Consider the following 115,343-nt stretch of genomic DNA (forward strand, 5'->3'; position numbering starts at 1 on the left):
ATGGTTGGTGCCAGCTTGGTGGCATAGGCCAAGGCATGACTGGTTTCCAAAGCTGGGATAATGCCTTCATAACGCGTTAAATCGCGGAAACCTTGCAAAGCTTCATCATCATTAATCGCCACATAGTTAGCACGACCAATATCCTTTAACCAAGAATGCTCAGGACCTACACCAGGATAATCTAAACCTGCTGAAATGGAATGGGTTCCTAAAATCTGACCGTTAATATCCTGCATTAAATAAGTACGATTGCCGTGTAAAACGCCAGGCTTACCTTTGCACAAAGGCGCGGCATGCTGCCCTGTTTCAAGACCCAGTCCACCGGCTTCAACGCCATAAATGGCCACACCTTCGTCAGGTAAGAAATCATAGAATAAACCAATCGCATTAGAACCACCGCCCACACAGGCGATTAAAGCATCGGGCAATTTGCCTTCTTTTTCTAAGATTTGTTGACGCGCTTCACGCCCAATAATCGCTTGAAAGTCACGCACCATCGCAGGGTAAGGATGAGGGCCCGCTACGGTGCCGATAATGTAGAAAGTATCATCCACATTGGTAACCCAGTCACGCATGGCTTCGTTTAACGCATCTTTAAGCGTGCGAGTACCCGAGGTGACTGGCACAACGGTTGCACCTAGCATTTTCATGCGCATGACATTAGGGGCTTGACGAACCACATCATCCGCACCCATATAAACCACACACTCCAAGCCTAAACGCGCCGCAACGGTGGCAGAAGCAACACCATGTTGACCCGCACCCGTTTCGGCAATAATGCGGGTTTTACCGAGGCGCTTAGCCAGCAAGGCTTGCCCAATGGTGTTGTTAATTTTATGAGCACCGGTATGATTGAGGTCTTCACGCTTTAAATAAATTTTGGCACCACCCAACGCATCTGACCAACGCTTGGCGTAATACAAAGGACTTGGACGACCCACATAATCTTGAAAATCGGCAGTCATTTCATTCAAAAATTCAGCATTGTCTTTCATCGACTCATACTGCACATTGAGATCTTCCAAAGCTGCCATTAAAGTTTCGGGTGCAAAAATACCACCGTGAATGCCAAAATGTCCGTTCTTATCGGGAAATTGCGAATAATCGATGCTCATAAGCTTAAAAAGTTCCATTTATAAATTGTTGTATTTTTTGTAAAGATTTCTTTCCAGGTGCGGCTTCAACCCCGCCACTCACATCCACCGCAAAAGGGCTCACCTGCGCTATGGCTTGTTGAACATTGTCTGGGGTCAGACCACCCGCCAAAATAATCGGCTTATTAAAATCACTGGGCAAATGGGCTAACCAATCCCAATTAAAAGACTCGCCTGTTCCACCAGGCACGCCTTTCACATAGGTATCCAACAACAAGGCTCTGGCAGACGCATAGGTTTTTGCCAAAGCCACCAAGTCGGTTTGGGCCTGCATACGGATTGCCTTAATATACGGACGATTAAACTGCTCGCAATACTCAGGCGTTTCATCGCCGTGGAACTGCAACAGGTCTATTTGGGTTTGATCAATCACCTGCTGCACAAACTCGGCATCAGCGTCTACAAACAAAGCCACAGAGGTCAAAAAAGCTGGGATTTGGCCTAAAATTGACCAGGCCTGGTCAATTTTGACATTCCTAGGGCTTTTTTCATAAAACACAAAACCGATAGCATCCGCACCCGCATGCGCCACAGCCATAGCATCCTCAAGACAAGTGATTCCACAAATTTTGACGCGTGTGCGACTCATTCTATTCCTTTTTAATCCCTAGCCTGGCGCTTAAGCCCAAAGCAAAGCCGTTAAATCGTTGGTTGGCAAATTCCATTGCGCTGGATACAACGCATTCACAAAATACAAACCCTCAGCTGGCGCTGTTATGCCGGCTTGCGTGCGATCTTGTAAATCAAGCAAGGTCTTCATATAACCGTCAGACTTTTCACCGCGCCCCACCTGCAACAACGAACCGACAATATTGCGCACCATGTGGTGTAAAAACGCATTGGCTTGAATATCGACAAACACAAAATCATCATGACGGCTCACCGTGATCGCCTGAACTTCTCTACGAGCATGACTGGACTGACAACTTGACGCGCGAAAAGACGAAAAATCATGCTCACCAATTAACGCTTGTGCCGCCTTGTGCATAGCATCTGCATTTAGAGGATGCATTTCCCAAGTCACTCGTTGATACAAAACCGCAGAATGAACTTTGCGATTGAAAATGACATAACGATACTGCCGAGCAATGGCTGAAAATCTGGCATGAAAATCACTTTGCACATCCAAAAGTTTCATCCAAACCACTCGAATATCACCAGGCAAATGGGTATTGACACCTTGCACCCAGGCGCGCTCGGGTCGAATGGCTTGGGTATCAAAATGCACCACCTGACCAATCGCATGCACACCAGTATCTGTTCTACCGGCACAATGAATCGAAATGGGTTCATTGGCAATCGCGCTTAACGCAGTTTGCAAATGTTTTTGCACCGTCTCGCAATGCTCTTGAAGCTGGTAACCGCAATAAGCAGTTCCCTGATATTCAATCCCTAAAACAATGCGTTGCAAGTGTGGTCCTTGTTACAAATAATCGCGAATTAAAACTTCTGCTATTTGCACCGTATTGGTAGCAGCACCTTTACGAACATTGTCCGCAACCACCCAAAGATTAATACCATTGGCAGTCGAAATGTCTTCACGAATACGCCCGACATAAACAGGGTTAGTATCAGCAGCATCAGAAACCGCAGTAGGGTATCCGCCGTCAACCTGCTTATCAATTAAAACAATCCCTTCTGCTTTTTCCATCAAAGCCTTCACTTCGGCAGCGGTAATTTTGCGTTCGGTTTCAACATGCACCGCTTCGCTATGACCAAAAAATACCGGTACACGCACCGCAGTTGGGTTAACCAAAATTGAGTCATCACCCATGATTTTTTTGGTTTCCCATACCATTTTCATTTCTTCTTTGGTGTAACCGTTTTCCATAAAGACATCAATTTGTGGAATACAGTTAAAAGCGATTTGCTTAGGGTAAACTTTGGTTTCGATAGGCTTCATATTTAAAAGATTTGCCGTTTGAGATGCTAACTCTTCAATGGCTTCTTTGCCCGTTCCAGAAACTGCTTGGTAAGTCGCCACATTGATACGCTTAATACCCACCGCATCATAGATCGGCTTTAGAGCCACTAACATTTGAATAGTTGAACAGTTTGGATTGGCGATAATGCCACGATTTTTGTAATCGGCAATCGCTTGAGGATTGACCTCTGGGACGACCAATGGAATATCATCGTCATAACGGAACTGTGAAGTATTATCAATAACCACACAGCCAGCTGCAGCGGCTTTTGGCGCATAAATCGCCGAAACGCTGGCACCTGGCGAAAATAATCCAATTTGCACTTTGGAAAAATCAAAAGTATCTAAGTCCAAGACTTCAATCCATTTTCCTGCAAATTCAACTTTTTTACCTGCTGAACGGCTACTCGCTAAAGGATAAAGATTTCCAACCGGAAAATTTCTTTCCTCTAACACCTTCAACATTGTTTCGCCAACAGCACCTGTTGCACCCACCACCGCAATATCATATAACTTCGACATTTCTTAACCTTCTAAATGTGTGTTTTCACACGTTAAACTTTAAATTCTATTCGACTCAAACGAGTCTGTTATTTTGAGCCACTGGCTTTTTTATTCTGGAAGTCTTCAGGGGCTTCATCGATGTTTGCATCAACCAATTTTGCCACTCGGCTATCAGACAGTCTTTCGGCTTCGGCAAGGCTTACAATCATGGCACCATCGGTTAATTCACGGCTCTCACCAATGAATTTACCACCTGCTTCAATCATCAAAGCACCACAGATGACTTCTCCCATGACTTTGCCGGTACTGAGAATATCTATCGACTTACAGGTGACCTTACCTTCTAAGATACCACTGACCACAATGTTTTCGGCTTTGATGAGGCCATTAACAACGCCGGTTTCACCAACGGAAATATCAAACTCTGTTGAAACCGTGCCTTCAATAAAACCATCGACATGTAAAGTGCCTTTAAGGTCTGCTAATTCACCGCTGATTCGACATCCCTGAGCGATAATTGTTTTTCCACCCTCTTGACGCGTTCTTGCACTTTTTGAGTTAAAGATCCCCATGGAACTTCCTTTACTTTGTTAAATATTGGACTGTAGTTTTTTAAATCCCAATTGACAAAGTCAGCCGGATTAAGCTTTCTTTGAATAAATGAAACTTCATAATGCAAGTGTGGTCCAGATGACACACCGGTTGAGCCAATTAAACCGATTGGCTGCCCCTTAGTCACCACATCACCGGCCTTAACAGTCACTTCACTCATGTGTCCGTAGAGCGTTTTAAAACCATACACATGGTCTAAAATAATCAAATTGCCATAACCACTGGTTTTATGAAAACCCGCATATTCAACCACCGCATCTGCGGTCGCGATTACCACATCCCCAACCTTGCCACGATAATCAATGGCGCGGTGGAAATCTTTCTTGCCCGTGACCGGATGCGTTCGCCATCCATATCCACTTGAAACGCCTTGATAATCTTCTACGGGACGACCATTAGGCAATTCAGACAACATAATCTTTTTTTCTAAGGAGGTCAGTTGGGCAATGGCCACCCGATCTTGCACTGGCTGATTTTCAGTGGTTTGCACCCCAACCAGCTCCTCAAGACCTTGAAGTGTCTGGTCTAAAAATTGTATCTCTTTAGACTTATCATCCAGCTCTTGCTCTAATTGACGCTTAGCGTCATCTAGTGCCATATATTGCAATTGTTTTTGCGTTAAGGCTTCTCTGTGCTTCAGTTCTACCTGAACACTTTTTAACTCAACCGCTTGCGCTTGCTCGGTTAACCACCAAATCACGGCGCTGCCTGAAAACAGCACCAACAACAAAAGCAAAGCCAAATACCAAACAAACTTACGAATAAATTGATTAAATGAAAAACTTTTGGCGCCATGCACATCCGTGATGGTAATCGTAAAGTGGTTTTTCATGGTTTACTCCGTTTTGCTGTCAGCACTGGCAGGCGCCCGGTAGATTAAATTTTATAGCGCTGCAACCACCGCATCGCCCATTGCAGAAGTGGTTACCTTAGTGCAGCCGGCTTGCCAAATATCACCGGTACGCAACCCTTGATCCAAGACTTTACCAACCGCATTTTCAATTTTAATGGCCAAATCTTCACGGCCTAAGCTGTAACGCAACATCATGGCTGCCGATAAAATGGTCGCCAATGGGTTAGCAATGTTTTGCCCCGCGATGTCTGGCGCTGAGCCATGACTTGGCTCGTACATGCCTTTGTTATTGGCATCTAAAGAGGCCGATGCCAACATACCAATTGAGCCAGTCAACATAGAGGCTTCATCTGACAAAATATCCCCAAACATATTGCCGGTGACCATGACATCAAACTGTTTAGGGCGTAAGACTAACTGCATCGCCGCATTGTCCACATACATATGGTTAACCGTGACTTCAGGGTAATCTTTGGCCACTTCATTGACCACTTCGCGCCAAAGCTCTGTTACTTCTAAAACATTAGCCTTGTCAACTGAGGTTAATTTTTTGTCGCGTTTCATTGCGGCTTGGAAAGCCACATGCGCAATACGCTTGATTTCTGACTCTGAATAGACATAGGTGTTATAACCTTGGCGCTCACCATTTTCTAAAACGCGAATCCCACGAGGCTGACCAAAGTAAATACCACCGGTTAACTCACGCACAATCAAAATATCCAAACCCGCAACCACTTCTGGTTTTAAGGTTGAGGCATCCGCTAATTGTGGAAACAAATAAGCTGGACGCAAGTTGGCAAACAAGCCCATTTCTTTTCGCAAACGCAACAAGCCTTTTTCAGGGCGCACTGAAATATCCAACGATTCCCACTTATATCCACCCACCGCGCCCAATAAAACGGCATCTGCTGCATGGGCTTTAGCCATGGTTTCGTCCGCTAAGGGTACACCGTGTACATCATAAGCTGCTCCGCCCACCAAATCTTCGGTCATGGCAATATCTAAACCATCTGATTTTTTTAAGGCTTCTAAAACTTTTACTGCTTCAGCCGTAATTTCAGGACCGATGCCATCACCTGGCAGAATAAGAACTTGTTTTGTCATTGTCGTTTTCTCTAAACTTTTTAATTAAAATTATTTTGCAAATAGCCAAGGGTTTTTGGCTTTATAGGCAGCTTCGAAAGCTCTTATTTCGGCTTCGTGCACCAGTGTCAAACCGATATCATCCAAACCGTTTAACAGACAGTGGCGTCTAAACTCATCCACCTCAAATGCAAGCGTTTCACCATCCGGTTTGACTACTTGCTTAGCCTCTAAATCGATGGTTAGCTCATAGCCTTCTTGGGCAAAAACTTCTTGAAAAAGGCCATCTACAACCGCTTCATCCAAAACGATCGGTAAAATCCCATTTTTAAAACAGTTGTTAAAAAAGATGTCAGCATAGCTTGGCGCAATCACACAATCAAAACCATAATCTTTTAAAGCCCAAGGGGCGTGTTCACGACTGGAACCACAACCAAAGTTTTCGCGCGCCAATAGAATCTTAGCACCTTGATAGCGTGGTTGATTCAACACAAACTCTTTGCGCAAAGGGCGCTTAGAGTTATCAGCATCTGGTTGACCAACATCTTCATAGCGCCATTCGTCAAATAGATTGGGGCCAAAGCCAGAGCGTTTAATTGATTTTAAAAACTGCTTGGGAATAATGGCATCGGTATCAACATTGGCACGATCCATCGGTGCCACGATGGCGGTTAATTTTAAAAACTTTTCCATCTTAAGCTCCCATTTCCAACATTGGACGCACATCCACAAAGTGACCGGCAACTGCGGCCGCGGCGGCCATTTCTGGGCTAACCAAATGTGTACGCCCACCTGCGCCTTGACGCCCTTCAAAGTTACGGTTGGATGTCGATGCGCAATGCTTACCATTGGGTAAACGGTCAGCATTCATCGCCAAACACATGGAGCAGCCTGGATTGCGCCATTCAAACCCAGCTTCGATAAAAATCTTATCTAAACCTTCTTCTTCCGCCTGTTTTTTAACCAGGCCTGACCCAGGCACCGCCAAGGCTTGCTCCACAGTTGAAGCCACTTTACGACCTTTTAAGACTTGTGCAGCCGCTCTAAAATCTTCAATACGCGAGTTGGTGCAAGAACCAATAAACACATAATCTACTGGAATATCTTGAATGGGCATATCCGCCTTTAGCCCCATGTAGGCTAGAGCGCGTTTGATACCCTCGGCTTTAACCGGGTCTTTTTCATTGGCCGGATTAGGCACTTTGCCATTCACATCTGTGACCATTTCCGGTGAGGTCCCCCAAGACACTTGTGGCTCAATCGCCGAGCCATCTAAGGTGACAACCTTATCAAAAACCGCATCTGCATCCGATTTTAAATCCATCCAAGCGGTTACGGCGGCATCCCATTCGTCACCTTTCGGGGCAAATAAACGACCTTGAACATATTCAACGGTTTTTTCATCGACCGCCACCAAGCCAACACGCGCACCAGCTTCAATCGCCATATTACAAACCGTCATACGGCCTTCAATCGACATATCACGGAAAACTTGGCCACCAAACTCAATCGCATGGCCATTGCCGCCAGCGGTGCCGATTTTGCCGATAATCGCCAAAATGACATCTTTAGGCGTCACGCCTGGACGCAATTTGCCATCCACTTGAATCAGCATATTTTTCATTTTTTTCTGGATAAGACATTGAGTTGCCAAAACATGCTCAACTTCGGATGTTCCAATACCGTGGGCTAAAGCACCTAAAGCACCGTGCGTGGCGGTGTGAGAATCACCACACACCAAAGTCATACCCGGCAAGGTTGCACCCTCTTCTGGGCCAACCACATGCACAATACCTTGGCGAATATCGCCAATTCCAAACTCAGTGATACCAAATTCTTTGGCATTCATATTGAGAGTTTGCACTTGAATACGCGACACAGGGTCAACGATGTCATCGACCGAATTAAAGGCGGTGGTTGGCACATTATGATCAGGCGTTGCCAAGTTGGCATCGGTGCGCCACGGCTTACGGCCAGCCAGTCTTAACCCTTCAAAGGCTTGCGGTGAAGTCACTTCATGTAACAATTGTTTATCCACATAAATCAACGCAGTACCGTCTTCTTCCTGACGCACCACATGACTGTCCCACAATTTATCGTAAAGAGTCTTGGCTGACATTGCTATAATTCCATCCAGTTTAAAATTTTGAATAACGCAGAATTATAACAATTTAATGACCATGAATACTGAAAATTCATGGGGCGTTGTCATTAATCGTGTAAAGGCCGGTCTATGGGTTATCGTGTTAAAGAAGTGTTTTATTCGGTACAAGGTGAAGGCTTTCATGCCGGGCGCCCTGCCATTTTTTGTCGTCTGAGCAACTGTAATCTTTGGACAGGTCGTGAGGAAGACCGTGACGATGCCGTTTGTAAATTCTGTGATACAGACTTTATTGGCACTGATGGCCAAAATGGCGGCAGCTTTGCCAGTGCAAATGACCTAGTACAGCACTTGCTTAACTTCTGGCCAGATGCGTCCGTTGCTCCCTTTGTGGTGCTGACCGGTGGAGAACCGCTTTTGCAGGTTGACCAAACCTTGGTGGACGCCCTTCATGCGGCTCAGTTTGAAATTGCCATCGAAACTAACGGTACTAAACGCCCTCCCAAGGGCATTGACTGGATTTGTGTTAGTCCCAAAGCCAATGCGCAAGTTATTTTGACACAAGGCCACGAACTGAAGTTGGTCTATCCGCAACTAGAGAATCAACCCAGTGACTTTAGTGATCTCGATTTTAGTTTTTTTTATCTTCAACCGCTCGACACAGGCGAGCCTAAAACACAACATGCCAACCTAAAAGCCTGCTTAGCCTATTGTCTAAAGCACCCCAAGTGGCGCTTAAGTTTGCAAACCCATAAGATTTTGGGTGTAGACTAATTTATACAAAACCTATACAATCAAGCCAACATAACATTCACAGGAACTTCGCATGAAATACCAAGGCATAGAAAACTTCCAACACGGACAAGAAGCGGCAACCGGCATTTTAATCACCAATCTAGGCACCCCAGACGACTGCACTAAACAAGCGCTGCGTCCTTATTTAAAAGAATTTCTCAGCGACCCTCGTGTGGTAGAACCGCCACCAGCGCGCTGGGTGTGGTGGTTGATTTTGAATGGCATTATCTTAAATGTGCGTCCAGCCAAATCAGCCGAAGCCTATGCGTCAGTGTGGAACTCCGAAGGTGATGGCGCACCTTTACTCAATATTTTGCAACGCCAGGTAGCCGCCATTGCCGAAAAAGTGCGTCCGCACTTTCAAGGTCGCGTGGAATTTGAAGCCGCCATGCGTTATGGCAATCCATCCATCGCCTCAGGCCTAAAAAAACTGCAAGAAAAAGGCTGTGAGCGCATTTTGGTTTTACCCCTTTACCCACAATATGCTGCCGCCACCACCGCCTCTACTTTTGACGCCGTTACCGCCGAGTTGCAAACTTGGCGTTGGATTCCTGAATTGCGTTTTATCAACAAATATCACCGCAACACTGGATACATCAAAGCGCTGGCCAACTCCATTCGCGAATACCAAGCAGAACATGGCAAGCCACAATTATTGGTCATGTCATATCATGGCGTGCCCAAACGCTATTTAGACAATGGTGACCCTTATCACTGCGAATGCCATGTCACCTCGCGTTTAGTGGCGCAAGAGCTGGGATTAAAACCCGACGAATACAAAGTCACTTTTCAATCGCGCTTTGGTCGCGAACCTTGGTTGCAACCTTACACCGATGAAACCATGAAAGCCCTACCCGGGCAAGGCATTAAAAACATTCAAGTCATCTGCCCAGGATTTTCAGCAGACTGCCTTGAAACCATTGAAGAAATTAGTGAAGAAAACCACGAGTATTTTATGCATGCCGGCGGAGAGCAATTTGGCTACATTAAATGTCTAAACGACCGTGAAGACCACACCCAAGCCCTAGCCGACTTGGTATTGCAACATACCCAAGGTTGGTACGAACGCGACGGATTTAATAGCGAAGCCGATATCGCAGAACGCAAAACAGTGAACGCCAACGCCAAAGCAATGGGTTGTCCTTTCTAAAAGGCATCTTCAAACCCATCCATAAACGCCAAAAAGCCGCTAAATTTGACCAGCACCCTAAAGGGCGTAAAACCTGGTTAAGTTTTGCAGCTTATTTTCTTCGAAAAAATTGTACGCTCCCCAAACACCCCAATCAACAGAGGCAACCAATTAAAATTTTAAATTCAACGAAGATTTTAAGAATATAATTTTTAAAAATTTAACCCTAAAATCTAATCACGACAAGCTTATTGAATAGCATGAAAAACAATCGATTACTATTAATCAAACGTCATACCAAAGAGAAAAAATATGAAAACAATGCCAACATTTGATTCATTAATGAATCCTCTTCTGCAAGCCCTAGCTGAACTTGGGGGTTCTGGCTCGATTGATGAAATTTATAAGAAAGTGGCAGAAATTCAAAATATCAACGATGAAATATTATCAATCCCACACAACCCTGATAAAAGCAACCAAACAGAAGTTGCATATCGATTAGCTTGGGCAAGAACATATCTAAAAAAATATGGGCTATTAGAAAATTCAAGCAGGGGTATTTGGACACTAACTCAAAAAGGCAAGGAACAAAAAAAAGTTGATACTTCTGAGGTACTAAAGATCGTAAGGGAATTAGACAAAAAAGAACCACACTTAAAAAATAAAAAAGAAAGTGAAAATATCGAATTAGAGGACGACGATGCGCCAGAAGAGGTAAAAGCTTGGAGAGAAGAATTGCACCATCTACTGACACAAGAAATAACACCAGATGCTTTTGAAAGACTTGCTCAAAGGCTATTAAGAGAAAGTGGCTTTGTTCAGGTAGAGGTTACAGGAAAAACTGGCGATGGCGGCATAGATGGTAAAGGCATAGCAAGAATTAACGGTCTAATGAGTTTTCACGTTATTTTTCAATGTAAAAAATACCAAGGTTCAGTATCTGCTGGAGAAATCAGAGACTTTCGTGGCGCAATGGTTGGTCGCGCTGATAAGGGACTGTTTATTACAACGGGCACATTTACATCTGCAGCCATTAAAGAGGCAACTAGAGATGGCGCACCTCCAGTTGATCTTATTGACGGAGACAATCTGGCTGAAAAATTAAAGGAACTAAATCTTGGTGTAAAAACTAAGATGATTGAAGAGGTTAACTTAGATAAAGAGTGGTTCTTAAATCTTTAAGTGGAGTGACAAGCAACTGGTGCAGAAATCAAAAGGGTCGGACTCGATTGATTCCACTTTAAATTAAGCCACTAATGTCTTAGGCAAAACTGAATCACTTTGAAAACAAAAGCCGCTAAATTTGACCAGTACCCTAAAGGGCATAATACCTGGTTAAATCTAGCGGCTTTTTGGCTTTGTATTGGTTAAAAAACCAAGTGCGATGGATGTGATGAATGCATTAAATATTCCAAAATTGGATTATGCTTAACATTCATATCTTTCTGCATATACATTGGCAAATGGGTTGGTTTTTGCACCATGCCGCGTTCAATCATTTCGTTGATGGTTTTGAGATAAGCAAAGCTGGTTTTTCCGACATACAGCCCTTCTAGCGATTCTTTTTTATAGTATTGCAACGCATCTTTCACGCCACGCAAATATAAGAAATCTTTGGTAAATCCACCGCCACGATAAACGCGCGCCGTTAATCTAAAGGCTTCATCTTTATCAATACCATAGTCATTCATCAGCGTTTTATAGGTGTGTCCAAAATCATAGTGACTCACCATCATTTTGACCGCAATCACGCGCATCGCTAAGGTTTTTAAACGCGGCAAATTCATATTGCCCGTCATATATTCCGACAAAATCGCCAGCCCTTCTTGGGTATAGGTATTGCCCGGCAATCCCAGTTTAAAGACTTTTAAATCCTGTTGTTCAGCGTTCATGGTGGTGACCATGTGCACCCCCAATTCATGATGAATCAGCGCATCAATTTCGATTTGGTTCATGCGCATCGACTTGTTGATCATAATGGTTTTACGACCATTATCCACCATGGCACTGGCAATGATTTTGTCGGTCACTTCAACTTTACATTGAATTTGATAGTCGTCTAAAGCGGCCAAGAAATGTTGCTTGGCTTGTTTGGCGTCAATTGTGCGCTCTTGGGATTCTTCGTAGGGTTTGGCATACAATAAAAAATGCGCCATTTGAATATCGTCATCACTCGGCTCGCCGTAATAGCGCAGAGAGTTGTATAAAAACTTTTCTGTGCCCACGGTTGTTAAGAGGTCAATTTTGGTGGCATAGGTGTCAATAACATCGCGATACATTTGTTGAATCGACACATCGGTCACCTGACTTTCGGGCAAGCGATACAATTTCTCACGAAACTCAAACGGGTTAATTTCTAACTGTCGATAGGTAAATTGCGGCGTATAACTGCCACCACTTTCAAAAAAACGTTTCTTTTCGGTGATGATGTTACGCGGATTAATGTAACCCAGCGTTTGAATACCGCGGGCTAACTTGTGAAGTTTTTGATCTAGCTTTAAAACCGCCGGCTCAATTTTAGAGGACAACAACTGAGTACGATGATGACGCGTTTCGGGGGAAAAGTGTTTGGAAAAAAACAAAGCATTGGCCAGAATAATTTCTTTGAGTGCCGCTTTAAGTGGATTCAACACCAACGGATAGGCTTCACCGCTGAGCTCATTCATAAAGACTTTTTTGACTTCAGTGGGCAATACCAGTGTATGGACAAAATGTTTTTTGACATAGGTCGCTAGATAACCACGCCCAAAAAAAACTTCGTTTTCAGCCGAACGAGATACCAAATTTGGCAGAGTTACCATGGCCAAACTTTTATTCCAATGTTTAATCACTCGCCCCCAACGCACTTTATTGAGTTGTTCAGTGCCAATGTTAAAAGTAGGGGGTGGCGTGTCTTGATTCATACGTAAATGATTGTAAGAGTGCAAATCATAAACCAAACAACTGCCATGCAATTTTTCAAGCTTTTTAATCAATGCGCCCAGCACCTTATAAAAGCGCGAATGCTTAAGCTGACTGGCACCCTCTTCTTCAATCGACAAAGGCTGTGCCCAGACTTGTTTGCCCCAGGCCTCTTTGTACACGCAGTTTTCTGGGGCACGATTCAGGTCATATTCGTAACGCGAATCCTTGCCAATCAGCGTGATGGGCAAGGATGAAATCATTTCTCCAGTAAACGGGTCTTCTTCATACAAACGCTCTGATTCAGTGAGTTGACATTTTTCTAACAAATCGGGGCGCAGTTGATGGCCATCATGAATGGCGGTACAGATAAAAAATCCATAGTCTTCAATTTTAAGCTCAAACATCCCATCGACCAAGGCGTGAAACAACTCGCCTTTTTCGATGGCTTTAACGCACTCTTTTATAGTTAAATTAATCATCTAATAATGCCTTTACAAATTCTGTTCTACGCGCCTCGTTAAAGGTTTTGGTTTTAACCATCTGCTCTACAAAATCAATGACTTTGGTTTGCAACTTCACCCGATTCAATTTATTAATCCGCATAATACCGCCAGGACTGAGCACATTCACTTCTATCAATTTGCCATTGATGACATCGATGCCTACAAAAAACAAACCATCCCTGACCAATTTGGGCCCAATTAAAGCGCATAGGTCTTTTTCAACTTGGGTGAGCGTGTGTTTAACCACCGTACCCCCCGCATGCACATTGGAGCGCATATCGCCCGCCGCAGGTATGCGTTTCATCGCACCAATGGCTTTTCCATTGAGCATTAAAATCCGCACATCGCCCAATTCTGCGCCCTCAACATACTCTTGCAGAATGACATAGTTGCCGTCTTTGCTGCTGTTGATGTAAAAATCTAGCAGAGATCGAAAGCTGGCAATGGCTTGTTTTTCGACCAAAATGACGCCATGGCCGCCATAGCCATCTAAAGGCTTCATAATCATTTTTTCATTCGGCGAATGGCGCAACACCTTTTCTAAGTAATCGGGCGTTTTGGACACATAGGTTTTTGGAATAAAACGATTTTCAGGGTCATCAAAAGAAGAGGTATAGAGTTTATTATTGGCGATGCGTAAACCATCGATGTCGTTCATGATAAAAACATCATGGCGCACCGAATCTAAAAAGTTAAGCGCCGTCACATTAAGTGGTGGATTAGAGCGCATGATAATGGCGTCAAATCCGCCCAAAGGTAATTTAACCTGGCGAAAGCGCGCTTTTTTGTAAAAGGTGTTAATAACGCCAGGCACCTTGTCTGTTTCGATAAACACATTACAAAATGCCATGGCAGTAGATTCACGCATGGTGAGATTATGCACTGTGGCCAAAGCCACTGTGTGTTTGCGTGCCACACACTCGTGAATCATCCGCAGCGTCGAATCATTATTGGGATCGACTCTGTCCCATGGATACATCAAAAATAAAATATTCAAGCCACACCTCTCATCAAAATGGCAACTGACCTATCAACCCGAAACGCCAAATGCCAAGCCCACAAAGGTGGTCATGGCCATGGCAATAGAACCCCAAACAAACATTCGAATTGCACCCGTCATCATCGGACTGCCGCCAGTTTTAGCCGCCAAAGCGCCTAAGATGGCTAACAAAATCAAAGAACTACCGGCCACAATCCAACCTAAATTTTGCATCGGCAAAAAGGCCACCAACACCACAGGCAATCCAGCACCTGCCACAAAAGATGCGGCCGAGGCAAAAGCCGCTTGCAAAGGTTTGGCGCTGTGTACTTCGCTTAAACCCAACTCATCCCTAGCATGAGCGCCTAGCGCATCATGCGCCATTAGGTCTTCGGCAACTTTTTGAGCAGTTTCTGGCGACACGCCTCGCTGCTGATAAATGGCAGCCAACTCAGACAACTCGTTATGCCAATCATCTTCTAAGGCTCTGCGCTCCAATTCTAAATCCGCTTTTTCGGTATCTGACTGAGAACTGACCGATACATATTCGCCTGCTGCCATGGATAACGCCCCTGCCACCAAAGCCGCAACAGCCACCACCAAAATATCTTCACGCGCGGCACCGGCGGCGATGACACCTACCAATAAACTCACCACCGAAATAATGCCATCATTTGCACCCAATACGGCGGCACGCAACCAGCCCATGCGATGAGAGTAATGCTTGTGGGCTAAATGGTCGTCGATATGTGCTTCTGAATAATGACTCATGGTGCTCTCCGATTTTTAATGAATTAAAAGTTTACCTGAATACCAAACTGATAGGCTAAATCTTCTTTCTTAGCACTGGCCAAAGGACTGGATTCATAGCCATAAGAAGTGCCCAACGACAAACTGATGCGTTGCGTTAATTTAGATTCAGCGCCAAGGGTCGCTATGGCTCGGTAATGATTCCACGCATCCAACTGCGGTTGATAATAGGCTGAACCAAACCAACTGGCATGATCATTGAGTTGCTGTTTAAAAGTGGTATAAAAATTCCCACGCCCCAAATCGGTCGTTAGGTCGGTATTATTTAAAATGGCGGTTTCATGCTCATAAAAAGCGCCCATTCCAAAATGCCATTTTAATGTTTTAGCTTGTACACTTTTGCGCAAACCGGCACCCAGCAAACTGCGCTGTTTGTCATAAACCAAAGGTTCGGCTTCGTATTGTGTGAAAGCCTCCCATGCCCAAGTGGGAATTAAATCATGGGTGTGGCGTAAATGGGCAAAATAAGATTCATCATCTTTTTGCTGATTGGCTTCGCCATATTCAACAGACCCAATTAAAAAGGTGCGCGAGTGTTCTTCTACAAACTGTACACCAAACCCAACTTTCACAGCATCTTTATCGGTATTGCCTTTTTTACCTTGCCCACTCAAATTCAAACTACTGGACCAGCCCAATTGCTCGGCATCCATTCTTAAAGATTCTATATTAACAATGGCTTGCGCCGAAGTGGACAACACCAAACCAGACGCCAAACCAAAACTGAATACACTTTTCTTAATACACTTCATGCAACTTTTTCTCTTACTTTACTTCAAAATTAATAGGGTAGCCAAACCTAAGAATGACATAAAACCAACCACATCAGTCACGGTTGTCAAGATAACCGCGCCTGATAAGGCTGGGTCAATTTTCATTTCTTTTAAGACCAAAGGCACCGCAATACCTGCAATATTCGCCACGGTCATATTTATGAGGATGGCCAAGGCTATGACTAAGCTGATCATGGTATCTTCAAACCACCATTGTGCGATCACGCCAACCACGATTGCCCAAAGCAATCCATTCATCGCGCCTACCCATAATTCTTTATTGAACAACCACCAACGGTTGTTACCCCCAACCTGCCCCATGGCTAAACCCCGAATAATGACCGTGAGGGTTTGGCTGCCCGCTATCCCGCCCATGCTGGCGACCACCGGCATCAGCACCGCTAAAGCCACCACTTGCGACAATACCGCTTCAAACTGACCGATGACATAGGCGGCTAAAAAAGCGGTCGCAAGGTTAATGCCCAGCCAAATACCGCGGCTTTGCGCACTGCGCATAATGGGCGCAAATAACTCTTCATCTTCACTCACCCCCGACATATTCATCATGGTGGCTTCTGAATCATCACGGGTAATTTCTAAAATGTTTTCAATATTGAGCTGACCGACTAGGATGCCACACTCATTCACAACCGGTGCAAAGTGTAAGTCTTTAGAGCGTAAAATCATGGCGGCTTCATGGACATCCATTTCATCCAACAATGAAAAAGAGTTATACATAAAATCTGACACCAAAGCTTCTTGATTATTTTTAACCAAATCCACCAAACTCAAAGTACCTACCAGGCGATTTTCTTTATCAGTGACCATGATTTCTTGCGAATGGTCATCCAATAAATGCAGGATGCGAATATAGCGTTGCACCGTTTCTAAAGTCACATCGACCTTAACATTCACTGTTTCAGGGTTCATGTAGCGCCCAACGGTGTCGTCTCCGTAGGCCTGCAGGGCTTCTACCTGCTCACGAGTGGAGTCATCTAATTGCTCGATAACCGCATCTTTAACATCGTCTTCTACTGTATCTAATAATTCGGCGATGTCCTGAGCATCTAGGTCTTTGGCCAACTCAGAAACTTCTTCTGCGGCCATTTCCGACATCAGGTCTTCACGAATATCTTCACTAACTTCGGCTAACACTTCCCCTTTAATCGCTTCGGGCACACATTGCCAAATCAGTTCACGATCATTCGGCGGAAAAGACTCCAGTAACAAGGCGATTTCTGTATCGCTTTTGTCTTCAAAAAAAGCACAAACCGCTTCGGAGTTTTCGGCAGAAACCAAGGCTTGTAACTGCAGTAACTTGTCTTCTGAAGTGCTATTCACTTCTTCGTTTTGGCTCATAAGTTTCTCTTTTTTGGGGAATTTCGACCTCAAAAACAACCAGGCCTGGTCATTTTTAGGGGCATTTTAAGCTTAGATTTCTAAGTTTTCAGAATTGTTTTCGGGTTTCGTTGGCAAACGCTTAACAAAAACTTTCTCTGGGCGATATTGAGCTAAGCTTTCAACTTTAAAAACCCAACCTTGATAGGTCACGGTTGCACCCACCTCTGGCAATCCATTTAATTGCATCATGATTAATCCAGATAAGGTGCTGACATCCAGCGACCCCTCAAATTTCTCATTAACACGCTTTTCAAAATCATGTAACGCCATTAAACCATCTACTTCAAAACCTGCATAAATATCAATGGCTGCTTGAGTTTCTTGAATATTAGGCTCTTCGTCGTCTAACTCATCCGAGATTTCACCCACAATTTCTTCAATTAGATCTTCCATGGTTAAAATACCCACAAAGGCACCATGCTCATCTATTACAAAAGCCATGTGGTTTCGACTTTTGCGCAGTTCGTCAAAGGCTTTTTGAAGGCTCATCACCTCAGGCATAATGACCGCAGGTCTTGCCATTTCTCGCAACGCTGACTCATCTAACGATTCGTTATTTAAGATTTTATTGGTCACATCTTTTAACAATAAAAAACCCAAGGCCTTATCCAAAGAACCATCTACTAAAGGGTAGCGAGAATGGCCAAGCATTCTGATGCGTTCAACCGTTTCTTGCCATGGCGTACATACATCGATGCAATCTACTTTACTGCGAGACATCATCACATCTCTTGCAATTCGTGAATCAAATGCAAACATATTTTGAATCATGTCGGCTTTGCTTAAATCCATTTCACCGCTTTCAGAGGAGGCTTCAATCAGCTCACTGATTTCTTCAACACTGAAAATTTCTTCATGTGACGCTTCTTTAACACCCATCAATTTCAAAATACTTGAAGCAGACCAATTTAACGCGCGAGTTAAAGGGTAAGTCATTAAGTAAAAACCATGCAGCGGTAAAGCAACCCAAATGGATACCTTTTCAGGTTTGCGAATGGCATAGGTTTTAGGAACCTGTTCACCAATAACAATATGCAAGGAAGAAAAAATAATAAATCCCACTAAAAATGCACTAATATGCAACATTTCGTCAGAAAGCCCAAAAGACGCAAACAAAGGCTGCAATAACTTTGCAACGGCGGGCTCCCCAACCCAGCCTAATCCTAGCGAAGCCATGGTAATCCCTAATTGGCAAGCCGCTAAATAGGACTCTAGATTGCGTTTAATCATCAGCATCAGTTTATTGCTCAACCCGCCCTCTTTGGCCATGCTTTCAATGCGGGTCATTCTCACTTTAACCAAAGCAAACTCTGCCGCAACGAAAAAACCATTCGCTATCAATAAAATAACGATGACTGCCAAACTGGTACTACTTTCCATAAAAACTCCTGAGCTAACCGCCTAAGCCGTATATAATATTTTAACTACGAACCCCTTTGAGGCTTAAAGTTGTTCAAGAGTCACTTTTAAAGTGACTTTTTTTGTTAATCCTCACTCAAATGCCCTACATGACTCATAAATCATCTATCAATACCCAACAAGACACTGCAAAACATGACATGGCAACTTGGTCAGACAGCCAATTAGTCGAAGCCGCGCAACTTCAATTGCCGCATGTGACCCAGGCTTTTGAAGCGTTGCTGCAGCGCCATGAACAAAAGATTTATCACCTTTGTCTGAGGTATTTAGGCGATGAAGGGACTGCACAGGACATTTCTCAAGAAGTGTTTTTAAAAGTGTTTCAGCAGCTTAAAAACTTTAGAGGTGAGGCGCAGTTTAGTACTTGGCTGTATAGAATTGCCCTGAATGCCTGCCATACCCAACATGGTAAAAAAACCTTGGGCACGGATGATATTGACAATTGGTTAGATGACATACAACTGTCTATGGAAAGCGACTGCTCGGATGAAGCTGATTGCATTCAACATTGTTTAAACCAACAAACCGAACAAGAAAGAGCCGTACTTTCGATGCGATTTAATGCCGATTTATCCATTCAAGAAATTGCGGATATTTTAAGCATTAAATTGAGTGCTGCCAAAATGAGGTTATATCGTTCTATTGAGACTTTAAAAAAACATTACGAGACTTTTTGTTTATGACCCCTCAAACCCCCCAAAAAGAAGCGCTTCACGAATTTGATGTGAAGCTTGAAAAACTTTTAAAAGTTGACTCTGCCAAACAAAACCCTAAGGTGCGCCAACAGCAAATTTTACAAGGTGTGCGATGGCTAGCCACTTTACAAGCGTTTTTGCAGCTTTATTTGGTATTGTTGCCAAAAGCATTTTTAGATATTGCCAGCAAACTCACCCATAAAAACAACACCCTCAACAAGGAAAATCATCATGGAAATGAATAGTGTCAAAGACCAAATTTTATTTACCTGGGATAATTTAAGCGCCAGCTTAATGGCTATTTTGCCAAACCTAGGCATGGCCATTTTTATGCTGGCAACCGGTTTACTGATTGCGTTTTTGGTTAAAAAAATTACCTACAAATTGTTAAAAAAATTCAAATTAGATTGTGCCGCAGACCGCATCGGTTTATCGGAGACTTTAAAAAAAGCATCTATCAATCAAACGCCCTCCATGCTGGTCGCCAATTTGCTCTTCTGGCTGATTATTATTTTCAGTTTTATGACCATGGCAGACTCCGTTGGGCTGACTGGGTTCAGTGAAACTTTGGCCAAGGTTGCTTTTTACATACCCAATTTAATTGCGGCCATCGTTATTTTAATTGCAGGTCTGCTCGGCGCGCATTTTGCGCGTATCACCACAAAAGCAACACTTAAACACTTTATACCCGCTGTGAGTAATATTATTGCAAATCTCATTTATGGCATCTTGGTGGTGGTGATTGTACTCACCTCACTCGAACAGCTATCCATCGACACCTACCTGATTCAAATGGTGGTTTTAATTACATTTAGTGCCTTTGCGGTCGCCATAACGCTTTCACTCGGTTTGGGCAGTCGCCACCAGGTTCGTAAACTGTTAGCGGGCTACTATATTAAAGAGCAAGTTTCTATTGGTCAAACCGTGACCATTAATGAAAAAACCGGCAAAATCATCGGATTTAATGCCAATAGCGTTATCATTAAAACCTCAGAAGGCAAATTGATTATCCCCAATGACCAATGGCAAGAAAACACCCTACTGATTCATGAAACTCATACAGAAGCGAAAAAATAAACATGACTGAATGGATAAACACCCTCTATCAATCTGATAATCTCTGGCTAGAAAGCGCTTTTATTCTGGCGCTTTTTTTCATCTCTGTGTTGTTGATCAATGGTTTGATTTATTGGGGGCCGCAACTGTGGGCTAAAAAAACCCAGAATATGCATCTATTGTTCGCATTTAATGCTTTAAAACTGCCACTTAATTTAACGCTGTTGTTACTGGCCATCAGTCAAATATTGGCTTTGTTTAATTTGCCTCAGGCAGTTACCGACTTGATTCCCAGTCTATTTTCGAGCATAGACATTATTATTTGGGGTCAGTTTATTTACCGAACTTCCCAGTTCAGCTTAAAAAATCTCAGTCGCCAAGCCAAAACCGGTTCAATTATTCAACCGCAAACCTTGCCACTGTTAGAAAACGCCTCAGCCGTCATCATCATTTTACTGATCATTTATCTATTGTTCATTACATGGAATATCGATATGACCGCTTGGTTGGCTTCGGCGGGGATTATCGGGATTGCCATAGGTTTTGCGGCCAAAGACACTATTGCCAACTTATTGTCAGGTGTGTTTATTTTGGCGGATTCGCCCTATAAAATTCATGACTATATCGTTCTGGATTCTGGAGAACGAGGCATGGTGACCCATATTGGCTTACGCTCTACCCGCATCCTGACGCGCGATGATTTAGAAATTAATATTCCAAATGCGATTATTGCCAATGGCAAAATAGTGAACGAATCCTCTGGGCGTCATGTAAAATCTCGCACCCGCATTAAAGTGGGCGTGGCTTATGGCTCAGATATCGATTTTGTGAAAAGTCTTTTACTGGATGAAGCGGCTCAAGAAACCCAAATTTGCCAAGACCCAGAACCCCGCGTGCGCTTTAGGACCTTTGGACCATCCAGCCTAGATTTAGAACTCTTGGTTTGGATTGATAACCCAGAAATTCGCGGGCGCGTCATTGACAGCCTTAACACCAAAATTTACAAACGCTTCGCGCTAGAAAAAGTCGAAATCCCTTACAGCAAGCACGACCTTTACATTAAATCATTCCCAAAACTTTCCGTTGAACAGGACCCCTTATGAAAATCGCCATTTTATCGCGCAACGCCAACCTCTACTCTACTCGCCGCCTTATTGAAGCCTGTGAAGCTCGCGGTCACGAAGTTAAAGTCATTGATGTTTTGCGTTGTTATATGAACATCACCTCTAATAACCCACAAATTCACTACAAAGGCGAAATTTTAGAAGGTTTTGATGCGGTGATTCCGCGTATCGGAGCCTCTGTCACCTTTTACGGTACCGCGGTATTGCGCCAATTTGAAATGATGGGGGTTTACCCTTTAAACGAGTCGGTAGCTATTTCGCGTTCGCGTGACAAACTGCGCAGTTTGCAACTTTTGTCACGCCGTGGCGTGGGGTTGCCAGTGACTGGATTTGCCCATTCACCGGATGATGTTGACGACTTATTGGCAACCGTCGGCGGTGCGCCAGTGGTCATTAAGTTATTAGAAGGTACACAAGGTGTTGGGGTGGTTTTAGCCGAAACCCATTCAGCAGCCACTTCAGTTATCCAGGCGTTTAACGGTTTAAAAGCCAACATTCTTGTGCAAGAATTCATCAAAGAAGCCAAGGGCGCAGACATTCGTTGTTTTGTGGTGGGTGGCAAGGTCATTGCCTCGATGAAACGCCAGGGTCAAGAAGGCGAGTTTCGCTCTAACTTACACCAAGGCGGTTCGGCATCACTCATAAAAATCACCCCAGAAGAACGCGCCACTGCCATTCGTGCGGCGGCGATTATGGGATTGAATGTGTGCGGTGTTGACTTACTGCGCTCTAATCACGGCCCTGTGGTCATGGAAGTGAACTCTTCTCCAGGGATTGAAGGGATTGAAGGCGCAACTGGCAAAGACATAGCATCGCAAATCATTGCTTTTATTGAAAAAAATGCCAAACCGAATAACACCAAAACGCGTGGCAAAGGCTAATGGATTCGCCCGCTACACCCAAACACGCAACGGCATCTGCCGTCACTGAAACGGTTGCCAGAAAACCCAGAGTTTTGCGTAATAAAGCCATTACCATTGGCGAGCAAATCATTCTGCCGGGCGAGCGCAAAACGGTAGATTTGCAAGTGGGTAAACTCTATACCCACGGCGAACTCAATATGCCGGTGCAGGTGATTAATGGCAAACAAAAAGGCCCGGTGTTATTTGTATGCGCTGCCATTCATGGCGACGAACTCAATGGCGTTGAAATTATTCGCCGTCTGCTTAAAGTCAAATCTATGAACCGTCTTAAGGGCACTTTAATTGCCGTGCCTATTGTCAATTTATATGGTTTTATTAATCAAAGTCGCTATCTGCCCGATCGCCGTGATTTGAACCGCAGCTTTCCGGGATCGCAGTCTGGCTCTTTAGCCAGTCGTATGGCCTATTTGTTTTTAAATGAAATTGTTAAACAATGCTCTCATGGCATAGACCTGCACACAGGTGCCATCAACCGTACTAACTTACCGCAAATTCGTGCCAACTTAGAAGACCCAGAAACCCTAGAAATGGCCAATGCGTTTGGCGCACCTTTAATGATGAATGCCCCCTTAAGAGCCGGGTCTTTGCGAGCATCTGCCGTTAAAAGAAATATCCCCATTTTGCTTTATGAAGCTGGCGAAGCCTTACGCTTTGACGAATTAGCGATTCGTGCAGGGGTCAATGGTATTTTAAATGTCATGAAATCTTTAAGCATGATTCCTTCTAGCCGTAAAAAAACCACCCCCATTAAACCTGCCATTGCCAAGGCCAGTTATTGGGTGCGTGCGCCCCACAGTGGTATTTTTCGTTCCGTGGTTAAGGACGGTGATCGCGTGCAAAAAAACTCAACTTTGTTAGGCGTCGTTTCCGATCCGTTTGGTGAGGCCGAGTTTGAAATTTACCCACCTTACAGTGGCATAGTGGTGGGACAAATGGTCATGCCCTTGGTGAATGAGGGCGAAGCTTTATTCCACATTGCGCAGTTTGCTCGCACCGACATTGCCGAAGAGCGCGTAGGTACCTTTGCCGAAGAACTGCAAATGGATGATAACTTGCCTTACAGCAGCGATGATATTCCATCGGTATAGCGTTGAGTCACAAACGACAGTCTGTCGAAACCAGATGCGTTTGATGAGGATTAACCAGCCAGCCTTTCGGCATATCGGCTCGACCAATCAAAACCGGCACCTTTAAGTGTTGGCGATTGACCAGATTAAATTGCACAACCCTTTTTTGCCCCGCAAAACACAGCTGCAACGCAATCACCGGGCGAACACTGGCTGCTTGTAGCGCCGTTTTGGCTTTGATAACACTGTTTTTTAACACCGGGCGCTCTAGCGTTTTTTGACCCAATAACTCAAAACGCACCCAGGCCTGGTCGTTTTTTTCAAAGGGTTCAATGTTTAGGGCGTGCAATGAAGAATGATCAGCGCCTGTATCTATTTTGGCCTCAGCAAACAGTTGCTCGTCGGTAAAGTAAACGGTTTCTTGCCAACCCAACACTTGGGGGTCTGCGCTAGCGATTTGGCAAAAACTCATTAAAATACTCAATAGAATGAGCTGTGGCATTGGGTTTAAACAACTATTTGAGTGCGTCATTGACAAGGTTTCTCTTTGTTGAGTGGAATGATACGATGTGATTATCAGTGACTTTTGACCAGCAAGCAAAGTCTATTTATTTGTACCCAATTTGATTATTTGCAATACACTTCTGAAACCCTTTAAGGATTCGGTATCAGCCTAGGAGATGTTTTCACCCATGAATCTTTTTTTAAAAAAATTACTGTTAATTTGGTTATTTGTTTTTCCCATACAAACCTATTCTGCTACGCCCTCTTTGCCCGACTTCTCGCAATATAAAGATGTCAAAGAAAAGAAAAAAGCCTTTTTTCAGTGGATGCTTCCCAAGATTGAAAAAGCCAATCAAGATATTTTGCAAGAGCGCGCTTTTATAGAAAGAAGTACCCCCAAGAAACCTTTGTCTGCTAAATGGCAAGCACTGGTCGAAAAATATCGAATCGACCCCAAAAATAAATCCCCGCAACAAATCAAATCTCTTTTGCTAAGACGCGTTGACATTATTCCGCCTTCTTTAGCGTTAGCACAAGCCGCCAATGAATCTTCTTGGGGCACATCGCGTTTTGCCAAAAAAGCTTTTAACTTTTACGGGCAATGGTGTTTTACGCAGGGTTGTGGCCTGGTGCCTAACCAACGCTCGGCGGGCCTAAAACACGAAGTACGCAAGTTTGAAAACCCCACCGCTTCGGTGAAAAGTTATATGCGTAACCTCAATAGTCACCCTTCGTTTAAAGCACTGCGAGATATCCGCCTCAGTTTGCGCAAAGCAAACCAGCCTTTAGAGGGCAAAGCTTTGAGTGCGGGATTGTTAAGTTATTCGGAGCGTAAACAAGACTATATCAAAGAACTGAACGCCATGATTCGAGTCAACAAGCTCTCAAAATACGACTTGAAACCTTAAAATAACACGCCTAAAAGCGACACTTATGACCATTACCTATCTCCAAAACTTTTTTAACACTCAGCTAACGGCAGTATTAAGCTGGGCGCAAAGCCCCAATTTTTATCTGCAGCTGGGCGCTTTAATGACAGCTTTGCTAATCGCCTGGCTCACGGCAAAAGGCTTGTCCTCTAAATTAAAGTCTAGGTTTCCCGCGAGCGAGACCTCACCCGAGAACCCCGCAAATCGTCGTTTGGCTTTTTTACCGCTGCCCAATATTCCAAAGCTACCTGCTCTGTTTTTACCCTTAAGCAGTCTTTTGGCTTTTGCGCTGGTGATTCACCTGTTAAATGAAAACCAAGAAGCGAGTTGGTTGATTAAGATTGCGCAAGGTTGGGCCATGATTGCGTTAATTTTTTTGATCGTGCGCGACCATGTTCAAAACGAATTTGTCAGTTTTATGCTCAAATGGGTCGGCATACCTGTGGTGGCCTTGTATATTTTTAATATTTTAGGCCCGACCATTGGCTTGCTAGAAAGTTTTGCGGTGGATATAGGCGAAATCAAAATTTCTTTGTATGCCGTTTTAAGATTGTTTGTATTTGGCGCCATCTTGTTTTGGTTAGGACAAATGCTCAATCGTTATGGGCAAGGGTTGATTCGCGAAAAAGGCAACCTAGACATTCGCACCAAAGAAGTCTTTGCCAAGCTGTTTGAAATTGTTCTTTATATCGTTATTTTCTTGGTTTTACTGCAAGGCGTCGGCATAGACTTAACGGCCTTGGCGGTATTTGGTGGCGCTTTGGGGGTTGGAATAGGGTTTGGTTTGCAACAAATTGCATCCAACTTCATCTCGGGGCTGATTATTTTATTGGATAAATCCATGGCGATTGGCAACTACATCGAAATGGAAGATGGCAAAGCCGGCATCTTACGCAAACTCAATATGCGTTCTTCGTCACTGGAAACCTACGATGGCAAAATCATCGTAATCCCCAATGAAAAATTCATCACCTCTTCTTTTACCAATTGGACGCATGACGACCCAAGACAACGCTACACCCTGAATTTTTCGGTGGCTTATGATTCTGACATTCCGGCAATTCCTAAGTTGATATTGGATGCCATCAAGCAACACCCCCAAGTCTTGTTAGAACCAGAACTGCCGGATTGCGAAATTACCGAGTTTGCCGACTCTGGGGTTAACTTTCAGCTGGAATATTGGATGAGTGGCATTGATGATGGGCCTAATCGAGTGGGGTCTGATTTATTGATGATTATTTGGAAAACCCTACACGAAAATAATATTCAAATTCCTTTCCCACAAAGAGAAGTGCGAATTCTCAATCCTCAAAATTGACCTGTAAAAAAACCGCTTAACGCGGTTTTTTTAACTCAGCTGACTGTAAAATTACATTTTTGTGTGAATTTTATGCAAAATTAAATCACGAATAATCTGATCCACCGCTTGGTCAAAAGTGTAATCTGGATTGGTTAAGGTGAATACATTGTGCGATGAAACCACCTTGTGACGAATGTATTGCGAATGTTTATTAGCGACCATTTTTTCACCTAAAGAGTTTAAATAGGTTTCGTCTGTGCTGATGGTTTTAAAGGTTGGATGCCCGTGATGGCCAAGTACAATTAAAACATGATCATTGGGGTCTTCGGGTCTGTTCGCAAATAACATGGTTTACTCCTTGATTTTATGCTTGTCAGTATAAGAGATTCATTATAAAAAGCAATGCTTCTAAACCGATATAAGCTGACAAAACCTGACGAGTCTTAAACGTGCTAAATTTTAACCAGGCCTGGTTAAAATTAGGTCTAAAATAAGGTTAAACTTTAAAAATTGGATGCCATATGAAACTCAACTTTCTTTACCCCGCTTTAATCCTATCCGCCCTGACTTTAACTGGCTGTAGCCAAATTCCGGTGAATCAAGATTACGACAGCAAAGCCACTTTTACAGCGCTAACACAATTTCAGTGGTTGCCCGAAAACCAACAGGTTGAACCCACTGCCAAGAGTTTTGCAACCCAAAACCCTTTATTGGCAAAGCGCATAGAAAATGCCATCATCCAAGAAATTCAAGCTAAAGGATTAACCTTTAGCACAGAATCTGCCAATGCCTATGTCACTTACCATGTGTCTAGTCAAAGTAAATTACGCACGGTGCCCGCTTCTACCACCATCGGCTTTGGTATAGGCAGCTGGGGTCGCTACGGCGGCATAGGTTTTCAAAGTGGCCAAGATATTCAGGAATATGATGAAGGTAAAATTCAAATTGATATTTTAGATAGCAATGGTCAACTTATGTGGCGCGGCATCAGCCCCACACGGATAGTCGAACAAAGCTCGCCAGAAAAAACCACCGAGTTTATTAATGAAGTGGTGAAAAAAATATTGGCGCAATTCCCGCCCCAAAAATCTTAAATATTTTTCTCCACCAACAAAAAAGCCCAGATTAACTGGGCGTTTTTAGGTGAATCTGTTTTTAACGCTTAAACCAGCGTTTCTAAATAAGATTCGTAAGTGCCGTGATAAATATCCAAACCTTTTTCACTCATCACCAATAATCTTGTCGCCAAAGACGAAACAAACTCTCGGTCATGCGATACAAAAATAATCGTACCTGGATAATCTTCTAAAGCTTGGTTTAACGACTCAATAGATTCCATGTCTAAATGGTTAGTTGGCTCATCCAAAACCAAAATATTGGGTTTTTGTAACATCAACTTACCAAACAACATACGCCCCTGCTCGCCCCCAGACAAGACTTTGACTTTTTTATCGATGTCTTTTTGAGAAAACAGCATTTTGCCCAAAATGCCACGCACCACTTGTTCGTCATCATTAGGTGCTTTCCATTGCGTCATCCAATCCAATAGGCTCATGTTTTCTTCAAAATCATGCGCATGGTCCTGAGCGTAATAGCCAATACTGGCATTTTCAGACCACTTAACCACACCACCATTCAAAGGCGTGTCACCCACCAAGGTTTTTAAGAAGGTGGTTTTACCTATGCCGTTTGGCCCTATGACTGCTAATTTTTCGCCCACTTCAAGCATCATGCTGAGGTTTTTGAAAATGACCTGGTCGTCATAAGACTTAGAAATATTTTCCAATTCCAAGGCTAAGCGGAATAGCTTTTTGTCTTGCTCAAAACGAATAAATGGGTTTACACGGCTAGAAGGCTTCACCTCAGTCAATTCAATTTTATCAATCAATTTAGCACGAGAAGTCGCTTGTTTGGCTTTAGACGCGTTGGCAGAGAAACGACTCACAAAGGTTTTAAGTTCGTTAATCTGAGCTTGTTTTTTGGCATTGTCAGACAATAAACGTTCACGCGCTTGCGTGGCAGCAAACATATATTGGTCATAGTTACCAGGATAAACACGCAGTTCGCCATAATCCAAATCCGCCATGTGCGTACAGACAGAATTCAAAAAGTGACGGTCGTGGGAGATGATGATCATGGTTGACTTACGCTCATTCAACACATCTTCTAACCAACGAATGGTGTTAATGTCCAAGTTGTTGGTTGGCTCGTCGAGCAATAAAATATCTGGATCAGAAAAAAGTGCTTGCGCCAACAAGACGCGTAACTTCCAACCCGGCGCCACTTCAGACATAGGGCCATAATGTTGTTCAACCGGAATATCCAAGCCCAGTAGTAATTCACCGGCACGAGATTCAGCGGTGTAACCATCCATCTCACCAAACTCAACCTCTAGGTCAGCGACTTTTAAACCATCTTCTTCGGTCATTTCGGCCAAACCATAAATGCGATCTCGATCTTGTTTCACTTCCCAAAGACGCGGATTACCCATGATGACGGTATCAACCACACTGAAATTTTCGTAAGCAAATTGATCCTGTTTCAGTTTACCCAAAACATCATTGGGGTCTAATGAAACATTGCCCGCCGAAGGCTCTAAGTCGCCACCTAATATTTTCATAAAGGTTGACTTACCGCATCCATTAGCGCCGATAAGACCGTAACGATTGCCTTCGCCAAATTTGACCGAAATATTTTCAAACAATGGCTTTTCGCCAAATTGCATGGTGATGTTTGCTGTTGAAATCAAAGCAGAATCCTTAAAATTATTAACCTATTGAAATTGGGGCGTATTTTGCCATATTTAAGGTAATTTATGGGTAAATTTGACCAGGCCTGGTCATTTTTAGGCAAAAAAGGGCTCAATTGCTGAGAAATTAGCGCGACGACCCACCCCAAGTGACGATTCAGTGTGTTAATATTTTGCTCATCACTGTTTCGGCACTTAGGAGTCCATCATGAAAGTTGCTTTTTTCAGCACCACCAAAACCGATAAACGCGTCTTTAATGAACACCTAAAACCCACCTCTAACCTCGAAGTGACCTATTTTGATGCTCATCTCAATCCCCACACGGCTTTATTAGCACAGGGTTTTGATGCCATTTGCGCCTTTGTAAATGACGATCTCTCTGCGCCAGTGCTACAAGAACTTGCTGATTATGGCATTCGACTCATCACTTTACGTTGTGCAGGGTTTAATAATATCGATCGTGATAAGGCCGCAGAACTGGGTATTATGGTACTGCGCGTGCCTGCCTATTCGCCCATGGCGGTAGCAGAACATGCAGTGGCTTTAATGATGGCTTTAAATCGCAAAACCCATCGTGCTTATAGCCGAGTCAGAGACAGTAACTTTACCCTAGAAGGTTTACTAGGATTTGATATGTTTGGTAAAACGGCTGGCGTTGTGGGCACGGGACGCATCGGGCAAGAGTTAATTCGTATTTTAAAAGGGTTTGGCATGACGGTTTTGGCCTACGACCCTTTCCCGAATGAGCAGGCTAAAATTTATGGTGCAGATTATGTCACGCTTGAGGAACTCTATGCCGAGTCAGACATTATTAGCTTTCATGTGCCTTTACTGCCCTCTACCGAACACATGATTAACGCCCAAACACTGGCCACCATGAAAGATGGCGTGATGATTATTAACACCAGTCGCGGCGCACTGATGCAAGCTGAAGACTTGGTGGAAGCCCTTAAATCCCGCAAGGTGGGTTATTTGGGCATTGATGTCTATGAGCAAGAAGAAAACCTCTTTTTTGAAGACCATTCCGAAGAAATTATTGATGATGATATCTTCGAACGCTTGATTACTTTCCCGAATGTTTTAATCACGGCGCATCAAGCATTTTTTACCCAAGAAGCGTTGGATAATATCAGCCAAACCACTTTACAAAACCTGCAAGATTTTATGGCAGGACACCCCAATCCTCATAACTGTGTTCTATGTGAGCGCTAAAGTGTTAATCCTATGAAAAAATCTCTACCAGCTCTTCTCGCCCTCGTGGCATCTTCTCTATTTTTAAATGGTTGTTCCACCCAAATGAAGGTGCGCAGCATTGAACCGGCCGAAGTGGATAGAGCCGCCTCTTTAAAACGCATTGCGGTGCTGGACTTTAAAGCGGATTCTCCCGGGTTGAGTGGCAAAATACAAACCAGCCTGTCTCAAAAACAAATCGAAGGCCAAACTTTTTTTACCGTGGTTGACCGCAAAAACCTAGATAACACTTTAAAAGAACAAAAGCTGCAATATAGTGGACTCGTGCAAGAAAAACAATCCGTTGAACTCGGTGAAATGCTGGGCGCTCAAGCCTTAATTTCTGGTGAGATAACTTCTGCCACGCACAGCGACAGTCGCTATTATGAAAAACGCTACCGTTGTTTAGACAAAGCCTGTAAGCAAATGCAAGAATATGCAGTGCATTGCACCAGCCGCACCTTTCATTTAGGCGCAACTGTGCAAATGGTGGATGTTCAGCGCGGCGATATTGTGACCAGTCAATCCTTGGCACAACAAAGCGATTATAAACATTGCCAAGACGATAACCGCAACCTGCCCAGTGAATCTCAAGTGCTAGACCAATTAGCCAATCGCATGGCCAATAACTTTACTCGCAAACTGACGCCAAATTACATTTATCGCTCGCTAGACTTGCTCGATGACCCAGACATTGATTACAGCAGCCAACAAAAGAAAACCCTTGAAAGCAGCTTGGCGTTTATCGAAGCCAATCGATTAGATAAGGCAGAAACCCTGCTGGGTGAGCTGTTTCAAAGCACAGGTGGCAAATCCTATGTGGCTGCCTATAATTTAGGGGCGGTTTACGAAGCCTTGGGGCAATATGATGAGGCAAAAACTTATTACAACATTGCCGATCAATTACAAACAGAACCGGTTGATGAAATTAATGCCGCAGTGAATCGAATAGACAGTGTTATCCAAAAGCGTGAAGCCGCTCTACAGCAAATCAGTCGCTGAGGTTGCCATCATGAAAACGCATTTAGCCTCACCTTTATTTGCTTTAAGTCTCCTGTCGTTAGCTTTAATGGGTTGCCAATCAAGCCCTGAAAAACCCAGCTCTGTAGCACCCACATTGATTTCAGCCCAACCCAGCTGGGTACTACAACCACCCACGGATACAGCCGCGGCTCTGTATGGGGTTGGTTCGGGTAAAAACCGTACTGACGCCATTCAAAATGCCCTAGCGGATTTAACCGCTAAATTAGGCGTAAAGGTGAATGCACAATTTACCTCACAGCTGACCGTGAAAAACCGTGGCTTTGAATGGGTGAAACAAGATGCACAAAAAACGGTTTCCACGCAAAATGAAACCATCACTTTATCGCAATATGATGTGGTCGACACTTACCAACCCTTGCCAACTCAGGTAACGGTATTGGTTAAAACCGACAGGCAACGCTTAGCGCAAGACACGCAATCATCCTTACAAAAAGCGATAGCTTCTGCGCCTTGGCAGCAAACCAATTGGCAAACCCAAGGGGTCATCACCCATTATCAATTAGCGGAAAAAACCCTAAGCGCTCTACCCCAATACCAGCGTGAATTGTCGCTGTTAAAAACGCTCACACCGCAGCAAGATTTTAACGACCTAGATGCTTATCCCAGCTTAGTTGAAAAAACTTTTTTAGCCGCTCAAGCGGCGCTGAGTTTTGAAGTGGTCGCCAAAGATAAAATCAGTCAACCCTATGCCGAACGGCTAAAACAACACTTAGCATCTGCTCAGTTATTAGCCTCTCCAGCGAGCGCTAGATTGGAAGTCAGCGTTTCGCAAACAACGGATAGTGCTTATGAGTTTAAAGTCGTCAGAGCAAATCTACAGTTGAATGCCTACGAAAAATCAGGGTTACAAGCGGGTCGTCAATTTCAAATTAAGGGTCAAGGTTTGCAGGAATCACAAGCACAGAATCAGGCCTTGTTACGCTTTGAACAACAATTACAGCAAACCCCGCTCATGGAGTTGCTCGGGATTAAACCGGTTTCACAGTAAGCGTTTTTATTTTTAGAAAAGAAAAAACCAGCGCAAGGCTGGTTTTCTTATTTTGAGTAAACACTGTTTTTTGCCATGTCATGGATATGCGTAGCGCTTATCCGTGGGGGGCATTTCGGGATTTTTAGCAGCCTTCATTTGCTTAGCTTGTTGCTTGACCAAGAGCTCAACTTGCTGCTTTAATTCCTCTACTTGTTTCAAGCCATCCGACATTTCTGTCAAAGACTTTTTTTGAGCGGAACTTTGCTGCTTAATAATATTGTCTTGTTTAGCGACTTTATTCTCTAAAATCCGCACTCGGGTACTGATACTGGCGGCGTCTGCCACTGGATACCAGAGCAATAAGCCAATCAGCAACCAACTGCTTAATTGTATTTTTTTCATTACGATTCTCCCTAACAAGAACCTGTCTTTTTCTTTCATAAAGTTTTGATTCTTAGCTGACCGCTGGAATTAACTTTGTGACAATTAATATCCACCGAGTGAACGACATTTCATGCCTTGTCCACATAATTCAGCGGCATCCACCGGCTCTTTATAACAAGATCCATCTGTGCAGCTGCTATAAACAAAGGTGTTTCTAAAGAAGCTTTGGTCAATATAAACTTCTAATACGGTTTCGTAGTTATTGTCTGCCATAGGGGTGATAGAAACCACTCGGGCACCACGCACCATTGCATTCACTCTGGCTCTAAAACTGTCATTTTTGGCCGTTAAGGTAGAAACTGCTGTATTACTGTCTACTTTAATACCATATAACTGTTCTGCCAAAGCACGATACGCATCCAGCTTAGAAGAACGGATTGCCATTAAGCGTCTTTGTCCTGGTGTATAGGCTTCATAAGTGCTTTCGGCACCATAACCGATACCGGTAATTTTGATAAGTTCTGGTTCAACCACTCTTTGAGGCATAGTTTGCATTGGTTCGGGTGCAGGCTGGGCCATAGTCGGCTGAGGTGCCGAATTGGCAACATTTTGATGCACTTCTTGATAAATGACTTGTTTACTGGCATCGTCTTGCGCAGATTTATCTGAATTGAACATACATCCACTTAAAACAATAGCACTGGCCAATCCAGTCACCATTAATATCATCTGTTTTTTCATCACAGTTTCTCCGTTTTACTCAAAATAAGAAGGTTGTGGCGACTCTCAATAAATCACCTTAGTAGTTTGATGCTTCATCCTTTAAGGTCTAAGCGCATCGACTTTATAAATTTTTCCTGGCATTAAGTGTGCTGGAATGGGTTTACTTTGATAATAAGCTGGCTGCTGATAAGTTGTCCCCAAAAGGGTACAGCCGCTTATTAAAATTGTGCTAAACAGTAAACCCAAACGCTTCATGTCACACACTCACCTTTATGGTTATTTAAGGATATGAACCATCACGATTATTGTTGTAATCAAATCCTGGCACGGTGTATTGGTAAGCATTTGATCTTTTAGGCGCTTTTTCAGCTTCTAATGCTTCCGCCTCTGCTTTGGCCAGGGCTTTTTCTTTGGCTTTTTCAACTTTTGCAGCAATGACTTCTTTTTCTACCGTTTTAACACTGGTGGCTAATGAGCCATATTGCGCTTGCATGTCTTTTAGGCGTTTATTCACTTCAGCAATTCGAGCTTGAGCAGTGACAATTTGAGCACTCACTTTTGAGAGTTTTTCACCAACCTCAGGATCTGGCTGAGCCATGACAACCGGAGCAACTGGTGCCGCTTGGTAAGCCATTGGCTGAACTTTTACTGGCGCAGCGTGCGTATTACCATGTGTGTTGGTTACATGTGGGTCAGCATGACCATTTGCTGGCGCATGAGGGTCTGCGTGAGTGGCCTCTTGCGTCAAATTCAATTCCATCGGTGCAGGACTTTTGGCTAAATGATCCAATTGATTCAGGTCATTATTGATTTGCTCTAACTGGAAACTGAGGGCATCAATTTTTTTCTCAACCCCTTTCATCAAGTTGCTAGACTCAGAAGCCTTTTGGGTATTTTGTTGAGTACCTACCTTAATGTCTTCCAACATTTTGCTAGATTCTTCGTCTAATCCCTTACCGGCTGCAATTGCCGCCCAAATACCCATCGCTATCCCAATAATAGCCAGAGTACTGAGCACTGAGCCAAAGATAATAATCAGTTTTTTTAAGCCATCCATTTCTGCCACCGTCAATTCTGAATTGTTTTGCTGTGCCGCGCTGGCGGCTGCTCGTTTTTCTAAAAAGCTTTGTGAGTCGTTATCTGTTATGGGCGCAGGCGGTTTTTCCACCACAGGTGGCGCCTCCACCTCTTTTACGGGCGCAGGTTTCGCGATTTCAACCGGAATATCCGGCACATCAGCCAACTCTTCAGTTGCCGATAATTCTGACTCCAAATCATCCAGTAAAGAATCCGTAGGATCATCTTCGAGAGAATCCAATTCGGAAAATGCCTCCGGTTCCTCTTCAGGCAACTCCGGAGCCGGCTTAGATTCCACGATAGATTCAATCTCCGCTTCATCTAAGAGGGCATCAATACTGTCTAAGTCATTGGGATCAATTGAATCCAGTGCGTTAGCCATGCTTCACCTTTAAAAGATTTTGTTTGCACAAAACCTTCAGTTATCAATTCATTCAAACCAACACTGCTTAATTAAAAAGTTTTTAGGGGTTTTGTTGGGTAAAGGAACCCTTATCTAACCAATAAAAACTGGGGGTCAATTGGATGTTTTTATCAACATCCCATTGCACCTGCCCTAAAGAGGTTGGCATTTGCTGTAACGGCGAAGCTGTCATTTTTTGAACAATTTCTGCCGCCACTTGGCCTAAAGCATAAAAAATGCCAACTGTGTGAACGGAGCTATTTAAAGTCTCTTTATCAACCGTTTCAGCGGAAGTAAGAGGCAATTTAGCCGTATCAAAGGAAGATTGAGAGGGATTGGCAGCGATGGTTGCAGCGACCTGATCAACATAGAACTTTGGCAACATCGCTTGTGTTTCTTGCCAAAAAGGCAAGTTTGCGGAAAAAATTTCCACCGAGGGAAGTCCTGTGGGCACCCAAAGATGCGCAACAGAATTTAAATGGTAAAAACTTAAAATAGGAGAAACTTGCATCGCACTGCGAAACGGTAAAAAAGACAGGACCAAGTCTATATCTTGCCGAGCCCTGACCCCTTCTTCTAAATGCTCATCTAGGGTCTTTTGCAACCAAACACGACGAGACTCTGACAACAATGCGCCCAAATGCTGCTCTAGCGTTTGGTCAATACTGACCTTGATTGGCGCTTGAAGCACTTCATAGCTCATATCAGGCGGAAGCTGGGCTTGTGCTTGCAAAAAAGCCTGCGTTTGCGCCAATTGGTTTCCCGCAGACAATAACAAAACCCTATGAAAGCCATTTTTTTGGATTAATTTAACCAGGCCTGGTATTTGTGCCGTTCGACTGGGGGTGAAATATTTCACATAACTGTGATTAGTGGTGATCTCATTAAGCATTAAGGTCGGAATTTGAGTATCAAAAGCGGCAAACTCTTGAGCAAACTCAGGTCTTAGTGGACCAAATATAAAACTGGGTTTGATGAGTTTAACCAATTCCCATAACTCAAATGCGTTGTCATAAATCGCGGTATCGATTACCTGTAACTCTTTATCTGGAAAACCCGATTTTAGTCCAGCCAAAACCTGCTCACCTGCCGCTTGATAAGGACCTGATAAAGGCAATAAAATCAAAGGGTTTTCGGGCTTAAACTCAAAAGCTTGTTTAGCAACCTCGGGCGTGCCCTCTTGTGCTTGACTATAAGCATCAAGCTCCCCCAATCTTGCTTGCAAAAATGGCGGGATGGGATTTTTATGAATTTCTGTCAAATAGGCACGAACTTCTTGCAGCGCTCCATTTTTTTGCGCCAACTCAGCTTTGAGCAATAAAATTTCTAAATCTAACCAAAGAATTTGCTGACCCGCAGAGTTAGCAACCCTAGATTCAGGAGTTTCCAAAACGTCAGCTGCTAAGCAAGGCGTAAAAGATAAGGCAATAGTTGCCGTTAGCCCATATAACCAATGTTTTTTACGCCCTTGAAAATCTATTTTCATAAAGTCTTAATTTCTCAATTGATGGATTAAGCTAAAGATCTCGATACAATTTCATAAACATCTTTGGATAAGTTTTCGGTTGCCAAAATTGACTCTAGTGCTTGACGCATTAATAAACGACGCCCAGAATCATAACGCTTCCAATGAGATAAAGGAGCTACCAAACGCGATGCAATTTGTGGATTAATGCCATTCAACTTAATGACCTGTTCGGCCAACAATTGATAACCTGTTCCAGAGGCTTGATGAAACCCTACCCAATTTAAACGACCAAACACCCCCAGCACACTGCGCACACGATTTGGATTGGTATATTTAAAGTCTGGGTGCTGTAACAACTGGTTAATTTGCGCCAAAATATCTGGCACTTGAGCCGCTGCTTGAATAGAGAACCATTTATCTAACACCAAGCTATCTTTAGACCAATCTTGATAAAACGCCTGTAAACATTTTGCACTATCAGCCGTTTGATGATGGCTTAATACCTCTAGGGCACTCAGCACATCGGTCATATTCGATTTTTGTTCAAATTGGTTCACCGCAATGGCTAAATTCTGTGGCAATTTAGCCAAATACTTCAAACAAACATTTTTTAATTTACGCTGTGCAATGGCTTGTTTTTCATAACGATAAGGTTCGTTAACCTGAAGACTCTCGTAGGTTTGCAATAAGGCTTGTGAAAACTTTTCTGCCAAGGCCTGCTGTGTAAATTGATGTACTGCCTGGATAGCTTCCAATGGTATTTCTGTATATTGATCTGCCACATAGGTCATTTCCGGAAGCGTCAAAGCTAATGCTTTCAAAGATAAATCTAAAGAGGAATCCGCCAACACACTGGCAAAAGCGGCCGCAAAACTGGGCAATAAAGTGAGCGGTTGTTGCTGTTGATAAGCCGAAACACCCTGCTCCATAGAAGCTAAAGCTAAGGCTTGCATTGACTCCCAGCGCACAAAAGCATTACTGTCATATTGCGCCAACACCTCTAATTCTGGCAACGCATTAGGGGTTTTTAAAATAATCGGTGCTGAAAAATCACGCAAATACGAGATGACTGGATATGTTGCCACCTGCTCAAAGATAAAATCTTGCTTAGGTTCAGTCAACTTAAGCAACCAACTATCGCCTCTCTCTTCAAGGCTATTTTTGTCCTGGACACTTGGCATAAGCGTTAAAGGCTGACCGTCATAACCCATAAAACCAATTAGCACAGGAATCATCAACGGCTGCTGCGGCACCTTACCTTTAAGGGTTTGCTCCAAAGAGAGGGTTAAGGTTTGCAATTTGGCGTCGTAATGGGTTTTTGCGGTTACCACAGGCGTACCCTCTTGGACATACCATGCCTGCATTTGACTTAAATCTACATGATTCGCATCGGCCATCGCATTTCTAAAATCTTCAACCGTGACCGCTTGTCCGTCATGACGCTGAAAATATAAATCCATCCCTTTACGAAAACCATCTCTGCCCAGTAAAGTTTGATAAAGCCTAACAACCTCAGCGCCTTTTTCATAAACGGTCATGGTATAAAAATTATTCATTTCAATATAGGATTGCGGTTGGATGGGATGCGCCATAGGACCGGCATCTTCAGGAAATTGATTGCTTCTTAAACGCTTAACATCCTCAATGCGCTTTACCGGAATGGACAACATATCACCGGTAAATTCTTGGTCTCTAAAAACCGTTAAACCTTCTTTAAGGGTTAACTGAAACCAATCACGGCAAGTCACGCGATTGCCAGTCCAATTATGAAAATACTCATGCGCAATCACCGACTCTATGCCTTCATAATCCACATCTGTTGCGGTTTCTGGCTTAGCCAATACAAACTTAGAGTTGAAAACATTTAGGCCCTTGTTTTCCATGGCGCCCATGTTAAAGTCATCAACGGCAACAATCATATAAATATCTAAATCATAAACAAGACCATAGCGTTCCTCGTCCCATTGCATGGATTTCTTTAAAGAAGCCATGGCATGGTCACATTTATCAATATTTTGCGGCTCTACATAAATGCGCAGATCCACTAAACGACCATCCATCGTTTGATAAGTGTCTTGAATCAGCGATAGGTTTCCCGCCACCAAAGCAAAAAGGTAGCAAGGCTTTTTGAAAGGGTCATGCCAAACGGCATAATGCTTGCCATCAGGCAAATCACTCGCTTCAACGAGATTACCATTAGAAAGCAAGACCGCATTTTGTGATTTGTCAGCAATAATTTTGGTGGTAAAAAAACTCAAAACATCAGGACGATCTAAATAATAAGTAATGGTTTGAAAACCTAAAGCTTCGCACTGAGTGCAATAATTGCCACTGGTTCGATACAAGCCCTCTAAAGAGGTATTATTTTGCGGGGCACACTGGGTGACAATTTTCAATTCAAACGCATCTAGGCTAGGGGATAAGGTTAAAAACTCATCATCAAGGTCGTAATCCTCGGCGGATAAAAGATTCCCATTAATCCAACATTCTAATAAAGTGATTTTTTGCCCGTTCAGCACCAGACGACGATCATCAGAAGCGTTGGGACTAAAGGTCATCTGCATGACATTCGTCACTCGGGTTGCTAGAGGGTCTAAATCAAAGGTTAATTCAATTGAATCAATCTGATAGTTTGAAGGTTGATAATCTTTTAAATAATGCGTTACAGGCAATGAACTTGACATGATGATTCCTAATAGGTGTACTCTACAAACAAAAAAGCCCTTCTAGTCGTTGTTGAATAGAAAGGCTTTCTAAATCCTAAGAGGTAAAATTCTTAGGGTTTTGATCAACTTAAAATCTGATGATTAATAAGAAAACTCAGCACGACGGTTTTGAGACCAAGCTGCTTCGTTTTGCCCCATGGCGACTGGGTTCTCTTCACCATAAGAAATGGTGTTGATTCTACTTGGGCTAACCCCTTCAGCAATTAACGCATTTTTAACTGCATTAGCACGACGCTCACCTAAAGCTAGGTTATATTCACGAGTACCACGCTCATCACAATAACCTTTAATGGTCACGGTTGCAGAAGCATTCATAGACAAATAATCAGCGTTCATTTTTACGACACTGTAAAACTCAGATTTTACTTCTGAACGGTCAAAATCAAAATTAACTACTTTACCTTGCAGAGCTGCAAATAAGTCACTCGCTTTTTGTGCAGCAGCTGCCGCTTCTTGTGAAGCAATTGCTGCATCTTCTGCAGCCTTAACTTCTGCTGCTTTCGCATCTGCTTCTGCTTGAGCGGCGATGGCTTGAGCTTCGGCAGCCTGAGTTTCTTCAGCAGTTGGAGTAGAGCTACAGCCCACCAAAACAAAACCTAAAAAACCGACTACAAATAATTGTTTCAACTGTGTTAAAGACATGATGCCTCCTGATTAATTAAATATACAAACAATGCTGATTAATATAACTGAAATTACCACAAATTTTGAAATATTTTATGGTTTTAACCCTGAAATCTGCAATTTTTGAGACTTCATCGGCTGGTTAATACGAATATAGACAAGGATAAAAAAGAATAGTCACTTTTATAAAGCTAAATTTTTGAGTCGATCGATATTTAACACATTCACTTCTTTTTTCTTCCAAGACAAAATGTCATCCTTAGCCATTTTCGCCATGACCCTTGAAACCGTTTCAGGGGTCAAGTTTAAGAAAGATGCGACTTCTTTGTGCAGAATATTCAAACGAAATTGGGTATATTGATAGCCTCGAAGCTGATATCGCTCAACCATGGTCCACAAAAAGTAAGCGACTCGTTGGTCTGCACTCTTTTTGGTTAGCAATTCATTGTGAATTCTGCCATCAACAATATCACGACTCATGATGGCCAGAATGTGGGTGTATAAATTAGGAACCATTTTAGATAAATCTTGTAATTGCTCCATCTCAATAGAACAAACACTGGTGACATCCTGGGCGACCGCATTAAATAGATGCACTTTATCTGCCAAGGCTTCTGAACCTACAACATCACCCGGCAAGTAGAAACCATGGATAATTTCTTCGTCGTTGTCATTAATAGAGTAGATTTTAACCATGCCAGCTTTGATGGCATAAAGAGATTTGAATTTATCACCTGCTTTAAAGAGTATTTCTCCTCTATCAAGCGTAGGCATTTTATCGACCACTTGCTCTAAGCGTTCAACATCGGAACGGAAAAGCCCTTTGGGGAAACAAATTTTTTGTAAACCACACTGCAAACAGTTAGAACGATTGCCATTAAGATTTTCAGTCATCTAAACCCAACATTTTGTACTACGCGAATAATGCAACTATTTTACTTGATTTAAATCAAGAATAGTTTGTTAAATAATTAATAAATTCTTTCTTTAGTGAATTAAGCCCAAATGAAATATCAAAATGCTTTTTATCTTTTGATAAAAAATTTTTAATCATTTCCTGTAAAAAACCTTTCATTTTTTTTGTCATGACCTCCTTATATTGAGTTGAAAAATCCAACTGCTTAATTTTTAATCAGCCTCACAGCTTATCCCTTTTTATGAGCTTTTTACCCAGCTACCACAAAAAAACTCACACACTTATCCACAGCTAATGTGGATACTTCACAGCCCTTAAAAAATCAATAATTTAGAAAAACAAACCCTGATAAACCATTTAAAATCAACAACTAACAATCTTTTTGTATAATGCAAGTTAACTAAAAAAACTAATATAGAGCTATCAACTGTCAAGCACTTTTTAAACTTTATTCACTTATGCAAACCACCGGACCCTCTTGCTTTTTATGCTAAAATTTGCGCCATTTAAAATTGTCTATTTTTAAGGGGTCTAATGCCATGTCAAAAATATTGGGTATCGGAAATTGTGTGCTAGATATCATTCTAAGTATCAATGACTACCCCGCTGAAGACTCAGAGGTCAGGGCTAATAAAAAGACCCTGCAAGTGGGTGGAAATGTTGCCAACACGCTTTATGCCTTGAGCCAACTTAAGCATGAAGTTGCCATTTGTACGACTTTTGCAACCGATGATCAGGCAAAATGGATCACCAAAACCCTCCAAGAAAGAGGCATTAACACCGAATTTACCCAAAAGTTCATTCAAGGTGCAACTCCCACCTCCTACATCAACCTCAGTCAATCAAATGGAAGCCGCACAATTGTGCATTATCGCGACCTGCCAGAGGTTAGCTTTGATTTTTTTGCGAAAATTGAAATTGAAGACTTTGATTGGTTGCATTTTGAGGGGCGTAACTTAGAACATCTACCAGGCATGCTTAACATAGCCAAAACTTTTTTAACACATCAGCCCATTTCTCTTGAAGTCGAAAAAGACCGAATTGGCATAGATGCCATCTTGACTCAAGCCAATGTGATTTTTTTCTCACACCATTTCGCCAAGCAACGAGGCTTTAAGGATGGCGCAGAATGTTTAAAAGCAATGCGACAAGCCGCTCCGCAAGCCCATTTAATTTGCACTTGGGGAGAAAATGGCGCTTGGTTTTCAAGTCCAAATCAAACGGTCAATCATCATCCCGCCCAGCAAATTAAAGTCATCGATAGTCTTGGGGCTGGTGATGTCTTTAATGCAGGTGTGATTAACGCGCTTGCCGCAGGAAAAGCTTTAGCTTATGCCGTTAAAGATGGCAGTGACTTGGCCGCTCGTAAATGCCAACAAATAGGGCTGGACAACTTACTTGCCCCCTTAGCGGTTAAAAAACCCATTGCTAACTTTAAACAACTCAGCAATGCCAAAACTCTAGTGGTTAAGGCACTGGGTCAAAAGCACGGGGTTGTACTCATTAAATATGAAGATGAAGTCAGGGCCTATGTGAACAATTGCCCGCATCAGGATGTGCCCTTAACGGAAGCCTACAAAATTGATGTTAATCCGTTTGAAAAAACCATGAAATGTTCGGTACACGATGCTTTTTTTAAAATTGATGATGGAGAGTGTGTTGAAGGCCCTTGCTTGAACGATTACTTGCAAAGTTTAGAAGTGACTCTTGAGGAAAACGGTGATATTTATCTAAACGACTGAAAAAAAAACGCCCAAACTCAATTGCATGAGTTTGGGCGGTTTTTCTTGGTTTTGCAAAATCATGGCGATTTTTTGACCGTAAAGTTAGAGGTTCCTTTGACGAAATGCCTCATATAACGCAACGCCAGCCGCAACAGACACATTCAAACTTTCAACACTGCCTTGCATTGGAATCGCAGCTAGGTAATCACAAGTTTCTTTGGTCAGTTTACGCAAACCAGAACCTTCTGCCCCCATCACCAACCCAACAGCGCCTTTAAAGTCCATCTGATAAATGGTTTTGTCGGTTTCTCCGGCCAAGCCCACCATCCAAACACCCGCTTGCTGTAAATCTTTGAGTGTGCGCGTTAAATTATTCACTACGATTAACTTAACGGTTTCTGCCGCACCCGACGCCACTTTACGAACGGTTGGGTTAATGCCTACCGAATTATGTTTAGGAATAATCACTGCCGTAACACCCACGGCATCAGCAGTTCGCAAAATAGCGCCAAGGTTGTGTGGATCCTGCACTTCATCTAAAAACAAAAACAAAGGATTGCTGGATTTTTCTAAAATCTCTAACAAGTCTGCTTCTGTTAAATCGTCTTGTTTCGCAACTGTCGCGACAACACCTTGGTGCAACCCTTCAAATTTATTAAAGAAAGCTTTCGTCTCAAATGACAAGGTTACACCGAGTTTTTTAGCCTGGTCTTGTAATGCTTGCTGTCGTTTATTCATAGGCCCTTTTTCAAAGACCATTTGATAAATTAAATGCGGCGATTGTTTTAAAAACTTTTCAACCGCATGCAAGCCATAGATTTGCTCTTGCTTCATTCGCCAGAACCTACTGATTTTTTGCTACGCGAACGCCCGCCTTTTCCACGGTAGTTACGATTACGACCTTTACGAGGACGCTTCGGCTTTTCATTACCCTCATTAGAGTCAACTTCTGAAGCGTCAGCCTCATCATTAGATTCAAAATCTTCTGCATTCGCTGCTGAAATAAATTTTAAATCCACTTTACGATCATCTAAGTTGACTTGCGCAACCTGTACTCGAATCTTGTCTCCCAAACGGAAAACCTGACCTGTTCTTTCACCTTTTAGACAATGGCGCGCATTGTCATAATGGAAATAGTCTTCACCCAACTCTGTAATATGCACCAAACCTTCTACATAGAGGTCGGCCAATTCTACAAATAAACCAAAATTGGTTGCAGCAGTGACCACGGCTTCGTATTCTTCACCCAAGCGGTGAGATAAATATTCACATTTTAAGAAAGTCACCGCATCACGCGTGGCCTCATCGGCACGTCGTTCCATATCCGAACAATGTTGCCCTAAACCAACCATGGCAGCTTCTGAGTGTTCAAAAGCTTCAACCGGTTTTTTAGTCCATACATGACGAATGGCACGGTGAATTAATAAATCAGGGTAACGGCGTATGGGTGAAGTAAAGTGCGTGTAGTACTCATAATTCAAACCAAAGTGACCTTTGTTTTCAGGCTGATAAACCGCTTGCTTCATGCTGCGCAACAAAACCGTTTGAACCAAATGTTCGTAAGGCTGGCCTTGCACCTTTTGAGCGATCGCGGCAAAATCATGAGCGGTTGGTGCTTCTTCGCTGAAATCCATCTGCACACCAAAATCCCCTAAAAAGGTTCTTAAGCTGGCTAACTTTTCTTCACCGGGCGCTTCATGCACGCGATACAACATCGGTACTTTGTGCCACTTTAAGAAGCGTGCTGTCGCGACATTGGCCATCAACATACATTCTTCGATAATCTTGTGAGCTTCATTGCGCACTACCGGAATGATTTTTTCGATTTTGCGTTCACCATCAAACACAATACGCGTTTCAGTTGTTTCAAACTCTAATGCACCGCGCTCTTCTCTGGCTTGTTTCAGCACTTGGAACAAACCATTTAAGGCATCCAAATCATCTAAAAACTCAGCAAAGGTTTCACGGTGTGGACTATCGGGGTTATGTAAAATGTCATGCACTTGGTTGTAGGTTAAACGCGCTTTTGAGTTCATCACCGCTTGATAAAATTGCGTGCGCTCCAACTTGCCGGTATCGTCAATATACATATCGCAGACCATACATAAACGGTCAACTTTAGGATTTAATGAACACAATTCGTTAGAAAGCTTTTCTGGCAACATAGGGATAACACGTTGCGGAAAATAAACCGAAGTGCCTCGCTCAAACGCTTCTTTATCTAAAGCAGAGCCCACTTTCACATAATGCGAAACATCCGCAATCGCTACCACTAAACGCCAACCATTTTTGCGACGCTTAGCATAAACCGCGTCATCGAAATCTTTAGAGTCTTCTCCATCAATGGTGACCAAGTTCAAAGATCGCAAATCTTTGCGATCTTCCAAATCGGCTTCGGTCAATTCGTTTGGAATGGCGTCCAATTCCGCCAACAATTCTGGGCTCCATTCATTGGGAATGCCAAATGCGTGGATAGCGGTGTCAATTTCCATGCCTGGCGCCATATAGTCACCAACCACTTCAATGATTTTACCGATGGCACTGGTACGTTTGGAGGGGCGATGTAAAATCTCAACTAAAACAATTTGACCTTCTTGCGCCGATAATAAGCCATCATTTGGCACAAAAATATCTTGTGCAATTCGATTGTTATTGGGTTGCACCCATGCCAAACCATCTTCAAAATGCAAACGCCCCATGATTTGTTCGTGAGTATGCTCTAATACTTCAACAATCAAACCTTCACGACGACCGCGCTTATCCAAACCGATCACCGAGGCTAGCACCTTGTCGCCATGGAAAACTTTGTGCATTTCCGTGTCTGACAAAAATAAATCATCTCCGCCTTCATCAGGCACCACAAAACCAAAGCCAGCTGGATGACCGAGCACTTTACCTTTGATTAAGTCCATTTTGTGAATTAAGGCAAAACAACCACGGCGGTTACGCATAATTTGATTGTCGCGCACCATGGCTTTTAAACGACGGTTTAGGGCTTCAAAACGCTCATCATCTTCAATGGCTAGCGTGTCTGCGATTTGCTTAATACGAAGAGGTTTTTGGGTTTTTTCTAGAAGCTCAAGAATAAATTCTCGGCTTGGGATGGGGTTCTCATATTTATCTGCTTCTCTTGAAGCGTGTTGATCTTGCAAGGGTTGTTCTACCATATCAAGGCCTTGATTGTCGCCTTGTTGTATTTTTTCTTCAGTCACTAGACTCTCTACTTCTCATTTTGGGAGTATTTGCCAGTTTGCCTTTTCAAGTTCTAAAGTGCTCTAAAAAGCACCAGGCCTGGTCAAATTTACTCATTTTAGTGGCATTTTTTTAACTAAAAATGCGGTTTACTTTCTTGTTTTGGGTTGGCGCCTTTCTCACGAAATTAGAACTGCAACTTCCAACGAAGGGCGCGAACCTTTAAATAGCAAAAAGTCCCAAACTGGGTGGGACTTTTAAAATTGCTTTTAAAAACAGTTTATTATAACTCAATTTAAGATTTAACAATGCAGATTGTCAAATCCGCGTGTTATTAAACCAAAACATCAAGCTCTGAACGCTCTTCAGGGGTATAGAGCTCGCTTGCCAATTGATTAATCGCGCCTTGAATCGCTTCTTCCAATACGGGATGATAGAAAGGCATTTTAACTAAATCTAAAATCTTCATCTCTTGCGCTACCGCCCAAGTTAACAGGTGCGTAAAATGTTCCGCGTGTGGCATCACCATTTCTCCACCTAATAACTTTTTGGTGTTTTTATCCGCATACAAACAAATCACACCATGATCTTCACCCATCACGATGGCACGACCATTGTTACGCTCTAAATTAAAGTTAGAGATCAGAGTTTCTTCCAGGTTTAAAGTTGAATAATGCTGGCCAAAAAAACCAATCTGCGGATCGGTAAATGCAATACCTAAAGGCGTTTTGCGCTGATAAGGCGTTACCTCAGGATAGCTCATGGCATTTAAAGCCGCCATTCTGCCCTCATAGCCTGCCTCATGCAAAATGGGACGGAACACATTCACATCACCGGCAATAAAAATGGGGGTATCTTCAATTTGCATGGTGTGAATATTAAAATTAGGCATACCGCGCTCGTTAAGCGTCACCCCAATATTCTCAATACCAATTTGATCGATATTCGGGCGACGACCCAAGGATGCCAAAACCGCATCCACTTCAAAAGATCCTGCAGAGGTGGTGACTCTGACTCCGGTTTCAGTATTTTCTAAATTTGCAGCTTCGCCCAAGTAAATTGGAAACTCTTTGCTGATCAACTTAACCGCTTCTTTAGACGCTTCTGGGGATGCGAGTCCACCTATGGTATTGAGCATTTCAAACCCGATGACCTCCACCCCCAAGCGCGACATGGCTTGCCCAAGCTCTAGACCTATAATTCCCAAACCAACAACGGCAACTCTTTTGGGCAAGGTTTCTAACTCAAAAATTTCATCACTGGTTAACAATTTATCACCCAAAGCCAGCCAAGGACCCGGAACAACGGGACGAGAACCTGTGGCAATAATGATGCGCTCTCCCTGAATAATTTCACCATTCACCTCCACTTGATTAGCAGACACAAACTTGGCATACCCAGAAATCAACTGACCTTCTTTTAAGGTTTCAGTAGAAAAAGATTTAACGCCCCCAGTAAAACGATCTCTAAACGCTCGAACCCTTTTCATCATCGCAGGCACATCGGCAGTTAATCCTTGAGCACCTTCAATGCCAAAAGCCGCCATTTTATGGCGCGCATTAAAATGTTCTGCACAATGGATTAAGGCTTTTGACGGCATACAGCCCACGCGCGCGCAAGTTGTTCCGTAATGGCCACCGTTGATCATGACAAAATCATCTGTGGTTTTGCGAATAATTCCCATGGCTGTTAAACCCGCAGAACCTGCCCCTAAAATAATGTATTTCACTTGACGCATCTTTGTTACCCCCTAACATTAAGCACTAATATTAGGACATTCTACAACGATTAAAGGCACATAAATAGCTTCGTCAAAAAAACTTAATATACCCACCCAAAAGAGAATTTATTTTAAGGTCAGAAACTTTTGCAGTAGAATGCAAGTAACTTAACTTTTAGAGTGGTTCTATGCCCCTAGAAAACAACAAAAAACACTGCCCTTGCTTCAGCATTGTCTTACCCATATTTCTGTTGTTGATTTCTAACCTAGCTTTTAGCGCCACCAATTCTGCGGCTAACAACCAAAATCTTAAACCTATTCAAGACATCCCCATATCCATAACCAAGCGCATCCAAGAACCTTTTTTTGGTGATTTAAAAGCGCTGAGAGAAAGGCGCATTATTCGCGTTTTAGTCAGCTATAACCGCACCAATTTTTTTGTTACTGAAAAAGGCTATCGCGGATCTGAATATGATCTGCTCAAAGGCTATGAAAACTATTTAAATCGAGGCCCGCTCAAACAAAGATATCAAACCCAATTGGTGTTCATCCCCCTTCCTTTTCAAGACCTACTCACACAACTACAAGCCGGCAAAGGCGATATGGTCGCCTCTGGGATTACGGTGATTCCAGAGCGCAAAACACTGATCGACTTCACCGAACCCTATATCTTTAATGTCCGCGAAATTTTAGTTTCTAATAAAAACGCGCCGCCCATCAAATCATTACAAGACTTGTCTGGCAAACAAATTGTTGTGGTGGCAAACAGTAGCTACATTATTCACTTAGAAGCCTTTAATCAAGCCCTAGCCAGACTGGCTTTACAACCTATCGAAATTATCAAAGCGGATGCCCTTTTAGAAGCCGAAGATATTTTAGAGATGGTCAATGCAGGGATTTATGACTACACAGTTTCGGACAACCATATCGCTTTGGTTTGGGGCAAAATCTTAGACAATATGGAAGTGCATCAAGACATTATTTTCCACTATGAGGGAAAAATTGCTTGGGCCATCAATAAAAATAAGCCTGAGCTCAAAAAATCGCTAGACACTTTTATTGAAAATCACGCGAAACAAGGGCGGCTACTTGGTAACAGCGTTTATAAAAAATATTTTGAAGAGACCTACTGGATCAAAAAACCGCTCACGCATAATTTACTTAGTAAAGTGGATTGCTTAAAAACCTACTTTCAGCTGTATGGCGACTTTTATGGGTTTGACTGGCATTTGTTAGCTGCCCAAGGGTACCAAGAGTCGCACTTTGAGCAAAACAAAAAAAGTCCGCGTGGCGCAATCGGTATTATGCAAATAAAACCTTCAACTGCGCGTGAAAAATACATAAAAATCAATAACATTCATCTGGTTGAAAACAATATTCATGCGGGCGTGAAATACATGGCTTTTTTACGAGATGTTTATTTTCAGGGCGACCAATACACGCCTGAAGACAAAGTCAATTTTGCGTTAGCGGCCTATAATGCTGGACCCAATCGAATCAGAAACTTTCAAGCCCTTGCCCAAGAAGCCGGCCTTGACCCACACAAATGGTTCTACAATGTCGAAAATATTGCGAGAAGCCGTGTCGGTCAAGAAACGGTTAATTATGTGGCCAATATTCAAAAAACAAAACTGTTTTTACGCGCCTCAAAAGAGCTCGATTTTAAACGCCAACTGCATTTAGACAAGCTCACGGAAGCTCACCAAGAAAACCTAGCCCAACAGCAACCCTAAACCTACTTGAGTGCATTTTGTAGTCTTGTGCACAACGACAAACTTGAGCAAAGTTTTCTAAAGCGAGTTGGACATGACCGATAAACGAATTTCACTGACCACATCAGGTGCAATTAAGAGTTCTTGCTGCGCATTTTCTGACATTTCTCGCACTTCGGAGCCCAAATAGGTATCAAAAGAAACCTCGCTAACGATGGCATTGGCTAATTGAATAATCGCGACTAAAGTGCGTACTTTTTCATTAGCAATTTTTGAGAGGTCTTTCTGATGATGTACTAAAATCACCTGAGAAAACACATTATCTAAATTCCACTTTTTGGATATCAGTAGACCATAAACATTATGTGACACTTTATAACGCTGAGCCTCTCTTGCCAAACCGCTGTAGCAATGAGTAATGGTTTTGTAAAAAAAGTCTTCATAATCATCAAACTTCATTGCCAAAATAAACGCACCGGCATTATGAAAAAGACCCGCCAAATAAGCCTCATCGGCATCCACACCATCAACCCAACGACTCACCGCTGCCGACACACGAGCAATATCTAAGCTGTGATCGATTAAGGCATCAAAAACATGACCTTTGACTTGTGCCTTAAAGCCCAATCCAATCACCAAGTTTTTAACTCGCCCAACACCTAGAGCGTCTAATGCTCCCTTAATACTCTTAACTTGATCCGCGCCTTTACGCAAAAAAATTGGCTGATTAGCCAACTTAATCACCTCCCCCGAGAGCACTGTATTGCGCTCGATAATACTCGCTACCTCTTGCATATCGGGAAACTCGGTTGAAGAGAATAATCTTTGTAACTCAACAATTTCTGCCGGCATCATCGGTATCTCAAAACCACTCATCATTTGATGCGCCAAAACCATCTGTTGCTTTAAATCCATGAATTAAGTTACCTTTTAAATCATTAACACTAAATATCAAGCCATTATAAAAGATTGAAATCCGCACACCCGGATTAATTTATGTAAAAACACTCACTTGGAAGTCATCGACTTTCAAAACCCTGTACAAACCCACTGGCAAAATTGATTTTTAAGTGATTCTAGGTTAAGCTAAACAGCGTTTTAAACCATTTTTATTATCTAAAAGAGAACGATCAAATGAAAAGACTAGATCAAGTATTAGCGAGCGAAGGCGTTCCAGCGGAACTAGAGCTTGTTATTGACCACGTAATGATTGCGTGCAAAGACATCGCTTACAAATTAGGTCAAGGCGAATTAGCAGGTATTCTAGGCGCAACTGAAGACGAAAACATCCAGGGTGAAACGCAAAAAATGCTTGATGTTATTTCAAACGACTTGTTAAAAGACATTCTTTGCGACAACCCTTATGTTAAGGGCGTTGGTTCAGAAGAAGAAGACTATACTATTGCTGGTAACCCTAACGGTAAATACCTAGTAACTTTTGACCCTTTAGATGGTTCTTCTAACATTGATGTTAACTTATCTGTCGGTACGATTTTCTCTATTCTTGAAGCCCCTGCAGATGACCGTACCGGTGACGATCAAGGCGTTTTCTTACAAACAGGTCGTAAGCAAGTTGCTGCAGGTTATGTTCTTTACGGTCCTTCAGCCTTATTGGTAATGACCACTGGTAAAGGCGTGAACTTATTCACTCTAGACCGCAATGTGGGTGAGTTCGTTTTAACGAAGTCTGGCATTCAAATTCCTGAAGATACTGCAGAGTTTGCTATTAACATGTCTAACCAACGCTTCTGGGAACCAGAAATGAAACAGTACATTGATGACTGTTTATTAGGTGAAGAAGGTCCATTAGGCAAGCGTTACAACATGCGTTGGGTTGCTTCAATGGTTGCAGAAGTTCACCGTATCCTTATCCGTGGTGGTATTTTCATGTACCCTTACGACAAGCGTGATCCTTCAAAAGCGGGCAAATTGCGTTTAATGTACGAAGGTAACCCTATGTCTATGATCGTTGAACAAGCCGGTGGCGCTTCTTCTACGGGTCGTATGGATATTATGGATGTTCAACCAAAAGGTATTCATGACCGTGTTCCAGTCGTTTTAGGTTCTAAAAACGAAGTGGCTAAAGTGGTTGCTTACCATAAATCATAATGGATTAAATCCATAAATCTGAAACACCCGCTTCTGGCGGGTGTTTTGCATTAGAATTCTCAAAAAATTATATAAAGGAAACTCTCATGGGCTATTCAGCAGTTCCAGCCGGTAAAGATGTACCGAATGATGTTAATGTGATTATCGAAATCCCAGCGTTTGCACCGCCAATCAAATACGAAGTCGACAAAGAAACAGATCTTGTTTGGGTTGACCGTTTACAAGGCGCCACCATGTCATACCCAGCTAACTACGGTTACATCAACGACACCTTGTCTGACGATGGCGATCCAGTGGATGTATTGGTCGTGACACCTCATCCATTGATGATTGGTTCAGTCATTCGTTGTCGTCCAATTGGCATTTTCCACATGACTGACGATGGCGGACAAGATGCTAAAGTGATTGCCGTGCCCGTGCAAAAACTAACGCCTATCTACAATCATGTTGAAAAAGTGGAAGACATTCCATTGCTGAAAGAACAAGTTGAGTTATTCTTCAGCCATTACAAAGATATTGAACCAGGTAAATGGGTTAAAGTGGATGGTTGGGGCGATATTGAAGCCGCTCGTCAAGAAATCCTAAATGGTGTTGCGGCGTTTAAAGCTAAAAAATAAGCTTTATACCTCTGTGCAATGACCTACAAAAATGCCCTCAATTGAGGGCATTTTTATTTATTGCCTTCAGGTCAATTACTTTAAAACCTTATACTTGTAGACAAAAGTGCCAAAGGGAATCAAGGAAGCAAAAAATCCCAATACCGCTTTTACGCCACTCAAATGCCCTTTTGCCGCATACCCAAACAACACCGCATTAAACGCCAAGAACAAAACCCCATGAATGGGGCCAATTAACTTGACTGCTTCAGGCATATCAAAGTGATATTTCAACGGCATCGCAATCAACAGTAACACCAAAAGTGATGTGCCTTCTAACAAAGCCATAAAGCGTACAAAACTTAACATTACTGCGCTCCTTTACCACTGATAGACACATGATAATGCGGATCTTCTGACACATTCACTTCAATTAAATCCTTAGCATCTTGCAATAACACCTGGCACTCAGGACTTAAGTGTTTTAGGGTAATTTTTTTACCCAGCGTTTGATATTTTTGCGTCAAGCTATGTATTGCTTCAATCCCGGTGTGGTCATAAACACGCGAATGCATGAAATCAATCGTCACACAATCAGGGTCATTTTTGGCATCAAACAAGTCCATAAAGTTTTTTGCGGAAGCAAAAAATAACGGACCATTCACTTTATAGGTTTTAGTGGTGACACCCTCAACCTCCTCTAAAGAGGTTTCTAATAAAATACGCTCTGCATGCTGCCATGCAAACACCAAAGCCGCAACAACGATACCGGCAATGACTGCAACAGCCAAATCAAATACCACGGTTAAAACCGTTACCAACACCATTACAAAGGCATCAGCTTTCGTCATACCGCGCATAATGTTCCAGCTAGACCAGTTAAAGGTTGCAATCACCACAAAAAACATCAAACCAACCAAGGCACCAATCGGCACCATCTCAATTAAGGGCGATGCAATCAACACAATCACCAGCAATCCTAAAGCCGCTGTCACGCCAGACAAACGCCCTGTACCACCCGATTTGACATTAATCATAGACTGACCAATTAACGCACACCCCCCCATGGTGCCAAATGCACCAGCCGTGCAATTGGCTGCGCCTAAAGCGATACATTCTTTATTGGCTTTGCCACGCGTTTCGGTAATGTCATCAATTAAGGTCATGGTTAATAAGGATTCTACGGAACCGATAATGGTCAAAATAATCGCATAGGGCAACACAATCCAAAGGGTTTCCAAAGACCAAAAGTTTGCTGGCAAGTCCATAAACCAACTCAAGCCCTGAAAGCCACCTGCCACACCATCACCGTAAACCAAAGATTCTAAAGTGCCCGATACTGACGCCTTATCGCCTACGGTAATCGCATTAATATCAAAAAACACCACCGCAACCGACACCAGTACTATGGCTGCTAAAGCAGAAGGGATGGCTTTAGTCAGTCGAGGGAGCAGATAAATAATGGCCAAAGTCGCCACAATAATGGCAATCATAATATTCAAACTTTGCCCAGTTAACCACTCGCCATCGGCGGTTTTAAACTGGGTAAACTGCGCAATTAAAATAATCAACGCTAAGCCATTGACAAAGCCCAACATGACCGAACTGGGCACCATGCGAATAAACCGCCCCCACTTCATCACGCCTATGAATATTTGAAATGCCCCCATCATAATGACGGCTAAAAATAAAAAGGAAGCGCCATGCTCCATCACCAAATGCATCATCACCACCGCCAAAGAGCCTGCGGCGGCGGTAATCATGCCGGGGCGACCGCCAAATATTGCGGTAATCATGCCCACAATAATAGCGGCATATAAACCCACTAAAGGGTGAACGCCAGCCACAAAAGCAAAGGCCACCGCCTCTGGCACCAATGCCAAAGCAACCGTAATACCCGATAAGGTGTCGTTTTTGTAAACACGCCAATCGAAATTGGCTTGTGGTGTTGGATTCATGCTAAAACTTCCTTTCCTAAAATTTAACGCATGATTTTAACAGAATGTGGCTAAAATAGGGCAGCAACCCCAACACAGAATAGAACTTCAAGAGGAAAAAGGCATGTGGATTCACCATATTGGCGAAATTGCGATTGGATTATTTGTATTATTATTTGCTGCGCATTTTGGTTTACATTTTTTATTTAAATGGCAAAAGCACCGTCGTCAGGCAGACGAACACAAATCTGAAAATACCCAAGAAAAGTAAAAAAAAGCCGCTAAATTTAACCAGCACCCTAAAGGGCATAAAGCCTGGTTGTTTTTAACGGCTTTTTTAGGTTTAAAACGGTTTTAAATGGCGTAATTAAACCAAATAAGTACAGCAGTAATCCGCAACGGTTTTGACTTTAATACCAAACTTAGAATGGGCAGGCACTTCAAAGGTTTCACCTGCTGGAATGGTTTGCCATTGCGTTTGGCCAGGCAATAAAACTTCAACTTCACCGGCTAACATTTCCATGATTTCAGCGGCATCTGTCCCAAACTCGTACTCACCTGGCATCATGATACCTAGGGTTTTATAAGAACCATCCGCAAAAATAACCTTACGGCTAGTTACCTTACCTTCAAAATACACATTGGCTTCACGCACAACGGTGACATTGTTAAATTCAGACATGTTTTTTCCTTTTTGTAAATTGCTGGCGAATTATACCCAAACTTAAACCGACTCAGGTGTTTTTAAAGTTTTGGCCACCAAGCGTTTTACAATCGGTGCAACCACCACCACTATCGGGAAAGCAATCGCCCAAGTGGGAATCCACGCAGATAACCAACGCATCACAAAATGTTCAACCAACCCTAAATTAATCATGGTAATAAAAAACGACATAATAAAAGACATTAAAAATGACATATAAAAAGCAAACACCACACCTTGGTATTTTGGATGAATCATAACTAAACTCGCTTCTTTAAAAACTGTTGAACCAATACAAAAAACATTGGGATAAAAAATATGCCTAACAAAGTCGCCGACAACATACCGCCAATAACGCCATTCCCGATGGCATTATGCGCCCCAGAACCGGCGCCCGTGCTCAGTGCCAAAGGCAACACACCAAACCCAAAGGCTAGCGAGGTCATGATGATTGGACGCAAACGCATTCTGGCCGCATTCACGGTCGCTTCCACCAACTCTACGCCCTGCTCGACTTGCTCTTTGGCAAACTCCACAATCAAAATGGCATTTTTAGTGGCTAAACCTAAGATGGTTAACATCCCCACCTGAAAGTAAATGTCGCTCGGCTTACCGGTCAGCATGGCAGCTAATAAAACCCCCAGTACACCCAAAGGCAATACCAGCATAACCGAAATGGGTAAGCCCCAGCTTTCGTACAAAGCCGCTAACACTAGGAAAATAACCAATACCGACAAGATATAGAGCAGCATCGCCTGTTGGCCAGATTTTTTCTCTTCATAAGACAAACCTGTCCAATCTAAAGAAACGCCCGCTGGCAATTTAGCCACCAAGCCCTCCATCAAACTCAGTGCTTGACCCGAACTGATAAAGGGCAAAGACATCCCCATCACTTCCATCGCAGCCTCGCCATTGTAACGCTCTAACTTAGGCGACTCTTGCGTCCAAGACAAGGTTGCAAACGACGACACGGGCACTAAATCACCTTGATTATTACGCACATACCAACTTTTTAAATCTTCTGGTGTCATACGAGAATCGGCATCTGCTTGTACAAAAACGCGCTTAACCTTACCCTGATAAATAAAGTCATCCACATAAGCACTTCCCCAAGCAATCGACAGGGATTTATTGACCTCCGCCAAAGACAAGCCTAAAGCGGCAGCTTTATCACGATCAACCTCTAACTTTAATGTAGGCGCTGGTTCTTGACCATTTGGGCGAACGCCAATCAAACCCGGTGTTTGGCTGGCCATTCCCAATAATTGATTGCGGGCATTTATTAAGGCTTCACGCCCCATCCCGACATTGTCTTTTAAGAACATATCAAAACCAGCCGCATTCCCCAACTCCATCACCGCTGGCGGGGCAAAAGCAAACACCATGGCTTCGTTGATTTGACTGAAGGCTTGCATCGCTCGCCCGCTAATGGCATTCACTGACTGAGATGGTAGAGGGCGTTCACTCCAATCCTTCAATTTAATAAATGCCATCGCTGTATTTTGACCTGTTCCAGAGAAGTTGAAACCTAAGATGGTGAACAAGCCATCAATATTATTGGCTTCTTTCTCCAAGAAATGCGCTTCTAATTTTTTCACCACTGCCAAAGTTTGCTCTTGAGTTGCCCCCGCTGGCATCATCACTTGGCTCATCATCATGCCCTGGTCTTCATTGGGCAGAAAACCTGAAGGGGTTTTCAAATACAAAAAAGTCACGCCAGCAATCACGGCTAAATACAAAATCACAAACCCATAACGCCAGCGAATAACCGCTCTCACACCAGACGCATAACCTCGCGTGGTTGCCATAAACCCGCGGTTAAACCAACCGTAAAACCCTTTATTTTCGGCTTCTTTATCAACAGGTTTTAAAATAGTCGCACACAAGGCAGGTGTTAAGATAAATGCCGTTAAAACCGACAACACCATCGCCGAAACGATGGTCACGGAAAATTGCTGATAAATTACCCCCGCTGAACCCGGGAAAAAGGCCATGGGTAAAAAGACCGCACTCAATACCAATCCAATCCCAATCAACGCGCCAGAGATTTGATTCATTGAACGCTGCGTGGCTTCTTTAGCAGATACACCCTCTTCATGCATAATCCGCTCAACATTTTCCACCACGACTATGGCATCATCCACTAATAACCCTATGGCCAACACCATTGCGAACATGGTTAGAGTATTAATGGAGTATCCAAATAATGCCAAAACGCCAAATGTTCCCAGCAAAACGACTGGCACTGCAATGGTTGGAATCAGCGTGGCTCTAAAATTCCCTAAGAACAAATACATCACCAAAAATACTAAAACGATGGCTTCTAGCAAAGTTTGAATGACCGATTGAATCGACATTTTCACGAAAGGCGTGGTGTCATAAGCCACCACATAATCCATGCCTTTCGGGAAAAAGACTTTGAGTTCTTCCAGTTTTTTGATGACATTTTCTTGAGTGTCTAAAGCATTGGCGCCACTGGCCAGTTTAACTGCCAAACCAGCAACCGGAACCCCTTTGTAGCGAGCGATGCGGCCATAACCTTCTGCACCCAACTCAACTCGTGCAACATCTTTAATTCTGATCACCGAGCCTTGCTCATCACTTTTAATCAAAATATTGCCAAAATCTTCAGCCGTTTTAAGCCTGCCTTGCAAATGGATGGTCGCATTAATGGGTTGCCCTGCCACAGAGGGAACATCGCCCAACTGCCCAGCCGTTACGACCGCATTATTGGCTTGCAATGCATTAACCACATCAATTGAAGTCAATGAATACTGATTTAATTTATCCTGGTTTAACCAAACCCGCATCGCGTATTGCGATGAAAATAAAGTCACTTCACCAACGCCTTCAACCCGGCTCATGGCATCGGCAATATAGGTGTTAATGTAATCACCCAAATCAATTGCAGTTTGACTGCCATCTTTAGAAATAAAACCAATCACCGACAAGAAATTACGCACGGCTTTATTCACTTGAAGCCCTTGACGCTGGACTTCGCTGGGCAAAGACGCTGTGGCCAACTGTAACTTGTTTTGCACCTGCATTTGCGCGGTGTCGATATTGGTTTTGTTATCAAAGGTGAGGGTAATGGTTGCCGTGCCCGTTGATTCGCTGGCCGAGCGCATATACAACAGGCCATCCAACCCTTTCATTTTATTTTCAATGACTTGCGTCACCGTTTCTTCAATGGTTTTGGCTGATGCCCCAGGATAGGTTGCCACAATCGAAATAGACGGTGGTGCAATACTGGGGTACTGAGCAATTGGTAAATTCATTAAAGAAATACTGCCGCCCAACATCACTAAAATGGCCAAAGCCCAAGCAAATACTGGGCGATGGGCAAAAAAGTTGGCAAAAGTTGCGCGATTTAAATCAGGCAAAGCATTCATGCACCCACCTCGTTTTTAGGCTTGGCAACGGCCGCAGCAGACTCTATTTCAACTTGAACCACCGTACCAGGACGCAAGGTTTGTAATCCTTTGGTAATGACCAAATCACCCTCTTTTAGACCTTGGGTAATCACCCACTGCCCCTCAAACAAACCGGCTTCTGTGACCGGTTGTGGCATGGCTTTATCATCTGCCCCCACAAGCATGACTTTTGCCTGACCCACATTATCGCGACTTAAAGCTTGAGGCGGCAGCAATATCACCTGCTCTCTCTCCCCTAATTGAAACTCACCACGCACAAACAAGCCGGGCAGGAGTTGTGCACTGGCATTATCAAAAGCGACTCTAACCACAACGGTGTCTTTTGCCGCATTGACCGCCTGCTCAATCAAAATAATTTGCCCTGCAACTTTGGCATCAGATGTTTTGGATTTTAAGTTAACTGGCGCCCATTGCTGAGTCGTTTGAAAGGTTGATTGCAATTTTAAAGCAACCGATGATGGCACAGAAAAATCCACATAAACTTGATTTAAATCTTGCACCAAAGCCAAAGCACCTGCCTGATTTGCCGTGACCAAAGCCCCAGGCATCACAAAAGAGCGCCCTATGACCCCGCTAATGGGAGAACGGATTTGGGTGCGTTCTAAATTAATTTCGGCATTTTTTAAAGCTGCTTGCGCCACCAACACCTGCGCTTCGGCGGTATTTTGTGCCGCAATTGAGTTATCAACATCTTGTTCACTGATGGCATTAATTTTGACAATGCGCTGGTTACGCTTAACGGTTAATTTGGCATTTTCTAAAGTCGACTTAGCCGCGCTCACCGAGGCCAAAGCACTTTCATAAGCGGCGCGATAACTTTCATCATCTATTTGATACAACACTTGATCTTTTTCAACGCGCGCACCTTCGACAAAGTTTTTGGACAACACGATGCCTGTCACCTGCGGTCTAATTTCTGCCAAATCCTTGGCAACCACGCGCCCCATGGCTTCAGCTAACTCTGGAATGTTTTGCGGTGCAACCTGAATGGCAGAGACTTTAGGCGCTGGCTTTTGGGGCATAGCGGGTTTGGCAGCCGCTTCTTTTTGCGAAGCATCAGCGGCTAACGCAACCCCTTGACCCGTCGCTAAAAAGGCAGCAAAAGTTAACAGTGCCAAAACTTTGATTTTATTTTTTAATAGAGAGTTCGGAGCGTAAAACATGCAAGGCTTCCTTGTAATAGGGTTTGGCTGCAAATCAGAAATGACTTTCTGGAAAGATAATTAACCGTATTCTAACCAAAAACTATCTTTCTAGAAAGGTTTTTTATATAATTCTTCAAATGAATTAACGGGAATTCTAAATGACAAATAATGACGAATCGCCAAAACTACTGGAGCCAAAAGATGATGCTGATGGAGCGATGCAAAAACTGCTGTTAAATTTGTTTTTGTCGCAAAAAATTATACTGCAACAGTCCGAACAAATTGTGCATCGGCATCGTTTTACCACCTTAGAATTTGATGTTTTAGCAACACTCCATAGAATGCGCCAAAACGAGCAACAGCAGATGAAACCCAGTGATATTGTTAAGAACCTCTGCGTGTCCTCTGGTGGCATTACCAAAGTATTGAAATCCTTAGAAATTGCACAACTCATTAGCCGTCAAGCAGATGCCAATGACAAACGCATTATTTGGGTCACCTTAACAGCCTTGGGCGAATCTACCTGTCTAGCCATTTTTGAAGAACTGCACCAACTTCATAACACCAAAATTGCTCCAGTGTTATCTGAAGATGAAATTGCACTTCTCGGCAATGCACTTGAGAAGCTGGCTAGACAGCTTAATCCTATCTAAATCATTCAAATGGATTATTTTTTAATCCCTTCAATATGCAACTCTAATAGCACAGTTGCCGATGCTGGCCCTAAATCTTTGGTGATATTAAAATCTGCCAATTTCAGTTCGGTAGCCCCCTCAAATCCACTGCGATAACCGCCCCAAGGGTCTTTACCTTCGCCAACTTTATGCGCTTTAATCACCAGCGGCTTGGTCACACCATTCAAGGTAAACTGTCCTTTGACCGTCATGTTTTCATTAGAGCCACTGATGCTGGTACTTTCAAACATGGCTTCTGGATATTTTTTAACATTTAGAAAATCCGCACTGCGCAAATGCTTATCACGCTCAGCATGATTCGAGTTCACACTGTTTGTATCAATTTTGACTTGAATTTGGCTTTGCTTAATATCTTCTGCATCGTAAACATATTGGCCGCTGAATTTTTCAAAGCGCCCCGTTAACCAGCTATACCCCAAATGCTGAATTTTAAAATTAATGGAGGCATGCATCCCGCCAGTATCTATGTCATAGTTGACCGGTGCTGCTTGAGCCATGGACGCCATCCCCATTCCCAAAACCATTGCCAAGACTCTTGTATTTGTTTTCATAATTTTCTCCTAATCATTGATTTATTATTAACTGTCATTAACTCAACATAGGCTTTAAAGTTTGATCCTTATCCCAAAAATGATGCTTTAGTGCGCCTAAAAGGTGTATTGCAACCAACGCCATTAATCCATAACTCATCCACTGATGAAACGCCCCCGCCCAATCAGCTTGGTTTTCAAAAGCCACGACACTGGGAATACTCAGCCAATCAAATACCATCAAGTCATGGCCTTCTGCGGTTGAAATTAAATAACCTGATATCCCTAGACTCAAAAATCCCACATAAAAAACCCTATGAATGGCACGAATCGCCCGTTTTAGCCAAGGCTGTTGAACATTGATGAGCTGAGGTTTTGGATTCGCTAGCACCCAAATCCATCTAAACAGCAAAACCAGCATCAATAAAAAACCCATTGACTTATGTAACTCTGGCGCTTGGTGATACCAAGACGAATAATAGTCCAGTGTCACCATCCACAAACCTAAACCAAATAAACTGAAAATCCACAGGGCACTCAACCAATGTAACCATCGATTCATCCAACCATAGGACTCTTGAGTATTCAGCATAGCCATCACATCACCTTAAAAACCGCTCTAAACGAATTGACTGTTATCTTATCTTTGAACTTATATTAAACAAATAGCCCATTTATCAATTCATTATTGCCATAAAAGCAACAATTAACACCAGACACAAAAAAACCGGCGTTACGCCGGTTAGTTTTGAAACCCAATTTAAATCACATACAAACTCTATTTTCGAATGTGATTTTCGCCAATAAACTCAATCTGATACCCATCCGGGTCTTCGGCAAAGGCGATGATGGTTGTGCCAGCATTCATAGGCCCAGCCTCACGAATGATTTTGCCACCAGCCGCTTTAATGGCCGCCGCCGTTTCATAGACATCGGGCACTTCAATGGCTATGTGTCCATAGCCTTTACCCAAATCATAGGATTCAACACCCCAGTTATAGGTCAACTCTAGCACGGTATTATTTTCTTCATCGCCATAGCCCAAAAAGGCAAGGGTAAACTCGCCTGCGGGATAGTCTTTTTGGCGCAACAGTTTCATACCCAAAACTTGAGTATAAAATTCAATCGACTTTTGTAAGTTGCCAACACGCAACATGGTGTGTAGTAATCTCATGGGGTTTCCTTTCTTAAAATTATTGGCTTAATGTTAATAATTTATACCGCTTCTAAAGCCTGCTCAATATCTGCCAAAATATCATCAATGTGTTCAATGCCAATCGACAAGCGAACTAAATCTTCAGATACTCCGGCTTTAGCAAGCTCTTCAGGATTGAGCTGACGATGCGTAGTGGTGGCAGGATGACACGCCAAAGACTTCGCATCACCAATATTGACCAAACGCAAAATCATTTTAAGCGCATCAATAAATTGCCCACCGGCTTCGCGCCCACCTTTCACACCAAAACTGATAATCCCAGAGGCTTTACCACCAGTGATACGCTGACACAGATCATAATAATGATTACTTGGCAAAGCCGCATAATTAACCCAAGTGACCTTAGGATGTTTGAGTAAATAGTCTGCAACCTTTAACGTATTTTCACAGTGGCGCTCCATTCTGATACCCAGCGTTTCTAGCCCCATCATAATTAAGAAGGCGCTCTGAGCCGACAAGGCACCACCGGTATTTCGCAAAGGAATCACTCTGCAGCGTGCAATATAGGCCGCCGCACCAAAAGATTCGGTAAACACCACACCGTGATAAGACGGATCAGGCTCATTAAGCATCGGAAAGCGTAAGGCATTGGCTTTCCAATCAAACTGACCAGAATCCACCACCACACCGCCGATGGTTGTGCCATGCCCACCCATATATTTGGTTAAGGAGTGGATAACGATATCCGCACCCAATTCAATCGGTTTACACAAATAAGGCGTAGCCACCGTGTTATCAACCATTAAAGGAATGCCATGACGATGCGCAATTTCAGCTAGGCGTTTAATGTCCACAATATTACCCGCTGGGTTACCAATTGATTCGCAATAAATCGCTTTGGTTTTGGCATCAATCGCCGCTTCAAAGCCATCAAAGTCATCCGCTTTAATCATGCGTACTTCAAGCCCTTGGCGCGGGAAGGTATGGGCAAATAAATTATAGGTGCCGCCATACAACTGACTGGTGCTCAAAATATTATCACCTGCTTGAGCGATGGTTTGAATGGCGTAGGTAATCGCCGTCATACCAGAAGCCACAGCTAAAGCGGCAATACCACCTTCCATTTCGGCAACGCGTGCTTCAAGCACCGCATTGGTGGGGTTCATCATGCGGCTATAAATATTGCCCGCTACTTTCAAATCAAATAAATCTGCGCCATGCTGAGTATTGTCAAATGTATAAGAAGTGGTTTGATAAATTGGAACAGCCGCAGCTTTAGTGGTTGCTTCGGAGGTATAGCCAGAGTGTAATGCAATCGATTCTAATTTCATGAGTTCCTCGTTGATCTTTTTATTGTTTGAAATCGAACCCACATACTAGGCAGAATTGATAAACCTGTCAATCGGTTAGACGGGTAAAAACATCGATTTTCAAGCCTAAATTTAACCAGGCCTGGTTAAATTTGGGAACTTTTAGGGCTAAGAAAAGCCCTAAAAGGGCTTTGAAAATAGGCCAACCACTCAGTGGTCATTGGTGCAAATTTTGCCCGCTTTAAAAGCCTTGAAGGTTTTAAACCCAAACCACAACACCATCACACTCAACACACTGAGCACGACCATACCTATCCCTTGATAAAAACTTTCGCCCGATTTTTGCGCCATTAAAAACGACGCAATCGACATAGCCGCCAAAGGAAAGGTGTAAGCCCACCAAGACAAAGCAAAGTTGAGCTTGCAGAACTTGCCAAACGACACCGCCATCAACAGGGTTAAAAACAGTGCAAACATATACAGCACCTTGGCAAACTGATTGACCTCACCGCCATTCAACGCCACATAAGAAATAAAGCCCACCGCCGGTGGTGCAATAAAAATAAACAAGGTGGGCACTAAGCGTTCTGCCAAGGGCGCATGGAAAATAATGCGGTTGAGCAAAATCGCTTTCAACGCGACCCAAAAAATGAGTCCTATCGAAAAGAAAAACCAACTGATATCCAGCGGCGCATGATGCACGCCGGCTATGGGAACCACGATATTACCCACTATTGGAATAAACCAAGCCGGATTAGAATGTTCGGGCACAAAAAAGTCATGATGCACCCAGTTGTAGAGTACCCACAAGGTCAAAGAAAGTTGAATCACAGCGCCCACTATCCATAAAATTCGCGACACCCCAACTTGCTCTAAACCATAAAACGCAATACTCAAGAGCAGTAAACTGATGCTGATGGCTGGCACAAAATTCATCTTAACCGGATGCTTCAACTCAACCGCCACTTCCTTAGGGAAGCGCACGATTTTGGCGGCATACGCCAGTGCTAAAATGGCAAATAGCAGCGTGGCAAAATACACCAAGCCCTGCCCCATCACACTGCCGAATCCCCAAAAAGACTCGGTCTTTTTAAAGGCAATGGCAGTGCCAGTGATTCCCATAATCATGCCAAAAAAGCTGGCGGGAAAATACGCCAAACGCCCCAAAGATGGTTCACTCATATTGAAATTCCTCGTTGAACTCAAAAAATAAAAGACTATACACTTATCAAAAAAATGGACTATGAATTAAATATGATATTTAAAGTGCCTGTTTGCGACACAACTGCGCATAAGTCAACATAATGGCCAGCACCACCAACCCTGCACTCAATCCAAAAGCCCAGCTTGCACCACCAAAAGTCCAAGCATAACCGGCACACAACATCCCCAAAGCGCCACCCAAACCGTGACTGCTCGACGCAAAAATGGCTTGACCTTTACCTTGATTCGCACCGCTAAAATGTTCGTCGATCAAATAAATGGCCGCTGCATGAAACAACCCAAAACTGGCGGCGTGTAACAGTTGCGCAAACAGCAACACACTGAGAGAATCTGGAAACAGCGGAATCAAAACCCAGCGCAATAATGTTAGCCACAGGCTGATTAAAATTAATTTAGTGGCGGCAAATTTTTGCAGCAACGGCGCCATCCAATAAAAAATCGCAATTTCTGCAATCACGCCTAACGCCCATAACCAAGCAATCAGTGTTTTAGAATAACCGGTGTCGTTCAAAAAAATGCTGTAAAAACTGTAATAGGTGCCATGTGAAAACTGCATTAAAAAACTCACGCCCAGCAAACTCAACACCCAAGGCTGGCGCACAATATTCATAAATGGCAAGGCTTCTACGCTCACTTGCGTGGTTTGGCGGTCTTTAACCCAAAGCGTGGTGAGCCAAACGCCTAGCAGCAATAACAAAATACTCCATGGCAAAACGGCAACCGAGTTGTGTTCAATCAAACTGCCTAATACCACCACTGCCACAATAAAACCCACTGAACCCCATAAGCGCACTTGCCCATAGCGATGTTTATTGGCTTTGCCTAACAAGGTAAACGCATAGGATTCATATTGTGGCAAGGCAGCGTGCCAGAAAAAACTGAAGATAAAAACCGTGATTAAAAGCGCATAAAACTGCTCAAAAATAACCAGGCCTGCCCCTGCCAGCAGGGCAAAAAAAGTGGCCAAACGCACCCATTTAATCGGGGCTGCTTGTTTATCCGATAACCAACCCAGCAAATTAGGGGCAATCACCTTAGTGCCAATCAGCACGGCTAATAATTGACCGATTTGTACGGGGCTAAAACTTAAGGATTGAAAGTAAAGACTTAAATAAGGCAGCACTACGCCTAGAACAGCGAAGTAAAAAAAGTAAAAACTGGAAAGTTTGGGGTAAACTGCTTGGTAAGCAAGCTGAGGCATAATAAGCTCTAAAGTTGGGGGAAAGCGATATAAAGCGGTACTTGAATTATGTTCAAATCAAGCGTAAGTATCGACATTGTTACCTAAGTTGCCGACAGGTTGAGGTTTGCGCCCCACATCACTGCCGTAATTAGAATCCGCCTTAACCTGCTCTTTTTGCGCCTGTTGTTGCGCAATATTGCTCTTGGCGATGTTGTTTTGGGCAATCTCCACATTCGGATTAGGATTGTTGAGTTTACCGTCATTTAAATTAGGACCAATACGACCATACAACATGGTGGCTGCCGCATCTGGATTAATTGGAAAAGCACTCATAGCTTACCTCCTAAATCGCCTCAAAAATTAGCGTTTTGCCAAGTCCATTAAGGGTGGCACAACATCGCCATTTTGAGCGCGGTTACGCATAAAATGGTCAAGCAATACTATCGCCACTTGCGCTTCAGCAATCGGCGTTGCACGAATCCCCACACAAGGATCGTGACGACCTTTGGTGACCATTTCAATATCTTCACCCGAAGTATTAATCGACTTGCCTGGCGTCATAATGCTGGAGGTTGGCTTGAGCGCAATATGCGCTACTATGTCTTGACCCGATGAGATACCACCCAAAATACCCCCCGAATGATTGGCTAAAAAACCTTGTGAACTCATTTGGTCACGGTGTTCTGTGCCACGCTGTCCCGCCACGGCAAATCCATCACCAATCTCCACACCTTTTACCGCATTAATGCTCATTAAAGCGTGCGCTAAATCGGCATCCAAACGGTCAAACACTGGCTCGCCTAATCCCACCGGCACATTTTTAGCAACGATGGTAATTTTGGCACCTACCGAATCTTTTTGCTTGAGCAATTCATCCATGTAAACGCGAATTTCAGCTTGCTTTTCAACGCTCGGGCAAAAATATTCATTGTCATTGTCAAACGGCCAGGTCACATTTTCAACCTTAATCGGGCCGAGTTGCGACAAAAATCCTTTTATTTCAACGCCTAAACGCTCTTTGAGATATTTTTTGGCAATGGCGCCCGCCGCCACACGCATCGCAGTTTCGCGGGCTGATGAGCGACCGCCACCACGATAATCTCTAAAACCATACTTTTGCGTGTAGGTGTAATCGGCGTGCGAAGGACGAAAGGTTTCGGCGACTTTAGAATAGTCTTGCGAGCGTTGGTCTTTGTTATGAATAATTAAGCCAATCGGTGTACCAGTGGTTTTACCCTCAAATACCCCTGATAAAATTTGCACCTCATCATCTTCGCGGCGTGCAGTGGCGTGTTTTGAGGTGCCAGGCTTACGGCGATCGAGTTCAATTTGAATATCTGCCTCACACAATGCAAGCCCTGGCGGACAACCATCAATAATCGCACCCAAGGCAATGCCATGGCTTTCGCCAAAGGTGGTGACTTTAAAATTTTGACCTAGGGTATTTCCTGACATTGGGCTCTTCTCTTCAAATTTAATGGCGCTTATTATAGCGAAATTACAACAATAATGTCATATCGACAAACTCACACCGGGTTGTGGCTCATCTTTTAGGGAGGGATGACACAGCGTTAAACGATTTGATTCAACACCTTTACTAACCAATTGCTCTTTGACCAGTCCTTGTCGGGCTTGGGCGAGTTTGAATAATCGGTCTGGCAACTCGGCGGCAGACACTTGTTTTTGGGTCAAATAATCTTGGTCAGCCGCGGTGTAATAACCACACACCTTTAAGTTCACCGCGGGTTGTTTTTTCAATAAATCGGCCACTTTATTTAAATAATCATCCATGTCTGGTTTTAAGGTTGCCTGCCCAACTACTGCTTTGACATTTTCTAAATAAATGGCTGTCGCCTTGTCATACGCATATTTGGTTGCTAAGGCAATTGCGCCATAAGGCTGTAGCGTCATGAGTAACATGGCCTTTGACCCAGATGTCAGCGCATTTTGCAGCGCAACCCGAATCACTTGAGCCGGATGAAAACTGGGATCATTTAAATCTCCGCTGATCGGTACATCGAGCACAATATTATTATTTTTATCTCTGAGCAAATCGATGGCTAAAGCCGTCGCAACCCCAGAAGCCTCTGCCCCCACTTTAGGAGAGTCTGGCATCTCACTGCTATTGGATTCATCTAAAATTGAATTTTTCACTTCCGAGGTCTGCTTGGTTTGCGCTGGCTCTTTTTCTAAGGCAAATCCAATCAATTTAAGGTGATTTTTAGCCTCTAATTTGGAATCCACAATCTTGGTGGTGTTTTGTAGATTTAAGCCGCCACTTTCGATTCGGTAACCCAAGTCACGCTTAATCAAAGGCGATAAGTGATATAAATCCAAATCAGAAATATCTGCTTTGAGTTGAGCATTCACTTTTTCACCAAAAGGTTCAACAACACCCTTCAAAGAAAGCTGCGCATAATCGTCCACTTGGACTTGAATATCCAAAGGCGTTGAATGCTTTGGCAAAGCAGATTTTATCGCCCCTATCTCAAACTGCTTAACACGCACCAGACTTTCAATCGCAGGCACCGTGGCTTGGGTGGTTATCTTGAGTTGGCTATCTGGCGAAATGGTCAAGCTGGCAATGTCAATCACAGGTTGTTTCTTGGCCTTTTCTTCAATGGGTTTATCCCCCAATTTCTCTTGGGACTTATCTTGCGACTTATCTTGCGTCGACTCTTCATGGTGTTGCGTTCTGCCCAACGCCGCCAGGGTTTGGTCGAGTTGTGGCAATTGTTTTTCTGGATTAATCAATAACGCTGACGCCAGCCGTTCTAAATGAACTTTACCAATCTGCAATGATTGATCATCTTCCAAATTTAAAGTATCGATTTGCAGGCTATCCCACTGCACCAAAGGCAAGGTGGCGTTTTCGGGTTGGCCAAACTTAAAGCCTTGTAAATCAAAGTGGCTTAAGGCCAGAGTTTGTGGTGTGGTAAAGCCGATATCTGAGCTTAAACCTTGCCAATCCACAATAGTGGTTTTTTGCTTGGGGTTATCCAGTTTTAAAAGGCCTAATTTTAAATTGCCTAAAACCGCTAACTGCAAACTGTTGTGTTTATCAGCGGTTTCATCGGATGCCTTTAACGGCAAGCTAACTTGCACCTTGCCTTGCCACTGGTTGTCTTTGACAGCCGCATGAAGCTCTTGTTGAGTGGCTGAAAAATCTGTTAAAGATTGCGTTGTTTGCATATCCAAGCTGAGTTGTTGATCGAGCATTTTGCCTTGCCCATCCACACTCACATTGAATGAGTTGAGTGCCGCCGTTAAATCCTGCGCTTTAGCGTGTAACTTACCTTCTTTAAGCGCCAAAGCCTGTTGATAAGCAAAATTAAACCTGGGAAATTCTTGAGCCGTTTTAGGCAAGCTGCCTTCAAAACTGGCTTGCCCTTTTAAGGCGATTTGATTGACTTTTGTGCTGTTTTGCTTTGACTCTGGCGAAGTTAAATTGGCCATCAAATCTGACAGCGTTAAATCGCCTTGATAAGTGCCTTGCAGATTTCCTGCCTTTTGCGACACACTGACTTTATGGGGAAAATGCAAGGTTTGAAAGCTGAGCTGTTGATTGGGTTGTTTAAAGTCAAAACCGTGTGAATCGGCTAAGCCCTCTAAACGGATTGCCAAATCGCCTGTTGGATGCCAGTCTACATTGAGGTTACCCACCCAATCAAATTGGGTTTGCGAAATTGCCCGCTCACCTAATGACCACTGCAAATCTTTGAGCGATAAACCCAAGTTATTTTTAAGGGATATTTGGCTATGATGTTGCGTCAACTCCAGCGCAATTTTAGTGGTTAACAATCCTTGTAAATTGCCGACCTCAGCTGGATAAAAGGCTTGTTGGCGCGCGAAATTAAACTGATTAAGCAGCACATTACCTTTGAGCGTTTTGATCTCTGAGAAAGGCTGCACCCAAAAATCACCCGCTAATTGACCGCCTATCGCATCTGGACCTATGACTATTTTAAAGGTCAGTTGTGCCAAGTCTTGCGGTTGCCAGCTTTGTAAATGGTTTAAGGTGATTTCATCGATTAGAACTTGTCTTTTCCCCTGAGGGAGTTCCACAATCAACTGAACATTGCTTAACCTCAAGGTATCAACGCCCATAGTTATTCCCAACGCCACAAGAGGATTAGGCTGGTCTGTTTCTGTGGAAGGCTTTTTGTCGGTGTCATTTAAAGGAATTGTAAATCCTGCCACCTCCAGACTCTGACCAGGCGTGAAACGCAGAATGATTTGGGTATTATCAAGGGCAACCTTTTGCAAAGACAGGCGTCTTTGCAATAATCCTAACCAATTCAAATCGACTTCTAGGTGCTGTAACTTTAAGGGCTCGGCTTGTGACGTTTTTAAGGTTAAACCATCCAAAGTCAGGCGTCCGCTGAACACATTAAAGCCCAGAGATTGCAGCTCTACGGTCTGAAAACCCTGTTTTTGTAATTGCGTAATCAATAGGTTTTTTAAAATCAAGGGCAACACTAAGCTGGTCGCTATGAGTAACACGATGACAAACAGCAACACTTTTAGCTTTAAAGAGTAATTGCGCCACTTTTGAAGACTTGAACGGATGACCAAACGCTACTCCCTTGAAGTGATTGGATTCACAAACTAACAACACAAGATATTAGTGCACAGAATACTAAAATTCAGACAAAAAAAAACCGAGATTGCTCTCGGTTTTTTCAAAAGTTAAGTTTAAGTTAACTTTATTACGCCATTGCTTTGATGCGAGCGTTGATACGGCTCTTTAAACGAGACGCTTTGTTCTTTGCAATAATGCCTTTACCAGCCATGTTGTCTAGGCTAGATTGTGCAACACGGAAAGCCGCAGTTGAGGCTGCTTTGTCGCCAGAAGCGATGGCTGCTAAAACTTTTTTAACGGTCGTGCGCATTGCAGAACGCATTGAAGCATTGTGAATACGTGCTTTAGCCGCTTGACGGGCTCTTTTAGTTGCTTGTGCTGAGTTTGCCACTGTTTTTTCTCCAGGTATTTTTACATATTGAGATCCGTAGACCGCAAATACAACAGGTTTTATTAATCAAGCTTAAGTCCCCAAACCTGAAAGAACATTAAGAAAAACGGAATTATCCACTAATTCAATCACTTGTCAAATGAATTCCTAGGATTGAATTTAATCTAACCCTTTAAACGCCGGTAAACACCAAAGCAATTACATCGTTGGTATAGCCATCGCCATTTTTATACTCACGATAACCTTGACTCACTTTGTAACCTATCAAATAGGTCGACTGCAATCCTTTCCACAACACCGTATTTATCTGACCATTTTCAGCACTTAATAACTTAGCCGGCAAAGACAATTGCGCGCCTACTTTTAAAGACGCATGAGTAGTTGAAATGATATGGCCCTGACGATCGACAAACGCACTGAAAGTACTCTCGTTGACAGCTTGGGTTCGATACACCGGCTGAGTTTCTTGTAGCATGGCAGCAAACTGCGGTTCACTGTCGAAAATCAGCGCGATGCCCCCGACATTTTTGTGGCTAACCTGCCAATCTTTCACCGCAGCATGATAAATGTAAGTGTGTTTGTCGTCATATAAAGGCGTGGCTTTAAACTCAGATACAAAATACGCTTGGGTATCTTGCAATTTTAAACACTGACTGACTTCGCTCATATTGGGCATGGTCGTCCCTATCAGTTTGGTTTGTGACTTATCTGAAACCGCCAAAATTTTACCGTGCGTGTCATACAAAATGATGTTGGTATAGACCGTGTAAAGCTGGTTAATGTAGGCCAAAATTCGGCTAAGCTCATGAGTATCTTCGCCAGACACCTTGTTACCATCAACGGCTTTTGACAGCACTTTTCTAAAGGTGCTGTTCAGCGCCCACCAACGACAATCGTTAGCACGCTCGTACAAGTTTCTATCCATCACCTCAATCGATAAAGAGGCGCTCGATGCTATTTTGTCCTGAATGGTCTTAACCAAAATATTGTGAATGTGGTGAATAAAACGTGTAAAAATTTCTTGAATATCAATACTGATATTTTGAAAACTATCCAAGACAGGCAAGAAAGATTTGACATCTCGTTTCAGCGATAAAATTTTACCATTTAAAATCACAATCAAGAGCAGGGTACTGACTTTAAGATTGGTTTCTTCCAACTCACTTAAATAAAGAGGCGACTCACGCTCGATGGTTAAATCAATGGCGTCTAAATAATCTTTATCTGAAAACACCACTTGATTCGGCGCGCGCACCAATCCATACCAAGGTAACCCACAATACCCTTGATAGCCTTGAGTTTTGGTCGCAAACTGCAAACAAGGCCCTTCCATTCTGGGTTCTTGGTAACTGTCTGGGTTTTGAATTTGTAGCCCTGCTGAAAATTTTTCGGGCATATTGCAAGAAAAGGATTTGCCCATTTTGTCGAGCAACATAATCACATAGTCGGGTTGATTTTGATTAAGCACTTGATAAATGCGCTTCATCTCATCTTCAAAGTTAAAACTTAAGCATAAGAGCCCCACGGTACGCAGCTGGCCGCCAATATTGGCTTGCATTTTTTTGGCAAATACATGAGCAGCTGACTTTTGAGGAAACAATTCGCAAGCACGATAAATTTCAACATAGTCTGCTTGAGAGTTGATGGTTTCATGGATGAGCGGGTCGTGACACTGCGAACTATGATTGGCTTCATCCAACTTTACCGCCACTTCACCCGATGGCGTGAGCAAAACCACATCATCATATACAGAATACTTAGCCACATATTCTTGCAGACGGCGATGAATAAAGGCTTTTTGCTCGGGCGTTTTTTCTGCCGAGGCCATAAATTCAACCAAGTCATCATCGGTTGCCAAAAAGCCCACATCGGCGGTTCGTTCAAACAAGTTTCTAATCAAGATATCAATGGCTGCTTGTGCTTTTAGCATCACTTCACTGTTGGCTTGGTTGATATAGCGCCCAATCAATTCATTAATCATGATGTCGCGCAAATCTTGAAACTCTTTTTGCGTTTCAACAATCGACACCAGTAATTGCGGATCAATATTTTCATTGTTGATTTTGCCAACCATGGCAACCGTGGTCCACCACAGATCTTGATGCTGCAATTCTGCCAAATACTTTTTCACTTCAGGTAAGTATTGGGCAAACTGCTGATTGGATTTGCTGCCAGTCGATGAAAACATAAAAAACAACCTTGTTTAATGAGTGCGAATAAAGGAGAGTTTCAGCAACTAGCATACCAATCCTAAAAACCAGGGTTATGAATCCCCTGGAAACGAATTTTAGCATTTATTTTATGTAAAAAGACCCAGGCCTGGTTATTTTTACGCAATCTTGCACCAAAATAATCAATTTTGCGTAAGGAAAATAACATTCAAGCGGGTTTAAATTTCACTAACCACTTGTCTAGTTGATTGGCAAACGCCATCTTATCGGCATTGCTAAAGGTAGAAGGGCCGCCGGTTTGAATGCCACTGGAACGCAGGCTTTCCATAAAGTCGCGCATATTCAAACGCTGGCGAATATTTTCGGTGGTGTAAAACTGGCCGCGCGGATTCAACGCCAACCCGCCCTTCTCAATCACTTCCGCCGCCAAAGGAATATCAGCGGTGATCACCAAATCTCCGGCGCTGAGTTCTTGAACAATATGATTATCAGCGACATCAAATCCTGAACCCACCAGCTTAAACGACACATTAGCCGCCGGCGGAATGCGCATGGCATGGTTAGCGACCAACACCATTTTAATGCCCGTACGCGCTGCGGCTCGAAACAAGATCTCTTTAATCACTACCGGACAAGCATCGGCATCCACCCAAATCATGTTGCGTCCCTCGTGGCCAAGTCAAAAATCTGCGCCACATGCAAGCCTTCACGCGCAGATAAATCCGCAATTTGATGACGACAACTGGTGCCAGTCGCCACAATCAAATCATCGGCCTGCGCTGCTTTAACCGCTGGCAACAAGGCTTGATTAGCAATTTTGAGCGACACATCATAATGCTTATAACCAAAATCTCCCGCCATACCACAACAACCGGAATTGATGGTTTGCAATTGAATATCTGGAATCAGTTTAAGCGCCGCAATCACATCGCTTTGCTTGGCTAGAGATTTTTGATGACAATGAGTGTGCACCCAGACTTTTTGGAGTAAAGGTTTGAGTTTCTCGGTGTTGAGCTGGCCTTGCTGTTGCATGTGCAACAGCCATTCTTCAAACAATAAAAAGTCTTTGGGGGGCAACTCGTTTTTAAGCAACTTAGCCGCTTCATCGTGCCACACCAAAAGCTCTGAGGGTTCTATGCCAATCACTTGCGTCAGGTTTGGATGCTGCTGTAACTGGCTTTGAATCTGTGTTAAGGCATTAAACGCCTCGTCCAATAATCCTTGCGAAATCAAAGCACGCGGCGAGGTTGCCATAAAAATCGGCACAGGGTTAAAGCCAAGTGCCTGCAAACAGCTAAACAGCGCCTTGCCAACTTCCGGCTCTTGGTATTGGGTATATAAATCGACCAACACCAAAACGGGTTCGGCATTTGGTTTAGGGATTTGGGCTTGCCACCAGCTTTGCAGCGTTTGTGGCTGAATTTTGGGCAACTGACGACGCTCATCCACGCCCATGGCGCGCTTTACAAGCGTCAAGGATTGCAGTTTGTTATAAGCTAGCGGCAAAATACTGCCCAACTTCATTAAGCTACCGTAATGTTGAATAGCCAATTGTGACAGCTTTTGCGCACTGGATTGCTTGCGGGTTTTGCGGGTTTGATACAGCACCTCAGCTTTCAAACTGGCCATATCAACACTGGCAGGACATTCCGAGGCACAGGCTTTGCAACTTAAACACAGCTCTAACGCATCTTGTAATTCGTCACTCGATAAGGCTTCTAGCGGATTGGGTTCGGTTAGGGCATAGCGCAATAAATTACTGCGCCCTCTGGTGGAATAGGCTTCTTCACGAGTGGCTTGATAAGACGGACACATGGTGCCGCGCCCCGCCGATTTACGACAAGCCCCTGCGCCATTGCATTTTTCAACGGCATCTATCAAGGATAAGTCGGCAGACCAATCGAGTTTGGGTGAGAGCAGTTGTTTGGGCTGACGGTCGGCGCGCAAATTTTGCGTAATCGGCATATCGCCGATAATCACGCCAGGATTTAGAAGATTATGCGGATCAAAGGTTTGCTTAAGTTTAACCAAGCAACCATAAACTTCTTCGCCCACCTGTTCTTTGATAAAGGGCGCACGAATCCGACCATCGCCATGTTCGCCAGAAATCGCGCCACGGTATTTTTTAACCAATTTAGAATTGCGCTCGGCAATGGTTTGAAAGAGTTGTTTGCCTTCAGGCGTAACCAAATCCAGTTCGGGGCGAATGTGAATCAGTCCGACGGACGCATGACCGTAATAGACACACCCCACCTGAAGTTCGGCCATTAAGGCCTGCACATCTTCGTAATAATCCGGCAAAGACGCCACTGGCACGGCGGCATCTTCAATCACGGCCACTGCTTTTTGGCGAGTGGGTTTGCCCATTAATAAGCCCAAGCCGGCTTTGCGGATTTCCCAAACCTTATTGCTGTCTTGTGGCGCAATCATGGAAACGGCATAAGCACCGCGGTTTTTTAACCAGGCCTGGTCATTTTTAAGGCGTTTTTGCAGGTTTTCAGCCTCTTCATCAAACAGTTCAATCACCAAAACCGCTTGCGGATCACCTTCTATCCAAAAACGATTTTGCTGTTGCTCACGATTATTCAGCGTGCCATCCAGCGTCGCCTTATCAATTAACTCAACCGCCGCAGGTTTAAACGCCAAATAATCTGGCACACACTCCAACGCAGCACGCACCGAATTAAAATGGGCGCACAACAGCTGCCGATGTTTGGGCAACGCCACCAAGTTGAGCGTTGCCGTTTTGATGATGGCGAGCGTGCCTTCGCTACCGCAAATCAAAGGCGTTAGATTAAAGGGTTTGCCGTCAGGGTTAAAGGGTTGATGATGACGATAGAGTTCATCCAATGCATAACCGGTGTTACGGCGTTTAATACTGGGATGCGGAAAGTTGTCTAAAATCGCTTGGCCGTGTTGTTCAAGGATTTCAATGACCGTGCGATAAATCTCGCCCTCAAGATTTTGCAATTGTAATTTGGCGTGAAGTTCTGCCGAGCTGAGTTCTTTAAACTCTGTTTCCGAACCATCCGCCAAAATCACTTCAACCGATTTCACATGTTCGCGTGTCGTGCCGTAATAAACCGAGTAAGAACCACAAGAATTATTACCAATCATACCGCCAATCATGGCGCGGTTTGAGGTTGAAGTATCCGGCGCAAAACGCAGGTTATGCGCCTTAACCACATCATTCAAATCATCCTGAATCACCCCAGGCTCAACCATCACTTCTTTGCGCTCAGGCGAAAACCCTAAAATGTGCGTTAAATGCTGAGAAACATCAACAATCACACCCGATCCAATCGCCTGCCCACCCAAAGAAGTACCGCCTGCGCGTAGCGTGATAGGCTGATTTTTAGATATTACAGTTTTAACCGTTTGTGCTAAATCGTATATTGTTTTTGGCGAATTAACCGTAAGTGGAATGATTTCATAAATGGAAGCATCCGTTCTAAACAAATGACTCATAACTAGCGAAACTTAGTGGTGTGTGGGTTTTCTTTGGGTTGGCGCACACCGCGTTTTAACTCAAGCAAACAGGCTTGATACACTAATATGTAGATGCTTCGTTGCAACGCCATATAAAGCCCTGCCCAACCATCTAGAAAGCCCAATTTGAAAATGTAGCGGCGAATAAACTTCCAAAAGGCACCCGCCGTTTTCCAAGCACTGAAACGCGCGCCCTTTTCATAATCCACTTCGGCTTCAATGGTAGCCAGCTTAAAGCTTTTACCCCACCAAAAATCTAAGGTCGGCGCCATGTCATGCCTGACAACCCCCTCTAAAGTGGCGCGCTTGACATCTTCACAAATATAGGTGTGTTGCGAATCACAATAACTGACTTGGTTACGATTCACTAAACGAATATTTTTTTCAATTGAGCCGCCATATTTCAACCAATGACCCAACAAGGCATTTTGCCGCTTAATGCGATAGGCTAAATAGTGCGGCGTGGACTCCATGAGTTTGCGAATATTCTGCGCCAACTCCAGCGTGACCACTTCATCCTGATCGGTGAAAAACACCCAATCATGCGACGCGTTATTCAAGGCAAATTGCAATTGCAGCCCATACCCCGGCCAAGCATTTTGTAGCACTCTTACTCCGAGAGACTGGGCTATTTCAACCGTTTTATCGGCACTAAAGGAATCCACTATCATCACCTCATCTGCCCACATAAGACTTTCTAGACAGCCCTTAAGGTATTTTTCTGCGTTATAGGTCAGAACAAAAGCGGTAATTTTGTGAGCCATAAGATTCCCTAAATATGAACATCTGTTGTGCGTGGTGTTTGGATCGAAACAGGTGGTTTAAATAGCCAGTATAAGTACACTAAAAATAATATTAATAAACCGATGACTCTTAAATTGAAATCCCAAGACCAATCATGAATAAAGGTCCCCCTAAACAAATCTGAAGTAGACATGGATGTTAAAACAAAGAGACTTATTAAGGCCCAGATCATCTCGCTCTTACTATTTTCATTAAAGTGCCATAATTGCCACAAGGTAATAAGATAGACAGGCCCTAAAAAAACCAATGTTGGCCCTTCTGTTCTTGGACTAAAAACCAAAATATACATGAGTGAAGCCGCCAATATCATCATGAGTTGAGGCTGAGTAAAATGATGTTTTTGCGTGATCCAACGCTGAACTAAAACAGCAATCCCAACCAATGCCGCAAAAAACAGCATAATCAAAAAATAAGACTCTGCAAAAACTAAATTAAAGTTAACCTGCAAAAAAGCTCTTAAGTTTAAGAAAAAATGAATATAGGGTTCTTGATAAACCAGCGCCTTATCAATGACTAAAGTGCCAATCCAATCTGAATACAATTTGATTGCTGTTTCGCTTCCCCATAATAGAAATGGAATCGCGATTAAAAGCAAATGCCAAAAAAGGGTTGCCCATATGAAACGCATTCTTAAGTCTAAAAACAATAGTAATACCAAAACAATTGGATATAACTTCATATTGGTCACAAACGCTAAAACCAATGCGGCCCATAACCATTGTTTTCGAATATAAAGTGCAACGCCAATCATCATTCCGGCAACAACAATTGTGTTTGATTGCAGATAGGTTCCGTTTAAGTGAAAATCTGTCAAAAACAAAAAGGTGCCCAAAATCACCAACCAAGATGGCAGGTTTGATAGAGAGGTCATAACTTGTTTAAACCCTGCATTATCTGTAAACCATAACTTAAAAAGCCAATAACCCGCCAAAAAATAACTGAGCGTAGAAATCAACTGCCATAAAATTGCAGACGGGATTAAGGGTAAACCTGACATGGGAAGCAAGGGAAAGGCTAAAAATGTAGGACTGTACTTATAGAGATCAAACCCAGGGTATTGCGCATAAGGACTTAAGCCCTCTTTAAAATAATTAACAGCCTTGTAGAAGGTTTCATAAGCATAAGCGTTCGACTTAAGCTCTACAATGGGTACAGACAATAAATGCAAGGTCACGATTACAAAAAGTAGTAATGAAAATTTCATTCCATTAGATAGTCTTGGCATACTTAAAGTCATTCCAGTTTCTCTCTTAAAGTCTTAAAAACCATCTCGGGTGTAATGTCTGATAAACACTCTAGTTGATAAGGACAACGCTCCTTAACGCATGGACTACAAAAGACTTTGGCGTTTAAAACCGTTGTTAAGGGTGAAGGCGGAGCAATCTCTGCTTCATTTGCAGCGCCGAACCAAGTTACAACTGGAACACCAATCGCACTGGCAGCATGCATAGGACCAGTATCATTGGTCACGACCGCCTTAGACGCTTTAAAAAGGAATAGGGTTTCTCTAAGAGTGGTTTGCCCTGCCAAATTGATAACGGCGTCATTCTCTGAACATAGCCCTTTAACTTGGTTGGCAAGGTCAATATCATCTGGGCCACCCAAAATAACCACCTTAAGCCCTAATTTAAGAGTAATGTTCAAAGCAACTTGAGCAAAATTGTTAGGAAACCAGCGTCGCGTTGGTGATATGGAACCGACTATAAACGCAACATAAGCCTTTTCTGAGAGTTGATGTTTCAACAACAAATCATCCGTCGTACCCAACTCATCTTGACTAAAGTAGAGTTGAGGCAATATTAAGCGGCTATTCACCCCAAGAAAATCCGCTAATCGAGCATTATGCTCAAGACGATGAACAACTGTTTTAGACAAGGGTAAATGATGCGTTAATAAAAAACTTCTCAGCTCTTTTTCATAACCGATTCTGACGGGTACTTCTGCAATAAAAGGAAGCAATGCATACTTAAACGCATTGTGTAAAACGATGCAGGCATCAAAATCTGCACCTTTTAAGTCGGCTAAGCAAAAGCGCCAAAAAACTTTTTTAGAATAGACATGCAATTGATCAATAAACGGATTGGCAAGATAAATATCTTTCACCTGAGGTTCTGAGAAAACCTCAATAATTGCCTCTGGATAGCGTTGCTTCAATGCTTCAAAAATGGGTAGGGTATAAATGGCATCGCCAATTCGTTTTAACCCTAAAACCGCTATCTTATGAACTTTATTGGGAGTCATCATGCTCTAAACTTTTTTGCACAGTCGTGGCAACTTCATCCATCAAAACATATCGTTTACGATAGGTGGAGCGCTTTTTATTGATAATTTCTTCTAACGGCTTTTGGATATATTCTGTGGGTAGTCGCATCCACTCAGCTGAAAAAGGTTCTCCGCCAAGTTCCAGCCAAAAAGACTCAAAATCAAAAATCACTTTATTTTGCGACTTAGATTCATTTTGATAAACATGGTAATTGTTTTTAATGGCATAAATCTTAGGTTGCTTCCAAGCATAACAAACTTGGGTAAATGCAAAATAGACAAAGTTTTGCGGGCGCAAGCCAAACGTAATCTTAGTAAAGGCTCTATTCAACTCTAACTGCCCCTTTGCCCCCTGAATACCGCCAATATAAGCGCCATCTGAGGATAAAACAAAGTGCAAGTAATAGAGTTCAATCTCGTTGACCAACAGTTTTAAAGTCATCAGGCCTTCAAAGCGCATCCGCTCATCATATTCGATGGACAGTTTAATGTCATAACCGTCCAAATTGGCTTCATAAATAACCAGTCCGTAGTGATAAATCGCTTTTAGTTGCGTAGCTGACAACTGCTCAGAAACCACTTCAAAATGTGCCAACGCTATTTTTTGAATAATCTTTGCATCATCATAAGATTTACTCATGAATGAATGCATACGAAACATATAAAGCAAATAGACTTGCGAATCTAACAACTCTGTCAAATGTAATTGCTGAAACTTACGCTCAAAATTGATCACCCATTGATATTTAACCAGGCTCCAGAAAATAAACTTAAATTTTTTATCCCAGGATTGCGCTGAATATAAAAAACGCTTGAGGGCTTTAAAATAATCAAACATTATTTGAAACCTTAGAGGAGTGGTTTGCATAAAGTAATGCACTGAAAACAATGAACAAAACGGCTGTCCCATGCGCCAATAATAACGAGTCAGACAGCATCACAATTCCCATAAAAACTAAAAATGCCACGCGGTGTGGTTGAAAATTATCTTTTTGAGACCTTGCAACTTTAATCATCGCCGCAAACATAGCCATAAAAGTCATGAACCCCATTAAACCCAGTGCGCCTAACTCATAAAGATATTGATTATGAGGGTGACTGTGGTGTCCTGGCTCAGTGCCAGCATAAAGTTTAACCGCATTGGGATCTTTTAGAGAAGCCGTATAATCGGCAGGAAAATCACCAACACCTGAACCCAACAAAAACTGATCAATAGGTCTATTCATCGACATTTCCAAGGTGTTAATATAAAACCCAACTCGAGTGCCGACTGAAGTTTGATCACTGGGTTGAAAATTTTGCACCTCAGATACGGCTAAATTAACCCTCTGATTGAAGAGAGGGCTGCTGTAATAAGCGATTGCAACAACAGTGATTACAAATACTAAAGCGACGACAACGCCACGCACGATATGACCTCTTGCGGCAAAGTATTGCAAAAAAATTAGTCCACTCAAGATTAAAAATGCAATCTGACCGCTTCGACCTTCTGTAATAAACATATTAATGGTCATGGTCGTTGCAAACAGGGCAAAAAAGAATTTAATCGGTAAACTTCTATGCTCATATAACAAACCCTGCAAAACCAAATAAAGTCCCCATGCCAGCATAGGGTTATAAATCGTGTGACGGTAAAAAGGGCTGGGATTTTCTGGACTAATCCCCTCTAAGTGTAGCCATTCAAACCAAACTAAATAAGAAGTTAACTCTGTTAATGTCATCCCCATAATAAATGCAGCTAAGTACTTAGGAAGATCTTCATAACGACTGGCCATTAACAAAAATGGAAACAATAAAAAAATCATATGGCGCTCAACCATATGGGCACCCCAGGCTTGATCTTCAGACCAAATTAAAGATAAAGGATAAATGACCAAATAGGCCATAAAAGCCCAAAACAGGGGTTGAGACTTAACCTTAAGCCAACTTTCTTGATACTGCCCCTTTATAATCCACAACAGAATCAATAACAAGCCTAACAGGTTGGGTGCAGCAGGAGAAATTGGAATAAAAAATACAATCCCAATTATGGAATAACGCTCTAGCCTTTCGATAAAGGCTCTTTTCTCCTGTAAGTTTATAAAAGACAACATATTAAGACCTCAAGCTTTGGGGATTTTGCCAAGTAGAAATCACTTGCTGAACGCTTAAACCGGCTAAAGAGGTTTTTTCCTGCTCTGAAGAATGAAATTGCTTGATATATTGACTCGCCAAAGGTGAATTCAAATACTGAACTTTCTTACCCATAGCACCTACTTTTAAGGGATCGGTTACTCGATATAAGACCACCATCGGTACATCTAAAGCAGCTGCGACATGTGAAAGACCCGTATCCACCGATACCACGCTCTGTGCAAACTTTAAGCAGCGTGCCATTTCATTCAGACTCAGCTGTTGTTCTGGCACCCAAATGAATTTATGAGTGTTTATAGAATCTAAATTTGACCAGGCTTTATGCCCTTCAGGGTGCAGGTTGTTTTTAAGGGCTTTTTGAATGTTTTCTGTCATCCGCAAAGCGCGTTGTTGCTCTTCAATATTGCCCCAGGGCATAACCAAATTCAACCCTTGCTCTGCCAGCTTTTGCCCTAATTCACCCCATCGCTCTTCTGGCCAAAGTTTAGTATCCCAAGTCGTGCCGTGTAAAAAAACCACATAGGGCTGCTGCAAGTTTTCTAGCGGTTGCCAGCTTTGGGTATTGAGTCCATATTCAATGTGTTGGGAATTGGGAAGCGGATAACCCAAAGCTGTAGCAAATAATTCGCGTAATCGCCAAATGGCATGCTGGTTTTTGTCCACAGCGACTTTGACATCATAAAACCAAGAGGCAAGTGGTTCACGAGCTGATGACCAATCTAACCCCACCTTTTTACCTTTCAATTTACGCATGACCCAAGCACTTTTTAAAAGCCCTTGCGCATCAATTATCAGATCATAATTGTGTTGCTGAATTTGAGCAAAAAATGCCTTAATGTCTGCCCGATAACGCCACGGATGCTTGCGCCATTTGCGTAACTCGATGGGATACACCTTAACGACAACTGGATGCCACGCAGGTATCTCAGCAAACGATTTTTCGACAATCCAATCGACTTTTAAATTGGAAATGGCCGCTTGCGCATCTGAAAGCGCGGGAAAGGTATGAAATACATCTCCCATAGAGGACATTTTAATCAGCAAAATACGCATGAATTATTTTCTAAAATTCAGCGTGTGTGGATTTTCGGTTAACCAAGTAAGGTATTTTTTGACCCCTTGCGCCACACTGTGAAAAGGTGCATCGTAACCAGCAGCGCGCAAGTTTGAATTGTCCGCCTGGGTAAAACTTTGATAAGCCCCTTTTAAATGCTCCGGGAAAGGAATGTATTCAATTTGTCCTTTGCCGTGGAACTCAATCACTGCTTCGGCAATATTTTTGAAAGGTTCTGCAGCAGCAGGCCCCAAATTAAAAATACCCGATTTTTCAGGATGCGCCATAAACCACAAGTTAACCTTAACCACGTCTTCCACATACACAAAGTCACGGGTTTGCATGCCGGGGCCGTAACCGTCATATTCACCAAAAAGTTTAAGATTTTCGCCGGCTAAAATTTGGTTATGTAATTTAAAAGCCACACTCGCCATATCACCCTTGTGTTGTTCGCGTGGTCCATACACATTAAAGTATCTAAAACCCACCACCTGGCTTTCTGCATGTGGCAAAATTTGGCGAATATATTGGTCAAATTGAAACTTTGAAAAGCCATAAACATTCAGCGGCTTCTCATATTGACGATCTTCGATAAAATCTGGACCATCGCCATACACAGATGCAGATGAAGCGTAAAAAAATGGTATTCGGCGATTTAGGCAATAGTTTAATAAGTCTTTAGAGTATTCATAATTGTTGTCCATCATAAATTTGCCATCCCATTCGGTCGTGGCCGAACAAGCACCCTGATGGAAAATACATTCAATTTCTGGCAAGCCTTCTTCAGCAAAAATACGGCCTTGAAAATCTTCTTTATCTAGGTAGTCTGCGAAATCACAATCTGCCAAGTTAATGAATTTTTTACCATTTTTAAGATTATCCACCACTAAAATATCAGTTCGCCCTTGTGCATTAAGGGCTTTAACAATATTTGAACCTATAAAACCCGCACCACCTGTTACAACAATCATGTTCGCTCCCACACTTCACTTAACCACCGAATTTTAGCATTTCTTAAATTCGGGTTTCTTAAAAAAGGTAAAATTGCGTCAAAGTTAACCTCAAAATAATAGAAACGCAATCGAATGTATCAAATCAAAACGCCCTGGCAGCGCATCAAAGCTCATTTAAGTGCATGGTTAATCGACCATGAAATCCTGAGAGTCTTTTTTCGCAACTTTTATCGCATTTCAGATAAAGCTTACCGCAGCAACCATCCTTCACCTGGTTTTATTAAAACGCTCAAAGAAAAACATGACATTAAAACCATTATTAACTTAAGAGGCGCCAATAAAACAGGACAATATATGTTAGAAAAGGAAGCCTGTGAAAAATATGACATCAAATTAATTAGCATTCCTTTCTCTTCTCGATCGGCTCCTTGGCCAGAAGATATACACGATATTTTTAATGCATTTGATCACGCAGAATACCCCATACTTTTACACTGCAAATCAGGCGCTGATCGAGCAGGACTTGGCAGTGCACTTTATGAGTTTTATGTTGAAAACATCCCTTTATCTGAAAGCAAACAACTTGACATTAAATATGGCCACATTAAAAGTTCCGAAACAGGGGTTTTAGATTTTTTTATCCAAAAATGGACTGAATATCATCTAGCCAACCCTGAAGTTCCCTTTTTAACTTGGGTGGATACAACCTATGATTACAAAGCCATTAATGCCGAATTCAAAGCTTCTAAGTGGAGCAACCTTTTGGTCAATAAAATTTTAAGACGCGAATAAATGTCAAAGACTCCCAATCCCAGCACTCAAGAACTTTATAAACGCCTATTGCAATACATTAAACCCTATTGGAAAGTGGTCGGATTAATGCTACTGGCATTGGTCATTACGGCTGCCATGGAACCCCTAATGCCCGCTCTATTAAAACCTTTAATTGACGACAGCATGATTAAAAAGGATATGGACGCGATTGTGCAAGTGCCCTTACTGTTGATGCTTGTTTTTTTAATTAAAGGGCTCGCAGAATATTTCAGTAAAGTACTGTCTGAATGGGTTGCTTATAAAGCCATTTTAGATATTCGCTTTGATATGTTTAAAAAAATCAATTCACTCCCCTTAGAAACCCATCACGCCTATACCACCGGCAAACTCATGTCTAAAATCACCTACGATGTGCAACAAGTCGGCAATACCCTCAGCGAGGCTTGGGTGATTGTAATTCGAGATATTTTAATTATTCTCGGCTTATTAGGGTTCTTGTTTTATACCTCATGGCAATTAACACTGTTAATTGTTTTGGTAGGGCCTGTGATTGGCTTTATTATTGATCGCGCCAGTAAACTGATGCGCGGTTCCAGCACAGAAATGCAAAACAGCATGGGCAGCATGACCCAAAACCTTGAAGAAAGCATCAGCGCCCACAAAGACATTAAAATTTACGGTGCCGAAAGTTACGAAGAAAATAAGTTTTACCAAGTTTCAGACACGCTTCGCAAACACACCATGGCGGTGATTAAAGTCTCTGCTGCCAATGTTCCCTTAGTGCAAGTACTGGCAGCCATGGCTTTAGCGGGTGTACTTTATGCTGTGTCTCTCATGTCAGCCGACAATCTTTTCACGCCAGGTGAACTCATTGCTTTTATTGTGGCAGCTGCGATGATTTTTGAACCGATTCGTCGACTAACCAATATTAATGAAACCATCCAAAAAGGCATGGCGGCAGCAGAAAGCATATTTGAATTGCTAGACCAACCAGAAGAAGTTGACACAGGAAAGATCCAACTTCAAGACTGCAAAGGAAAAATAGAGTTTAAAGCCATGAGCTTTCAATATCCACAGGCTGAAAAACAGCTCATTAAAGAACTCAACCTAAGTTTTCCCGCCCAAAAAACTACCGCTTTAGTGGGCGAATCGGGCAGTGGCAAAACAACCTTAGCCAATATGCTCGCTGGCTTTTATCGTCCAACTGACGGGCAAATTCTACTCGACGAACAGCCACTAGACACCTACACACTTGCCAGCTTGCGCCAACAAATCGCTTACGTCAGTCAAGATGTGGTGCTGTTTAATGATACAGTAAGAGCCAATATTGCTTATGGACACAGCGATTTTGATGATGAAAAAATTGTCGCTGCCGCTAAGGCCGCCCACGCCTGGGAGTTTATTGAAAAGCTGCCAAATGGATTGGATACCCTAATTGGAGACAAGGGTTCCTCTTTATCAGGTGGGCAACGCCAACGGCTCGCCATTGCGCGTGCCTTTTTAAAAAACGCGCCCATACTCATTTTAGATGAAGCGACCTCTGCACTTGATAATCAAAGCGAAGCTATGATTCAAAATGCGCTCAATTTATTGCGCCAAAATAGAACCGTTATCGTGATTGCTCACCGCTTAAGCACCATTGAATCGGCTGACCACATTGTGGTTATGAAAAATGGGCAAGTTATAGAGCAAGGTACACACAAGCAACTCATTCAACAGCAAGGCCATTATCAGCAACTCTATCAACAAGGTACATGAAAATTGCAACCTTCTAACGCTTTTCAACTTTCTTTTTTGCACCCAAAATATTGGGGCATTTGGCTGGGTTATGGATTCCTTAAACTATTAAGTTTCATTCCTTATCACGCAAAGTTTTGGGTTGGTAAAAAATTGGGTAGATTACTTTTGACAATTGCTAAAAGTCGTCGAGAACTCGCTCGCAAAAATATTCAACTGTGCTTTCCAGAAAAAACGGCGCTTGAAGTTCAGGACATCCTTAAAGAGCATTTTGAATCGCTGGGCATAAACCTATTAGAATCCAGCACCAATATGTGGGGCAAACATCGTTATAATGCCAATCAAAATGAGTCGGAACACTTCATCTTTAAAGGGCTTGAAAACCTTCAAAAACAACCAGGCCTGGGTAAAATTCTGGTAATTCCACACTTCACTACGATTGAAATGACTGGGTTGATGGTCTCGTTTATTACCCCCTATCGCCCAATCTACCGCCCGCATGATAATCCTTTAATGGAGTATCTGATCACCACCAGCCGAACAGTGGTTAATATCCCCAACCAACCTAATCGCTCAGTGATACCCGTTTCAAACAAAGACACAAGGGCTATGGTTAAACATTTAAAAGCCGGCGGCACACTCTTTATTTTGCCAGATCAAAAATACGGTGGACAAGGCTCTATAAGCGTCCCGTTTTTTGGATACAATGTGCCCAGTAACCCAGGCGTTAACAAGTTAGCAAAGATGGGACAAGCGGCTGTTTTTCCAGTATTTACGCGTCGCATAAAAAACAAATACGAATTAACCATCCACCCCGCTTTAGAAAACTTTCCATCGGGTGATGATTATGCAGACACGCTTAGACTCCATAAACTTTACGAGGCTGAAATTCGTGAAAACCCCGCTCAATATCTTTGGGTTCACGACCGATGGGATATTAAAAACCATAATCCAGCACTTCCCGAAAGCCTATATCATTAGGTCATTCAATTAATTGCCCCCCCATAACAATTTTAAATAATGCTATAATTCAATCAATTTTGTAATTTTTGGAAGTGGACACTCATGGCTGCAACTCTTCGTGACAAACAACTGCGTTCTCGCGTTAAATTACTTGGCTCATTATTGGGTGAAGTCATCGAAACTCAAGTCGGCACGCCGATTTTAGAAGCGGTTGAAAAGCTGCGTAAAGGTTATATTCAGCTTCATGAAGCTGAGGATGCCAACTTAAGAGCTGAGCTCAAAGCTTTTATCGAAGCTCAAACCCCCGAAGACCTTATTTTAATCATCCGAGCCTTTAACCTTTATTTCAGCCTTGTAAACTTAGCTGAAGAAGAGCATCAATACCACGAACGCCAAAGCCAACTCAAATCAGATGGCCCGCTATGGATGGGTTCTGTTTTAAATACCATTGGTGAGTTTAAAAACAGTGGCATGACGGCTGAAGAAGTCACCCTCTTACTGAACAAAATCAACTACATACCGGTATTTACAGCGCACCCAACTGAATCCAAGCGTCGTGCCATCACCGACAACTTAAGACGCATCTTTGTGACTTTAGGTGAATTAAACGAAGCTGAAGCTTACAAAAATCCTTATGCTCAAGATGAAATCATCAAAAAGCTGCAATACCAGATTCAGGTGCTTTGGAAAACCGACGAAGTGCGTCGCATGAAGCCAACGGTTGAAGATGAAGTGCGCAATGGTATTTACTTTTTCCGTCAGTCACTTTTTAAAGCGGTTCCCGTGGTGTATCGTTATATGGAGCGTGCTTTGGCTCGCCACTACCCAGACGACAATATTGCCACCCCTAACTTTTTAACCTTCGGTTCTTGGATTGGTGGCGATAGAGATGGCAACCCCTTTGTAACCCACAAAACTACCGTAAATGCACTTTACATGCAATCGCGCGCGGTGATTTATGAGTATCAAAAACGCGTATTTGAACTGAGTTCACAATTAACCCAGTCAAAATTTATTTCAGACATTAATCAAGAAGTGATTAATCGCGCAACCATTGTTGATGCCGATTTGCTTGAATCTGTTTTTCACCGAAGAACTGAGCGTTTTAGAGACGAACCCTATCGTCGATTCCTATACATTATTCGCGGACGCCTTAGCCATAACCTAGAATATATTGAAGCGCAATTAAATGGAACACACATTAAAAAAAGCCGCTTTGCCTATGCCTCTGAAAATGACTTTTTAGAAGACCTGCAATTGATCGACTCTTCCTTAAGAGGTCATGGTGACCACAATATCGCCAATGCCGACTTAAAAGACTTAATTCGCTTAGTGCAAACTTTTGGTTTCTATCTAATGCGCTTGGATATTCGTCAAGAATCGAATGTACACAGTGATGCGGTTGCGGATTTACTTCAACATTTAAATATCGACTACTTCAGCCTTTCTGAAGCAGAGCGTTTGGACCTATTAGCCAAACATGTCGCCTCGCCAACCATTATCGACACGCAACATTTGTCTCTCAAGAAAATGACCAAAGAAGTGCTAGATGTCTTCCATGTGATTCACAATATGCGGGAAGAAATCAGTCATAAAGCCTTCAACAACTATGTTATTTCTATGACGCATGAAGCCAGCCATGTTATGGAAGTGCTATTCCTTGCGCATCAAGTGGGATTAGCGGGCTACAATGCTGGCAAACCTTATTGCAAGGTTCGCATTGCACCGCTATTTGAAACCATTACCGACCTTGAGCACATAGTGCCAGTGACTAAAGCGCTGTTTGACAACCCAACTTATAATGCCATGCTGAAAGCCTCTGGCAACCAACAAGAAATCATGCTGGGTTACTCAGACTCGGCAAAAGACGGTGGAAACTTGTCCTCGGCTTGGAGCTTGTATCAAGCGCAACAACAAATTATGAAGCTGGCTGATGAACACCGCATTGAATGCCGTTTGTTCCACGGTCGCGGTGGAACGGTTGGTCGTGGTGGAGGACCTACGCACACCGCCATCCTGTCACAACCAACAGGCACAGTGCGTGGTCAAATTAAGTTTACCGAACAAGGTGAAGTGTTGTCTTACAAATACAGTAACGCTGAAACTGCGATGTATGAAATTTCATTGGGCGTAACAGGCCTCATGAAGGCCAGTACCTGTTTGGTAAAACCTGTGACGCCAGATAACGAAAAACACTTAGTAACCATGCAACAACTGGCTAAAGATGGAGAGTTTGCGTTCCGTGAGTTGACAGATAACACGCCTGGTTTCTTTGATTTCTTCTATCAAGCCACTCCTGTTAATGAAATTGGCCTATTAAACATTGGTTCTCGCCCATCGCATCGTAAAAAAGGCAACTTATCGAAGTCTTCAATTCGTGCCATTCCTTGGGTATTTGGCTGGGCGCAAGCGCGCTTAACTTTCCCTGCTTGGTATGGAACTGGGTATGCGATTGCCAAGTGGAAAGCTGAGCACGGTGACCGCACCATTAATGATATGTATGAAAACTGGCCTTTCTTTAGAGGATTGGTGAGTAACATTCAAATGGCTTTATTCAAAACCGACTTAATCATTGGTGAAAACTATTCAAAACTGGGTAAAGACCCTGAGATTTCGCAAAAAATCTATCAAATGATTGCTCAAGAGCATATTCGTTCTGTAGATACTAATTTAGAAATTTCTGGCAATGAATATTTAATGGCCGACACTCCGACCATTGCTCTGTCCTTAACGCGCAGAACGCCTTATTTAGAGCCTTTGAATAATATTCAAATTGCACTTTTAAAGCGTTATAAAGATGAAAACATCACCGAAGAAGAAAGAGAAGTTTGGCTAACCCCGCTTCTAAACAGCATTAATGCGATAGCCGCGGGCATGAGAAACACGGGCTGATGAGTTTAGCGCCTTTAGGCGCAAACCCCAAGGTCATAATTAATTAGCGAGATATTATAAAAAATTGTTATAATATTTAGCTAATTTCTTTTTTGAATTTCAGTAGGTTAATGAAAGATGCAAATCACTTTATTAAAATCTAAACTTCACCGCGTGACAACCACGCATGCGGAGCTGGGGTATGAGGGATCTTGTGCGATTGACAGTCATCTTCTAGAAGTTGCTGGTATTCGTGAATACGAACAAATTCAAATATACAACATTAATAATGGCGAGCGTTTTACCACCTATGCCATTCAGGCTGAAGCCAATAGCGGGATTATTTCGGTGAATGGCGCTGCCGCGCATAAAGCCAGCCCAGGTGATTTGTTAATTATTGCTACCTACGCGGTTCTAAGCGAAGCGGAAGCCAATAGCTTTAAACCTAAAATGGTTTATTTTGATGAGCATAACAAAATCACTCATACTCGCAACACCATTCCCATGCAAATGGCTGAGTCTGCTTAACGCTTTAGCATTTTTTGTTTTTTTAAAATCAGGCTAAATGCCTGATTTTTTATTTATATTTACTGCCTGCACAAAACTAACGCAATGTCTTAGGCATGATAATTATTTCAACCCGTCGATTTTTAGCATGAGCTTCTGGTGTGTGTTCCGCTGAGATTGGCTGAGTATCCGCCATGCCAACCGCCTCGCCCTGCTCGGGCAAAATAACACTATCTAGCACTAGTTGCTCAATCACGGCAGCAGCTCTCGCACTAGATAATTCCCAGTTAGACCTAAACCGTCCACCGGTTACCGGCAATTCATCCGTATGGCCCACTGCACGCACAAACATATCTGGGTTTAAATAAACTTTTAATTTTCGTAATTGAAAAATCAGCTTAGGCATCAACTCAGCCTGTCCACTGGAAAAGGAAATCTGTTCCGCAAAAGTCACTTTTATTTGATTTTTTTGAGGATCAAAATTGATTTTAATATCCTCAGAGGGTTTCGCTTCAGAAAGATAAGTTTCGATTAGACTTTCATAGAGCGGTTTAAGATTTTCAATCACCGTTTCGCCACTCAAATCTGAGTCACTTTGGTTTTTCTGAACCTGCTTAAAATACTGTACCTGAGTTTGCGTTAAATCCTGACCATGCCCCAACGCATTCGTTAAGCTCTGCACAACAGATTCATATTTTTCTGCATCCAAAGTCGACATGGCAAACAACAACACAAAAACCGCCATTAACAGCGACATTAAATCTGCAAAGGTCGCTAACCATCCTGGGCAAGGTTTAACTCTCTTTGCCATTCAACGCTTCCGATTTTGCCTTTTTTCCTTGCAAATAAGGCAACAGTAAATCACGCATCACCGCAGGATTATGGCCTGATGCTAAACTTTCTATGGCATCAATAATCAGGTGTTGGCGATTTGCCTCTGCATGTGCCCAAGAAGAAATTTTATCCGCCATCGGCAGGGCAAAGAGATTGGCAATCATCGCACCATATAAGGTAGTCAACATCGCAACCGACATGGCTGGACCAATGGTTGACGGGTCGGATAAGTTTGATAACATTTGTATTAAGCCAACCAAAGTACCAATCATGCCAAAGGCAGGTGCGGCATCGCCTATTGCTGAAAACACGCCCGAGCTGGTTTCAGCCCTATCGACCAATAACTTGTTTTGCTCTTTTAACGATTGCTGAACCAAATCTTTAGAATAACCATCCACCAACATGCGAACACCATCTCGATAAAAGGCGTTATTGACCTCGATATTTTCGAGCGCCAACATCCCACCTTTACGGGAAATTCGCAACATTTCTTCAGTTAAATCAATCAACTGAGACAAATCTTGAATATCATCCGTAGGTTTTAAAACCTTAAAGGACATACCGATTGCATTAAACACTTCTGCCATAGAATAACGAATCATGGTGGCGGCAATGGTGCCGCCAAACACAATCATGATGGATGGCACATTGATAAACAGCAGAATAGATGAACCCATTGCCATTGCCAGCAACACAATGGTAAGTCCTAGGAATAAACCAATTAATGTTGAAAAACTCATGTGCGTCCTGCGCAACAGGCTTCAAAGATTAACCTTGAATCTGCAACGGATTTAGTTAATTAAGATATTGTCTAATAAACGGGAATTTCCCAATCTTGCCACCGCTAAAATGACCAGGCATGGTTGTTTTTGAGCCAGTTTTTGTTGAATTTGGGTTTCTGTCAATGCCATCAAATGTTGAGCATCCACCACAGACACATAATCTACCGCATCAAACCCCTCGGCTAACAATTGCTGGATAGCCGTTGCTTCGAGTGCCGCCACATTAGAATTACCCGATTTTAAAGCCAAAGCTAAATCATTCAACACCACAAACAACTTTGGGGCAACTTGGCGTTGCGCTGCCGACAAATATTGATTACGAGAACTCAATGCCAAACCATCTACATCGCGCCCGATTGGCGCGGTAATGATTGTAATCGGCATGGCTAGGTCTTCGACCATCGACTTGATCACTTGCAACTGCTGATAATCTTTTTGACCAAACACCGCCACATCTGGCTGTACCATATTAAAAAGTTTGGTGACCACCGTCGTCACCCCGTCAAAATGTCCAGGGCGTGTCGCTCCCTCTAACAATCCTGTTAAATGCTCTGGCACGCACACCCGAGTTTGGCTCATGCCTTTGGGATACATTAAGGCAACACTGGGAAAAAACAACACATCAGTTTCTGCCGCGCTGAGCTTTTCGACATCCTGCTCAAAGGTTCTTGGATATTTATCTAAATCTTCGCTTGGTCCAAACTGCATAGGGTTCACAAATACGCTCACCACCACCTTATCGGCCGATTGTTTTGCAAAATCTACCAAGCTGATATGCCCTGCATGCAAGTTTCCCATAGTAGGTACAAACCCCACCTTAAGGCCAGCAGTTTTCCAATCTTGAATTTGAGCGCGTAATTCATCCAGGGTTTCAATGACTTTCATGTCGGCTCCTTAAGTCATCTCGTGACAGGGTTGTGGAAACTCGAGGTTTCGCACGGCTGTCACATAGCGTTCAATGGCTTGCTGAATAGAATCCGCACCCGTCATAAAGTTATGCGAAAACTTTGGCGCTTTACCCAAGGTTAACCCCAGTAAATCATGCAACACCAATACTTGTCCATCAGTATCTTTGCCAGCCCCAATACCAATCACCGGAATCGTTAAGGCTTGTGAAATTTGGCGCGCCAAATCTGAAGGCACACATTCCAACACCAACAGGTCTGCGCCTGCAGCCTGCAAAGCCAAGGCATCATTCATTAAAGCTTCTGCTGCGGCTGCATCTCTACCCTGCACTCGATAACCGGTTTTTTGCACCGACTGGGGTAATAATCCCAAATGGCCACACACCGGCACACCCAGCTCACTCAATCTTGCGACCAAAGCAACCGCTCTTTGTCCACCTTCAAACTTGACCATATTGGCGCCAGCTTGCATTAATGCCTTAGCGGCCGCCAGTCCATCTTGCAAAGTGGCATCCGCCATAAAAGGCAGGTCTGCAATGCACCAAGCTGTACTATTGCTGCGCTGTACCATTTGCGTGTGATAGACCATTTGTTCCAAGGTCACCGGCAAGGTTGTAGTATGCCCTTGCACCACCATTCCAAGAGAGTCTCCCACCAAAATCACATCCACCCCAGCGGCTGAAACCCAATGTCCAAATGCGGCATCATAGGCCGTTAAGCAGACAATCTTTTGCTGGTTTTGTTTCATTTTTAAAAGTTGGTTTAAAGTCATAGAGGGTCCAAAGGCGGTTTTTCTATCAAAGGGTCAATCGGCAAGACAAAAGTTTCGGTTAAATTATTCACCAAATCAGTAACCTTGCCTAAGTTTACGATGTCACAATCAGGCCAAATTTCTTGTAACGGCAGTAGCACAAAATCACGCTGAGCTAAAAAGGCGTGCGGAAGGGTTAATTGAGGTGTTTTCAAACAAACATCGTCATAGAGCAAAATATCCAAATCAATCAAACGCTCCCCCCAATGTCGCACCTTGCGCTTGCCTAAAGTGGATTCTAAACCCTGACAAGCCGCTAATAAATCAAAGGGACTCAAAGCAGTTTGAACAATGGCAACGGCATTAATAAAATCTGGTTGATCTTGCGGACCTTGCGGTTTTGAGGCATATAAACGAGAGGCTTTGAGCAACTGTGTTTGCGGCAATTCCGCCAGCGCCTGAATCGCGCGTTGCACTTGAGTTTGGGGGTTCTCTAAATTCCCCCCCAAGCCTATGACTGCAGTGGATTTTACAGCCGTCATCTTTGGCTACCTAACCAGTTGCGTTACAAATCGCCAGTGTTGGCTTTCGCACCACTGCTTTTACGATAAGGATTACGGTTGCGTCTTGGGCGTTTTTTACGGCGCGATGGCTGTTCAATATCATTGGCAAAAGCAACCTGTTCAACGGGATTTTTTTCTTGATATTGGGTCCACCAGTCAAACAAACTCGCCAAATCTTCTTCGCCAGCCGCAACCCTTACGCCCAAGAAATCATAAGCCGCTCTAAAGCGTGGATGCTCGGTTAATCTTTGTGCTTTATCGCCATGGCGACTGGGCAATCTAAACTGCATCACCCAAATTTCGCGCATTTGCGCCGTAAAGCGTTTTGGAATGGCAGTGCTCTTAATTTGTGCGTTCAACACTTCATTGGCAGCATGATGCAAGGCATCTTGCAAAGATTCACCCTCTTCCTGATACTGCTCCATTAAATCACGCATGGGTTCCCACAACATGGCGGCAAACAAAAACGAAGGATTCACACTTTTATTTTCTTGAATTCGCGCATCGGTGCTTTTCAAGGCCTCAATCACCAGCATTTTGGGAAAATGATCATCCTCATAAGCCAGAGTTTGGTGCGTTAATGGGAAGATATACTCAAACAAGCCATAATGGCGAAGCTTTTCAAACACTTCCAACCCAACGCCACTGTGGAAAAGTTTTAACACTTCTTCAAACAAGCGTGCATTCGATACATCCAACAACAAACTGCCTAATTCAAACAGCGGTTTTTCAGTTGCCACCTCTATCTTAAAGCCCAATTTTGCCGCAAAACGCACCGCACGAATCATGCGCACCGGGTCTTCACGATAGCGCTCTTCTGGGTCGCCAATTAAACGCAACTGCCCTTTTTCAATATCTTCTAAAGCGCCCGCATAATCAATAATAGAAAAATCACGGATATTGTAATATAGGCTATTGACGGTAAAATCACGGCGCCAAATGTCTTCATCCATGCTGCCATAAATATTGTCGCGCAACAAACGGCCGGTATCATCGACTTGGCGCAAAGGTTCTTGGCGTCTGCCAAAGCGTTTTTTGATGGCACTAGAGCTGGTCGAGGCTTCACCCTCACCTCTAAAGGTCGCCACTTCAATCACATTGCGCCCAAAGCGCACATGCGCTAAACGAAAGCGGCGCCCTATTAAGGTACATTGGCGCTTAAATACCGCCTGAATTTGCTCGGGATCTGCATTGGTAACCACATCAAAATCTTTGGGCTCTAATCCCAGTAACAAATCGCGCACGGCACCGCCAACCAAATAAGCCTCATAACCGGCACGCTTTAAACCATAAAGCACATCTAACGCGGGCTTATCGATTTGACTGCGAGAAATACCATGTTGGTCACGGGGAATAATCACAGGGGCAGATAAGTCAACTGTAGGGATGGGCGAATGGCTTGACTTAACAGGCGTTTGAGGGCTTAAAAAAGCTCGAATTTTACGAATGATTTTTTGCATATTTAGGGTGTTTTTTGCTCTACATTGGCAAGGAAAATAACAATAGACCCATTTTAACCACTTTTGCTCAGACTGCAATCTTAGACTGAGACTTAAGCTGATGAAGTTTTGGTTTTTTTAGCCCATCGCTGCGCTTTAGGCATCTCTTAAAATCAAAATCCTTTAAGATAATTGCTCTGTTCATCTGCAATGGTTTAAAAAAACATGACCCAACTAAAACACCCGTTGATTTCCTACTCTTTAGTATTTATTCAATTCTTAATCATAGGCGCGCTACTCTTTACCGGACCTTGGTTGGCCAGTTTACAAGGAGCCATTTGGCAAGTTGCTGGTGTCTTGCTGGGGCTTTGGGCACTGCAAACCATGCACTTGGGGCGCTTTAACATTATTCCCGACCCGCGTCCGGATTCGAGTTTGGTACAAGCTGGCCCTTATCGTTTAATTAGGCACCCAATGTATGCATCCATTTTGTTATTTTTTATCCCCTTAGTTATAGAAGCGCCTTCAATGTTACGCTGGGGGCTTTTAGGTATTTTGATCGTGGATTTGTTCATCAAACTGCATTACGAAGAAAGCCTGTTAAAAATTCAGTTTAGCGACTATGCAGATTATCAAACCCGCAGCCGCAAGATCATCCCTTTTATTTATTAAGGCAACATGCGAAAATACGCAACAATTTTTGAACACATTAAACGAGAATCTCATGGCAAAACCCACTTTACTCAGCGGCATTCAACCTTCTGGCGATTTGATGATTGGCAATTATATTGGCTCGATTAAAAATTGGGTAAAACTACAAGATGACTACAACTGCTTGTTTTCACTGGTTAATATGCACGCCATTACCGTTGAACAAAACCCCGCAGAACTCGCTAAACGCAGTCTAGATTTTGTGGCTTTGTATTTAGCCAGCGGCATTGACCCTGCAAAAAGCACTGTGTTTATTCAATCTCATGTGCCAGAGCATGCCGAATTGGCGTGGATTTTAAACTGCTCAACTTACATGGGCGAATTAAGTCGCATGACGCAATTTAAAGACAAATCGCAAAAACATGAAAGCAATATCAATGTTGGTTTGTTTGATTATCCTGTGTTAATGGCTGCGGATATTTTGCTGTATCAGTCGGAATTAGTACCGGTGGGTGCGGACCAAAAACAACATTTAGAATTAACGCGTGATTTGGCAAATCGTTATAACAATCGGTTTGAACGCGAAATTTTTAAAGTACCAGAACCCTTTATCCCAGAAACCACTTCCGGTGGTCGCATCATGAGCTTGCAAGACCCAACCTCCAAAATGTCTAAGTCGGATGACAACAAAGGCAACTTTATTGCGTTGCTAGATGATCCAAAAACCATTTTGAAAAAATTCAAAAAAGCCGAAACCGATTCTGGCTCTGACATTATTTACGACTTGGATAACAAACCTGGCATTTCAAATTTACTGACCATCTACTCAGTCATCAGCGGCAAATCGATTCCAGAAGTGGTTCAGCATTTTGAAGGCAAAATGTATGGTCATTTAAAAGTAGAACTCGGGGAATTGGTGGTGGAATATTTGCGCCCAATTCAAGAAGACTATTACCGTATTCGTGATAACGAAACCGAATTGAAAGCCATCTTAAAAACTGGCGCCGCTCAAGCACGCGAAAAAGCCCAAGCCACTCTGCGCTCGGTGCATGAAGCCATAGGATTTGTATTGCCTTAATTGGGTAAAAGGCGCAATTTCCCTCTAAAAACAACCAGGCTTTATGCCCTTCAGTGCGCAGGTTGTTTTTAGGGGATTTCATTAAGGTTTTATCAACCCACCAGCATTACTTTTTGCCAAATCTCAGCGACTCTTTGACGCTGCTTTTCAAAGGTATCAATGGGCGTGAGAGATTTGATATTTTGTAATGCCAAGTGATGATAAAACGCACGATATTCTCGGTAAATATCTTCAAGATCTGCAGCATCCTCTGCCGTCAACAGCTGTGCCTCTGCAATCGCCCCCAGTAAACGAATATTGTCAGAATAAACCGCTAAACTTGGGTATTGCGCCGCATAACTCAAAATGAAAAACTGCACCATAAACTCAATATCAACAATACCACCCAAACCTTGCTTTAAGTCAAACTGTTCGGCGTTGGTTTTGTCTAGCGACTTGCGCATTTTTTGGCGCATATCACGCACTTCTTGACGAATGGTATTTTCGTCTCGCGTTTTTTGCATAAAGCCCAGTCTAAACTCTTCAAAATGTTGCTTAGCCAAACTTGACCCTATCACCGCTCTGGCTCGCACCAACGCTTGATGCTCCCAAACCCAAGCTTTATTTTCAATGTAGGCTTGATAACTTTTAAAATCCGTCACAATCAAACCGCTTTCACCATTCGGTCTTAAACGGGTATCGACTTCGTAAAGCATGCCGGTTGGCATCATGGTGGTGAGCAACGAAATCACCTTTTGCCCAAGACGCATAAAGTAAATATTGTTTTCTAACGAGCGTGCGCCAGAACTACTGGCGGAATTCTCTAGTCCGTCGTATAAAAAAACCATATCTAAATCCGAACCATAACCCAACTCTATGCCGCCCAACTTTCCATAACCTAAGATTAAAAATGGCAACTCATCTTCCGTGCTCATGCCCCCCGGAATGCCGCTTTTTTGGCGCATAAAATGATAGGCATAATCGACCACCGCTTGCAACACCGCCTCCGCAATCCAAGTGAGCGCATCGCTGACTTGCATAATGGGTAAATGCCCGGTTTCATCGGCCATTGCCACTTTAAATACCTGAGTGTGGCGCCACTGGCGCAAGCCATTCATAAAGGCTTCGTCGTCACCGGCAAACTTTTGCTGTAACGCCTGCGCATCTGCCATTAACTGCTCACGATTCATTAAGTTGCGCACATTTTGTTCATCTAAAAGTTGATCTAGTAATGAGGGATATTTACTCAACATCTCCGTCATCCAAGGACTCAAGGCGCAGACTTTAATCAAATTGCGTAAGACCTGAGGGTTTTCAATCAGCAACACTAAGTACACGCTGCGGCGCAATACACTTTCTAACACTCGTAATGTTCTATCTAGCGCCTGCGCCTGATGCTCGGGCAAATCGTGCAACGCCTGTAAAACCAGGGGCATGACTTTATCTAAACGCTCTAAACCTTCGACGGGCAACTTTTGCACTTTGGGCGACTTTTTAAACTGATCTAATAAGCGTGCCATTTCTGCTGGCTCTTTAAAACCATGCATTTGATAGGCCGCATCGTCTTCCACGGCAACTTTCCAGGTTTTAGAAAGCGCCGCATTTTCATCAGGCTGTTTAAGCTCTTCAATGGCAAACACCGCATCAAATTGCACTTGAACTTGAGCGCGATGCGCATTGAGTTCTGCCATAAAATCAGTGGTCTTGGCAAAACCCATCGCATTGGCTAGATGATTTAATTGTTCGGCATCGGTTGGCAAGCTGTGGGCTTGTTGATCGCTCCAGATTTGAATACGGTTTTCGGCACGGCGTAAAAACAGATAGGCTTGGCGCAACGCATCGGTCACTTGAGGCGTTAAAAAACCTGCCTCTTGAACCGCTTGCAACATGGGCAATAATGAACGCCCTTGCAATTGCGGCATTCTGCCGCCATGAATCAATTGAAAGGCTTGCACAATAAATTCAATTTCGCGAATCCCGCCGGGCCCCAACTTGAGATTGTCTTGCATGCCCTTTTTGACAACCTGGGCTTCGATTTGCATTTTTAAATCTCTGAGCGAATCCAGCGCCGTAAAATCAACATATTTGCGATAAACAAACGGACGCAAAATATCAAACAGCTCTTTACCTTGTTCGACATCGCCCGCCATCAAACGCGCTTTTACCAAGGCATATCTTTCCCAAGCACGGCCATGCAATGCATAGTAGTTTTCCATGCCAGAAAAACTCACCGCCAAAGGCCCTTGTGTTCCAAAAGGTCGCAAACGCATATCCACGCGATAGACAAATCCGTCGGCAGAATAATCCGCCAAAGATTTGTTCATGGCCTGCGCCAAGCGAATAAAAAACTGTTCGTTATCCATTTGAGTGCGACCACCTTGGGTATTGCCGCGCTCGGGATACACATAAATCATATCAATGTCAGACGAAAAGTTAAGTTCTTGCCCGCCTAACTTGCCCATTCCTAACACCAACATTTGTTGCGGTAAGCCAGACTCTTTACCAATGGGCGTTCCAAATTTTTCTATCATCAAACGATAATGCCAATCCAACGCACCACCAACCAAACAATCTGCCAGATCAGAAGTTTCTTGCAGGGTTTCAGACAACTCAGCCAATCCAGCTAAATCTCGAATGGCAATACGCACCATTTGCTGATTGCGATAGGTGCGAAGGCGTTGATTTAACTCGTCCAAACTTTTACTCTCTAATAACCAAGCCTTGCCCTTAGCAAGCAAAGAACCAGGCTCATTGCATTGCGACCACCCAGATGGCTCAGACCATTCAGGATGGCGAGCCAGTTGTTGGGTTAGGTAAAGACTCCAGCCTTGCAGTTGGGACAAATTGATGGACATGAAAACTCCTTGAAAGTGCGTAAAATGGCCCCAAAAGTAACCAGGCCTGGTTGTTTTTAGAGCCGTTTGAATAAGTTTTATCAGCGAAAATAAAGATACAATTGCGTCTTGCGTTTATCGTCTAGCTCCCAAACTTCGGAGGGTTCAACATCGGGCACCGCAAAACTGTTAGAGACAAATACACTCCCTGGCGTCATTTCTTCAGCAACCTTTTGCCACAACTTGGGCATGGGCTCGGGTGATAAAAAGGCATAAACCACATCATAGCTGCTTAAATCCGTATTCCATAAGTCCATGGCATACACATCTCCGCCGCGCATTAAGGTGTAGAATTTAGAGATTAAATAGGGAATAGGCGCAGTTTCAACCCCATCAGCGCGCGCTACATTAGGCTGCTGCGCCATATAGACAACATTGCCACCGAGCCCACAGCCTAAATCTAAAAACCTAACTTTGCGACGCTTGCGCGCCAGTTTTTTAAGGGCTTCTCGGGTGGTGTTATTGGTTAAATACAATGGAACTCGTTCTTTGATAGCATTACTGAAAATAAGCCAAATTAACACAAATATCAGTAGTGCCCAAATGGGATTAATCTCTAATTGCAATCCCCAATACAATCCCACGGGCAGTGCAAATTGAATCCATCGCCACCAACAAGGTAACCCCAAACGACAACTTAAAAACGCCGCCAACACCCCCTGCACCATTACTAATAACCAAAATGGATAAGGCGGTGCAATGATATGGCTGGCAAGAAGTACTAATAGTGCTAATAAAGCCAAGGCTAAGCCTTGAGCCAACATGGCTAAAACAATTTTAGGCATTCTTTTAAACATGTTTTTGCCCTTGTTTGTATAACGTTAAAACCTTTAGTAAACCGTTTTTCACATTTGCACCACTTTAAACATTGTTGCACCAAAGCCTTCAAATACCTTTTCACATTTAGGTAAATTTTTAAGCCAAAAAACCTTCTAAGCCATTGATTATAAAAACCTATGCTAACTTGGCACAGCTTCGGCTTTAAGACCTTCGAATTTTTATCTTTTATAACTTTAATAATCAGAGGTTAAGTATGAAACTTGTTGTCGCAATTATCAAACCTTTTAAGCTTGATGATGTTCGCGAAGCCCTGCATGAAGTTGACATTCATGGAATGACTGTCACGGAATCTAAAGGCTTTGGTCGTCAGAAAGGTCACACTGAAATCTATCGTGGTGCGGAATACGCTATTGAATTCCTACCAAAAGTTCGTCTTGAAATCGCCGTTTCAGATGACAAGGTAGAAGAAGTCATCGAAGTGATTGGCAATGCCGCTCGTACCGGCAAAATTGGAGATGGCAAAATTTTTGTTATGCCATTAGAACAAGCAGTTCGTATCAGAACTGAAGAATCTGGCGATGTCGCGCTTTAAAGAGGATTGAGTATATGGAACAAGTATTACAACTCAGTTACGCCCTAGACACCTTTTACTTTTTGATGTCTGGTGCGTTAGTTATGTGGATGGCAGCTGGTTTTGCCATGCTAGAAGCAGGTTTGGTGCGTAGTAAAAATACCACTGAAATCTTAGCTAAGAACGTCGGGCTTTTTGCAATTGCCTGTGTCATGTATATGTTAGTCGGTTACAACATTATGTATCCTGGTGAAGCAATCAGCAGTGTTATTCCTGGTTTGAGCTTCTTAATCGGTGGTGATAATGCCGTTGCTGATGTAATTAAAGGTGGTGATGACGCTCCTTATTACTCTGGAATGTCTGACTTCTTCTTCCAAGTAGTCTTCGTTGCAACAGCAATGTCTGTGGTTTCTGGTGCGGTTGCTGAGCGTATGAAGCTCATGTCTTTCTTCGCTTTCGCTATCATCTTTACTGCGGTTATTTACCCAGTTGAAGGTTACTGGAAATGGGGTGGAGGATTCTTAGATGAGTTAGGTTTCCTAGATTTCGCAGGTTCTGGTATCGTTCACATGGCGGGTGCAGCTGCAGCTTTAGCGGGTGTGTTATTGCTAGGTGCTCGTAAAGGCAAGTATGGTCCAAATGGTGAAGTACGTGCATTCGCTGGTGCTAACCTTCCAATGGCTACTTTAGGGACTTTCATCCTATGGTTAGGTTGGTTTGGTTTCAACGGTGGTTCTGAGTTAAAAATCTCTAACGTTGACGAAGCAAACGCAGTTGCAATGGTATTTGTAAACACTTTGATGGCCGCTGCTGGTGGCGTTATTGGTGCGTTAATTGCCTCTAAGTTCAAGTTTGGTAAAGTTGACTTAACTATGATCCTAAACGGTGCTTTAGCAGGTCTGGTTGCTATCACTGCAGAACCTCTAACTCCGACTGCTCTAGAAGCGACATTAATTGGTTTAGTAGGTGGTATCATCGTGGTATTCGCTATCCTAATGATGGACAGCAAATTGAAAATTGATGATCCAGTTGGTGCTATCTCTGTTCACGGTATCGTTGGTATCTACGGTCTAATCGCAGTGACTTTCACTAACCCTGATTCAACTTTAGTTGCTCAGTTAACCGGTATGGCAGTTATCTTTGCATGGGTTTTCATCACGAGCTTAATCGTGTGGGGAATCATCAAAGCAGTCATGGGCATCCGTGTCAGCGAAGAAGAAGAGTTTGAAGGTGTTGACCAATCTGAATGTGGAATGGAAGCTTACCCAGAGTTTACAAAATAATCTCTAAGTTTTCTAAAACTCTTAAACCACAAAACCCGCCTAGGCGGGTTTTGTGCATTTAAGCTTTCATAAAAGCTATAAAGTTCTAATTTTATACAACAAGCGATACCATCGCTCTTTCCAAGTTAACTTAGGTTCTAGCGGTTGATTAAATATCAACACCACTGGCGGTGAATCTGGATTTGCCACCTCATTACGCCCCCATTCCATAATCGCATCTTGCTCCCACCCTGAATCCATCGCAATCAACTGCCAAGGCAAGTAAACATTCTCCGGTAGAGATTCAACAGGTAATGGTTTGCCCTTTGCATAATCCAAAAATATTTTATGTTCAATAATGACCTCTTTAGTTTTGCCAGATTCCGTCCAAATACGAATTAACTCGCCCTGCGCCAATAAAGTTCCATAGGGTAAAAATAGGTATTTTGCTTCAAGCGTTACCACGGGGTGATCCGTTAAGGGTGCGCCCACCGGAAAAGAAAACTGACAATAACCATTTGAACAACAAGACATTTTAGTCTCCAAAAAAATTCACACAACTTCGCCAAAAGGCGTAAAATTAAGTTATATCCCTTTAAGAGACATCAAGATCTCAAAAATTTAAAAAGGAGTTTAACATGGCCATTGATTCTATTTCCAGCAGCTACAACCCAGCAGCGGTCAGCATGCTACAGCAAAGCTTAACTACGGGCAGACAAATCAACTCTGCAGCAGACAATCCATCCGGTCAAGCAATGGTGACAACTTACACCAGCCAAATCAACCAGCAAGATTATGCCACCCGAAATGCTAATGATGGCATTTCGCTACTACAAACTGCAGACGGTGTCAGTGAAAGTGTTGGCTCACAATTACAGCGTTTAAATGAATTAGCCTTACAAGCTCAAAATGGTACTTATAATCCATCACAACGCAACATCCTAAATCTTGAGTTTCAACAAGGTTTACAAAGCATTAATCAGTTTATTGGACAAGCCAGTTTTAATGGCACTAACTTATTAGACGGTTCTACCCAAAATATCGACATTGCGATGGGCAACACTTCTTCAAGTTTAACCATGCCCAACTTTTCAACTTCAGGCTTGGGGTTAGATGGGCTCAATATCAACTCAGCAACTGGCGCTAGCTCTGCTTTAGAATCTATCAGCGCAGCACTAGAAACTTACACGGCCGGCAGAGCACAATTTGGGGCGCAACAAAATGGCTTAAGCTCTGCCATTGATAACCTCAGCAGCCAGAGCATAAATGTACAAGCCACACGCAGTCAAATTAACGATACCGACTACGCCAGAAGCATTGCAGAAGTCAGCCGCCAACAAATCCTAGACCAAGCGGGTCTTGCCATGCAGGCACAACGCAACCAAGACAAATCTCAAGTATTGCAGTTATTGCAATAATACACCTCAAGACACCAACGACAACCTTTTAAATGTTGTCGTTGGTTTTTTGCTTAAATATTTCTATTTCCTTTAGCGATTTTATTTAGCACACGAGTATTATCGTTTCACAATTGAATTGAAAACGGTTATCAAATCGCCAGCATTCGCTGGATGACCTATTTAGCGAAAATCACCCCTGACCCTCATGAATCGCAACAATTAAAAGATAAAATTGCCATCATGACCGAGCTCAACTAACCTGGCAAATCGGCTTAAAACGCCAACTCCATCTGATATTCTTTTACGACAATGCTATAATCGTCATAATTTTTTTAGATTTAAGCAGAGCAAAGAACCGCAGCATGGAAAAGCATTTCGACCCCACCACGATAGAAAAAAAATGGTATTCAGTTTGGGAGCACAAAGGCTACTTTAAGCCAATGGACAGCACCACTGGCGACAATTACAGCATTATGATTCCACCGCCTAATGTCACGGGCAGCTTGCACATGGGGCACGCCTTTCAAGACACCATTATGGACACCCTCATCCGCTATCATCGCATGAAAGGCGACAGCACGCTTTGGCAACCCGGTACCGACCATGCGGGTATAGCTACGCAAATGGTGGTTGAGCGTCAGCTAGCCGCTAAAGGATTGTCGCGTCATGATTTAGGGCGCGATGCCTTTATCGAAAAAATTTGGGAATGGAAAGCAGAATCCGGTGGCACCATCACCCAACAGTTGCGTCGTTTAGGGGCATCACCCGACTGGTCGCGTGAACGCTTTACGATGGACGACGGCTTGTCGAATGCGGTCAAAGAAGTCTTTGTGCAACTTTACGAAGAAGACCTGATTTACCGTGGCAAGCGTCTGGTGAACTGGGATCCCGTCTTGCACACAGCCGTATCAGATTTAGAAGTTATTTCTGAAGAAGAACAAGGCTCTTTATGGCACATGCGCTATCCACTTACCGATGGTTCTGGCGTTTTAGTGGTAGCCACTACCCGTCCGGAAACCATGTTTGGTGACCAAGCGGTTGCCGTCCACCCAGAAGACGAACGCTACCAGCATCTGATCGGGCAAACCATTACTCTGCCGTTAGTCGGTCGTGAAATCCCTATTATTGCCGATGATTATGTGGATAAAGATTTCGGAACTGGTTGCGTCAAAATCACGCCAGCGCACGACTTTAACGACTATGAAATGGGCAAACGCCACAATCTACCTATGCTCAACATCATGACGATTGATGCAGCCATGAATGATGAAGTGCCTGAAAAATACCGTGGTCTGGATCGTTTCAAGGCCCGCCAAGCCGTGATTGATGATCTTGAAGCTTTGGGATTGATGGAAGTCATCAAACCTCACAAACTTATGGTTCCCCGTGGCGATCGTACCCATGCGGTTATTGAACCCTTCTTAACCGACCAATGGTATGTTGCCGTTGAGGCCTTGGCAAAACCAGCCATCGATGCGGTTAAAAATGGCGACATTGAATTTGTACCTAAAAACTGGGAAAACACCTATTTTGAATGGATGAACAATATTCAAGACTGGTGTATTTCTCGCCAAATTTGGTGGGGACACCGCATTCCCGCATGGTATGACGAGTCTGGCAAGGTCTATGTTGGGCGTGACGAAGCTGAGGTTCGTGCCAAACACAACCTGCCTGCCGACCTTGCTCTCTCCCAAGACAACGATGTACTGGATACTTGGTTCAGTTCAGCACTCTGGACCTTCTCAACACTGGGATGGCCTGAAGACACAGAAGAGCTTAAAAAATTCCACCCAACCTCAGTGTTGGTTACTGGTTTCGACATTATCTTCTTCTGGGTTGCCCGTATGATTATGATGACCCTGAAATTTAAAGGTGAAGTCCCCTTTAAACAAGTTTATGTACATGGTTTGGTGCGGGATGGCGAAGGCCAAAAAATGTCGAAATCCAAAGGCAATGTGCTTGACCCTATCGATTTGATTGATGGTATCGACCTAGAATCCTTGGTACAAAAACGCACCAGCGGCATGATGCAGCCAGAGAAAGCAGCGCAAATTGAAAAAGCCACCCGTAAACAATTTGCCGACGGTATTGATGCCTATGGCACCGATGCCTTGCGCTTTACTTTTGCCTCTTTGGCTTCTACGGGTCGTGACATTCGTTTTGACATGAATCGCTGTGAAGGCTATCGTAATTTTTGTAACAAGTTATGGAATGCTACGCGTTTTGTACTGATGAACACCGAAGGTTATGACACAGGCGTAGATGAATCTTTGCCCGTTGAGTTGTCATTGGCCGACAAATGGATTGTGTCTAAACTACAAGGTCTAGAGTCCGAAGTGGCCAAGCAGTTTGATAACTACCGTTTTGACCTAGCCTCTACCGCCTTGTATGAATTCATTTGGAACGAATATTGCGATTGGTATTTGGAGTTGGCCAAACCCGTTCTTAACAAAGACGATAGCGGTGATGCCGCCAAACGCGGCACTCGCAAAACTTTGGTGCGCGTTTTAGAAACCTTGTTGCGTTTGTTGCACCCAATTACCCCCTTTATCACCGAAGAAGCTTGGCAAGCGGTTGCACCCCTAGCTGGCAAAACCGGCAACAGTTTAATGTTGGAAGCCTATCCGCTCGCCGACCCCAGCAAAGTTGATGTAGATGCCGAAGCGGAATTGGAGTGGGTCAAAGCATTCATTATGGGTGTGCGTAAAATCCGCTCAGAAATGGACATTAAACCCAGCAAAGCCTTGCCAATTTTATTGCAAAATGCCACTGAAAATGACCAGGCCTGGTTAAAAAACAACACGGTTTTCTTAACTTCCTTGGCAAAATTGGAGTCTATCACTCTATTAAGTCCCAACGACACAGCACCCGATGCCGCTGTCGCTTTAGTCGGTGAGATGCAAATTTTAATTCCCATGGCTGGCTTAATCGACAAGGATGCAGAACTGGCGCGTTTGCAAAAGGAAATTACACGCTTGCAAGGCGAAACTCAGCGCTTAGACGGCAAACTGTCTAACGAGAGTTTTGTTGCTCGAGCACCTGCCGATGTTGTTGAAAAAGAAAAACAAAAACTACAAGATTCTTTGAACGCCCTAAAAAACTTAGAGGAACAATATGAAAAAATTAGTCAACTTTAAGACCCTAAGTCTCGCTGTTTTTGCGACAGCCGCTTTTACGGTTCAAGCGCCCGCGCTTGCAGAAGAAGGTTCAGGATTTAAAAACTATGTGACCGACTCGATTGAAATTCCTTTTCGTTCAGGGCCCAGCTACAAATACAAAATCAATCGTATGATTCGCTCAGGAACGCCTGTGACTATTTTAGAAGTGAATGACGAGCAGTGGGCCAGAGTGGAATACACCGACAATAAAGGCCGTACCTTTGAAGGTTGGATGCCTTCTATTTTGCTGCAAAATCAACCCGTTGCTAAAGTTCAACTTGAGCAAGAGATGGCAAAAAATGCCAAACTTGAGCAAGCAAAGATTCAGCTCACTGAAGAAATTGATACGCTTAAAAGTCGTTTAGAAACCACTCAGAACTCCTTAAATGATATTAACAAAGAAACTTTTGAGATTAAACAAGACTACAAACGCCTCAAAGAAATTTCGGGCAATGCCGTTGCGATTGGTGAAGAGAATCAGTCTTTAAAGCAGCAGGTATTAGATTTAAGCAATCAAAATGCACTTTATAAAGAACAAATTCAACAAGCAGAAGATGTGGTTGAACGCCAATGGTTTTTAACCGGTGGTGGCGTTTTGTTACTTGGGATTTTACTGGGCTTGTTTTTCCGAGCGCCCAAACGCAAAAAAACCTGGGATACTTTATAAGCACCTGATTTGAATCCATAAAAAAGCCAGCGAAAGCTGGCTTTTTACTTTGATGCGAATACTAATCAACTAGAGGAATTAACTCGGTTTATTCAATAACTTAATGAGCTCGTTTGCTGGAACATAACCTGGTAATAACTCACCAGATTCCAACAAGATTGCTGGCGTGCCATTCAAACCTAAACGCTGAACTTGGGACAAATGTGATGCAATTGGATTGGCACAAGTTTTAGCTGGCACAGGCAGTTTATTCATGGCATCGTCCATGACTTCGGTGGGTTTATCAGAACACCACACAGATACCGCTTTATTATAAGAAGCAGAACCGACGCCTGCTCTTGGATAAGACATATAACGCACACTGACACCTGCTTCATTCAATGCAGGCACTTCGTGATGAAGCTTAGTACAATAAGGGCAGTCAATATCGGTAAAAATGGTCACTTGATGCTTAACAGTTCCCTTAGCAGGATAAACAATCATCGACTTTTCATCAAACCCCGCCATGACCTTTTTATAGGCCGCTGTTTGCGCCAACTCCGTTAAATTTTTGCGGGTTGCCAGATTAATAAAACTACCACTGAGCAAATACCCGCCATCTTCCGACATATAAACCACTTGGGTATCGACAGTCACTTGATACAAGCCTTTAATAGGTGTCTCAACAATCAATGCTTGCTCAGCATCGGGAATCATTTTGGCCAATTGTTTTTTAATATTTGCCGTGTCCGCCATAACTGGCAATGAAACCATCAGCGCCAGACCCAAACTCCATTTTTGTAACCTATTTTTTTGCTGCATACTCAGTCCTGCTATCACCGTAAAATAAACTGCAAGCGTATCACAACAATTGTAAAAAACAATGAATCAAAGATGAAAAGCATCACCCTCTTGGGTGATGTTTATGATGCAGGGCTTGCAACCTTGCCTTGGCCACATGGGTATAAATTTGAGTTGTTGATAAATCGGCATGACCCAACAGCAACTGCACGGTTCTTAAATCAGCGCCATGGTTGACCAAATGCGTGGCAAAAGCATGGCGTAAGCTGTGAGGTGATAAATTCATCACAATACCCGCTTCTGCGGCTAAATGTTTAATGCGATGCCATAATGTTTGGCGCGTCATAGGACGCCCGATTCTGGATACAAAAAGCGTCCCTACCCACTTCTGCTTAACCAAACTAGGACGCGAAGTTTGTAAATATTTTTGCAACCAATCAATGGCCTCTTCACCCACAGGCACGATACGTTCTTTATTACCTTTGCCTGTAACCTGCACCAATCCGGCTGACAAGTTAATTTGTTCATAAGGCAACTCAACCAACTCAGAAACCCTTAAGCCTGAAGAATAAGCCAACTCCAAAATGGCTCTATCCCGCAAACCCAAAACCGATAATACATCAGGCGCATTGAGCAATGCCTCAATTTGAGATTCGCTGATTACTTTAGGAATCATGGCACTCAGCTTGGGGGGCTTTAATAGCGCCGCCGGGTCTTGAAGAATTAAATTTTGCACCACACAAAATTGATAAAAACGCTTAAGACTGGATATCGCTCGGGCAATCGATTTAGGTTGCTTATCTTGCTCGAACAGCGCAAAAACATAATCCTCTAATTGGGCTGAAGAAATGCTCAAAAGATCTGAAAAACCCTGTAAATTTAACCAGGCCTGGTAGTTTTTAAGGTCATTTTGGTAGGCTGAAAGCGTGTTTTCACTCAATCCATCCAGGATTCTTAGGGATTGAATAAACTGCACTATTTGCGGTGCTAACTTTGTCTGTGGTTTGGAGGTTTTAATTGATTTCGTCATACCGCAAAGTATAGAAAAATTTTAACCTTAGGGTTTGATTAGTTTTCAGAAAACAAAAAAGCACTCCGAGGAGTGCTTTCTGCAGTGACACAAGGTGTTTGGGCAGTTGCCCAAACGGCTTTGTGATTACACTTTTTCTCTGATACGCGCAGCACGACCAGAAAGATCGCGTAGGTAGTAAAGCTTTGCGCGACGAACCGCACCACGACGCTTAACAACAACGCTTTCAACTAATGGGCTGTAAGTTTGGAAAGTACGCTCCACACCTACACCGTGAGAAATTTTGCGAACGATGAAGTTAGAGTTTAAACCACGGTTTCTTTTAGCAATTACAACACCTTCATAAGCCTGTAAACGCTCGTTGTTACCATCTTTTACTTTAACTTGAACCACAACTGTATCACCAGGTGCAAAATCTGGTAGTTGTTTGGTCATTTGTTCTGCTTCAATACGCTTGATGATATCGCTCATCTTTAAGCACTCCATATCTATCAGAGAGTCTATCTCTGAATTTTTATTTATCCAACATTCGGCAATCTAAGCCCAGAGGTTGAATCCAAATTGTCTTACAAAGTTATTTGGCGTTATCCGCTAAATAAACTTCATATAAATCAGGACGACGATTTTGCGTCCTTGAAATTTTTTGTGCGTGGCGCCATGCATCAATTTTAGCGTGATGACCTTCCAACAGTACATCCGGCACTCGCATGCCATCAACCTCTTCAGGTCGGGTGTAATGTGGGCAGTCTAACAAACCATCCGAAAAAGAATCCTGCACCGCCGAAAGATGATGACCAAGGGTACCAGGTACCAAACGGATCACCGCATCCATCATCATCATGGCAGGTAACTCTCCGCCGCTCACGATGAAATCACCTACGGCAATTTCTTCGTCTACTTGCGAATTGATGAATCGCTCATCAATCCCTTCGTAGCGTCCACATACAATCGTAATGTGCGACTTTTGCGCCAACTCTGCGACTTTTTGTTGTGTCAAGGGCTTGCCTTGTGGCGACATAACTATCACATGAGTTTGGGCTTTTTCTTTCGAAAGTTCGCCAGCAATATCTTGCTTAATGGCATCGACGGTGTCCTTAAGCGGTTGATACATCATCAACATCCCAGGTCCGCCGCCATAAGGTCGGTCATCAACAGTTTGATGTTTATCCTGCGTAAACTGGCGGGGATTCCAAGCTTTAAACTCGTAAAGCCCCTGCACCAAAGCACGCCGAGAAACACCTGATTCCGTTAAAGCAGTAAAGGCTTCTGGAAACAGGGTAATCACATCAAAACGCATTAACCTTCCTGATTGGTTTCATCAACCTCTTCTTCTAAATCCCAATGAACATAAATGCGCTTATCTTCTAAAGAAATTTCTTCGATATAAACATCAAATACATAGGGAATTAAAATCGTGGTTGATTGAGCTTGATCAACAACACGCAGCACATCATGTGCGCCTGTCTCGACCAATTCGGTCACCGTTCCAAGCAAAACATCATCTTGGTTGATCACTTCACAACCCATTAGATCACGCCAGTAATAGACATCATCGTCTCTTAACGCATCTAATTGGTCAGGCGTGATGGAAATTTGCGCACCCATAAAAGAACGCGCAACTTCCCTATCCTCTATGCCTTTGAGCAAAGCCACCACAGCTTTACCCCCTTGTTGTGTCTGACCATCCAGCACATCAAAGGGTTTCCACTCACCTTGAATGTTTAACCACCAAGGCGAATAGTTAATAATATTATCGCGGGGTTCGGTATGGGAAAATACTTTCACCCAACCTTTCACCCCAAAAACACCATTAATTTGGCCAACAATAATTCTTTCGTCTTTCATTGATTGACCTTAGACTACGACCGTAATACTTAAATTACTTGGTAGCTTGCTTAATGACGCTTTTTACGCGTGGGCTGATTTGAGCACCTTTAGATACCCAGTATTCAATTCTCGCCATATCAAGACGGCTAACTTCTTCTTGTCCACGAGCAACTGGGTTATAAAAACCAACTTGTTCAATGAATCCACCTGTTGCTGCATTACGAGCATCAGCGACCATAACACGGTAATAAGGGCTTTTTTTGGCTCCACCACGGGCTAAACGAATAACGACCATTGTATTTCTCCTATCTTGATCGGCGAGGCTAGGAATTCCTAGCCACTATTTCTTCTACGAAAAGCCAGTTTTACTAGACTTTTCTACTTAAAAACAAAGAAGCGGAATTATAGTGATTTTTTGATTCAATATCAAATACTTTACTCAAAATATCCCAATAAAAAAACCCGGACTTGCCGGGTTTCTGTGTCTAATCATAACGCCTTAAGACGCAATGGATTAGTTTTTGTCTTGGTCAACAATTTTGTTAGCTGCAATCCAAGGCATCATGGCGCGTAATTTGCCGCCCACAACTTCAATACCATGCTCTGCGTTTTGACGACGACGCGCAGTCATTGAAGGATAATTTGATTGCCCTTCTAAAATAAACTGCTTAGCGTATTCACCAGACTGAATGTTAGCCAAAGCTTCACGCATAGCTTTACGAGACTCGTCATTGATGACGCGTGGGCCAGTCACATATTCACCGTATTCTGCGTTGTTAGAAATTGAATAGTTCATGTTGGCAATACCACCTTCGAACATCAAATCAACAATCAACTTTAATTCGTGCAAACATTCGAAGTAAGCCATCTCAGGTGCATAACCTGCTTCAACCAAAGTTTCAAAGCCTGCTTTAACCAACTCAACTGCACCACCACATAGAACGGCTTGCTCACCAAATAGGTCAGTTTCACACTCTTCACGGAAAGTGGTTTCGATGATACCTGTGCGTCCACCACCCACACCAGAAGCGTAAGATAGTGCAACTTCTTTTGCCTTACCAGAAGCATCCTGATGAACCGCGATTAAGTCAGGAATACCACCCCCACGAACAAACTCAGAACGCACTGTATGACCTGGTGCTTTTGGCGCGATCATGATGACATCTAAATCTTTGCGTGGAACGATTTGGTTATAAATAATGGCAAAACCGTGAGCAAATGCAAGAACAGCACCTTGCTTGATGTTTGGCTCAATTTCTTGCTTGTACAATACGGATTGAAATTCATCTGGCGTTAAAATCATAACCACATCAGCGCCAGCAACCGCTGTTGCAACATCAGCCGTTTTTAAACCGTAACCCTGTGCCTTCTTAATAGAAGAAGAACCCGCGCGCAAACCAACCGTAACATCTACACCTGAATCTTGAAGGTTAGCGGCATGTGCATGGCCCTGAGAACCGAAACCAATGATGGCGACTTTTTTGCTTTTGATGATTGATAAATCACAATCTTTATCGTAATAAACTTGCATGTTGTTTCCTTAAATAAGTTTGGCGACCAAGTCGCCAAAAGGGTTATTAAATTAAATTTGAAATCTTTTCAATCAAATATGAAGTGATTTTTCGCCGCGCATCAAACCAACAGTTCCAGAACGAACCGTTTCAATGATGAGCCCAGAGTCAATGGCCTCGATAAAAGCATCTAGCTTTTGGCTTTCTCCAACCAACTGAATGGTGTAAATGGTGCCATTAACATCCACAATTTGACCACGGAATATATCGGTTAAACGCTTAAACTCTTCACGCATCTCGCCCGTTGCAGATACTTTAATCAACATCAATTCACGCTCAATGTGATTACCTTCAGATAAATCAACCACCTTAACAACATCTATTAAACGGTTAAGGTGTTTAACAATCTGTTCGATTTGCTGTTCAGAACCACTGGTTACCAAAGTCAAACGCGATAGGGTCGCATCTTCTGTCGGTGCCACATTCAGAGTATGGATGTTGTAACCACGCGCTGAAAATAGCCCAGAAACGCGAGATAACGCACCAGATTCGTTTTCCATAAGCATAGAAATAATATGTTTCATCTTATTACTCCTATACCAAAATCATTTCATTAAGCCCTGCACCAGCAGGAATCATTGGATAAACGTTTTCTTGTTGATCCGTCATGATGTCGACAAACACCAAACGGTCTTTGTATTTGTCAGAGAAAATTTCTTCTAACTGTGACATCATCAATTTTGGATCTTCAATGCGCACCCCAACATGTCCGTAGGCTTCAGCCAACTTCACAAAATCAGGTAATGAATCCATGTAAGACATGGAATAACGGCGATCATAGAAGAACTCTTGCCATTGACGCACCATTCCCAAGAAACCGTTGTTTAAGCAAATAATCTTAACCGGCAAACCGTACTGCATACAGGTTGAAAGCTCTTGGATATTCATTTGAATAGAGCCTTCACCTGTCACACAAATAACCGTAGCATCTGGGAACGCCATTTGTGCACCCATGGCAGCAGGCAAACCAAAGCCCATCGTGCCCAATCCACCTGAGTTTAGCCAACGACGCGGCTTGTCAAACTTGTAGTATTGCGCAGCAAACATTTGGTGTTGACCTACATCAGATGACACATAAGCATCACCCTTAGTGACTTCATACACGGCTTGCATGGCTGCTTGAGGCTTAATTTTTTTGCTTAACTTATCAAATGCCAAGCAATCAACTTTGCGCCAAGTATCAATTTGCTCCCACCATAAAGCCAGCGCTTCTTGGTCAGGTTGCGTGTCCATCTTAGCCAATACATTCAGCATTTCTAGCAACACTTGGTTGACAGGTCCGACAATCGGAATGTCTACCGCAACGTTTTTAGAAATGGAAGCAGGGTCAATATCCACATGAATGACTTTTGCTTCTGGGCAGAATTTTTCCAAGTTCCCAGTCACACGGTCATCAAAACGAGAACCTATCGCAATGATTAAGTCAGAATTATGCATAGCCAAATTCGCTTCATAAGTACCATGCATGCCCAACATACCTAAAAATTGTTTGTCATTAGGTGGGTAAACGCCCAATCCCATCAAGGTATTCGTGACGGGATAACCCAATTTTTGCGCTAATTCACGCAAAGCATCAGAAGCATCACCAAGAATGACCCCTCCACCGGTATAAAATATCGGTTTTTTTGCGCTAAGCATCATTTCGACGGCTTTTTTAATTTGTCCGCTATGCCCTTTTGTTACAGGTATGTAGGAGCGCAAATCAACTTCTTGTGGATATTCGTAGGTGCTTTTGGCGTTTTGGACATCTTTTGGAAGGTCAATGACAACTGGGCCGGGTCTGCCTGTTGTGGCGATGTAGAATGCTTTTTTGAGCGTACTCGCTAGATCATTGACGTCCTTAACTAAGAAGTTGTGTTTGACAATGGGTCTTGTGATTCCAACCGTATCAATTTCTTGGAATGCATCCAAGCCAATTAATGCGGTTGGCACTTGCCCGGTGATGACAATCATAGGAATAGAATCCATATAAGCTGTCGCAATACCTGTAACAGTATTGGTTGCACCTGGGCCTGAAGTCACAAGAACCACTCCTGGCTTACCTGTAGAGCGTGCATAACCATCTGCAGCATGCACCGCAGCTTGTTCATGACGAACAAGAATATGCTTTAAAGTTTTGGCGTCAGTATCCAAGGCATCATAGATTGGCAATGCCGCTCCGCCTGGATAACCCCATATGTGCTCTACGCCCTCGTCCTCTAAATAATGTATGAGAATTTGGGCACCAGTCATTTCCACAACTCAGTCCTCCGTTAAGTTCAGCTATCTCGAATACCTTAGATTCAAAATACCTGAAACTGAAAAAATACAATCACTTACAAATTAGCAAGTGGAAAGATGAGATTATATCTAAATTTAATTGTTTTATAAAGCCAACAAATTCATTTCAATTGAAATCTTGGCAATTCTTGAGCGCTTTTATTGCGCAACACCAGACAGCAAGAACTGTCGATAGTGCTTGAGCTCGTCAATCGACTCGTAAATATCATCTAACGCGAGATGC

Annotated in this window: 108 protein-coding genes (2 of these 108 running past the window's edge); 33 read left to right on the forward strand and 75 right to left on the reverse strand. The window is 43.1% G+C overall.

What is annotated here, in order from left to right; translation table 11 throughout:
- The 9 genes from trpB to leuC form a co-directional block, all read right to left on the reverse strand.
- On the reverse strand, nucleotides 1–1,115 hold the 5' portion of the coding sequence (trpB, locus tag THMIRH_RS08690) for a tryptophan synthase subunit beta (protein ID WP_173291715.1). Its footprint begins 91 nt before the window's first position; only the first 1,115 of its 1,206 coding nucleotides appear in the window; the start codon lies at nucleotides 1,113–1,115; its stop codon lies off the left edge, out of view.
- Nucleotides 1,116–1,119: 4 nt separating this feature from the next.
- Nucleotides 1,120–1,743, reverse strand: coding sequence for a phosphoribosylanthranilate isomerase (locus THMIRH_RS08695; RefSeq protein ID WP_173291716.1), 624 nt, complete (start codon nucleotides 1,741–1,743; stop codon nucleotides 1,120–1,122).
- A gap of 30 nt (nucleotides 1,744–1,773) precedes the next feature.
- The gene (gene truA / locus THMIRH_RS08700) at nucleotides 1,774–2,565 is read right to left on the reverse strand and encodes a tRNA pseudouridine(38-40) synthase TruA (protein ID WP_173291717.1); all 792 of its coding nucleotides are present in this window, start codon (nucleotides 2,563–2,565) and stop codon (nucleotides 1,774–1,776) included.
- 12 nt (nucleotides 2,566–2,577) lie between these two features.
- Complete coding sequence (locus THMIRH_RS08705; RefSeq protein WP_173291718.1) at nucleotides 2,578–3,600, reverse strand: aspartate-semialdehyde dehydrogenase; 1,023 nt, start codon at nucleotides 3,598–3,600, stop codon at nucleotides 2,578–2,580.
- A gap of 68 nt (nucleotides 3,601–3,668) precedes the next feature.
- Nucleotides 3,669–4,154, reverse strand: a complete 486-nt coding sequence (locus tag THMIRH_RS08710; RefSeq protein WP_173291719.1) for a bactofilin family protein — start codon at nucleotides 4,152–4,154, stop codon at nucleotides 3,669–3,671.
- Nucleotides 4,064–5,026: a M23 family metallopeptidase gene (locus tag THMIRH_RS08715; protein WP_173291720.1), complete on the reverse strand. Its 963-nt coding sequence runs from the start codon at nucleotides 5,024–5,026 to the stop codon at nucleotides 4,064–4,066. Before THMIRH_RS08715 ends, THMIRH_RS08710 begins: the two co-directional genes overlap by 91 nt.
- A 51-nt stretch (nucleotides 5,027–5,077) precedes the next feature.
- The gene (gene leuB, locus THMIRH_RS08720; RefSeq protein WP_173291721.1) at nucleotides 5,078–6,151 is read right to left on the reverse strand and encodes a 3-isopropylmalate dehydrogenase; all 1,074 of its coding nucleotides are present in this window, start codon (nucleotides 6,149–6,151) and stop codon (nucleotides 5,078–5,080) included.
- Nucleotides 6,152–6,181: 30 nt separating this feature from the next.
- Complete coding sequence (gene leuD / locus THMIRH_RS08725) at nucleotides 6,182–6,823, reverse strand: 3-isopropylmalate dehydratase small subunit (RefSeq protein WP_173291722.1); 642 nt, start codon at nucleotides 6,821–6,823, stop codon at nucleotides 6,182–6,184.
- 1 nt (nucleotide 6,824) lies between these two features.
- Complete coding sequence (leuC, locus tag THMIRH_RS08730; protein ID WP_173291723.1) at nucleotides 6,825–8,249, reverse strand: 3-isopropylmalate dehydratase large subunit; 1,425 nt, start codon at nucleotides 8,247–8,249, stop codon at nucleotides 6,825–6,827.
- Nucleotides 8,250–8,363: 114 nt separating this feature from the next.
- Between leuC and queE the strand changes: the two genes are divergently transcribed.
- The 3 genes from queE to THMIRH_RS08745 all read left to right on the forward strand — a co-directional run bounded on the left by queE (nucleotide 8,364) and on the right by THMIRH_RS08745 (nucleotide 11,337).
- Complete coding sequence (gene queE, locus THMIRH_RS08735) at nucleotides 8,364–9,005, forward strand: 7-carboxy-7-deazaguanine synthase (protein WP_173291724.1); 642 nt, start codon at nucleotides 8,364–8,366, stop codon at nucleotides 9,003–9,005.
- A gap of 52 nt (nucleotides 9,006–9,057) precedes the next feature.
- Nucleotides 9,058–10,176 (forward strand): ferrochelatase, encoded by a 1,119-nt coding sequence (gene hemH / locus THMIRH_RS08740; protein ID WP_173291725.1) that lies wholly within the window; start codon nucleotides 9,058–9,060, stop codon nucleotides 10,174–10,176.
- A gap of 291 nt (nucleotides 10,177–10,467) precedes the next feature.
- Complete coding sequence (locus THMIRH_RS08745; protein ID WP_243831426.1) at nucleotides 10,468–11,337, forward strand: restriction endonuclease; 870 nt, start codon at nucleotides 10,468–10,470, stop codon at nucleotides 11,335–11,337.
- Between the two features lie 185 nt (nucleotides 11,338–11,522).
- Here the strand turns inward: THMIRH_RS08745 and THMIRH_RS08750 are convergent, their stop codons facing one another.
- The 6 genes from THMIRH_RS08750 to THMIRH_RS08775 all read right to left on the reverse strand — a co-directional run bounded on the left by THMIRH_RS08750 (nucleotide 11,523) and on the right by THMIRH_RS08775 (nucleotide 18,905).
- Entirely contained in the window at nucleotides 11,523–13,538 is a 2,016-nt protein-coding gene (locus tag THMIRH_RS08750) for a flavohemoglobin expression-modulating QEGLA motif protein (RefSeq protein WP_173291726.1), read from the reverse strand.
- The gene (locus THMIRH_RS08755; RefSeq protein ID WP_173291727.1) at nucleotides 13,531–14,559 is read right to left on the reverse strand and encodes a glutathione synthetase; all 1,029 of its coding nucleotides are present in this window, start codon (nucleotides 14,557–14,559) and stop codon (nucleotides 13,531–13,533) included. Before THMIRH_RS08755 ends, THMIRH_RS08750 begins: the two co-directional genes overlap by 8 nt.
- 33 nt (nucleotides 14,560–14,592) lie before the next feature.
- Complete coding sequence (locus THMIRH_RS08760; protein WP_173291728.1) at nucleotides 14,593–15,312, reverse strand: VIT1/CCC1 transporter family protein; 720 nt, start codon at nucleotides 15,310–15,312, stop codon at nucleotides 14,593–14,595.
- A 23-nt stretch (nucleotides 15,313–15,335) separates the two neighbouring features.
- On the reverse strand, nucleotides 15,336–16,103 hold the full coding sequence (locus tag THMIRH_RS08765; RefSeq protein WP_173291729.1) for a DUF481 domain-containing protein: 768 nt from the start codon (nucleotides 16,101–16,103) through the stop codon (nucleotides 15,336–15,338).
- A gap of 18 nt (nucleotides 16,104–16,121) precedes the next feature.
- Nucleotides 16,122–17,483 (reverse strand): magnesium transporter, encoded by a 1,362-nt coding sequence (mgtE, locus tag THMIRH_RS08770; protein WP_173291730.1) that lies wholly within the window; start codon nucleotides 17,481–17,483, stop codon nucleotides 16,122–16,124.
- A gap of 72 nt (nucleotides 17,484–17,555) precedes the next feature.
- A complete protein-coding gene (locus THMIRH_RS08775; RefSeq protein ID WP_173291731.1) occupies nucleotides 17,556–18,905 on the reverse strand; it encodes a hemolysin family protein in 1,350 nt (449 codons plus the stop codon).
- A 101-nt stretch (nucleotides 18,906–19,006) separates the two neighbouring features.
- Between THMIRH_RS08775 and THMIRH_RS08780 the strand changes: the two genes are divergently transcribed.
- Genes THMIRH_RS08780 through THMIRH_RS08805 form a run of 6 tightly spaced genes read left to right on the forward strand, consistent with a single transcriptional unit; the run spans nucleotide 19,007 to nucleotide 23,830 of the window.
- Nucleotides 19,007–19,627 carry a sigma-70 family RNA polymerase sigma factor gene (locus THMIRH_RS08780; protein WP_207710565.1) on the forward strand — a complete coding sequence of 207 codons (621 nt, stop codon included), beginning with the start codon at nucleotides 19,007–19,009 and terminating at the stop codon, nucleotides 19,625–19,627.
- The gene (locus THMIRH_RS08785) at nucleotides 19,624–19,884 is read left to right on the forward strand and encodes a hypothetical protein (protein ID WP_173291733.1); all 261 of its coding nucleotides are present in this window, start codon (nucleotides 19,624–19,626) and stop codon (nucleotides 19,882–19,884) included. The genes THMIRH_RS08780 and THMIRH_RS08785 overlap by 4 nt, the downstream gene beginning before the upstream one ends.
- Nucleotides 19,871–20,716: a mechanosensitive ion channel family protein gene (locus THMIRH_RS08790; RefSeq protein WP_173291734.1), complete on the forward strand. Its 846-nt coding sequence runs from the start codon at nucleotides 19,871–19,873 to the stop codon at nucleotides 20,714–20,716. Before THMIRH_RS08785 ends, THMIRH_RS08790 begins: the two co-directional genes overlap by 14 nt.
- Before the next feature lie 2 nt (nucleotides 20,717–20,718).
- On the forward strand, nucleotides 20,719–21,798 hold the full coding sequence (locus THMIRH_RS08795; protein WP_173291735.1) for a mechanosensitive ion channel family protein: 1,080 nt from the start codon (nucleotides 20,719–20,721) through the stop codon (nucleotides 21,796–21,798).
- Nucleotides 21,795–22,700, forward strand: a complete 906-nt coding sequence (gene rimK / locus THMIRH_RS08800) for a 30S ribosomal protein S6--L-glutamate ligase (RefSeq protein WP_173291736.1) — start codon at nucleotides 21,795–21,797, stop codon at nucleotides 22,698–22,700. Before THMIRH_RS08795 ends, rimK begins: the two co-directional genes overlap by 4 nt.
- Nucleotides 22,700–23,830, forward strand: coding sequence for a succinylglutamate desuccinylase/aspartoacylase family protein (locus THMIRH_RS08805; protein WP_173291737.1), 1,131 nt, complete (start codon nucleotides 22,700–22,702; stop codon nucleotides 23,828–23,830). Before rimK ends, THMIRH_RS08805 begins: the two co-directional genes overlap by 1 nt.
- A 7-nt stretch (nucleotides 23,831–23,837) precedes the next feature.
- On the opposite strand, the gene THMIRH_RS08810 is transcribed toward THMIRH_RS08805, so the two are convergent.
- The gene (locus THMIRH_RS08810; RefSeq protein WP_173291738.1) at nucleotides 23,838–24,341 is read right to left on the reverse strand and encodes an ATP-dependent zinc protease family protein; all 504 of its coding nucleotides are present in this window, start codon (nucleotides 24,339–24,341) and stop codon (nucleotides 23,838–23,840) included.
- 160 nt (nucleotides 24,342–24,501) lie between these two features.
- Here THMIRH_RS08810 and THMIRH_RS08815 point away from each other — a divergent pair, with 160 nt between their 5' ends.
- Complete coding sequence (locus THMIRH_RS08815) at nucleotides 24,502–25,221, forward strand: glucosaminidase domain-containing protein (protein ID WP_173291739.1); 720 nt, start codon at nucleotides 24,502–24,504, stop codon at nucleotides 25,219–25,221.
- A 25-nt stretch (nucleotides 25,222–25,246) separates the two neighbouring features.
- Nucleotides 25,247–26,560 carry a mechanosensitive ion channel family protein gene (locus THMIRH_RS08820; protein ID WP_173291740.1) on the forward strand — a complete coding sequence of 438 codons (1,314 nt, stop codon included), beginning with the start codon at nucleotides 25,247–25,249 and terminating at the stop codon, nucleotides 26,558–26,560.
- 51 nt (nucleotides 26,561–26,611) lie between these two features.
- On the opposite strand, the gene THMIRH_RS08825 is transcribed toward THMIRH_RS08820, so the two are convergent.
- On the reverse strand, nucleotides 26,612–26,890 hold the full coding sequence (locus THMIRH_RS08825) for a hypothetical protein (protein WP_173291741.1): 279 nt from the start codon (nucleotides 26,888–26,890) through the stop codon (nucleotides 26,612–26,614).
- 173 nt (nucleotides 26,891–27,063) lie between these two features.
- Here THMIRH_RS08825 and THMIRH_RS08830 point away from each other — a divergent pair, with 173 nt between their 5' ends.
- Entirely contained in the window at nucleotides 27,064–27,636 is a 573-nt protein-coding gene (locus tag THMIRH_RS08830) for a DUF4136 domain-containing protein (RefSeq protein WP_173291742.1), read from the forward strand.
- A 68-nt stretch (nucleotides 27,637–27,704) separates the two neighbouring features.
- On the opposite strand, the gene THMIRH_RS08835 is transcribed toward THMIRH_RS08830, so the two are convergent.
- Entirely contained in the window at nucleotides 27,705–29,291 is a 1,587-nt protein-coding gene (locus THMIRH_RS08835) for an ABC-F family ATPase (protein WP_173291743.1), read from the reverse strand.
- Between the two features lie 208 nt (nucleotides 29,292–29,499).
- Here THMIRH_RS08835 and THMIRH_RS08840 point away from each other — a divergent pair, with 208 nt between their 5' ends.
- From THMIRH_RS08840 to THMIRH_RS08850, 3 genes are read left to right on the forward strand one after another with little or no spacing between them, the layout of a single operon-like run.
- Nucleotides 29,500–30,504, forward strand: a complete 1,005-nt coding sequence (locus THMIRH_RS08840) for a 2-hydroxyacid dehydrogenase (RefSeq protein WP_173291744.1) — start codon at nucleotides 29,500–29,502, stop codon at nucleotides 30,502–30,504.
- A 12-nt stretch (nucleotides 30,505–30,516) separates the two neighbouring features.
- Nucleotides 30,517–31,524 (forward strand): CsgG/HfaB family protein, encoded by a 1,008-nt coding sequence (locus tag THMIRH_RS08845; RefSeq protein ID WP_173291745.1) that lies wholly within the window; start codon nucleotides 30,517–30,519, stop codon nucleotides 31,522–31,524.
- A 10-nt stretch (nucleotides 31,525–31,534) separates the two neighbouring features.
- Nucleotides 31,535–32,554, forward strand: coding sequence for an LPP20 family lipoprotein (locus tag THMIRH_RS08850; RefSeq protein ID WP_173291746.1), 1,020 nt, complete (start codon nucleotides 31,535–31,537; stop codon nucleotides 32,552–32,554).
- A 78-nt stretch (nucleotides 32,555–32,632) separates the two neighbouring features.
- On the opposite strand, the gene THMIRH_RS08855 is transcribed toward THMIRH_RS08850, so the two are convergent.
- The 8 genes from THMIRH_RS08855 to THMIRH_RS12085 form a co-directional block, all read right to left on the reverse strand.
- Nucleotides 32,633–32,938: a hypothetical protein gene (locus THMIRH_RS08855; RefSeq protein WP_173291747.1), complete on the reverse strand. Its 306-nt coding sequence runs from the start codon at nucleotides 32,936–32,938 to the stop codon at nucleotides 32,633–32,635.
- An 84-nt stretch (nucleotides 32,939–33,022) separates the two neighbouring features.
- Nucleotides 33,023–33,661: an LPP20 family lipoprotein gene (locus THMIRH_RS08860; RefSeq protein ID WP_173291748.1), complete on the reverse strand. Its 639-nt coding sequence runs from the start codon at nucleotides 33,659–33,661 to the stop codon at nucleotides 33,023–33,025.
- Between the two features lie 262 nt (nucleotides 33,662–33,923).
- On the reverse strand, nucleotides 33,924–35,102 hold the full coding sequence (locus THMIRH_RS08865) for a hypothetical protein (protein WP_173291749.1): 1,179 nt from the start codon (nucleotides 35,100–35,102) through the stop codon (nucleotides 33,924–33,926).
- An 82-nt stretch (nucleotides 35,103–35,184) separates the two neighbouring features.
- The gene (locus tag THMIRH_RS08870) at nucleotides 35,185–36,609 is read right to left on the reverse strand and encodes a type 1 periplasmic-binding domain-containing protein (RefSeq protein WP_173291750.1); all 1,425 of its coding nucleotides are present in this window, start codon (nucleotides 36,607–36,609) and stop codon (nucleotides 35,185–35,187) included.
- 26 nt (nucleotides 36,610–36,635) lie between these two features.
- A complete protein-coding gene (pepN, locus tag THMIRH_RS08875) occupies nucleotides 36,636–39,275 on the reverse strand; it encodes an aminopeptidase N (RefSeq protein WP_173291751.1) in 2,640 nt (879 codons plus the stop codon).
- Nucleotides 39,276–39,398: 123 nt separating this feature from the next.
- Nucleotides 39,399–39,959: a peptidoglycan-associated lipoprotein Pal gene (gene pal / locus THMIRH_RS08880; protein WP_173291752.1), complete on the reverse strand. Its 561-nt coding sequence runs from the start codon at nucleotides 39,957–39,959 to the stop codon at nucleotides 39,399–39,401.
- Between the two features lie 165 nt (nucleotides 39,960–40,124).
- Nucleotides 40,125–40,835 (reverse strand): cyclic nucleotide-binding domain-containing protein, encoded by a 711-nt coding sequence (locus tag THMIRH_RS08885; protein WP_173291753.1) that lies wholly within the window; start codon nucleotides 40,833–40,835, stop codon nucleotides 40,125–40,127.
- A gap of 55 nt (nucleotides 40,836–40,890) precedes the next feature.
- Nucleotides 40,891–41,028 (reverse strand): hypothetical protein, encoded by a 138-nt coding sequence (locus tag THMIRH_RS12085; RefSeq protein ID WP_207710566.1) that lies wholly within the window; start codon nucleotides 41,026–41,028, stop codon nucleotides 40,891–40,893.
- 368 nt (nucleotides 41,029–41,396) lie between these two features.
- On the opposite strand from THMIRH_RS12085, the gene THMIRH_RS08890 reads away from it, so the two are divergent.
- Complete coding sequence (locus THMIRH_RS08890) at nucleotides 41,397–42,599, forward strand: PfkB family carbohydrate kinase (protein ID WP_173291754.1); 1,203 nt, start codon at nucleotides 41,397–41,399, stop codon at nucleotides 42,597–42,599.
- Between the two features lie 84 nt (nucleotides 42,600–42,683).
- Here THMIRH_RS08890 and rlmB read toward each other — a convergent pair whose 3' ends face one another.
- From rlmB to THMIRH_RS08905, 3 genes are all read right to left on the reverse strand, one after another.
- Complete coding sequence (gene rlmB / locus THMIRH_RS08895; RefSeq protein WP_173291755.1) at nucleotides 42,684–43,415, reverse strand: 23S rRNA (guanosine(2251)-2'-O)-methyltransferase RlmB; 732 nt, start codon at nucleotides 43,413–43,415, stop codon at nucleotides 42,684–42,686.
- The gene (gene rnr / locus THMIRH_RS08900) at nucleotides 43,412–45,748 is read right to left on the reverse strand and encodes a ribonuclease R (RefSeq protein ID WP_173292466.1); all 2,337 of its coding nucleotides are present in this window, start codon (nucleotides 45,746–45,748) and stop codon (nucleotides 43,412–43,414) included. The genes rlmB and rnr overlap by 4 nt, the downstream gene beginning before the upstream one ends.
- A gap of 359 nt (nucleotides 45,749–46,107) precedes the next feature.
- A complete protein-coding gene (locus tag THMIRH_RS08905) occupies nucleotides 46,108–47,511 on the reverse strand; it encodes a dihydrolipoyl dehydrogenase (protein ID WP_173291756.1) in 1,404 nt (467 codons plus the stop codon).
- Nucleotides 47,512–47,681: 170 nt separating this feature from the next.
- Here THMIRH_RS08905 and THMIRH_RS08910 point away from each other — a divergent pair, with 170 nt between their 5' ends.
- Nucleotides 47,682–49,226: an MltF family protein gene (locus tag THMIRH_RS08910; protein ID WP_173291757.1), complete on the forward strand. Its 1,545-nt coding sequence runs from the start codon at nucleotides 47,682–47,684 to the stop codon at nucleotides 49,224–49,226.
- A gap of 57 nt (nucleotides 49,227–49,283) precedes the next feature.
- On the opposite strand, the gene THMIRH_RS08915 is transcribed toward THMIRH_RS08910, so the two are convergent.
- Nucleotides 49,284–50,120 carry an HDOD domain-containing protein gene (locus tag THMIRH_RS08915; protein WP_173291758.1) on the reverse strand — a complete coding sequence of 279 codons (837 nt, stop codon included), beginning with the start codon at nucleotides 50,118–50,120 and terminating at the stop codon, nucleotides 49,284–49,286.
- 219 nt (nucleotides 50,121–50,339) lie between these two features.
- Between THMIRH_RS08915 and THMIRH_RS08920 the strand changes: the two genes are divergently transcribed.
- Nucleotides 50,340–51,314 carry a class 1 fructose-bisphosphatase gene (locus THMIRH_RS08920; RefSeq protein WP_173291759.1) on the forward strand — a complete coding sequence of 325 codons (975 nt, stop codon included), beginning with the start codon at nucleotides 50,340–50,342 and terminating at the stop codon, nucleotides 51,312–51,314.
- An 86-nt stretch (nucleotides 51,315–51,400) separates the two neighbouring features.
- On the forward strand, nucleotides 51,401–51,931 hold the full coding sequence (ppa, locus tag THMIRH_RS08925; protein ID WP_173291760.1) for an inorganic diphosphatase: 531 nt from the start codon (nucleotides 51,401–51,403) through the stop codon (nucleotides 51,929–51,931).
- Between the two features lie 75 nt (nucleotides 51,932–52,006).
- Here ppa and THMIRH_RS08930 read toward each other — a convergent pair whose 3' ends face one another.
- Both THMIRH_RS08930 and THMIRH_RS08935 read right to left on the reverse strand, forming a co-directional pair.
- The gene (locus THMIRH_RS08930) at nucleotides 52,007–52,279 is read right to left on the reverse strand and encodes a DUF3817 domain-containing protein (RefSeq protein ID WP_173291761.1); all 273 of its coding nucleotides are present in this window, start codon (nucleotides 52,277–52,279) and stop codon (nucleotides 52,007–52,009) included.
- Nucleotides 52,279–53,868 (reverse strand): SulP family inorganic anion transporter, encoded by a 1,590-nt coding sequence (locus THMIRH_RS08935; protein WP_173291762.1) that lies wholly within the window; start codon nucleotides 53,866–53,868, stop codon nucleotides 52,279–52,281. The genes THMIRH_RS08930 and THMIRH_RS08935 overlap by 1 nt, the downstream gene beginning before the upstream one ends.
- Nucleotides 53,869–53,971: 103 nt before the next feature.
- Here THMIRH_RS08935 and THMIRH_RS08940 point away from each other — a divergent pair, with 103 nt between their 5' ends.
- Nucleotides 53,972–54,118 carry a hypothetical protein gene (locus tag THMIRH_RS08940; protein ID WP_173291763.1) on the forward strand — a complete coding sequence of 49 codons (147 nt, stop codon included), beginning with the start codon at nucleotides 53,972–53,974 and terminating at the stop codon, nucleotides 54,116–54,118.
- A 96-nt stretch (nucleotides 54,119–54,214) separates the two neighbouring features.
- Here THMIRH_RS08940 and ppnP read toward each other — a convergent pair whose 3' ends face one another.
- The 4 genes from ppnP to THMIRH_RS08960 are packed head-to-tail and all read right to left on the reverse strand — an operon-like array spanning nucleotide 54,215 to nucleotide 59,147.
- A complete protein-coding gene (gene ppnP, locus THMIRH_RS08945; protein WP_173291764.1) occupies nucleotides 54,215–54,529 on the reverse strand; it encodes a pyrimidine/purine nucleoside phosphorylase in 315 nt (104 codons plus the stop codon).
- 42 nt (nucleotides 54,530–54,571) lie between these two features.
- Entirely contained in the window at nucleotides 54,572–54,808 is a 237-nt protein-coding gene (locus THMIRH_RS08950; RefSeq protein ID WP_173291765.1) for a DUF2798 domain-containing protein, read from the reverse strand.
- Nucleotides 54,809–54,810: 2 nt separating this feature from the next.
- The gene (locus THMIRH_RS08955; protein ID WP_173291766.1) at nucleotides 54,811–57,942 is read right to left on the reverse strand and encodes an efflux RND transporter permease subunit; all 3,132 of its coding nucleotides are present in this window, start codon (nucleotides 57,940–57,942) and stop codon (nucleotides 54,811–54,813) included.
- Nucleotides 57,939–59,147, reverse strand: coding sequence for an efflux RND transporter periplasmic adaptor subunit (locus THMIRH_RS08960; RefSeq protein WP_173291767.1), 1,209 nt, complete (start codon nucleotides 59,145–59,147; stop codon nucleotides 57,939–57,941). Before THMIRH_RS08960 ends, THMIRH_RS08955 begins: the two co-directional genes overlap by 4 nt.
- Nucleotides 59,148–59,287: 140 nt before the next feature.
- Between THMIRH_RS08960 and THMIRH_RS08965 the strand changes: the two genes are divergently transcribed.
- Nucleotides 59,288–59,782, forward strand: a complete 495-nt coding sequence (locus THMIRH_RS08965) for a MarR family winged helix-turn-helix transcriptional regulator (protein ID WP_173291768.1) — start codon at nucleotides 59,288–59,290, stop codon at nucleotides 59,780–59,782.
- A gap of 14 nt (nucleotides 59,783–59,796) precedes the next feature.
- Here the strand turns inward: THMIRH_RS08965 and THMIRH_RS08970 are convergent, their stop codons facing one another.
- From THMIRH_RS08970 to rfaD, 20 genes are all read right to left on the reverse strand, one after another.
- A complete protein-coding gene (locus THMIRH_RS08970) occupies nucleotides 59,797–60,375 on the reverse strand; it encodes a YceI family protein (protein WP_173291769.1) in 579 nt (192 codons plus the stop codon).
- A 37-nt stretch (nucleotides 60,376–60,412) separates the two neighbouring features.
- Complete coding sequence (locus tag THMIRH_RS08975) at nucleotides 60,413–60,952, reverse strand: cytochrome b (protein WP_198415222.1); 540 nt, start codon at nucleotides 60,950–60,952, stop codon at nucleotides 60,413–60,415.
- A 180-nt stretch (nucleotides 60,953–61,132) separates the two neighbouring features.
- Complete coding sequence (gloA, locus tag THMIRH_RS08980; RefSeq protein ID WP_173291770.1) at nucleotides 61,133–61,528, reverse strand: lactoylglutathione lyase; 396 nt, start codon at nucleotides 61,526–61,528, stop codon at nucleotides 61,133–61,135.
- A 41-nt stretch (nucleotides 61,529–61,569) separates the two neighbouring features.
- Nucleotides 61,570–62,841, reverse strand: a complete 1,272-nt coding sequence (locus THMIRH_RS08985; RefSeq protein ID WP_173291771.1) for an O-acetylhomoserine aminocarboxypropyltransferase/cysteine synthase family protein — start codon at nucleotides 62,839–62,841, stop codon at nucleotides 61,570–61,572.
- Between the two features lie 189 nt (nucleotides 62,842–63,030).
- The gene (locus tag THMIRH_RS08990) at nucleotides 63,031–64,002 is read right to left on the reverse strand and encodes an SLAC1 anion channel family protein (RefSeq protein WP_173291772.1); all 972 of its coding nucleotides are present in this window, start codon (nucleotides 64,000–64,002) and stop codon (nucleotides 63,031–63,033) included.
- Between the two features lie 79 nt (nucleotides 64,003–64,081).
- On the reverse strand, nucleotides 64,082–65,245 hold the full coding sequence (locus THMIRH_RS08995) for an MFS transporter (protein ID WP_173291773.1): 1,164 nt from the start codon (nucleotides 65,243–65,245) through the stop codon (nucleotides 64,082–64,084).
- Nucleotides 65,246–65,302: 57 nt separating this feature from the next.
- Nucleotides 65,303–65,560 carry a hypothetical protein gene (locus THMIRH_RS09000; RefSeq protein ID WP_173291774.1) on the reverse strand — a complete coding sequence of 86 codons (258 nt, stop codon included), beginning with the start codon at nucleotides 65,558–65,560 and terminating at the stop codon, nucleotides 65,303–65,305.
- Between the two features lie 27 nt (nucleotides 65,561–65,587).
- Nucleotides 65,588–66,682, reverse strand: a complete 1,095-nt coding sequence (gene aroC, locus THMIRH_RS09005) for a chorismate synthase (protein WP_173291775.1) — start codon at nucleotides 66,680–66,682, stop codon at nucleotides 65,588–65,590.
- Nucleotides 66,683–66,739: 57 nt separating this feature from the next.
- Nucleotides 66,740–69,802, reverse strand: coding sequence for a DUF748 domain-containing protein (locus tag THMIRH_RS09010; protein WP_173291776.1), 3,063 nt, complete (start codon nucleotides 69,800–69,802; stop codon nucleotides 66,740–66,742).
- Nucleotides 69,803–69,936: 134 nt separating this feature from the next.
- Entirely contained in the window at nucleotides 69,937–70,200 is a 264-nt protein-coding gene (gene rpsT, locus THMIRH_RS09015) for a 30S ribosomal protein S20 (RefSeq protein WP_173291777.1), read from the reverse strand.
- Nucleotides 70,201–70,372: 172 nt separating this feature from the next.
- On the reverse strand, nucleotides 70,373–72,388 hold the full coding sequence (locus tag THMIRH_RS09020; RefSeq protein WP_173291778.1) for a cache domain-containing protein: 2,016 nt from the start codon (nucleotides 72,386–72,388) through the stop codon (nucleotides 70,373–70,375).
- Between the two features lie 191 nt (nucleotides 72,389–72,579).
- Nucleotides 72,580–73,029 carry a YaiI/YqxD family protein gene (locus THMIRH_RS09025; RefSeq protein WP_173291779.1) on the reverse strand — a complete coding sequence of 150 codons (450 nt, stop codon included), beginning with the start codon at nucleotides 73,027–73,029 and terminating at the stop codon, nucleotides 72,580–72,582.
- Nucleotides 73,026–75,839, reverse strand: coding sequence for an FAD-binding and (Fe-S)-binding domain-containing protein (locus tag THMIRH_RS09030; protein WP_173291780.1), 2,814 nt, complete (start codon nucleotides 75,837–75,839; stop codon nucleotides 73,026–73,028). The genes THMIRH_RS09025 and THMIRH_RS09030 overlap by 4 nt, the downstream gene beginning before the upstream one ends.
- Before the next feature lie 2 nt (nucleotides 75,840–75,841).
- The gene (locus THMIRH_RS09035) at nucleotides 75,842–76,624 is read right to left on the reverse strand and encodes a glycosyltransferase family 2 protein (RefSeq protein WP_173291781.1); all 783 of its coding nucleotides are present in this window, start codon (nucleotides 76,622–76,624) and stop codon (nucleotides 75,842–75,844) included.
- A gap of 8 nt (nucleotides 76,625–76,632) precedes the next feature.
- On the reverse strand, nucleotides 76,633–77,868 hold the full coding sequence (locus THMIRH_RS09040; protein ID WP_173291782.1) for a glycosyltransferase family 87 protein: 1,236 nt from the start codon (nucleotides 77,866–77,868) through the stop codon (nucleotides 76,633–76,635).
- A gap of 29 nt (nucleotides 77,869–77,897) precedes the next feature.
- Complete coding sequence (gene waaF / locus THMIRH_RS09045; RefSeq protein WP_173291783.1) at nucleotides 77,898–78,908, reverse strand: lipopolysaccharide heptosyltransferase II; 1,011 nt, start codon at nucleotides 78,906–78,908, stop codon at nucleotides 77,898–77,900.
- Nucleotides 78,892–79,764, reverse strand: coding sequence for a DUF535 family protein (locus THMIRH_RS09050; protein WP_173291784.1), 873 nt, complete (start codon nucleotides 79,762–79,764; stop codon nucleotides 78,892–78,894). Before THMIRH_RS09050 ends, waaF begins: the two co-directional genes overlap by 17 nt.
- Entirely contained in the window at nucleotides 79,757–81,019 is a 1,263-nt protein-coding gene (locus THMIRH_RS09055; RefSeq protein WP_173291785.1) for an O-antigen ligase family protein, read from the reverse strand. The genes THMIRH_RS09050 and THMIRH_RS09055 overlap by 8 nt, the downstream gene beginning before the upstream one ends.
- A 1-nt stretch (nucleotide 81,020) precedes the next feature.
- On the reverse strand, nucleotides 81,021–82,112 hold the full coding sequence (waaC, locus tag THMIRH_RS09060; RefSeq protein ID WP_173291786.1) for a lipopolysaccharide heptosyltransferase I: 1,092 nt from the start codon (nucleotides 82,110–82,112) through the stop codon (nucleotides 81,021–81,023).
- A 3-nt stretch (nucleotides 82,113–82,115) separates the two neighbouring features.
- Nucleotides 82,116–83,084 (reverse strand): ADP-glyceromanno-heptose 6-epimerase, encoded by a 969-nt coding sequence (gene rfaD, locus THMIRH_RS09065; RefSeq protein WP_173291787.1) that lies wholly within the window; start codon nucleotides 83,082–83,084, stop codon nucleotides 82,116–82,118.
- A 114-nt stretch (nucleotides 83,085–83,198) separates the two neighbouring features.
- Here rfaD and THMIRH_RS09070 point away from each other — a divergent pair, with 114 nt between their 5' ends.
- From THMIRH_RS09070 to panD, 5 genes are all read left to right on the forward strand, one after another.
- Nucleotides 83,199–83,858 (forward strand): fused DSP-PTPase phosphatase/NAD kinase-like protein, encoded by a 660-nt coding sequence (locus THMIRH_RS09070; protein WP_173291788.1) that lies wholly within the window; start codon nucleotides 83,199–83,201, stop codon nucleotides 83,856–83,858.
- Entirely contained in the window at nucleotides 83,859–85,598 is a 1,740-nt protein-coding gene (gene msbA, locus THMIRH_RS09075) for a lipid A export permease/ATP-binding protein MsbA (protein ID WP_173291789.1), read from the forward strand.
- A gap of 3 nt (nucleotides 85,599–85,601) precedes the next feature.
- Entirely contained in the window at nucleotides 85,602–86,558 is a 957-nt protein-coding gene (locus tag THMIRH_RS09080) for an LpxL/LpxP family acyltransferase (protein WP_173291790.1), read from the forward strand.
- A gap of 84 nt (nucleotides 86,559–86,642) precedes the next feature.
- Complete coding sequence (gene ppc / locus THMIRH_RS09085) at nucleotides 86,643–89,432, forward strand: phosphoenolpyruvate carboxylase (protein WP_173291791.1); 2,790 nt, start codon at nucleotides 86,643–86,645, stop codon at nucleotides 89,430–89,432.
- A gap of 117 nt (nucleotides 89,433–89,549) precedes the next feature.
- Complete coding sequence (panD, locus tag THMIRH_RS09090) at nucleotides 89,550–89,939, forward strand: aspartate 1-decarboxylase (protein ID WP_173291792.1); 390 nt, start codon at nucleotides 89,550–89,552, stop codon at nucleotides 89,937–89,939.
- 76 nt (nucleotides 89,940–90,015) lie between these two features.
- Here panD and THMIRH_RS09095 read toward each other — a convergent pair whose 3' ends face one another.
- From THMIRH_RS09095 to pcnB, 6 genes are read right to left on the reverse strand one after another with little or no spacing between them, the layout of a single operon-like run.
- Nucleotides 90,016–90,729, reverse strand: a complete 714-nt coding sequence (locus tag THMIRH_RS09095; RefSeq protein ID WP_173291793.1) for an OmpA/MotB family protein — start codon at nucleotides 90,727–90,729, stop codon at nucleotides 90,016–90,018.
- A complete protein-coding gene (locus THMIRH_RS09100) occupies nucleotides 90,713–91,492 on the reverse strand; it encodes a motility protein A (RefSeq protein ID WP_173291794.1) in 780 nt (259 codons plus the stop codon). The genes THMIRH_RS09095 and THMIRH_RS09100 overlap by 17 nt, the downstream gene beginning before the upstream one ends.
- Nucleotides 91,493–91,543: 51 nt before the next feature.
- Nucleotides 91,544–92,419, reverse strand: a complete 876-nt coding sequence (gene panC, locus THMIRH_RS09105) for a pantoate--beta-alanine ligase (protein WP_173291795.1) — start codon at nucleotides 92,417–92,419, stop codon at nucleotides 91,544–91,546.
- 9 nt (nucleotides 92,420–92,428) lie between these two features.
- Nucleotides 92,429–93,211: a 3-methyl-2-oxobutanoate hydroxymethyltransferase gene (panB, locus tag THMIRH_RS09110; protein ID WP_173291796.1), complete on the reverse strand. Its 783-nt coding sequence runs from the start codon at nucleotides 93,209–93,211 to the stop codon at nucleotides 92,429–92,431.
- The gene (folK, locus tag THMIRH_RS09115) at nucleotides 93,208–93,732 is read right to left on the reverse strand and encodes a 2-amino-4-hydroxy-6-hydroxymethyldihydropteridine diphosphokinase (protein WP_173291797.1); all 525 of its coding nucleotides are present in this window, start codon (nucleotides 93,730–93,732) and stop codon (nucleotides 93,208–93,210) included. The genes panB and folK overlap by 4 nt, the downstream gene beginning before the upstream one ends.
- A 23-nt stretch (nucleotides 93,733–93,755) precedes the next feature.
- Nucleotides 93,756–95,213, reverse strand: coding sequence for a polynucleotide adenylyltransferase PcnB (gene pcnB / locus THMIRH_RS09120; RefSeq protein ID WP_173291798.1), 1,458 nt, complete (start codon nucleotides 95,211–95,213; stop codon nucleotides 93,756–93,758).
- 204 nt (nucleotides 95,214–95,417) lie between these two features.
- Between pcnB and THMIRH_RS09125 the strand changes: the two genes are divergently transcribed.
- A complete protein-coding gene (locus THMIRH_RS09125; RefSeq protein ID WP_173291799.1) occupies nucleotides 95,418–95,864 on the forward strand; it encodes a methyltransferase family protein in 447 nt (148 codons plus the stop codon).
- 52 nt (nucleotides 95,865–95,916) lie between these two features.
- Nucleotides 95,917–96,921, forward strand: coding sequence for a tryptophan--tRNA ligase (trpS, locus tag THMIRH_RS09130; protein ID WP_173291800.1), 1,005 nt, complete (start codon nucleotides 95,917–95,919; stop codon nucleotides 96,919–96,921).
- Nucleotides 96,922–97,013: 92 nt separating this feature from the next.
- On the opposite strand, the gene glnE is transcribed toward trpS, so the two are convergent.
- Together glnE and THMIRH_RS09140 are read right to left on the reverse strand one after the other, a co-directional pair.
- Complete coding sequence (gene glnE, locus THMIRH_RS09135) at nucleotides 97,014–99,755, reverse strand: bifunctional [glutamate--ammonia ligase]-adenylyl-L-tyrosine phosphorylase/[glutamate--ammonia-ligase] adenylyltransferase (protein ID WP_173291801.1); 2,742 nt, start codon at nucleotides 99,753–99,755, stop codon at nucleotides 97,014–97,016.
- A gap of 80 nt (nucleotides 99,756–99,835) precedes the next feature.
- On the reverse strand, nucleotides 99,836–100,591 hold the full coding sequence (locus tag THMIRH_RS09140) for a class I SAM-dependent methyltransferase (RefSeq protein ID WP_173291802.1): 756 nt from the start codon (nucleotides 100,589–100,591) through the stop codon (nucleotides 99,836–99,838).
- A 236-nt stretch (nucleotides 100,592–100,827) separates the two neighbouring features.
- On the opposite strand from THMIRH_RS09140, the gene THMIRH_RS09145 reads away from it, so the two are divergent.
- Together THMIRH_RS09145 and THMIRH_RS09150 are read left to right on the forward strand one after the other, a co-directional pair.
- Nucleotides 100,828–101,166: a P-II family nitrogen regulator gene (locus THMIRH_RS09145; RefSeq protein WP_173291803.1), complete on the forward strand. Its 339-nt coding sequence runs from the start codon at nucleotides 100,828–100,830 to the stop codon at nucleotides 101,164–101,166.
- 14 nt (nucleotides 101,167–101,180) lie between these two features.
- Nucleotides 101,181–102,428 carry an ammonium transporter gene (locus THMIRH_RS09150; protein ID WP_173291804.1) on the forward strand — a complete coding sequence of 416 codons (1,248 nt, stop codon included), beginning with the start codon at nucleotides 101,181–101,183 and terminating at the stop codon, nucleotides 102,426–102,428.
- 75 nt (nucleotides 102,429–102,503) lie between these two features.
- Here THMIRH_RS09150 and THMIRH_RS09155 read toward each other — a convergent pair whose 3' ends face one another.
- On the reverse strand, nucleotides 102,504–102,941 hold the full coding sequence (locus THMIRH_RS09155; RefSeq protein ID WP_173291805.1) for a hypothetical protein: 438 nt from the start codon (nucleotides 102,939–102,941) through the stop codon (nucleotides 102,504–102,506).
- 104 nt (nucleotides 102,942–103,045) lie between these two features.
- Here THMIRH_RS09155 and THMIRH_RS09160 point away from each other — a divergent pair, with 104 nt between their 5' ends.
- From THMIRH_RS09160 to THMIRH_RS09170, 3 genes are all read left to right on the forward strand, one after another.
- Entirely contained in the window at nucleotides 103,046–103,825 is a 780-nt protein-coding gene (locus THMIRH_RS09160) for a flagellin N-terminal helical domain-containing protein (protein WP_173291806.1), read from the forward strand.
- A 344-nt stretch (nucleotides 103,826–104,169) separates the two neighbouring features.
- On the forward strand, nucleotides 104,170–106,944 hold the full coding sequence (locus tag THMIRH_RS09165; protein WP_173291807.1) for a valine--tRNA ligase: 2,775 nt from the start codon (nucleotides 104,170–104,172) through the stop codon (nucleotides 106,942–106,944).
- Nucleotides 106,922–107,632 carry a TIGR04211 family SH3 domain-containing protein gene (locus tag THMIRH_RS09170; protein WP_173291808.1) on the forward strand — a complete coding sequence of 237 codons (711 nt, stop codon included), beginning with the start codon at nucleotides 106,922–106,924 and terminating at the stop codon, nucleotides 107,630–107,632. Before THMIRH_RS09165 ends, THMIRH_RS09170 begins: the two co-directional genes overlap by 23 nt.
- Nucleotides 107,633–107,710: 78 nt before the next feature.
- Here the strand turns inward: THMIRH_RS09170 and THMIRH_RS09175 are convergent, their stop codons facing one another.
- The 10 genes from THMIRH_RS09175 to orn all read right to left on the reverse strand — a co-directional run.
- The gene (locus THMIRH_RS09175) at nucleotides 107,711–108,433 is read right to left on the reverse strand and encodes a DsbC family protein (protein WP_173291809.1); all 723 of its coding nucleotides are present in this window, start codon (nucleotides 108,431–108,433) and stop codon (nucleotides 107,711–107,713) included.
- Between the two features lie 82 nt (nucleotides 108,434–108,515).
- Nucleotides 108,516–109,442: a site-specific tyrosine recombinase XerD gene (xerD, locus tag THMIRH_RS09180; RefSeq protein ID WP_173291810.1), complete on the reverse strand. Its 927-nt coding sequence runs from the start codon at nucleotides 109,440–109,442 to the stop codon at nucleotides 108,516–108,518.
- Nucleotides 109,443–109,568: 126 nt separating this feature from the next.
- A complete protein-coding gene (gene rplS, locus THMIRH_RS09185) occupies nucleotides 109,569–109,913 on the reverse strand; it encodes a 50S ribosomal protein L19 (RefSeq protein ID WP_173291811.1) in 345 nt (114 codons plus the stop codon).
- Nucleotides 109,914–110,016: 103 nt separating this feature from the next.
- Nucleotides 110,017–110,739, reverse strand: a complete 723-nt coding sequence (gene trmD, locus THMIRH_RS09190; RefSeq protein WP_173291812.1) for a tRNA (guanosine(37)-N1)-methyltransferase TrmD — start codon at nucleotides 110,737–110,739, stop codon at nucleotides 110,017–110,019.
- A complete protein-coding gene (gene rimM, locus THMIRH_RS09195; protein ID WP_173291813.1) occupies nucleotides 110,739–111,287 on the reverse strand; it encodes a ribosome maturation factor RimM in 549 nt (182 codons plus the stop codon). Before rimM ends, trmD begins: the two co-directional genes overlap by 1 nt.
- A 34-nt stretch (nucleotides 111,288–111,321) precedes the next feature.
- On the reverse strand, nucleotides 111,322–111,564 hold the full coding sequence (gene rpsP, locus THMIRH_RS09200; protein ID WP_173291814.1) for a 30S ribosomal protein S16: 243 nt from the start codon (nucleotides 111,562–111,564) through the stop codon (nucleotides 111,322–111,324).
- 219 nt (nucleotides 111,565–111,783) lie between these two features.
- Nucleotides 111,784–112,800 (reverse strand): ketol-acid reductoisomerase, encoded by a 1,017-nt coding sequence (gene ilvC / locus THMIRH_RS09205; protein ID WP_173291815.1) that lies wholly within the window; start codon nucleotides 112,798–112,800, stop codon nucleotides 111,784–111,786.
- A 72-nt stretch (nucleotides 112,801–112,872) separates the two neighbouring features.
- On the reverse strand, nucleotides 112,873–113,364 hold the full coding sequence (gene ilvN / locus THMIRH_RS09210) for an acetolactate synthase small subunit (protein WP_173291816.1): 492 nt from the start codon (nucleotides 113,362–113,364) through the stop codon (nucleotides 112,873–112,875).
- Nucleotides 113,365–113,374: 10 nt separating this feature from the next.
- Nucleotides 113,375–115,078, reverse strand: a complete 1,704-nt coding sequence (locus tag THMIRH_RS09215) for an acetolactate synthase 3 large subunit (RefSeq protein ID WP_198415223.1) — start codon at nucleotides 115,076–115,078, stop codon at nucleotides 113,375–113,377.
- Between the two features lie 180 nt (nucleotides 115,079–115,258).
- Nucleotides 115,259–115,343, reverse strand: the end of a protein-coding gene (orn, locus tag THMIRH_RS09220) for an oligoribonuclease (protein WP_173291817.1). 467 nt of this gene lie beyond the right edge of the window; the window shows 85 of its 552 coding nt (coding positions 468–552); its start codon lies off the right edge, out of view; it ends in the stop codon at nucleotides 115,259–115,261.

The sequence above is a fragment of the Thiosulfativibrio zosterae genome (assembly GCF_011398155.1).
In the GTDB taxonomy this organism is placed as follows: domain Bacteria; phylum Pseudomonadota; class Gammaproteobacteria; order Thiomicrospirales; family Thiomicrospiraceae; genus Thiosulfativibrio; species Thiosulfativibrio zosterae.

Coding starts and splice junctions, on each gene's coding strand:
- THMIRH_RS08695 (WP_173291716.1), bottom strand. CDS start 1,743: ATGAGTCGCACACGCGTCAAAATTTGTGGAATCACTTGTCTTGAGGAT.
- THMIRH_RS08705 (WP_173291718.1), bottom strand. CDS start 3,600: ATGTCGAAGTTATATGATATTGCGGTGGTGGGTGCAACAGGTGCTGTT.
- THMIRH_RS08710 (WP_173291719.1), bottom strand. CDS start 4,154: ATGGGGATCTTTAACTCAAAAAGTGCAAGAACGCGTCAAGAGGGTGGA.
- THMIRH_RS08715 (WP_173291720.1), bottom strand. CDS start 5,026: ATGAAAAACCACTTTACGATTACCATCACGGATGTGCATGGCGCCAAA.
- leuB (WP_173291721.1), bottom strand. CDS start 6,151: ATGACAAAACAAGTTCTTATTCTGCCAGGTGATGGCATCGGTCCTGAA.
- leuD (WP_173291722.1), bottom strand. CDS start 6,823: ATGGAAAAGTTTTTAAAATTAACCGCCATCGTGGCACCGATGGATCGT.
- leuC (WP_173291723.1), bottom strand. CDS start 8,249: ATGTCAGCCAAGACTCTTTACGATAAATTGTGGGACAGTCATGTGGTG.
- queE (WP_173291724.1), top strand. CDS start 8,364: ATGGGTTATCGTGTTAAAGAAGTGTTTTATTCGGTACAAGGTGAAGGC.
- hemH (WP_173291725.1), top strand. CDS start 9,058: ATGAAATACCAAGGCATAGAAAACTTCCAACACGGACAAGAAGCGGCA.
- THMIRH_RS08745 (WP_243831426.1), top strand. CDS start 10,468: ATGAAAACAATGCCAACATTTGATTCATTAATGAATCCTCTTCTGCAA.
- THMIRH_RS08750 (WP_173291726.1), bottom strand. CDS start 13,538: ATGATTAATTTAACTATAAAAGAGTGCGTTAAAGCCATCGAAAAAGGC.
- THMIRH_RS08760 (WP_173291728.1), bottom strand. CDS start 15,312: ATGAGTCATTATTCAGAAGCACATATCGACGACCATTTAGCCCACAAG.
- THMIRH_RS08765 (WP_173291729.1), bottom strand. CDS start 16,103: ATGAAGTGTATTAAGAAAAGTGTATTCAGTTTTGGTTTGGCGTCTGGT.
- mgtE (WP_173291730.1), bottom strand. CDS start 17,483: ATGAGCCAAAACGAAGAAGTGAATAGCACTTCAGAAGACAAGTTACTG.
- THMIRH_RS08775 (WP_173291731.1), bottom strand. CDS start 18,905: ATGGAAAGTAGTACCAGTTTGGCAGTCATCGTTATTTTATTGATAGCG.
- THMIRH_RS08785 (WP_173291733.1), top strand. CDS start 19,624: ATGACCCCTCAAACCCCCCAAAAAGAAGCGCTTCACGAATTTGATGTG.
- THMIRH_RS08790 (WP_173291734.1), top strand. CDS start 19,871: ATGGAAATGAATAGTGTCAAAGACCAAATTTTATTTACCTGGGATAAT.
- THMIRH_RS08795 (WP_173291735.1), top strand. CDS start 20,719: ATGACTGAATGGATAAACACCCTCTATCAATCTGATAATCTCTGGCTA.
- rimK (WP_173291736.1), top strand. CDS start 21,795: ATGAAAATCGCCATTTTATCGCGCAACGCCAACCTCTACTCTACTCGC.
- THMIRH_RS08805 (WP_173291737.1), top strand. CDS start 22,700: ATGGATTCGCCCGCTACACCCAAACACGCAACGGCATCTGCCGTCACT.
- THMIRH_RS08810 (WP_173291738.1), bottom strand. CDS start 24,341: ATGACGCACTCAAATAGTTGTTTAAACCCAATGCCACAGCTCATTCTA.
- THMIRH_RS08815 (WP_173291739.1), top strand. CDS start 24,502: ATGAATCTTTTTTTAAAAAAATTACTGTTAATTTGGTTATTTGTTTTT.
- THMIRH_RS08820 (WP_173291740.1), top strand. CDS start 25,247: ATGACCATTACCTATCTCCAAAACTTTTTTAACACTCAGCTAACGGCA.
- THMIRH_RS08825 (WP_173291741.1), bottom strand. CDS start 26,890: ATGTTATTTGCGAACAGACCCGAAGACCCCAATGATCATGTTTTAATT.
- THMIRH_RS08830 (WP_173291742.1), top strand. CDS start 27,064: ATGAAACTCAACTTTCTTTACCCCGCTTTAATCCTATCCGCCCTGACT.
- THMIRH_RS08840 (WP_173291744.1), top strand. CDS start 29,500: ATGAAAGTTGCTTTTTTCAGCACCACCAAAACCGATAAACGCGTCTTT.
- THMIRH_RS08845 (WP_173291745.1), top strand. CDS start 30,517: ATGAAAAAATCTCTACCAGCTCTTCTCGCCCTCGTGGCATCTTCTCTA.
- THMIRH_RS08850 (WP_173291746.1), top strand. CDS start 31,535: ATGAAAACGCATTTAGCCTCACCTTTATTTGCTTTAAGTCTCCTGTCG.
- THMIRH_RS08855 (WP_173291747.1), bottom strand. CDS start 32,938: ATGAAAAAAATACAATTAAGCAGTTGGTTGCTGATTGGCTTATTGCTC.
- THMIRH_RS08860 (WP_173291748.1), bottom strand. CDS start 33,661: ATGAAAAAACAGATGATATTAATGGTGACTGGATTGGCCAGTGCTATT.
- THMIRH_RS08865 (WP_173291749.1), bottom strand. CDS start 35,102: ATGGCTAACGCACTGGATTCAATTGATCCCAATGACTTAGACAGTATT.
- THMIRH_RS08870 (WP_173291750.1), bottom strand. CDS start 36,609: ATGAAAATAGATTTTCAAGGGCGTAAAAAACATTGGTTATATGGGCTA.
- pepN (WP_173291751.1), bottom strand. CDS start 39,275: ATGTCAAGTTCATTGCCTGTAACGCATTATTTAAAAGATTATCAACCT.
- pal (WP_173291752.1), bottom strand. CDS start 39,959: ATGTCTTTAACACAGTTGAAACAATTATTTGTAGTCGGTTTTTTAGGT.
- THMIRH_RS08885 (WP_173291753.1), bottom strand. CDS start 40,835: ATGACTGAAAATCTTAATGGCAATCGTTCTAACTGTTTGCAGTGTGGT.
- THMIRH_RS12085 (WP_207710566.1), bottom strand. CDS start 41,028: ATGACAAAAAAAATGAAAGGTTTTTTACAGGAAATGATTAAAAATTTT.
- THMIRH_RS08890 (WP_173291754.1), top strand. CDS start 41,397: ATGTCAAAAATATTGGGTATCGGAAATTGTGTGCTAGATATCATTCTA.
- rlmB (WP_173291755.1), bottom strand. CDS start 43,415: ATGAAGCAAGAGCAAATCTATGGCTTGCATGCGGTTGAAAAGTTTTTA.
- rnr (WP_173292466.1), bottom strand. CDS start 45,748: ATGGTAGAACAACCCTTGCAAGATCAACACGCTTCAAGAGAAGCAGAT.
- THMIRH_RS08905 (WP_173291756.1), bottom strand. CDS start 47,511: ATGCGTCAAGTGAAATACATTATTTTAGGGGCAGGTTCTGCGGGTTTA.
- THMIRH_RS08910 (WP_173291757.1), top strand. CDS start 47,682: ATGCCCCTAGAAAACAACAAAAAACACTGCCCTTGCTTCAGCATTGTC.
- THMIRH_RS08915 (WP_173291758.1), bottom strand. CDS start 50,120: ATGGATTTAAAGCAACAGATGGTTTTGGCGCATCAAATGATGAGTGGT.
- THMIRH_RS08920 (WP_173291759.1), top strand. CDS start 50,340: ATGAAAAGACTAGATCAAGTATTAGCGAGCGAAGGCGTTCCAGCGGAA.
- ppa (WP_173291760.1), top strand. CDS start 51,401: ATGGGCTATTCAGCAGTTCCAGCCGGTAAAGATGTACCGAATGATGTT.
- THMIRH_RS08930 (WP_173291761.1), bottom strand. CDS start 52,279: ATGTTAAGTTTTGTACGCTTTATGGCTTTGTTAGAAGGCACATCACTT.
- THMIRH_RS08935 (WP_173291762.1), bottom strand. CDS start 53,868: ATGAATCCAACACCACAAGCCAATTTCGATTGGCGTGTTTACAAAAAC.
- THMIRH_RS08940 (WP_173291763.1), top strand. CDS start 53,972: ATGTGGATTCACCATATTGGCGAAATTGCGATTGGATTATTTGTATTA.
- ppnP (WP_173291764.1), bottom strand. CDS start 54,529: ATGTCTGAATTTAACAATGTCACCGTTGTGCGTGAAGCCAATGTGTAT.
- THMIRH_RS08950 (WP_173291765.1), bottom strand. CDS start 54,808: ATGATTCATCCAAAATACCAAGGTGTGGTGTTTGCTTTTTATATGTCA.
- THMIRH_RS08955 (WP_173291766.1), bottom strand. CDS start 57,942: ATGAATGCTTTGCCTGATTTAAATCGCGCAACTTTTGCCAACTTTTTT.
- THMIRH_RS08960 (WP_173291767.1), bottom strand. CDS start 59,147: ATGTTTTACGCTCCGAACTCTCTATTAAAAAATAAAATCAAAGTTTTG.
- THMIRH_RS08965 (WP_173291768.1), top strand. CDS start 59,288: ATGACAAATAATGACGAATCGCCAAAACTACTGGAGCCAAAAGATGAT.
- THMIRH_RS08970 (WP_173291769.1), bottom strand. CDS start 60,375: ATGAAAACAAATACAAGAGTCTTGGCAATGGTTTTGGGAATGGGGATG.
- THMIRH_RS08975 (WP_198415222.1), bottom strand. CDS start 60,952: ATGGCTATGCTGAATACTCAAGAGTCCTATGGTTGGATGAATCGATGG.
- gloA (WP_173291770.1), bottom strand. CDS start 61,528: ATGAGATTACTACACACCATGTTGCGTGTTGGCAACTTACAAAAGTCG.
- THMIRH_RS08985 (WP_173291771.1), bottom strand. CDS start 62,841: ATGAAATTAGAATCGATTGCATTACACTCTGGCTATACCTCCGAAGCA.
- THMIRH_RS08990 (WP_173291772.1), bottom strand. CDS start 64,002: ATGAGTGAACCATCTTTGGGGCGTTTGGCGTATTTTCCCGCCAGCTTT.
- THMIRH_RS08995 (WP_173291773.1), bottom strand. CDS start 65,245: ATGCCTCAGCTTGCTTACCAAGCAGTTTACCCCAAACTTTCCAGTTTT.
- THMIRH_RS09000 (WP_173291774.1), bottom strand. CDS start 65,560: ATGAGTGCTTTTCCAATTAATCCAGATGCGGCAGCCACCATGTTGTAT.
- aroC (WP_173291775.1), bottom strand. CDS start 66,682: ATGTCAGGAAATACCCTAGGTCAAAATTTTAAAGTCACCACCTTTGGC.
- THMIRH_RS09020 (WP_173291778.1), bottom strand. CDS start 72,388: ATGTTTTCATCGACTGGCAGCAAATCCAATCAGCAGTTTGCCCAATAC.
- THMIRH_RS09025 (WP_173291779.1), bottom strand. CDS start 73,029: ATGATTTGGGTGGATGCCGATGCTTGTCCGGTAGTGATTAAAGAGATC.
- THMIRH_RS09030 (WP_173291780.1), bottom strand. CDS start 75,839: ATGAGTCATTTGTTTAGAACGGATGCTTCCATTTATGAAATCATTCCA.
- THMIRH_RS09035 (WP_173291781.1), bottom strand. CDS start 76,624: ATGGCTCACAAAATTACCGCTTTTGTTCTGACCTATAACGCAGAAAAA.
- THMIRH_RS09040 (WP_173291782.1), bottom strand. CDS start 77,868: ATGAAATTTTCATTACTACTTTTTGTAATCGTGACCTTGCATTTATTG.
- waaF (WP_173291783.1), bottom strand. CDS start 78,908: ATGATGACTCCCAATAAAGTTCATAAGATAGCGGTTTTAGGGTTAAAA.
- THMIRH_RS09050 (WP_173291784.1), bottom strand. CDS start 79,764: ATGTTTGATTATTTTAAAGCCCTCAAGCGTTTTTTATATTCAGCGCAA.
- THMIRH_RS09055 (WP_173291785.1), bottom strand. CDS start 81,019: ATGTTGTCTTTTATAAACTTACAGGAGAAAAGAGCCTTTATCGAAAGG.
- waaC (WP_173291786.1), bottom strand. CDS start 82,112: ATGCGTATTTTGCTGATTAAAATGTCCTCTATGGGAGATGTATTTCAT.
- rfaD (WP_173291787.1), bottom strand. CDS start 83,084: ATGATTGTTGTAACAGGTGGTGCGGGTTTTATAGGTTCAAATATTGTT.
- THMIRH_RS09070 (WP_173291788.1), top strand. CDS start 83,199: ATGTATCAAATCAAAACGCCCTGGCAGCGCATCAAAGCTCATTTAAGT.
- msbA (WP_173291789.1), top strand. CDS start 83,859: ATGTCAAAGACTCCCAATCCCAGCACTCAAGAACTTTATAAACGCCTA.
- ppc (WP_173291791.1), top strand. CDS start 86,643: ATGGCTGCAACTCTTCGTGACAAACAACTGCGTTCTCGCGTTAAATTA.
- panD (WP_173291792.1), top strand. CDS start 89,550: ATGCAAATCACTTTATTAAAATCTAAACTTCACCGCGTGACAACCACG.
- THMIRH_RS09095 (WP_173291793.1), bottom strand. CDS start 90,729: ATGGCAAAGAGAGTTAAACCTTGCCCAGGATGGTTAGCGACCTTTGCA.
- THMIRH_RS09100 (WP_173291794.1), bottom strand. CDS start 91,492: ATGAGTTTTTCAACATTAATTGGTTTATTCCTAGGACTTACCATTGTG.
- panC (WP_173291795.1), bottom strand. CDS start 92,419: ATGAAAGTCATTGAAACCCTGGATGAATTACGCGCTCAAATTCAAGAT.
- panB (WP_173291796.1), bottom strand. CDS start 93,211: ATGACTTTAAACCAACTTTTAAAAATGAAACAAAACCAGCAAAAGATT.
- folK (WP_173291797.1), bottom strand. CDS start 93,732: ATGACGGCTGTAAAATCCACTGCAGTCATAGGCTTGGGGGGGAATTTA.
- pcnB (WP_173291798.1), bottom strand. CDS start 95,213: ATGCAAAAAATCATTCGTAAAATTCGAGCTTTTTTAAGCCCTCAAACG.
- THMIRH_RS09125 (WP_173291799.1), top strand. CDS start 95,418: ATGACCCAACTAAAACACCCGTTGATTTCCTACTCTTTAGTATTTATT.
- trpS (WP_173291800.1), top strand. CDS start 95,917: ATGGCAAAACCCACTTTACTCAGCGGCATTCAACCTTCTGGCGATTTG.
- glnE (WP_173291801.1), bottom strand. CDS start 99,755: ATGTCCATCAATTTGTCCCAACTGCAAGGCTGGAGTCTTTACCTAACC.
- THMIRH_RS09140 (WP_173291802.1), bottom strand. CDS start 100,591: ATGTTTAAAAGAATGCCTAAAATTGTTTTAGCCATGTTGGCTCAAGGC.
- THMIRH_RS09145 (WP_173291803.1), top strand. CDS start 100,828: ATGAAACTTGTTGTCGCAATTATCAAACCTTTTAAGCTTGATGATGTT.
- THMIRH_RS09150 (WP_173291804.1), top strand. CDS start 101,181: ATGGAACAAGTATTACAACTCAGTTACGCCCTAGACACCTTTTACTTT.
- THMIRH_RS09155 (WP_173291805.1), bottom strand. CDS start 102,941: ATGTCTTGTTGTTCAAATGGTTATTGTCAGTTTTCTTTTCCGGTGGGC.
- THMIRH_RS09160 (WP_173291806.1), top strand. CDS start 103,046: ATGGCCATTGATTCTATTTCCAGCAGCTACAACCCAGCAGCGGTCAGC.
- THMIRH_RS09165 (WP_173291807.1), top strand. CDS start 104,170: ATGGAAAAGCATTTCGACCCCACCACGATAGAAAAAAAATGGTATTCA.
- THMIRH_RS09170 (WP_173291808.1), top strand. CDS start 106,922: ATGAAAAAATTAGTCAACTTTAAGACCCTAAGTCTCGCTGTTTTTGCG.
- THMIRH_RS09175 (WP_173291809.1), bottom strand. CDS start 108,433: ATGCAGCAAAAAAATAGGTTACAAAAATGGAGTTTGGGTCTGGCGCTG.
- xerD (WP_173291810.1), bottom strand. CDS start 109,442: ATGACGAAATCAATTAAAACCTCCAAACCACAGACAAAGTTAGCACCG.
- rplS (WP_173291811.1), bottom strand. CDS start 109,913: ATGAGCGATATCATCAAGCGTATTGAAGCAGAACAAATGACCAAACAA.
- trmD (WP_173291812.1), bottom strand. CDS start 110,739: ATGCGTTTTGATGTGATTACCCTGTTTCCAGAAGCCTTTACTGCTTTA.
- rimM (WP_173291813.1), bottom strand. CDS start 111,287: ATGAAAGACGAAAGAATTATTGTTGGCCAAATTAATGGTGTTTTTGGG.
- rpsP (WP_173291814.1), bottom strand. CDS start 111,564: ATGGTCGTTATTCGTTTAGCCCGTGGTGGAGCCAAAAAAAGCCCTTAT.
- ilvC (WP_173291815.1), bottom strand. CDS start 112,800: ATGCAAGTTTATTACGATAAAGATTGTGATTTATCAATCATCAAAAGC.
- ilvN (WP_173291816.1), bottom strand. CDS start 113,364: ATGAAACATATTATTTCTATGCTTATGGAAAACGAATCTGGTGCGTTA.